This window comes from Mesorhizobium sp. M0771, from assembly GCF_040320155.1.
Classification (GTDB): domain Bacteria; phylum Pseudomonadota; class Alphaproteobacteria; order Rhizobiales; family Rhizobiaceae; genus Mesorhizobium.
The window spans coordinates 115,344-218,666 of record NZ_JAMYPC010000011.1 but is presented as its reverse complement, the minus strand read 5'-3'; the positions used below and the strand labels follow the sequence as shown (position 1 = coordinate 218,666).

At 60.6% G+C, this 103,323-nt stretch carries 92 protein-coding genes, 2 tRNA genes and 3 pseudogenes (1 of these 97 cut by a window edge); 64 read left to right on the top strand and 33 right to left on the bottom strand.

From position 1 onward, the window contains the following. Positions 1 to 619: pseudogene (locus NKI05_RS18750) on the top strand (transposase); the annotation flags it as partial. Between the two features lie 455 nt (positions 620 to 1,074). Here the strand turns inward: NKI05_RS18750 and NKI05_RS18745 are convergent. After that, a complete protein-coding gene (locus tag NKI05_RS18745) occupies positions 1,075 to 1,464 on the bottom strand; it encodes a hypothetical protein (protein ID WP_352792876.1) in 390 nt (129 codons plus the stop codon). A 300-nt stretch (positions 1,465 to 1,764) separates the two neighbouring features. On the opposite strand from NKI05_RS18745, the gene NKI05_RS18740 reads away from it, so the two are divergent. From NKI05_RS18740 to queE, 4 genes are read left to right on the top strand one after another with little or no spacing between them, the layout of a single operon-like run. Further along, the gene (locus tag NKI05_RS18740; RefSeq protein WP_352559082.1) at positions 1,765 to 2,010 is read left to right on the top strand and encodes a hypothetical protein; all 246 of its coding nucleotides are present in this window, start codon (positions 1,765 to 1,767) and stop codon (positions 2,008 to 2,010) included. 15 nt (positions 2,011 to 2,025) lie between these two features. Beyond that, positions 2,026 to 2,724 (top strand): 7-cyano-7-deazaguanine synthase QueC, encoded by a 699-nt coding sequence (gene queC / locus NKI05_RS18735; protein ID WP_352515443.1) that lies wholly within the window; start codon positions 2,026 to 2,028, stop codon positions 2,722 to 2,724. Continuing rightward, positions 2,724 to 3,080 (top strand): 6-carboxytetrahydropterin synthase QueD, encoded by a 357-nt coding sequence (queD, locus tag NKI05_RS18730; protein ID WP_023673552.1) that lies wholly within the window; start codon positions 2,724 to 2,726, stop codon positions 3,078 to 3,080. Before queC ends, queD begins: the two co-directional genes overlap by 1 nt. Next, on the top strand, positions 3,077 to 3,811 hold the full coding sequence (queE, locus tag NKI05_RS18725; protein ID WP_023713158.1) for a 7-carboxy-7-deazaguanine synthase QueE: 735 nt from the start codon (positions 3,077 to 3,079) through the stop codon (positions 3,809 to 3,811). Before queD ends, queE begins: the two co-directional genes overlap by 4 nt. A gap of 236 nt (positions 3,812 to 4,047) precedes the next feature. On the opposite strand, the gene hemN is transcribed toward queE, so the two are convergent. Further along, complete coding sequence (gene hemN / locus NKI05_RS18720; protein ID WP_352792873.1) at positions 4,048 to 5,397, bottom strand: oxygen-independent coproporphyrinogen III oxidase; 1,350 nt, start codon at positions 5,395 to 5,397, stop codon at positions 4,048 to 4,050. A gap of 152 nt (positions 5,398 to 5,549) precedes the next feature. On the opposite strand from hemN, the gene NKI05_RS18715 reads away from it, so the two are divergent. From NKI05_RS18715 to NKI05_RS18655, 13 genes are all read left to right on the top strand, one after another. Next, entirely contained in the window at positions 5,550 to 6,296 is a 747-nt protein-coding gene (locus NKI05_RS18715; RefSeq protein WP_023708062.1) for a Crp/Fnr family transcriptional regulator, read from the top strand. Positions 6,297 to 6,849: 553 nt separating this feature from the next. Next, on the top strand, positions 6,850 to 8,460 hold the full coding sequence (gene ccoN / locus NKI05_RS18710; protein WP_352792871.1) for a cytochrome-c oxidase, cbb3-type subunit I: 1,611 nt from the start codon (positions 6,850 to 6,852) through the stop codon (positions 8,458 to 8,460). A gap of 11 nt (positions 8,461 to 8,471) precedes the next feature. Then, a complete protein-coding gene (gene ccoO / locus NKI05_RS18705) occupies positions 8,472 to 9,203 on the top strand; it encodes a cytochrome-c oxidase, cbb3-type subunit II (RefSeq protein ID WP_023716338.1) in 732 nt (243 codons plus the stop codon). A gap of 11 nt (positions 9,204 to 9,214) precedes the next feature. Continuing rightward, a complete protein-coding gene (locus tag NKI05_RS18700; RefSeq protein ID WP_023690689.1) occupies positions 9,215 to 9,364 on the top strand; it encodes a CcoQ/FixQ family Cbb3-type cytochrome c oxidase assembly chaperone in 150 nt (49 codons plus the stop codon). A 2-nt stretch (positions 9,365 to 9,366) separates the two neighbouring features. After that, positions 9,367 to 10,230 carry a cytochrome-c oxidase, cbb3-type subunit III gene (gene ccoP, locus NKI05_RS18695; protein ID WP_352792869.1) on the top strand — a complete coding sequence of 288 codons (864 nt, stop codon included), beginning with the start codon at positions 9,367 to 9,369 and terminating at the stop codon, positions 10,228 to 10,230. A gap of 128 nt (positions 10,231 to 10,358) precedes the next feature. Beyond that, positions 10,359 to 11,918 carry a cytochrome c oxidase accessory protein CcoG gene (gene ccoG / locus NKI05_RS18690; protein ID WP_352792867.1) on the top strand — a complete coding sequence of 520 codons (1,560 nt, stop codon included), beginning with the start codon at positions 10,359 to 10,361 and terminating at the stop codon, positions 11,916 to 11,918. Continuing rightward, a complete protein-coding gene (locus NKI05_RS18685; protein ID WP_352792865.1) occupies positions 11,915 to 12,412 on the top strand; it encodes a FixH family protein in 498 nt (165 codons plus the stop codon). Before ccoG ends, NKI05_RS18685 begins: the two co-directional genes overlap by 4 nt. Then, positions 12,409 to 14,697, top strand: coding sequence for a cation-translocating P-type ATPase (locus NKI05_RS18680; protein WP_352792863.1), 2,289 nt, complete (start codon positions 12,409 to 12,411; stop codon positions 14,695 to 14,697). The genes NKI05_RS18685 and NKI05_RS18680 overlap by 4 nt, the downstream gene beginning before the upstream one ends. Beyond that, a complete protein-coding gene (gene ccoS, locus NKI05_RS18675) occupies positions 14,694 to 14,864 on the top strand; it encodes a cbb3-type cytochrome oxidase assembly protein CcoS (RefSeq protein ID WP_352792861.1) in 171 nt (56 codons plus the stop codon). Before NKI05_RS18680 ends, ccoS (NKI05_RS18675) begins: the two co-directional genes overlap by 4 nt. A 66-nt stretch (positions 14,865 to 14,930) precedes the next feature. Beyond that, the gene (locus NKI05_RS18670; RefSeq protein WP_352792859.1) at positions 14,931 to 15,698 is read left to right on the top strand and encodes a CBS domain-containing protein; all 768 of its coding nucleotides are present in this window, start codon (positions 14,931 to 14,933) and stop codon (positions 15,696 to 15,698) included. Between the two features lie 84 nt (positions 15,699 to 15,782). Continuing rightward, entirely contained in the window at positions 15,783 to 15,914 is a 132-nt protein-coding gene (ccoS, locus tag NKI05_RS18665; protein WP_081740647.1) for a cbb3-type cytochrome oxidase assembly protein CcoS, read from the top strand. A gap of 417 nt (positions 15,915 to 16,331) precedes the next feature. Further along, entirely contained in the window at positions 16,332 to 17,513 is a 1,182-nt protein-coding gene (gene ubiM, locus NKI05_RS18660; RefSeq protein ID WP_352792857.1) for a 5-demethoxyubiquinol-8 5-hydroxylase UbiM, read from the top strand. A 293-nt stretch (positions 17,514 to 17,806) separates the two neighbouring features. After that, complete coding sequence (locus NKI05_RS18655) at positions 17,807 to 19,717, top strand: putative bifunctional diguanylate cyclase/phosphodiesterase (RefSeq protein WP_352792855.1); 1,911 nt, start codon at positions 17,807 to 17,809, stop codon at positions 19,715 to 19,717. Positions 19,718 to 19,811: 94 nt separating this feature from the next. Here the strand turns inward: NKI05_RS18655 and NKI05_RS18650 are convergent, their stop codons facing one another. Next, a complete protein-coding gene (locus NKI05_RS18650; RefSeq protein ID WP_081731646.1) occupies positions 19,812 to 20,093 on the bottom strand; it encodes a DNA -binding domain-containing protein in 282 nt (93 codons plus the stop codon). A 104-nt stretch (positions 20,094 to 20,197) separates the two neighbouring features. On the opposite strand from NKI05_RS18650, the gene NKI05_RS18645 reads away from it, so the two are divergent. The 11 genes and pseudogenes from NKI05_RS18645 to NKI05_RS18590 form a co-directional block, all read left to right on the top strand. Then, positions 20,198 to 20,431, top strand: a complete 234-nt coding sequence (locus tag NKI05_RS18645; protein WP_023708050.1) for a helix-turn-helix domain-containing protein — start codon at positions 20,198 to 20,200, stop codon at positions 20,429 to 20,431. 539 nt (positions 20,432 to 20,970) lie between these two features. Beyond that, entirely contained in the window at positions 20,971 to 21,933 is a 963-nt protein-coding gene (locus tag NKI05_RS18640) for an ArdC family protein (protein WP_023697813.1), read from the top strand. Positions 21,934 to 22,180: 247 nt separating this feature from the next. Beyond that, positions 22,181 to 22,601, top strand: a pseudogene (locus tag NKI05_RS18635) (DUF2958 domain-containing protein). A gap of 265 nt (positions 22,602 to 22,866) precedes the next feature. Further along, on the top strand, positions 22,867 to 23,640 hold the full coding sequence (locus tag NKI05_RS18630) for a hypothetical protein (RefSeq protein WP_352792852.1): 774 nt from the start codon (positions 22,867 to 22,869) through the stop codon (positions 23,638 to 23,640). After that, entirely contained in the window at positions 23,529 to 24,284 is a 756-nt protein-coding gene (locus NKI05_RS18625) for a hypothetical protein (protein ID WP_352792851.1), read from the top strand. Before NKI05_RS18630 ends, NKI05_RS18625 begins: the two co-directional genes overlap by 112 nt. 461 nt (positions 24,285 to 24,745) lie before the next feature. Further along, positions 24,746 to 25,069 carry a DUF736 domain-containing protein gene (locus NKI05_RS18620; protein ID WP_023672372.1) on the top strand — a complete coding sequence of 108 codons (324 nt, stop codon included), beginning with the start codon at positions 24,746 to 24,748 and terminating at the stop codon, positions 25,067 to 25,069. A gap of 171 nt (positions 25,070 to 25,240) precedes the next feature. Then, positions 25,241 to 25,510, top strand: a complete 270-nt coding sequence (locus NKI05_RS18615) for a helix-turn-helix transcriptional regulator (RefSeq protein ID WP_023672373.1) — start codon at positions 25,241 to 25,243, stop codon at positions 25,508 to 25,510. Continuing rightward, a complete protein-coding gene (locus NKI05_RS18610) occupies positions 25,507 to 26,055 on the top strand; it encodes a S26 family signal peptidase (protein ID WP_352792849.1) in 549 nt (182 codons plus the stop codon). The genes NKI05_RS18615 and NKI05_RS18610 overlap by 4 nt, the downstream gene beginning before the upstream one ends. Then, on the top strand, positions 26,043 to 26,729 hold the full coding sequence (locus NKI05_RS18605) for a lytic transglycosylase domain-containing protein (RefSeq protein WP_023704126.1): 687 nt from the start codon (positions 26,043 to 26,045) through the stop codon (positions 26,727 to 26,729). The genes NKI05_RS18610 and NKI05_RS18605 overlap by 13 nt, the downstream gene beginning before the upstream one ends. A gap of 186 nt (positions 26,730 to 26,915) precedes the next feature. Beyond that, positions 26,916 to 28,883 (top strand): relaxase/mobilization nuclease RlxS, encoded by a 1,968-nt coding sequence (gene rlxS, locus NKI05_RS18600; protein ID WP_352792848.1) that lies wholly within the window; start codon positions 26,916 to 26,918, stop codon positions 28,881 to 28,883. Positions 28,884 to 30,172: 1,289 nt separating this feature from the next. Further along, positions 30,173 to 30,565 (top strand): annotated as a pseudogene (locus NKI05_RS18590) (nodulation factor fucose acetyltransferase NolL); the annotation flags it as partial. A gap of 408 nt (positions 30,566 to 30,973) precedes the next feature. On the opposite strand, the gene NKI05_RS18585 reads toward NKI05_RS18590, so the two are convergent. Next, positions 30,974 to 32,620 carry an MFS transporter gene (locus tag NKI05_RS18585; protein ID WP_023704122.1) on the bottom strand — a complete coding sequence of 549 codons (1,647 nt, stop codon included), beginning with the start codon at positions 32,618 to 32,620 and terminating at the stop codon, positions 30,974 to 30,976. A gap of 548 nt (positions 32,621 to 33,168) precedes the next feature. Next, positions 33,169 to 34,248, bottom strand: a complete 1,080-nt coding sequence (locus NKI05_RS18580) for a trans-sulfuration enzyme family protein (RefSeq protein WP_245261060.1) — start codon at positions 34,246 to 34,248, stop codon at positions 33,169 to 33,171. On the opposite strand from NKI05_RS18580, the gene NKI05_RS18575 reads away from it, so the two are divergent. Continuing rightward, positions 34,247 to 35,047: a helix-turn-helix domain-containing protein gene (locus NKI05_RS18575; protein ID WP_245266008.1), complete on the top strand. Its 801-nt coding sequence runs from the start codon at positions 34,247 to 34,249 to the stop codon at positions 35,045 to 35,047. The genes NKI05_RS18580 and NKI05_RS18575 overlap by 2 nt on opposite strands. Positions 35,048 to 35,096: 49 nt before the next feature. Next, positions 35,097 to 35,735, top strand: coding sequence for an FMN-binding negative transcriptional regulator (locus tag NKI05_RS18570; protein ID WP_352792845.1), 639 nt, complete (start codon positions 35,097 to 35,099; stop codon positions 35,733 to 35,735). 645 nt (positions 35,736 to 36,380) lie between these two features. Here NKI05_RS18570 and NKI05_RS18565 read toward each other — a convergent pair. The 3 genes from NKI05_RS18565 to NKI05_RS18555 all read right to left on the bottom strand — a co-directional run bounded on the left by NKI05_RS18565 (position 36,381) and on the right by NKI05_RS18555 (position 42,255). Continuing rightward, positions 36,381 to 38,444 (bottom strand): carbamoyltransferase family protein, encoded by a 2,064-nt coding sequence (locus tag NKI05_RS18565; protein WP_023708043.1) that lies wholly within the window; start codon positions 38,442 to 38,444, stop codon positions 36,381 to 36,383. A 1,138-nt stretch (positions 38,445 to 39,582) separates the two neighbouring features. Next, entirely contained in the window at positions 39,583 to 41,793 is a 2,211-nt protein-coding gene (locus NKI05_RS18560) for a xanthine dehydrogenase family protein molybdopterin-binding subunit (protein WP_352792843.1), read from the bottom strand. A gap of 3 nt (positions 41,794 to 41,796) precedes the next feature. Then, positions 41,797 to 42,255, bottom strand: coding sequence for a (2Fe-2S)-binding protein (locus NKI05_RS18555; protein ID WP_023708041.1), 459 nt, complete (start codon positions 42,253 to 42,255; stop codon positions 41,797 to 41,799). Between the two features lie 390 nt (positions 42,256 to 42,645). On the opposite strand from NKI05_RS18555, the gene NKI05_RS18550 reads away from it, so the two are divergent. Then, complete coding sequence (locus NKI05_RS18550) at positions 42,646 to 42,888, top strand: ATP-dependent DNA ligase (RefSeq protein ID WP_023747239.1); 243 nt, start codon at positions 42,646 to 42,648, stop codon at positions 42,886 to 42,888. Positions 42,889 to 43,415: 527 nt separating this feature from the next. Here the strand turns inward: NKI05_RS18550 and NKI05_RS18545 are convergent. After that, complete coding sequence (locus tag NKI05_RS18545) at positions 43,416 to 44,315, bottom strand: dihydrodipicolinate synthase family protein (RefSeq protein WP_023747238.1); 900 nt, start codon at positions 44,313 to 44,315, stop codon at positions 43,416 to 43,418. 52 nt (positions 44,316 to 44,367) lie between these two features. Then, complete coding sequence (locus NKI05_RS18540) at positions 44,368 to 45,600, bottom strand: trans-sulfuration enzyme family protein (protein ID WP_352792840.1); 1,233 nt, start codon at positions 45,598 to 45,600, stop codon at positions 44,368 to 44,370. Between the two features lie 74 nt (positions 45,601 to 45,674). Here NKI05_RS18540 and pdxR point away from each other — a divergent pair, with 74 nt between their 5' ends. From pdxR to NKI05_RS18520, 4 genes are all read left to right on the top strand, one after another. Next, positions 45,675 to 47,180, top strand: coding sequence for a MocR-like pyridoxine biosynthesis transcription factor PdxR (pdxR, locus tag NKI05_RS18535; RefSeq protein WP_352792885.1), 1,506 nt, complete (start codon positions 45,675 to 45,677; stop codon positions 47,178 to 47,180). Positions 47,181 to 47,337: 157 nt separating this feature from the next. Beyond that, entirely contained in the window at positions 47,338 to 47,829 is a 492-nt protein-coding gene (locus NKI05_RS18530) for an MOSC domain-containing protein (RefSeq protein ID WP_023711837.1), read from the top strand. Between the two features lie 6 nt (positions 47,830 to 47,835). Then, a complete protein-coding gene (locus tag NKI05_RS18525; RefSeq protein ID WP_023711836.1) occupies positions 47,836 to 48,786 on the top strand; it encodes a PDR/VanB family oxidoreductase in 951 nt (316 codons plus the stop codon). A 51-nt stretch (positions 48,787 to 48,837) separates the two neighbouring features. Beyond that, positions 48,838 to 51,234 carry a transketolase gene (locus NKI05_RS18520; protein WP_352792838.1) on the top strand — a complete coding sequence of 799 codons (2,397 nt, stop codon included), beginning with the start codon at positions 48,838 to 48,840 and terminating at the stop codon, positions 51,232 to 51,234. A 169-nt stretch (positions 51,235 to 51,403) separates the two neighbouring features. Here NKI05_RS18520 and NKI05_RS18515 read toward each other — a convergent pair whose 3' ends face one another. The 3 genes from NKI05_RS18515 to gmd form a co-directional block, all read right to left on the bottom strand. Then, complete coding sequence (locus tag NKI05_RS18515) at positions 51,404 to 52,825, bottom strand: phosphomannomutase (RefSeq protein WP_352792836.1); 1,422 nt, start codon at positions 52,823 to 52,825, stop codon at positions 51,404 to 51,406. A gap of 338 nt (positions 52,826 to 53,163) precedes the next feature. Continuing rightward, positions 53,164 to 54,108 carry a GDP-L-fucose synthase gene (gene fcl, locus NKI05_RS18510; RefSeq protein WP_352792834.1) on the bottom strand — a complete coding sequence of 315 codons (945 nt, stop codon included), beginning with the start codon at positions 54,106 to 54,108 and terminating at the stop codon, positions 53,164 to 53,166. Then, a complete protein-coding gene (gmd, locus tag NKI05_RS18505; RefSeq protein WP_023672397.1) occupies positions 54,108 to 55,178 on the bottom strand; it encodes a GDP-mannose 4,6-dehydratase in 1,071 nt (356 codons plus the stop codon). Before gmd ends, fcl begins: the two co-directional genes overlap by 1 nt. Before the next feature lie 995 nt (positions 55,179 to 56,173). On the opposite strand from gmd, the gene NKI05_RS18500 reads away from it, so the two are divergent. Beyond that, positions 56,174 to 57,160: a nodulation protein NodZ gene (locus NKI05_RS18500; protein WP_023708037.1), complete on the top strand. Its 987-nt coding sequence runs from the start codon at positions 56,174 to 56,176 to the stop codon at positions 57,158 to 57,160. A gap of 240 nt (positions 57,161 to 57,400) precedes the next feature. Beyond that, complete coding sequence (locus NKI05_RS18495) at positions 57,401 to 58,816, top strand: mannose-1-phosphate guanylyltransferase/mannose-6-phosphate isomerase (protein WP_023708036.1); 1,416 nt, start codon at positions 57,401 to 57,403, stop codon at positions 58,814 to 58,816. 198 nt (positions 58,817 to 59,014) lie between these two features. On the opposite strand, the gene NKI05_RS18490 is transcribed toward NKI05_RS18495, so the two are convergent. From NKI05_RS18490 to NKI05_RS18475, 4 genes are read right to left on the bottom strand one after another with little or no spacing between them, the layout of a single operon-like run. After that, positions 59,015 to 60,571 carry an E2 ligase fold family C protein gene (locus NKI05_RS18490; protein ID WP_023708035.1) on the bottom strand — a complete coding sequence of 519 codons (1,557 nt, stop codon included), beginning with the start codon at positions 60,569 to 60,571 and terminating at the stop codon, positions 59,015 to 59,017. Between the two features lie 3 nt (positions 60,572 to 60,574). Next, the gene (locus NKI05_RS18485; protein WP_023708034.1) at positions 60,575 to 61,063 is read right to left on the bottom strand and encodes a Mov34/MPN/PAD-1 family protein; all 489 of its coding nucleotides are present in this window, start codon (positions 61,061 to 61,063) and stop codon (positions 60,575 to 60,577) included. After that, complete coding sequence (locus NKI05_RS18480) at positions 61,060 to 61,677, bottom strand: putative metal-binding protein (protein WP_352792831.1); 618 nt, start codon at positions 61,675 to 61,677, stop codon at positions 61,060 to 61,062. Before NKI05_RS18480 ends, NKI05_RS18485 begins: the two co-directional genes overlap by 4 nt. Beyond that, a complete protein-coding gene (locus NKI05_RS18475) occupies positions 61,670 to 61,966 on the bottom strand; it encodes a DUF2604 domain-containing protein (RefSeq protein WP_023708032.1) in 297 nt (98 codons plus the stop codon). The genes NKI05_RS18480 and NKI05_RS18475 overlap by 8 nt, the downstream gene beginning before the upstream one ends. A gap of 477 nt (positions 61,967 to 62,443) precedes the next feature. Here NKI05_RS18475 and NKI05_RS18470 point away from each other — a divergent pair, with 477 nt between their 5' ends. The 4 genes from NKI05_RS18470 (at position 62,444) to NKI05_RS18455 (ending at position 66,579) form a co-directional block, all read left to right on the top strand. After that, entirely contained in the window at positions 62,444 to 63,337 is an 894-nt protein-coding gene (locus NKI05_RS18470; RefSeq protein WP_352792830.1) for a nucleotidyl transferase AbiEii/AbiGii toxin family protein, read from the top strand. A 503-nt stretch (positions 63,338 to 63,840) separates the two neighbouring features. After that, positions 63,841 to 64,341 carry a hypothetical protein gene (locus NKI05_RS18465; RefSeq protein WP_023708031.1) on the top strand — a complete coding sequence of 167 codons (501 nt, stop codon included), beginning with the start codon at positions 63,841 to 63,843 and terminating at the stop codon, positions 64,339 to 64,341. Next, positions 64,295 to 64,810, top strand: coding sequence for a hypothetical protein (locus NKI05_RS18460; RefSeq protein ID WP_156932383.1), 516 nt, complete (start codon positions 64,295 to 64,297; stop codon positions 64,808 to 64,810). The genes NKI05_RS18465 and NKI05_RS18460 overlap by 47 nt, the downstream gene beginning before the upstream one ends. Then, complete coding sequence (locus NKI05_RS18455; RefSeq protein WP_352792827.1) at positions 64,768 to 66,579, top strand: 5'-methylthioadenosine/S-adenosylhomocysteine nucleosidase family protein; 1,812 nt, start codon at positions 64,768 to 64,770, stop codon at positions 66,577 to 66,579. The genes NKI05_RS18460 and NKI05_RS18455 overlap by 43 nt, the downstream gene beginning before the upstream one ends. A gap of 447 nt (positions 66,580 to 67,026) precedes the next feature. On the opposite strand, the gene NKI05_RS18450 is transcribed toward NKI05_RS18455, so the two are convergent. The 4 genes from NKI05_RS18450 to NKI05_RS18435 form a co-directional block, all read right to left on the bottom strand. Further along, positions 67,027 to 67,251 carry a hypothetical protein gene (locus NKI05_RS18450; protein ID WP_023708028.1) on the bottom strand — a complete coding sequence of 75 codons (225 nt, stop codon included), beginning with the start codon at positions 67,249 to 67,251 and terminating at the stop codon, positions 67,027 to 67,029. A gap of 208 nt (positions 67,252 to 67,459) precedes the next feature. Further along, on the bottom strand, positions 67,460 to 71,473 hold the full coding sequence (locus NKI05_RS18445; RefSeq protein ID WP_352792826.1) for a DNA/RNA non-specific endonuclease: 4,014 nt from the start codon (positions 71,471 to 71,473) through the stop codon (positions 67,460 to 67,462). Next, positions 71,470 to 72,711 carry a hypothetical protein gene (locus tag NKI05_RS18440; RefSeq protein WP_352792824.1) on the bottom strand — a complete coding sequence of 414 codons (1,242 nt, stop codon included), beginning with the start codon at positions 72,709 to 72,711 and terminating at the stop codon, positions 71,470 to 71,472. Before NKI05_RS18440 ends, NKI05_RS18445 begins: the two co-directional genes overlap by 4 nt. Beyond that, on the bottom strand, positions 72,708 to 74,006 hold the full coding sequence (locus NKI05_RS18435) for a hypothetical protein (RefSeq protein ID WP_023708025.1): 1,299 nt from the start codon (positions 74,004 to 74,006) through the stop codon (positions 72,708 to 72,710). Before NKI05_RS18435 ends, NKI05_RS18440 begins: the two co-directional genes overlap by 4 nt. An 805-nt stretch (positions 74,007 to 74,811) precedes the next feature. On the opposite strand from NKI05_RS18435, the gene NKI05_RS18430 reads away from it, so the two are divergent. Beyond that, the gene (locus tag NKI05_RS18430; RefSeq protein WP_023708024.1) at positions 74,812 to 76,128 is read left to right on the top strand and encodes a hypothetical protein; all 1,317 of its coding nucleotides are present in this window, start codon (positions 74,812 to 74,814) and stop codon (positions 76,126 to 76,128) included. Continuing rightward, the gene (locus NKI05_RS18425) at positions 76,115 to 76,312 is read left to right on the top strand and encodes a hypothetical protein (protein ID WP_156932381.1); all 198 of its coding nucleotides are present in this window, start codon (positions 76,115 to 76,117) and stop codon (positions 76,310 to 76,312) included. Before NKI05_RS18430 ends, NKI05_RS18425 begins: the two co-directional genes overlap by 14 nt. A gap of 132 nt (positions 76,313 to 76,444) precedes the next feature. On the opposite strand, the gene NKI05_RS18420 is transcribed toward NKI05_RS18425, so the two are convergent. Next, the gene (locus NKI05_RS18420; RefSeq protein WP_023708023.1) at positions 76,445 to 76,765 is read right to left on the bottom strand and encodes a helix-turn-helix domain-containing protein; all 321 of its coding nucleotides are present in this window, start codon (positions 76,763 to 76,765) and stop codon (positions 76,445 to 76,447) included. A gap of 134 nt (positions 76,766 to 76,899) precedes the next feature. On the opposite strand from NKI05_RS18420, the gene NKI05_RS18415 reads away from it, so the two are divergent. The 18 genes from NKI05_RS18415 (at position 76,900) to NKI05_RS18330 (ending at position 93,486) form a co-directional block, all read left to right on the top strand. Next, positions 76,900 to 77,139 (top strand): DUF2188 domain-containing protein, encoded by a 240-nt coding sequence (locus tag NKI05_RS18415; RefSeq protein WP_023708022.1) that lies wholly within the window; start codon positions 76,900 to 76,902, stop codon positions 77,137 to 77,139. A 16-nt stretch (positions 77,140 to 77,155) separates the two neighbouring features. Then, positions 77,156 to 77,425 carry a multiubiquitin domain-containing protein gene (locus NKI05_RS18410; protein ID WP_352792820.1) on the top strand — a complete coding sequence of 90 codons (270 nt, stop codon included), beginning with the start codon at positions 77,156 to 77,158 and terminating at the stop codon, positions 77,423 to 77,425. Then, the gene (locus tag NKI05_RS18405) at positions 77,400 to 78,578 is read left to right on the top strand and encodes a ThiF family adenylyltransferase (protein ID WP_023708020.1); all 1,179 of its coding nucleotides are present in this window, start codon (positions 77,400 to 77,402) and stop codon (positions 78,576 to 78,578) included. The genes NKI05_RS18410 and NKI05_RS18405 overlap by 26 nt, the downstream gene beginning before the upstream one ends. Continuing rightward, positions 78,571 to 78,972 carry a ubiquitination-like system serine protease family protein gene (locus tag NKI05_RS18400; protein ID WP_023708019.1) on the top strand — a complete coding sequence of 134 codons (402 nt, stop codon included), beginning with the start codon at positions 78,571 to 78,573 and terminating at the stop codon, positions 78,970 to 78,972. The genes NKI05_RS18405 and NKI05_RS18400 overlap by 8 nt, the downstream gene beginning before the upstream one ends. Before the next feature lie 311 nt (positions 78,973 to 79,283). Continuing rightward, on the top strand, positions 79,284 to 81,314 hold the full coding sequence (locus NKI05_RS18395; RefSeq protein WP_352792882.1) for a conjugal transfer protein TraG: 2,031 nt from the start codon (positions 79,284 to 79,286) through the stop codon (positions 81,312 to 81,314). Between the two features lie 117 nt (positions 81,315 to 81,431). Beyond that, the gene (locus tag NKI05_RS18390) at positions 81,432 to 81,845 is read left to right on the top strand and encodes a CopG family transcriptional regulator (RefSeq protein ID WP_023708017.1); all 414 of its coding nucleotides are present in this window, start codon (positions 81,432 to 81,434) and stop codon (positions 81,843 to 81,845) included. Continuing rightward, positions 81,842 to 82,810, top strand: coding sequence for a P-type conjugative transfer ATPase TrbB (gene trbB, locus NKI05_RS18385; RefSeq protein ID WP_023669259.1), 969 nt, complete (start codon positions 81,842 to 81,844; stop codon positions 82,808 to 82,810). Before NKI05_RS18390 ends, trbB begins: the two co-directional genes overlap by 4 nt. An 11-nt stretch (positions 82,811 to 82,821) precedes the next feature. Continuing rightward, the gene (locus tag NKI05_RS18380) at positions 82,822 to 83,130 is read left to right on the top strand and encodes a TrbC/VirB2 family type IV secretion system protein (RefSeq protein WP_023669260.1); all 309 of its coding nucleotides are present in this window, start codon (positions 82,822 to 82,824) and stop codon (positions 83,128 to 83,130) included. Then, positions 83,130 to 83,402 carry a VirB3 family type IV secretion system protein gene (locus NKI05_RS18375; protein ID WP_023689361.1) on the top strand — a complete coding sequence of 91 codons (273 nt, stop codon included), beginning with the start codon at positions 83,130 to 83,132 and terminating at the stop codon, positions 83,400 to 83,402. Before NKI05_RS18380 ends, NKI05_RS18375 begins: the two co-directional genes overlap by 1 nt. Continuing rightward, positions 83,396 to 85,846, top strand: a complete 2,451-nt coding sequence (gene trbE, locus NKI05_RS18370) for a conjugal transfer protein TrbE (RefSeq protein WP_023669262.1) — start codon at positions 83,396 to 83,398, stop codon at positions 85,844 to 85,846. The genes NKI05_RS18375 and trbE overlap by 7 nt, the downstream gene beginning before the upstream one ends. Further along, positions 85,843 to 86,568, top strand: coding sequence for a P-type conjugative transfer protein TrbJ (gene trbJ / locus NKI05_RS18365; protein WP_023669263.1), 726 nt, complete (start codon positions 85,843 to 85,845; stop codon positions 86,566 to 86,568). The genes trbE and trbJ overlap by 4 nt, the downstream gene beginning before the upstream one ends. Before the next feature lie 36 nt (positions 86,569 to 86,604). After that, the gene (gene trbL, locus NKI05_RS18360; protein WP_023776467.1) at positions 86,605 to 87,927 is read left to right on the top strand and encodes a P-type conjugative transfer protein TrbL; all 1,323 of its coding nucleotides are present in this window, start codon (positions 86,605 to 86,607) and stop codon (positions 87,925 to 87,927) included. Next, on the top strand, positions 87,928 to 88,659 hold the full coding sequence (trbF, locus tag NKI05_RS18355; protein ID WP_023724108.1) for a conjugal transfer protein TrbF: 732 nt from the start codon (positions 87,928 to 87,930) through the stop codon (positions 88,657 to 88,659). It abuts the gene before it with no gap. Next, positions 88,649 to 89,677: a P-type conjugative transfer protein TrbG gene (gene trbG / locus NKI05_RS18350; RefSeq protein WP_023724107.1), complete on the top strand. Its 1,029-nt coding sequence runs from the start codon at positions 88,649 to 88,651 to the stop codon at positions 89,675 to 89,677. Before trbF ends, trbG begins: the two co-directional genes overlap by 11 nt. A 10-nt stretch (positions 89,678 to 89,687) precedes the next feature. Continuing rightward, positions 89,688 to 90,905 carry a TraB/TrbI/VirB10 family type IV secretion system protein gene (locus NKI05_RS18345; protein WP_352792814.1) on the top strand — a complete coding sequence of 406 codons (1,218 nt, stop codon included), beginning with the start codon at positions 89,688 to 89,690 and terminating at the stop codon, positions 90,903 to 90,905. Positions 90,906 to 90,918: 13 nt separating this feature from the next. Then, on the top strand, positions 90,919 to 91,197 hold the full coding sequence (locus NKI05_RS18340) for a DUF2274 domain-containing protein (RefSeq protein ID WP_023689356.1): 279 nt from the start codon (positions 90,919 to 90,921) through the stop codon (positions 91,195 to 91,197). Between the two features lie 672 nt (positions 91,198 to 91,869). Next, the gene (locus tag NKI05_RS18335) at positions 91,870 to 92,163 is read left to right on the top strand and encodes a helix-turn-helix domain-containing protein (RefSeq protein ID WP_023689355.1); all 294 of its coding nucleotides are present in this window, start codon (positions 91,870 to 91,872) and stop codon (positions 92,161 to 92,163) included. After that, positions 92,164 to 93,486: a type II toxin-antitoxin system HipA family toxin gene (locus NKI05_RS18330; RefSeq protein ID WP_352558611.1), complete on the top strand. Its 1,323-nt coding sequence runs from the start codon at positions 92,164 to 92,166 to the stop codon at positions 93,484 to 93,486. Between the two features lie 263 nt (positions 93,487 to 93,749). Here the strand turns inward: NKI05_RS18330 and NKI05_RS18325 are convergent, their stop codons facing one another. The 11 genes from NKI05_RS18325 to NKI05_RS18275 all read right to left on the bottom strand — a co-directional run bounded on the left by NKI05_RS18325 (position 93,750) and on the right by NKI05_RS18275 (position 101,394). Further along, positions 93,750 to 95,060, bottom strand: a complete 1,311-nt coding sequence (locus NKI05_RS18325) for a tyrosine-type recombinase/integrase (RefSeq protein WP_023747221.1) — start codon at positions 95,058 to 95,060, stop codon at positions 93,750 to 93,752. Between the two features lie 212 nt (positions 95,061 to 95,272). After that, positions 95,273 to 95,348 (bottom strand) — tRNA-Phe (locus NKI05_RS18320). 214 nt (positions 95,349 to 95,562) lie between these two features. Beyond that, complete coding sequence (yacG, locus tag NKI05_RS18315; RefSeq protein WP_023669280.1) at positions 95,563 to 95,754, bottom strand: DNA gyrase inhibitor YacG; 192 nt, start codon at positions 95,752 to 95,754, stop codon at positions 95,563 to 95,565. Continuing rightward, positions 95,751 to 96,377 carry a Maf-like protein gene (locus tag NKI05_RS18310; RefSeq protein ID WP_023753867.1) on the bottom strand — a complete coding sequence of 209 codons (627 nt, stop codon included), beginning with the start codon at positions 96,375 to 96,377 and terminating at the stop codon, positions 95,751 to 95,753. The genes yacG and NKI05_RS18310 overlap by 4 nt, the downstream gene beginning before the upstream one ends. Before the next feature lie 19 nt (positions 96,378 to 96,396). Beyond that, the gene (infA, locus tag NKI05_RS18305; protein ID WP_006200926.1) at positions 96,397 to 96,615 is read right to left on the bottom strand and encodes a translation initiation factor IF-1; all 219 of its coding nucleotides are present in this window, start codon (positions 96,613 to 96,615) and stop codon (positions 96,397 to 96,399) included. Positions 96,616 to 96,799: 184 nt separating this feature from the next. Beyond that, positions 96,800 to 97,264, bottom strand: coding sequence for an arsenate-mycothiol transferase ArsC (locus NKI05_RS18300; RefSeq protein ID WP_081725519.1), 465 nt, complete (start codon positions 97,262 to 97,264; stop codon positions 96,800 to 96,802). Next, positions 97,252 to 97,737 (bottom strand): UPF0262 family protein, encoded by a 486-nt coding sequence (locus NKI05_RS18295; RefSeq protein ID WP_023669283.1) that lies wholly within the window; start codon positions 97,735 to 97,737, stop codon positions 97,252 to 97,254. The genes NKI05_RS18300 and NKI05_RS18295 overlap by 13 nt, the downstream gene beginning before the upstream one ends. Before the next feature lie 6 nt (positions 97,738 to 97,743). Further along, the gene (gene hisD, locus NKI05_RS18290; protein ID WP_023815077.1) at positions 97,744 to 99,036 is read right to left on the bottom strand and encodes a histidinol dehydrogenase; all 1,293 of its coding nucleotides are present in this window, start codon (positions 99,034 to 99,036) and stop codon (positions 97,744 to 97,746) included. Positions 99,037 to 99,170: 134 nt separating this feature from the next. After that, entirely contained in the window at positions 99,171 to 99,605 is a 435-nt protein-coding gene (locus NKI05_RS18285; RefSeq protein WP_023815078.1) for a DUF2948 family protein, read from the bottom strand. Between the two features lie 167 nt (positions 99,606 to 99,772). Beyond that, positions 99,773 to 101,065 (bottom strand): UDP-N-acetylglucosamine 1-carboxyvinyltransferase, encoded by a 1,293-nt coding sequence (gene murA / locus NKI05_RS18280; protein ID WP_023727782.1) that lies wholly within the window; start codon positions 101,063 to 101,065, stop codon positions 99,773 to 99,775. 134 nt (positions 101,066 to 101,199) lie between these two features. Continuing rightward, positions 101,200 to 101,394 (bottom strand): hypothetical protein, encoded by a 195-nt coding sequence (locus tag NKI05_RS18275; RefSeq protein WP_023732387.1) that lies wholly within the window; start codon positions 101,392 to 101,394, stop codon positions 101,200 to 101,202. Positions 101,395 to 101,544: 150 nt separating this feature from the next. Here NKI05_RS18275 and NKI05_RS18270 point away from each other — a divergent pair. Then, positions 101,545 to 101,619: transfer RNA gene (locus NKI05_RS18270), tRNA-Thr, on the top strand. 400 nt (positions 101,620 to 102,019) lie between these two features. Then, positions 102,020 to 103,323: the 5' portion of a caspase family protein gene (locus NKI05_RS18265; RefSeq protein ID WP_196814890.1), read on the top strand. Its footprint extends 2,533 nt past the window's final position; 1,304 of the gene's 3,837 nt are visible here — the first part of the coding sequence; it begins with the start codon at positions 102,020 to 102,022; its stop codon lies beyond the right edge, outside the window.

The following is a 103,323-nucleotide window of genomic DNA, read 5'->3' as shown; positions in this document are numbered from 1 at the left end:
GACTGGTGCCGCGCCAACGATGTCGACTTCATCTTTGGCCTCGCGCCCACCACGACCCTGCGCAAGCATGTCGCGGATCTGGAGGCCAGCACGACTGCGCGCTTCGAAGCGTCGACCAAGACAGGCAAGGTCCGCAGGTTCAAGAGAAGTTCGTTGACGGCGCCGCTAGTTGGAGCCGCGTCGAGCGCATCATCGCGCGGGTCGAGGTCGGCGCCCACGGTGGCGATATCCGCTTCGTCGTCACCAACGTTGCCGGTGGGAAGGCGAAGGCGCTCTACGAGGATGTCTACTGCCGGCGCGGCGCGGCCGAGAACCACATCAAGTCGTTGAAGGCGCATCTTGCCGCCGACCGCACATCCTGCACCAGAGCGACGGCCAACCAGTTCCGGCTATTCTTGCATGCCGGTGCTTACTGGTTGATGTGGGGCTTGCGCGCCGCGATGCCGAGGCTCTCGAGCTTTGCCGTCGCCCAATTCGACACGCTGCGATTGCGCCTCATCAAAATCGCTGCGCGGGTGGTCGAGATGAAATCGCAAATCCGCCTGCACCTGCCGACATTCTGCCCCGGCCAGCGTATTCTGCGCATCGTCCCGATCGCATCCCCCAACTCGCGACATAAAGATGGGGCGCAGACGCCCCGAACCGAACCGCCGACCGGAACCTGCGAACCCCCGCCTGCCATCACGCCGGAGCAATCCCGGCGCATGACGAGGCGCGTGGAAAAGCACCGCAACGGCGACCACAGCGTCGCTTCAGGCCGTCAAAGCTTATCGCCGTGCATCAAGGCGGCTAGATGGCAACGAGGCTTATGCCGCCCGAGCATCGCAGCTAAGTATGCATGAGGGGTCGTCCCTTCAAAATACTTGATACATTTGCGTTGCGTAGCTCCTTGCATGCGCTCGATGCCAGGAGGAGACCTCTGTTCTAAACGCTCGCATCGATGCAAAGCCGTTGACACCACCATCGCGGCGACCGCTTTGCCGCGGCCGCCGCAGCCCTTTTCGAGCATGACGATCATGCCGGCGCCATCGCAGTGATGCACTTGCAAATTCAGAGATGCATTCTGGCCAAATGCTAGGTGGCCAGCATATGTCCGGCGTCCCGCAACGCCGCTACGAAGAGACGGGCATTGCCGTTGGCATCCATCTTGGCCTGCATCGACAGGGGCATCCTGTGCCAGCTCTCCAAGGCCGCAATGTAATGTGAGAACATACCGTTAACGATGCAATAGTGGGTAACTAGGCCGTGTCCGTCTAACGCCAGCACGCCGAACTGGCCGCCGTGATATCGGATGGCTGCGACCCGCTGGACCTGCGCGTCACCGTCGATCCGCACGTCGAAAAGCAGGCTGCCGCGGCTCCTGGTGGCTATCTCGGCGGCTTTTTCAGCGAAGCTCAACGAGAGCGAGCGGACGCTTTCGACTGCCATCTGTAAAACCATCAAGTTCAGTTCATCCACTGCCATAAGGTACCTGTGCGCAAGACATGGGTGATTGCAATCGACCACACCGCTTGTTCACAGATGTCGGCTCACGACCGGTTATTCAGGGTTCGCCGGTCATCCATCGAGGGCGCGCTCATCAAAATGATCCTGAAGTGGAATGCGCTGCATCTACGAAACGCGAGGAGCAGGCCAGCCAAAGCTGTCGCGACAATTGACCTCATAATCCATCCCGATATCTGCATTTCGGCATCGCTGAACATCCCTGGCAAGTGAGCTGTTTGCGGCAAGCCCATCTCGGCTTTCTACCCCGAAACCGTTGCAATGGCGTCGCTCGGCGCTCGGGACCGCCAGGCTCTGCTCGTCGAGAACTTTGTCCCCGAGAAGCGTTCGACTTTGAGCATTCCGCTGAAGGGTGACGTCTCGCCAGTCCGTGTCCTTGCAGCTCACCGCGAGGGCTTTTTGCGCATCGCACGCAAGCGCACGAACTGGTCTCCGTTCACTTCACAAAATGGTTTTCCTGAAGTACTGGAGCGCAGAGAAATCTCCGGTCGCAGCCTACCCGGTTAAAACAAGGACCCAACGATGAAGACTCTCGTCGTCTGCTCCGGCGGATTGGATTCCGTTACTCTTGCCCACAAGGTGGCAGCGGAGCACCAGCTTACCGGCCTGCTATCGTTCGATTACGGCCAACGGCATAGGAAGGAATTGGGCTTCGCCACCCTCTGCGCGGAGCGCCTGAGTGTCCCGCAGCGAATCATCGATATCCACGAGATCGGCGGCGGCCTTTCCGGCTCCGCGCTGACCGACAATGTGGACGTGCCCGACGGGCACTATGCCGAAGACACTATGAAGATAACGGTGGTGCCCAACCGGAACGCCATCATGTTGGCCATTGCCTTCGGCCTCGCCGCAGCGCAAGACGCTGACGCAGTGGCGACGGCCGTGCATGGTGGGGATCACGTTGTCTATCCCGATTGCCGTCCGGCCTTCATCGACGCTTTCCAGATGATGCAGGACCACGCGCTCGACGGCTACGCGCAGATTCGCCTTTATGCACCCTATGTGAACCTGACGAAGGCGGACATTGTTACGGATGGAGCCACATACGGCACGCCGTTTGCGCAGACCTGGTCCTGTTACAAGGGCGCCGAGCGTCATTGCGGGAGGTGCGGGACCTGCGTCGAGCGGCGTGAGGCGTTTCACATCGCTGGGCACCCGGACCCAACCGAGTATGAGGACTCCGACTTCTGGCTCGGAGCGTTGCGAAGGACCACCGCGTAATGTTCCGCATCACCAAGGAATTCCACTTCTCAGCCTCGCATCAGCTCACCTCATTGCCACCCGATCACCAATGCGCGCGCCTGCACGGACATAACTACATCGTCGAAGTGGAGCTTTCAGCGGATGGACTGGACGATCACGGCTTCGTGCGCGACTACCACGACTTGGCGCCATTCAAACGCTACATCGACGAGAGCTTCGACCACCGGCATCTCAACGACGTGCTGGGACACGAGCAAGTCACGGCGGAATATCTGGCCAGACATTTCTACGACTGGTGCAAGGCACGCCTGAGCGAAACCGCGGCCGTGCGGGTGAGCGAAACGCCGAAAACCTGGGCGGAATACCGGCCATGACGAATACTCATCCCGCAATCCGCGTTAGCGAGATTTTCGGGCCGACGATCCAGGGCGAGGGCGTGCTCATAGGTTTGCCGACGATCTTCGTCAGAACCGGCGGGTGTGACTATCGCTGTTCCTGGTGCGACAGCCTCCATGCTGTGGACAATCAATTCCGCCATGAATGGGAGATGATGTCCGTTGGCGCGGTGTGGAAAAATGTGCTTGCCCTTTCCGGTGGCCGCCCGCTGATGGTGTCGCTATCAGGCGGCAATCCGGCCATCCAGCCGCTCGGCGCGCTCATCGACCGGGGCCATGGTGACGGTTACCGTTTTGCGCTGGAAACCCAAGGGTCGCTTGCCAGGGACTGGTTTGCGCAGCTTGACGTGCTGATCCTCAGCCCAAAGCCGCCGTCAAGCCAAATGACGACAGATTGGGCCGCTGTCGAGGCGTGCCTCCAGGCGGCACAAGGCAAGCCCCAAGTCGTGCTCAAGCTCATTGTTTTCGACGAAAGGGACTACACCTACGCGAAAGACGCCGCTGCGCAATTTCCGCAACTTCCGATCTATCTGCAGCCCGGCAATCACACGCCGCCACACCCCACAAATGATGACGCGCCTGTCGACCTTGACGGAATATTGAAGCGCATGGAGTGGCTGGTTGACAGCGTGACCCGCGACAGATGGTTCGAGGCCCGCGTGCTACCGCAGCTGCACGTTGTGCTCTGGGGTAACAAGAGAGCCGTCTAGCCCAGGCCCTTTCCACTGGAACTGCGCCGGCAGAATTCGGGTGAACGGGTGGTTCAGGTCGAAGGGAGCTGTCGCCGACAACCATGATCCGACAGGCAGGGCTCGAGCGGACGATATCGTCGCTGCGCCAAGACGCGTCTGGTCCGCTCAGAATCTTGTCTCGATAGACGGTCGCCGATCAACAAACGTACCGCGGTCCATGATCGACTGAGAGGCATGACCATTCCTCTGAGTGCTCAGACTGCCGCCGAGTGCCTGGCCGTTCCAGCTTCGAAATATTTGTCGAACCTGGCCGCGATGCTTCGGACGAAAGGGCGACTTTCAGCCGGCACAACGAATCTGTCGCCATCAAGTTCAAGCAATCGAACCGGATCGTGGAGGGCCATGGAACTTGACTGAAGGAGGAGCCTCTGGCCGGCCTCGCCGAAGCGTTCCACCAGATCGATGGCCGAGAAGGCGAAGTCGCACATCAAACGTTCGATGATCCAGCCGCGAACGCGGTCGTCGTTGGAAAGTGCGATACCCCGAACAGCGGCCAGCCCGCCGTCATCCACCGTGCATCGATATTCGCTGGTCGAAAGCATGTTCTGCGCATAGCCCTGCCGAAACTGGCTGATGGACGATGGGCCTAACCCAATCAAGGTTTCGCAACAATCGTCGGTGTAACCCTGAAAGTTCCGGTGCAGTGTTCCGGCGCGGGCGGCAAGGGCCAGGGCATCGCCGGGTTTGGCGAAATGGTCGAGGCCGATTGCTTCGTACCCTTGGTCCACGATCGCCCGCGCCGCCAGTTGCGATTGAGCAAATCTCTCCGCGGGACCGGGCAGCCATGCCTCGTCGATCATCGTCTGGTGTTTCTTGAACCACGGCACATGGGCGTAGCCAAAAAGCGCTATCCTGTCCGGCTCCAGGGTCAGTGCCTGCGCGACCGTTGAGGAAACGCTCGCCCTGGTTTGGTGCGGCAGGCCGTAGAGCAGGTCTAGATTGACGGATTCGACGCCGCGCGAACGAACACCGTCGACTACCGCTTTGGTCTGCAAAAAGCTCTGCTCGCGGTTGATTGCCTTCTGAACCTTCGGATCGAAGTCCTGGACGCCGAGGCTCGCACGGGTCATGCCGATTTCGGCAAGCGCATCGAGGCGGGCATCGTCCATATCGTTGGGTTCGATTTCAACGCTGATCGTGGCGCCGGGAAGAAAGCCGAAGCTGTTGCGCAGGGCGGTTCCCAGCGCCACCATATCTTCGGGTTTGAGCATGGTCGGCGAACCGCCACCGAAATGGACGGCACGGACGCGACCCTTGCCTGCGACAAGACTGGCGACGGTGGCGATCTCGGCATGCAGTGAGCGCAGATATGTGGTCACCGGTTCGTAATGGCGTGTCTGCTTGGTATGGCAGGCACAGAACCAGCAAAGCTTGTCGCAGTAAGGGATGTGCAGATAGAGCGAGATCTCGTCACCACCGCCGAGCGCTTGCAGCCAGCCACGACAAACGGCAGCATCAACGCCTGGATTGAAATGCGGCGCGGTCGGGTAGCTCGTGTAGCGCGGGACGTTCTCGCCAAATCTGGCAACTAGCTTTTGTCGCATGTCGTGGTCCACCGTGTTTGCGTCGCCCGAACTGTGGATGCTTGGATGAGCCTAAGCCCTGATTTCGATCAACCTTCAGCACGGACAAACTGCCGCAAGGATTTTTCTACCGTGGATGCTATCCTGCCCGCACGGACCGGTAGAGCGATCGAATGACATTACGGCAGGATATTCACAGTTCCGGCATCCCCGTTCTTTGCCTGTCTTGCGAGGCACGGCGCCGCGGTGTCTGTGGCGCGCTAGAGCCAGACCATTTGGCTCAGCTCGCCAAGACGTCGTCGCGGCACAATATCGAGCCGGGGGTCGAACTGATCGGCGACGCCGAGGCGGTCGACTGTTATTCGAACGTGCTTTCAGGCGTGGTGAAGCTCACGAAGAGCCTGTCAGATGGACGCCAACAGATTGTCGGCCTGCAGTTCGCCCCGGATTTTCTGGGTCGGCCCTTCAAGATGAAAAGTGCGATCAATGCGGAAGCGGCAACAGCTGTCTCGCTATGCTCGTTTCCCAGAGCGGCCATCGAACGGATGATGAAGCAGTCACCCGAATTTGTGCATCGCCTGCTCAAGCAGGCGCTGAACGAACTTGACGAGGCACGCGAATGGATGGTGACTCTGGGGCGCAAGACCGCACCAGAAAAGGTGGCGAGCTTTCTCCTCATGATTGCCCGGAACATCGACTCCAATGTTGACCCGACGGCTAGCTCGACGTGCTTCGAGCTGCCGATGACGCGTGCCGACATTTCTGATTTCCTTGGAATCACAAACGAGACCGTGAGCCGTCAGCTGACCAGCCTGAGAATGGACGGCGTGATTCGGATCGAGAACAACCGCCGCGTCACCGTGGACAGCATGAGCCGGCTGGAACGGCGCTGCGGCGGCCGAGGCGCTACAGCCGTTTGAATGACGCAGAAGCTGCATGGCCCCCGTCACTTACTTCATTCGGGGCAGGGCATGCTCGCGTTGGGCTCAGAAGAAGTCGCGTAGCGACAGCCCGTTCTCCATCCGATCGTATGCGCCAGTTGCCTTTCGGCTCGTCGGCGAAGCATCCACACTTGGCCGAAGTCAATACGCCTCATCCGCAGGGGAAAATCGCCGTCTCCCCAAGCCATGAATGTCACGACGGCAGCGTAACGCTGGCGCTGGCCGTTCCAATGCATTGAACGCGGGGTTCGGTAAGGCGTCGACCTGCTTTCCAGCGTCGCAGAAGGTGCGCTCCCCCACACGCCCGCGGTCGCCTCCGCACCCGGGGCCCGACCGGGACGCCAGGCCCCATCCATAAACGGGCGGCCGGTGGTGCGCTTCCACATTCGATCGTCGCAGTCTGATCGCACCGAACTCGATGCTGCTCGAGCAAAATGGTGCGGCTCTGACATGGATCAGGGCGAGCAGGCGACGGCTGCGCAATAAGGCACCGCGGTTTGGCATCCGCCGGAATTGGAAATCGGGGTTTGCGATGAAATTCGGCAAAGAAATCGTGCTTCTAAGCCTGTTCGCATTCGCGGCTTTGGTGGCGGCTGGCACTGGGGTGGATGAACCCTTTCGCCAGCACATGTGGGTCTTGTTCTTCGCCTTGGCTGGCTTCACTGCGATCCTACTGCGTAACACTGAGTTCAAGCCTGCCGCTCCGATCGACCCGTCCGCTTACATGGACGGGCCAATCCGCTATGGCGCAATCGCCACCATGTTCTGGGGTGTCATCGGCATGCTTGTCGGCGTGGCCATCGCGCTGCAGCTTGCCTATCCCGATCTCAACATCCAGCCCTGGTTCAACTTCGGCCGCTTGCGGCCTCTGCACACCTCGGGCGTCGTCTTTGCCTTCGGCGGCAACGCGCTGCTTTGCACGTCTCTCTATGTCGTCCAACGCACATGCCGCGCTCGGCTGTTCGGTGGCGATCTCGCCTGGTTCGTGTTCTGGGGCTACCAGCTCTTCATTGTCATGGCCGCGACCGGTTATCTGCTCGGCATCACCGAGAGCCGCGAATATGCGGAACCCGAATGGTATGTCGACATCTGGCTGACCATCGTCTGGGTCGCCTACCTGATCCTGTTTCTGGGCACCATCCTGAAGCGCAAGGAACCGCACATCTACGTCGCCAACTGGTTCTACCTTTCCTTCATCGTGACCATCGCGATGCTGCATGTGATCAACAACCTCTCGATGCCGGCCTCCTTCCTCGGATCCAAGAGCTATTCCGCATTTTCCGGAGTCCAGGACGCCCTGACGCAGTGGTGGTACGGCCACAATGCGGTCGGGTTCTTCCTCACCGCCGGCTTCCTCGGCATGATGTACTATTTCGTGCCCAAGCAGGCCAACCGGCCGGTCTATTCCTACCGCCTCTCGATCGTCCATTTCTGGGCAATCATCTTCCTCTACATCTGGGCCGGGCCGCATCACCTGCACTACACCGCCCTGCCCGACTGGGCGCAGACGCTTGGCATGGTGTTCTCGATCATGCTGTGGATGCCGTCATGGGGCGGCATGATCAACGGCCTGATGACGCTGTCGGGCGCCTGGGACAAGCTGCGCACCGATCCCATCATCCGCATGATGGTGATGGCCATCGCCTTCTACGGCATGTCGACCTTCGAAGGCCCGATGATGTCGATCAAGACGGTCAACTCGCTGTCGCATTATACCGACTGGACCATTGGCCACGTCCATTCCGGCGCACTCGGCTGGGTCGGCATGATCTCGTTTGGCGCAATCTACTTCATGGTGCCGAGACTCTGGAACCGTGAACGCCTCTATTCGCTCAGGCTCGTCACCTGGCATTTCTGGCTGGCGACGCTCGGCATCGTTGTCTACGCTGCGGTGATGTGGGTGTCCGGCATCATGCAGGGCCTGATGTGGCGCGAATACGACGAACAGGGCTTCCTGGTCTACTCCTTCGCCGAAACCGTGGCAGCCATGCACCCCTACTATGTCATGCGTGCCATCGGCGGAGCCATGTACCTCTTCGGCACCCTGATCATGGCCTGGAACATCGCCATGACCATCCTCGGCTACCGGCGCGAGCAGGATCCGATGCCGCGCTCCACCCCCGCCCTCCAGCTTGCGCGATGATGAGACAGAAAATGAGGTTGATGAACAGACACGCGGTCATCGAGAAGAACGCTACACTTCTCCTCCTCGGGTCGCTGCTGGTCGTGACAATCGGCGGCATCGTCGAGATCGCGCCGCTCTTCTATCTCGATAATACGATCGAGAAGGTGGAAGGCATGCGCCCCTACTCGCCGCTCGAACTTGCCGGGCGAAACATCTATGTCCGCGAGGGCTGCTACCTCTGCCACAGCCAGATGATCAGGCCGTTCCGTGACGAGGTCGAGCGCTACGGCCACTACAGCCTGGCGGCTGAGTCGATATACGACCACCCCTTCCAGTGGGGATCGAAGCGCACCGGACCGGATCTCGCCCGCGTTGGCGACCGGTATTCCAACCTGTGGCACGTGGATCACCTGACAGATCCACGGTCCGTGGTGCCGGAATCGATCATGCCGAGCTATGCCTTCCTGAAGGACAAGCCGATCGCGGTGAAGGACTTCTCGACGCATCTGGTCGCCAACAGGCGCGTCGGCGTCCCTTACTCCGACGACATGATCGCCAACGCCAATGCCGATTTGATGGCGCAGGCTGATCCCAACGCCGACACATCCGGCCTCGAGGCCCGCTACCCCAAGGCCAAGATCGGCGACTTCGACGGCAACCCGCAGCAAGTCACCGAAATGGACGCGCTGGTTTCTTATCTCCAGATGCTGGGCACGCTGGTCGATTTCAAGAACTACGATGAGACCGCCGGCTACCGCTGAGGACAATGGCCATGACGTACAATTTCATGCGGGAGTTTGCAGACAGCTGGGGCCTACTTGCCATGGCTCTTTTCTTCATCGGATCCGTTGCCTTTGCAGTTCGTCCCGGAAGCCGCAGGCAAGCCGGCGAAGCAGCTCAAATTCCTCTGAAGGAGGACTGATCATGAGCAGCGATCACATCGACGAGGTTTCCGGCATCTCAACCACCGGTCATGAGTGGGACGGCATCCGGGAGCTCAACAACCCGCTTCCGCGCTGGTGGATCTGGACGTTCTACATCACCATAGTCTGGGCGATCGGCTACACCATCGCCTATCCGGCATGGCCTCTGCTGCACACGGCAACCAAGGGGGTGCTCGGCTACTCCAGCCGCAACGATGTCGGGAACGAGTTGTCCAAGGCTGAAGCAGCCAAGGGCAAATATGTCGCCGCGATAGAAGCGAAAAGTGTTTCGGAGATCGCGGCGGACGACACGCTGCGCGAATTCGCCGTCGCCGCCGGCGGTGCCGCGTTCAAGCTCAATTGCGTCCAGTGCCATGGCTCCGGCGCCCAGGGCTCCAAGGGCTTCCCCAACCTCAACGACGACGACTGGCTGTGGGGCGGCAAGGCGGACCAGATCCAGCAGACGGTTACACATGGCATTCGCTTCGCCTCCGATCCGGATACGCGCCTGTCCGAAATGCCGGCCTTTGGCGACATCATCACTGCCGATCAGATCAAACAGGTCAGCGCCTATATTGCCAGCCTGTCCCAAACCGTCAGCGATCAGGTGTTGGTGGCGCCCGGCGCCAAGGTCTTTGCCGAAAACTGCGTGGCCTGTCATGGCGACAATGCAAAGGGCAACAAGGAACTCGGCGCTCCTGATCTGACCGACGCCATCTGGCTCTACGGATCGGGCGAAGCCGCCATCGCCGCCCAGGTAACCGCACCGAAACAGGGCGTGATGCCGGCTTGGGGCGCGCGCCTCGGCGAGATCAAGGTCAAGGAACTGGCGGTCTACATCCATTCGCTTGGCGGCGGAGAATAGGAAAGCAGCCTATTCTCGTCCTCCCCCTCCCGCCAAGCGACGAGGCCCGGCGCAAGCCGGGCCTCGGCATCATCCAGAACCGATGAGTCGGCTTCCGGCGAAATCGTCGCTGGTGACTGGAGCTTCTCGTGCTCGATAACACGCAAATAGAACGGATCGAACCCACGACGGTCAACTCCGCCAAGGTGCGCCAGCCAATGTATGCCGCGCGCAGGAAGATCTTCCCGAAGCGGGCCTCGGGCAGCTTTCGCCGATTCAAATGGATCGTGATGGCGATCACGCTCGGCATCTACTATCTGACGCCGTGGCTGCGCTGGGACCGCGGTCCGTTTGCCCCCGACCAGGCGGTGCTGCTTGATGTCGCCAACCGGCGCTTCTATTTCTTCTTCATCGAGATATGGCCCCAGGAATTCTACTATGTCGCCGGCCTTCTGGTCATGGCCGGCGTCGGTCTTTTCCTGATCACATCGACTGTTGGCCGTGCCTGGTGTGGCTACACATGCCCACAGACCGTATGGGTCGATCTGTTCCTGGTCCTCGAGCGCGCGATCGAGGGCGACCGCAACGCACGCATCAAGCTCGATGCCGGTCCCTGGACCACTCGTAAGCTTGTGCTGCGGGCATCGAAACACGTCATCTGGCTGGTCATAGCCGCAGCGACTGGTGGCGCATGGATCTTCTATTTCGCCGATGCGCCGACGCTGCTCGGCGAACTCTTCACCGGCACGGCAGCGCCTGTCGCTTACATCACCGTCGCGGTTCTGACGGCGACGACCTACACGTTTGGCGGGCTGATGCGCGAACAGGTCTGCACCTATATGTGCGCTTGGCCGCGCATCCAGGCAGCCATGCTCGACGAGAGCTCGCTCACCGTCACCTACAATGACTGGCGCGGCGAACCGCGCACCCGTCACGCCAAGAAGGTTCTTGCCGCAGGGCATCCCGTCGGCGATTGCGTCGACTGCAATGCCTGTGTCGCCGTCTGTCCGATGGGGATCGACATACGCGACGGTCAGCAACTCGAATGCATCACCTGCGCGCTCTGCATCGATGCCTGTGACGGCGTCATGGACAAGCTCGGCAAAGCGCGAGGACTGATCTCCTACTCGACGCTCTCCGACTACAACGCCAACATGATCCTGGCCACCGCCGGCGGCGCCAGCTCGGTCAATCCATCACTGGTCAGGACGGATGACGGCCTGTTTTCGGACAGGGTGGCGCATTTCCAGGTCCGCAAGATCTTTCGGCCACGCACCTATGTCTACATGGCGATGTGGTCGCTGATCGGGCTGGGCCTGCTCTTTTCGCTGCTGACGCGCGACCGGCTCGAAATCAATGTCCTACACGACCGCAACCCGCAATTCGTGACGCTCTCGGACGGCTCGATCCGCAATGGCTACACCGTCAAGCTTTTGAATATGATCCCCGAGCCAAGAACGATCGTCGTCACCGTTGGAGGCTTGGCGGGCGCAGAAATGAGCATCGTTGGCGTCGACTTGCCGGCCGCCCGCTCCTTCGCGGTCCAGGTTGAGCCGGACCGGCTGAAGATGCTGAAAATTTTCGTGCGCGTGCCTGCCGATCAGATCCACGGCGAAGCGCAGACCTTCACACTCCATGTCGAGGACAAAGCGAGTTTCGAGTCGAACGAATACACCGCCACCTTCAACGCACCGGAGACCGCCAGATGAACGCCACCACCCGAAAACCCGGCGAATTCACCGGCAGGCACATGTTGGCCATCATCCTTGCGTTTTTCGGTGTGGTCATCGCGGTCAATCTGACGATGGCGACGCTTGCCAACACAAGCTGGACCGGCCTTGTCGTCGAAAACACCTATGTGGCCAGCCAGCAGTTCAACAAGAAGGCCGAGGAAGGCCGTGCGCAGGCAGCGCTTGGCTGGACCGGCCAGTTGACCATCGCATGGGACGAAGTCCGCTATGGCATCATCGACGCCGCGGGCAAACCGGTTTCCCTGCATGGCGTGAAGGTGCTGTTTCACCATCCGGCTTCCGAGAAAGAGGATGAGTCCGTCACGCTCGCCCTGGTCTCTGGCCAGGAGTTTGCAGCACAACACGTGCCAAGGGATGGAGTGTGGATTGTCGAAATCGACGCCGATGCCGGCCTGGCAAGACCTTATCGCGACGTGCGCAGGGTCATGATTTCCAATGGAGCGCTAAAATGAGCTGCTGTGCACCGGGCGCGGAAGTCGCGCTGGATCTTGTCAGCGCCACTTCAGTTCTGCCGTCCAGCCAGGAGGTCAGGCTGGCCAGCCGATCGCTTGGCGACGACTTTCATCAGACCGACCTTTCGGTGCCGACCGTTCATTGCGGCGCCTGCATCCAGACGATCGAGACGGCCTTGGGAAAACTCGGTCACGTCGAGGCAGCTCGCGTGAACCTGTCAACCAAGCGGGTCTCAGTCCGCTGGCGCGGCGACGAGGCTCCACCATTGGTCGCTGTGCTCGGCCGGCTCGGCTATCAGGCGCATTTGTTCGAAACCGTGATTGATGCAAAGGACAAGATGCTTTCGGAGCTTATCCGCGCCGTCGCTGTTGCCGGCTTTGCTGCGGGCAACATCATGCTGCTCTCGGTGTCGGTCTGGTCCGGCGCCGAGGGCGCCACCCGCGACCTGTTCCACTGGGTCTCGGCCCTGATCGCCATTCCTGCGCTGGCCTTCGCCGGCGGCATCTTCTTCAAGTCGGCGTGGAATGCGCTGCGCCACGGCCGCATGAACATGGACGTGCCGATCGCCGTCGGCGTGTCGCTGGCCTACGCCATGAGCCTCTATGAGACGATCACCCACGGCGACCACGCCTATTTCGACGCGTCGGTATCGCTGCTGTTCTTCCTCCTGATCGGTCGCACGCTCGATCACGTGATGCGGGAACGCGCCCACACCGCTGTGAAGAGCCTGTCACAATTGGCCGCGCGCGGCGCCATGGTGCTGCGCGGCGATGGCGCTCGGGACTATCTGCCGGTGGCCGAGATCGAACCGGGCATGCTGTTGTTGATCGCCGCCGGCGAAAGAATCCCTGTCGATGGCAAAATTGTGCGCGGGACATCGGACGTCGACTGCTCCCTGGTCTCCGGCGAGAGCACGCCCAGTAGCGTGGCGCCGGAAGACACCGTGCAGGCCGGCGTCCTCAACCTCACCGGTCCGCTGACGATTGAGGTGACAGCGGCCGCCAAGGATTCGTTCCTGGCGGAAATGGTTCGGTTGATGGAGGCCGCCGAAGGTGGTCGCGCCCGGTATCGCCGTATCGCCGACCGCGTGTCGGCACTCTACGCGCCCGTGGTTCATCTCACCGCCTTGGCAACCTTCCTGGGCTGGATGGCGGTGACTGGCGACTGGCACCGGGCGATGACGATCGCAATCGCTGTTCTCATCATCACATGCCCGTGCGCGCTTGGCCTCGCCGTTCCAATCGTTCAGGTGGTGGCCGCGCGGCGCCTGTTCGAAAATGGCATCATGGTCAAGGACGGCTCGGCCATGGAGCGCCTGGCGACGATCGATACAGCCGTGTTCGACAAGACCGGGACGCTCACGCTTGGGAAGCCACGGCTCGTCAACGCAGCTTCGATTGATCCCGCCATGCTGGCAATCGCTGCCGACTTGGCCGCGCATTCGCGTCATCCATATTCAAAGGCCATTGCCAGCTTTTCCGTCAGCAGCAGCCAGCACAAATTCGGCGCGGTGACCGAGCACCCGGGTTTCGGGATCGAAGCCACAGCCGCCGGTAGCATCTGGCGGCTGGGTAGACGCGGATGGGCTGGCTGGAAGGCTCGAACCGGCGGCGAAGGCAAACATGGCTACGGCGGAACAGTCCTGACGAAAAACGGCATGATTGTCGCATCCTTCGTTTTCGAGGATGCGCTGCGCCTCGACACCAGGGCAGCGATCGATCAACTGCGCAACGCTGGTATGTGCGTGGAAATGCTGTCGGGCGATACCGCGAAAGGCTGCGCCGAGGTTGCGGACGTGCTTGGTGTCGACGACTTCGTTCCCTGCCTGCTGCCGTCCGGCAAGGTTGAACGCATCGAGAGCCTGGCGAGAGACGGGCACAAGGTTCTGATGGTTGGCGACGGGCTCAACGACACGCCGGCGCTGAGCGCTGCGCATGTCTCGATCGCACCCGCCACCGCCGCCGACATTGGCCGCAATGCAGCCGACTTCGTTTTTCTGCGCGAAAGCCTCTTGGCGATCCCGCTGGCGCTGGACGTGTCGGGCAAGGCGGGAAGCCTGATCCGACAGAACATAACAATTGCTATCGTTTACAATGCTGTGGCCGTGCCGGTCGCCATTCTGGGTCATGTTACGCCTCTCATCGCGGCGGTCGCGATGTCTGCCTCGTCATTGCTTGTGATTGGAAATGCGATGCGTCTGCAAGGCTTCGCAACGGGTGCGTCGTCCGAAACTGCGCGGCAGGACAGGCCCGCGCGGGCCGGCGCCTTGGCCCGATCCTCATGACGACGCTCGCCTATCTCATTCCGGTGGCGCTGTTCCTTGGCGCACTCGGCCTGTCCGGCTTCCTGTGGGCGTTGAGAAGCGGCCAATACGACGATCTCGATGGCGCGGCGGAGCGCATTCTCATCGACAGCGACGACGGCGCGGAGAATGCCACTCGTTCCAAGTGACTCAGATCAACGCGCCGCGGGTCGGGATGTCCTATCGTCGTCCGACGAAAGATCAGGAGGGTGAGGATGCAAGCCGAATCCATAATGACAAAGCCAGTCATCACGACGGATGCGAACGCGACGATCGCCGAAGCGGTCGAGCTCATGCTTTCAAACAAGGTCAGCTGCCTGCCGGTAGCAGACAGCGACGGCACCCTGATTGGCATTGTAAGCAAAAGCGACTTCTTGCGCCGAGAAGAACTTGGGACCCAGCGTGTGCGTCCGCGCTGGCTGGAGTTTGATCTTGGCCCGGGCACAGTCGCCGAAGACTATGCGCGCTCGAACGGACGGATCATCCATCAGGTGATGACCACACCCGTCATCTCGGCGCCTCCTGGCGCCTCGATTGCAGATATTGTCGACCTGATGATGCAACATCGCATCAACAATGTTCCGATTGTCGATCGGGAAAGGGTCGTCGGCATCATCACGCGAACTGATTTGCTGCTTGTCCTGATCCGCGCCATGCCGAAACAGGGCACCAGGCCACCCGATGACGACCTGATCCGCAAGGCCGTACTTGCCGAACTGCACGGACAATCGTGGAGCGGTGGTGACTTGATTGATGTTAGGGTCAGCGACGGCCTCGTCGAACTGACGGGGGCGATTGTCGACGAGCGTCAACGGAAAGCCGCGATCGTTGCGGCTGAGAAGGTTGCCGGCGTCGGGCAAGTCAAGGACGGCCTCCTCCTCAGAACGGATCCGTTCGTTGACGGTTTCATAGCTGCGAAAAAAGCGGGGACGCGGAGCAGAGTCCCTTTGGTTCTGCTCCCTTCCCACATCACTTGGACATGAGGCCGTCGGCGAGTTCCTTCGGCGTCTAGCGCCCGTCATGGGCGGAGAGCACGCTGTCGGCAGCAAGACGCCCGTCCTGACGGAATGCGATGGCCGCTGCCTGTTTTGGTGGGGCTTGGACCGGCGCTTCCTGTGGATCTGAAGAGCGGCCAATACGAAGATCTCGACGGCTCCGCCCAGCGGATCCTTATCGATCGGGAAGAGCCGCGAGGCTGAACCGGTTGGCGGCCCCCAACGACTGGGCGGATGCTGGTCGTCAGTCGACCGAGTCTTTGCTGGATTGCCTCGTCATGATGATATCGGCGCGCGTGCGAAGAACGGATCAGCCGGCAATACGTTGCCGAACCTTTGGCCAGGAGGGGCACGCGATTGGGAAGCCGACCATTCAGAATGCCTAGACATGCAAACGTTTTCACGGCAATCGACCACTCGACCGTGAACCCGCCGTTGCCGGGTTATCGAGCCTGGTTGATCCAGATCAGCGTTATCTCTTCGTCGGCGTGGTTTCATTGACCAGGCTTCCAACGGAGAACGCATGTCTATCGACGATGGGGAGATGAGCGGCAAACCGTGGGTGATTGCGATGCTTCAAGAGCGCTTCGTATCGCAGATAGCCGCTATGGCGGCACGCTGATGGCCGGCTCTGTCGACACATTCGACATCATTGTCGTCGGAGCTGGGCCGGTCGGACTTGCCTTCGCAGCATCGCTCGCCCTGAGCCGACTCAAGGTGGCAGTGGTTGAACGGCAGTCGCTCGACAGCCTGGCGAATCCGGCTTTCGACGGTCGCGAGATCGCGCTGACCCACGCATCGGTGAGAATCCTTCGCGAGCTCGGCGCCTGGGACGCCATCCCCGCATCTGAGAAATCACCGCTTCATGGCGCGCGCGTGCTCAACGGATCGAGCCCTTTCGCCCTGTGCTTCGATACTCGCAGCGGATCTGGGGAACCACTCGGATTTCTGGTCCCAAATTGTCGGATTCGCGATGCCCTGTTCAAAATTGTCTACTTCCAGGATCATGCCCGGCTGCTGTGCGGCAACTCGGTCGTGAATGCAACAAATAGCGACGACGAGGCGGTCATAACGCTTTCTGATGGCAGGCAATTGGCCGCTCGGCTGCTCGTAGCAGCGGATTCGCGTTTGTCCGCAATGCGCGACCTGCTCGGCATTGGCGCCAACATCCATCCGCTTGGCCACTCCATGCTGATTTGCCGAGTGAGGCACGAGCGCTTCCATCACCAGATCGCGGTCGAATGGTTCGACCACCATCAGACCATAGCGATGTTGCCGCTCATGGAAGGCGTGTCGTCGCTGCTTCTGACTTTGCGCTCAATCGAGGCCGATAGACTGTCTGTTCTCGATGACGAATTGTTCCTCATCGAATTGATGAACCGGTGTCGAGGACGCCTCGGGCAGATGACCCTGGCAAGCACCCGCCATGCCTATCCGCTGGTCACGACCTGGGCGCACAAGTTCTCGGCACCGAGTGCGGCACTGATAGGAGACGCTGCCATCGGCATGCACCCGGTGACCGCGCATGGCTTCAACATCGGCCTCAGCGGCCAGAAGCAACTCGCTCATAAAATACTGACAGCATGTCGCGCCCGCCGCGACATTGCCGATCCCGACATGCTCGGCAGATACGAAAGCCGGCTGCGGCTGTCGGCGGCGCCGCTCTATCATGCCACCAACATGCTTGTCGGTCTTTACTCAAGCGAGCACCCGGCGGCACGGCTTGCAAGACATGCTGGGCTCCGCTTTGCCCAACATCTTCCCTTTGTCCGCCATGGCATTTCGGCCATGCTCAGGCGGTGAATCGCACAGAGCGCTACCGCTCTGGAGCGCTGTCTCGGCGCGGCTTCTTTGTCTTGCTGGCTCGCAGCGCCGCGGGCAAGGCTGCTTCCTGGTGACGTTGCCGATCATGGCATGATTCGGATCAAGGCACGCGCGCGGGCGAAACCTTGATGATTCGGCAATGCTAAGCCAAAGGTGTGACCCGAAGCATGGTGAGCGCACTGGTTACCCTCGCTGGGTAGTTAACCCGTCCTTCAGTGGGCTTGCATAGGTTTGGTCCTCGCGAACAATGACGGAAGCAAGCTGGTCCATTCATGGCACCCCTAAAGAAAGAAGAATCGCTGGAGGCCAAAATCCGTCAGGATCAGCTTGCTGACCTGAGGGCCGGGCTCTTCGTGTCGATGCCGATAAGCGCGATCCTGTCAGGCCTGATTTGCGGGGTGCAGGCCCTTTCTGGCGGCGGCTTCGCCGCTGCAAGCTGGTTCCTGGTCGTCAATGCGCTAAATGCCGCCCGGCTTGCACTCGCCCGTTTTCAGCTAAAGGAAACGGGGCGCCATCAGGATTTGCTTGGCGTTTTGCCGCGCCTTCGCATGTTTGGCGTCCTTGCCCTTCTGGCAGGGTTTGCCTGGTCCTTCCCGGCCGTGCTGACTGTTGGATACACAACACCTCAAGCACCGATGCATCTGGTCATACTGGCGGGCATTTCAGCTGGTGCGGTTACATATGGCAGTTCGTATGCCGCGGCGGCGACCAGCTTCATCACACCTCCACTCCTCATCACGGTGGCGTGCCTTTTGGCGAAAGGCAATTTTGAACGCTACATTCTGGCTTTCACCGTTCTGCTCTTCATGGGCGGCTTGGTCCGAGCTTCGTTTGTTGGGCAGGCGCGCTTCCGCGAAGCAAGCCGCCTGAGACATGAGGCAGAGCGACTTGCGTCGGAAATGGAGCGCAACTCCAGGGAGGACCATTTGACCGCCCTTCTCAACAGGCGGGGCCTTGAACACGCCATCGGTCGGTTCAAGACCGCGGATGGCCCCTTCGTGGCAATGCTGATTGATCTGGACGGCTTTAAATCTGTCAACGACACCTACGGTCACAGGACCGGTGATGAACTGCTTGTCATGATCGCCCGCCGCATAGAGCAGGAAGCACCGGCAGGCTCAACGCTAGCTCGTATCGGCGGCGATGAATTCGTGCTCGTTTTTCCCTCAACGAGAGCTTCGCTTTCTGCCAGTGATCTCGCCTCCAATATCATAGCCAAAATTGCTCGCCCCTATATCGGGGTCGCGTCCGTGCGCGTCGGGGCATCGATAGGGATATACTTGGCGCAGACGTCGAGCCTGACTGAAATGCTGTTGCGGGCCGATATCGCCCTTTATACGGCCAAGCGCCATGGCAGGAACGAATTTTGCCTGTTCGATGCCGAACTCGACCGGGAACTCCAACGCCGCCAGTCCATCGAACGGGACCTTCATTCGGCGATAAAGACGGGAAGATTGCAACCTTGGTTCCAGCCGATCGTGAAACTCGACACCGAGGCCGTGGTCGGTTTTGAAGCCTTGCTGAGATGGTCCCATCCGACACATGGTGCCATCTCTCCACCCGAAATCATCACAGCCGCACGCGAAACCGGAATGCTTCAGCTGCTGACGCAAACCGTATTCGCCGACTGTTGTGCTTTTATCGACGGCTTGGTGAAAGCTGACTGTCGTAACATTCGTGTGGCGATGAATGTTTCCCCGCGCGAACTGGAAGCCGGCGATATCGACGACATGGTTCTGGATGGTCTGGCCGCAAGAGGCCTGCCTGCGACGATGTTCGAAATCGAGATTACCGAAGAATCGCCGGTGGATCCGGACAGAGTGGATGAAAAGCTCGGACGGCTTTCGCATGCCGGTATTTCCATCGCGCTCGACGACTTCGGCACCGGCTTTTCTACCTTGGCATCTCTCAAGGACCGTCGGATACGCAAGGTGAAAATAGACCAAGGCTTCATTCGCGGCTTGGCCAAGTCCCGAGAGGACCGACTGCTTGTCAAATCGGTCATCGAACTCGGTGACATGCTCGGGATCGAGGTCATGGCCGAGGGCGTCGAAACAGAGGCGGATCGGCAAACCCTGCACAAGCTTGGTTGCCGAACCGCTCAAGGCTTCCTCTTCTCCAAGGCTGTGCCTTTGATGCAAGCACTGGAAATGGCAGTCAAACAGTACGCGAACCAGTTGTGACCGCTCCCGCAGCGCCCGCTGTCGCGGCCGTGCGCTGCCGAATTTGGCTACAGAGACTTGCCTACTCGAAACACGTGGCATTGGGCGCTGTGCATCAGCCGGCGAACAGTTCCTTGTAGCCGGTCGTCACCATCCAGTTCGCACGGTCGATATGGCTGCGAAGAGCTTTGCGGGCGCGGACCGGGTCAATGGACGGGTCGATGCCGAGGATGCGCTCGGCCATCTCCTTTTCGCTGGCATTCTCGGCGCAGGCATCCAGGATCCGCAGGTAGATCGTGAAATGCTCCCTGTCGTAGCTCGTGAGGTTCTCCGACCAGGGGACTTCATCGCTCAAACTTGAGCTTCGAGTCTCATCTGTTCCCATTGGTCCATTCATGCCTGCGAACCTCGCCTGTGAGCGCAGGCAGTATATCCCAAAATGGGATAATCCGAAACCGGGATTAGTCGCTGATCCGGTCTTTACCCGACCGGTTCGCCTCCATGCCCAAATCCCTTCGATCGCCCCGCCACCAGCGGTTCCTGGCCCGGCTGGTTTTGCTGCGCAAGGCCAAAGGCCTGACCCAGAAGCAGCTGGCTGACAAGCTTGGTCGTCCCCAATCCTTCGTGGCCAAGTACGAGGGCGCAGAGCGGCGTCTCGATGTCATCGAGTTTCTCGACATAACTGCGGCCCTTGACGCTGATCCGTGCGAGATTCTCTCCAGCCTCCGGTCCTAGCGGGCGCGCCGCATCTATCATGATCACGGACAGGAATATTGAGTGGGACAACGCCTCAATTTGTTGAAAGGCGAGCGCTGGTTTTCGGAGGAAGCCGCGTGCACGGCGCCGATGCCTTTTGGTTCTCGACGTAACTGCGGCGCCTGACCATGTGCGAAAAAACTTGGCGGGCGCCCGCGCGCCTGACGACGCGCACCAGGTGCTCGTGAACCGAGCCCGCTTTTCTTCGGCAAGCTCAGGCGGTCTCGGCCATTCGGCTTCGCCCCTTGGCGTGGGCAGCCCTTCGGGCTGTGACGGCCGCCGCCCTTGCGGGCGGCGCGGTTTGTCTGTTGGCCTTTCCCGGTGGCGCGGGGCGGGCGGCACTCCCTTCTAGACCCGCCGCGGCAGCCCGCAACCCTTCGCGTGCCGCTCAGGGTCCTCCTCTTCGTTCCGGTCCTTCGGATGCGGTCCGCCTACGACGGCGGGCCTTTCCGGTCGCGACTCGCCGCCCACCCCGCTTCCGGGGAAAGGCGCGGCGATTGGCGAGCGGAGGATAACACATGCGTGCAAACAGCAAGCGTACCACCAGCGGAGAGGCTGGCGCAGGCAAGGGCAGGCGCCCAGGCGCAAGCCTCTATCAGGAGATCACCGACCGCATCATTGCCGAGCTGGAGCGCGGCACCGTGCCATGGGTCAAGCCATGGGGCAGCGCAAAAGCAGGCCTCGGCCTGCCGAGGAATGCGTCCACGGGGCGCACCTATTCCGGCATCAATATCCTCATCCTGTGGGGCGCCGTCATCGAGCGCAGCTATCCCAGCCAGAATTGGCTGACCTTCCGGCAGGCGCTTGCCCTGGGCGGCAATGTCAGGAAGGGCGAGCGCGGCACGACGATCGTGCATGCCGACCGCTTTGTCCCAAAGAACGAGAAGGAGCGCGCACGCCACGAGGGCGATGCACCACAGGCCGTGCCTTTTCTGAAGCGCTTTACCGTCTTCAATGTCGCGCAATGCGACAATCTTCCGGAACACCTCCATGCCCCTGCCGAGCCGCTGCCACAGTGCGAGATCGTGCCGCAGGCCGAGACGCTCATTCTCGCCAGCGGTGCGGATTTCAGGGTCGGCGGCGATCGCGCTTTCTACATGCCGTGCAGCGACCACATTCAGGTGCCGCCGCAGCCAGCGTTCCATCAGCAGATCGACTATTACCGGACCTGCTTTCACGAGCTAGGCCACTGGACCGGCCACCCGACGCGGCTTGCTCGCGACCTCTCCGGCTCGTTCGGCTCCAAGGCCTACGCGCGTGAAGAATTGGTCGCCGAAATCACTGCCGCCTTCGTCTGCAGCAATCTCGGCATCGAGCCGACCGTGCGTCACGCCGATTACATCGGCTCATGGCTGAAGGTGCTGCGCGAGGACAACCGCGCTATATTCCGTGCCGCCAGCCTAGCTTCGAAGGCCGCTGATTTCCTGTTTGGCCTTCCGGCCGATGCGGAAGGCGAGGCGCAAGAAGGGATTGCGGCATGACGATGCGCGATCCTCAACTGACCGCGACCGAGCCGACGCCGCAAAGGAGCAGACGCTCATTCCCGGCGTCCAGCCGATCACCACGCGGGCAAACCCTCCTGATGGACGCGCCGATGTGTCCGCGCGCGGCGCAAAGCTGCTCGAGGTCGGTCTCTAATGGGGAGGCGGATCAGAGGAAGGTCCGGTGAACCTTTCTCCCGCCGGACGCAAGAAGTCAACGCGACCCGTTCTGACAAGGAGTCTTTCCATGATCCTGATCACCAATCCACTGCGCGCACGACTGCTCGCCCATGGCGCCGCCGGCGCCGACATCGACCATTTTCCCGTTGTGAAACTGTTTGATCCGACAGGTGCCCCGACCTCGCTTCTGAGCGAACTCGACGCCGATGGCGACACGCTGTTCGGTCTTTGCGATCTCGGCTTCGGCTTCCCCGAACTTGGCAGCGTCAGTCTGGCCGAGCTTGCATCCGTAAAAGGGCCGCTTGGCCTCGGCATAGAGCGCGACCTGCATTTCCAGGCGCGCTTTCCGATCTCCGTCCATGCCGAAGCCGCCCGCATTTTGCGGCCACGTCACCGAGGCCGAGCGACTGCTGCGGCAGGCAGCAGACGCCCTATCAAAGCCCCATTCCGAGCTTCCGCCCGACACGGCGGAACAGCAGCGCCGATAGGCGCAAAAACCGTCCCGCCGCGTCGGCCTTCGGCCTCCGCGGCGGGGACAACCCGGCAGGCGGCGCTATTTCGCCGCGAAATCGCTTGCCGACGAGCGCGGTGAAGGCGATCCCTTGCCCTGCGCCATCATGGAGGACGGTGACGACGCCGATGCGCTCGAAGCTTCCTGATCGAAAACCTCGCCCGCCTCGATCCTGACGAAGTATGGCAATGGGAGACGTTTCGCGGCTTGTCAGGCAAGGCCGCACCGTTCTCGACATCGCTGTGACCTTCGGCATCACTGATCTCAAGGTCAAACGCATTCTGGCGCTTGGCGACCTCTTGCCCAAAATCCGCGAAGCCTATCGGCGCGAGGAGATCGACACCGAGCCGGTGCGCCATCTCACAATGTCTTCCAAGGCGCAGCAGAAGGACTGGCTGGCACTCTGTGCCGATCCCGATCAATACGCGCCGCGTGGCTATCAATTGAAGCAATGGCTGTTCGGCGGCCAGTCGATTTCCACCAAGGTGGCACTGTTTGCCATCGAGGAGTATCCCGGCCTGATCACCTCGGACCTGTTCGGCGAGGACAGCTATTTCGCCGATGCCGACCTGTTCTGGCAAAAGCAGAACGAAGCGATTGCCACCAAACGCGACACCTATCTCAACGAGGGCTGGAGCGAGGTTGTGCGCTGGAACCGGGCCAGTATTTCCACGCATGGGACCACGAGAAGACCCCGAAGAAGAAGGGCGGCAAGATCGTCATCACTGTCTCGCATCGCGGCGAGGTCGAGTGTCACGAGGGCTGGCTGTCACGCAAGGAAGCCCGCCGCGCCCGCGAGGGCGGCGAGCAAGAAGAAACAGCCGCCAAGCTGCCGCGCCCCGAAGTCACCGGCCCGATGCACAACTATATCGATCTGCATCGCCATGCCGCCGTGCGCGCGGCCATGCTCGACCATCCCGCCGTGGCGCTGCGCCTCGTGGTGGCGCACGCCATCACCGGTTCGGGCCTGTGGCAGGTGCGGCCTGAGCCGCAGCGCGCAGCCAACGAGACGGTGACTGCCAGCCTTGCCGGCTGCAAGGCTGAAGCCGCATTCGGCAAAAAGCGGCGCGAGGTATTGGCCCTGCTCGGATCACCGGATGAGGATAGCTTGGTCGCCGGCGGCAATGGCGACGCCGTTGCTATCGCCGGCGTGTTCGCGCGCCTCTTGGCGCTCTGCGACGACGATGTCATGCGCGTTCTCACCCTTGTCATGGCCGAGACGCTTGCAGCCGGCAGCGCCGTCGTCGAGGCGCTCGGCAACCACCTGAACGTCGACATGGGCATATGGTGGCAACCGGACGATGCCTTCTTCGACCTCTTGCGCGACAAGGAAATCGCCAATTCGATGCTGGCCGACGTCGGCGGCAAGCTGGTCGCGGACGGCAATGTCGCCGAGAAGGTCAAGACGCAAAAGAACATCATCCGCGACTTCCTGGCGGGCGAGAATGGCCGCCCCTGGGTCGAGACCTGGCTGCCGCGTTGGATGAAATTCCCGGCCGAAAGCTACACCAGCCGCAGCGGCTCCGCACCGCCGATCAGTGGACACAAGTGCAGCCGCTGTTCGTGCGCGAATAGTCGATCAGGGCCCGAGCGGCGGTTCTCTCGATTACCGCCGCTCAGGTCGCGCGCGCCGCTACGGGCCACGCCGGCTGCCGATTAGGCGTCTTGTCGAGCCAGTGCCGCGCGCGAGAAATTCCGACGCCAGTTCGCCCCATTTCGGCAGCCCCGCACCGCGCCGGGTTGCTTGCTGAGGCGCCAAAGGCCCATGGGGCCAATTGTCCGATCCGGTTGCCGACAGAGCCCGCGCAGCCGGCGCTCTGCATTGCGGCCGGCTTCTTGTGTCACCGATCGCGCCACCTGTCTCCATTGTGTCTCGGGGACCATTCCCTGCGGCTGGCTTGTCGACCTATGGGCGGATCAGGCCCGCCCGAAACCCTCGCCGGCAGCTTTTTTCCCCGCCGCCTGCGGCGGCTTCCTCGCGCCGCTTCGCTTCAAAAAAGCTGCCCGCGCGGGTCCTCCGCTATCGCTGCGGCCGTCCCGGTTCCGGCGGTCCGGACGCGCCCATCACGGTCCGCCATCGCAGGGGAATGGTCCCTTGCGAGCACCAAGAGGAGACTGGAAATGACCGCGATCGGATACGTCACCAAACAGGAAAACGGCGGCTACAAGGGCCAGCTCAAGACGCTCAGCGTCCGCGCCGACATCGATATCGTGCCCAATCAGGCAAAGAGCGCCGACACCCATCCCGACTTCCGGGTGCTGACGCAAGGGGTCGAAGTGGGTGCGGGCTGGATCCGCACCGGCGAGACCTCCGGCAAGGACTATGTGAGCCTGTCGATTGCCGCCCCCGAGTTTGGCCCCCGCAAGCTCTACGCCAATCTCGGCCGCGCCGCCGGCCAGGATGACGACGACACTTACGCCATCATCTGGAACCCGGTCGACTAACCGGCCGATCCGGAAAGCCCCGCGCCGCCACCGGCGCGGGGTCCTCTCTCAGGACCCGTGAGGCCGCCGAAGGGGGCGGCGAAAACTCGCCCCCCACTCTTCGCCCGTCCCCAAAACGATCTCGCTCGCCGATCCTCGCCTTCGCTTGTCCGTAGCGAAACGAGGATCATCATGGACGACGAAAACGAACGCGCAGCCCGCGCCAAGAAGGGCAGTCCGTTTCTCAATACCGCGCAGGCGGCCTTCTATATCGGGCTGTCCCAGCGCACGCTGGAGAAGATGCGCCTCAAAGGCGGCGGCCCGCAATTCCGCAAGCACGGCCGCTATGTCCGCTATCACATCGACGAACTCGACGATTGGTCGAAGGGGCACGCGCAGGAGACCGGGCCCGAGGACGGCGGGCACGATTCCGGCTCGGCCGGCGAGGGAGGCCGCTCATGAGCCGGCGTCCCACCATCCATCTGATCGGCAGCCATCTGCGGCGCATTCGGGCGCGCAAGACGATCGCCATGGCCACGATGGGCCTTGCCCTGATCGGCTTCGCCGCCTTCGGCAAACCATCGCCCTGGCTGGTCTGGAACGCCTCGGCGAGTGCGCCGGTCGGCCTCTATCGCGTCGCGTCCGGATCGCCGGCTCTTGGTGATCTCGTACTCGTCCGCCCGCCAAAACCGGTCGTCTATCTGGCCGCCGAACGCTTCTATCTGCCCAGCAACGTGCCGCTGGTCAAGCACCTTACCGCGCTGGCTGGCGAGCATGTCTGCGCCTTCGGCGACGCCATCATCATCGGCGGCGAGATTGTCGCGCGCCGGCTTGCAACCGACACGCAGCACCGTCCGCTGCCTTGGTGGAATGCCTGCCGAAAGCTCGCCGCTGCCGAGGTTTTCCTACTCGGCAGCGACAAAAATCGCTCGTTCGACAGCCGCTATTTCGGGCCGGTGCCGACCGAAAATATCATCGGGAGGCTCGTGCCGCTATGGACCGAGTGACCCTCCTGATGCTGGGCATGGTGTCTCTCGCACCATGCTCCTGTTCCGCGGCGACCAACACGAAGCCGGTCGTCATCTCCCATAGTCCGCAGCTTGCAAGATGGCAGCCCTTCGTAGCCGAAGCAAGCCGGCGTTTCAGCATTCCACAGACTTGGATTTATGCCGTCATGGATGCCGAAAGCCGGGGGCAGACAAGGCTCAATGGACGGCCGGTCACGTCGAGCGCCGGTGCCATTGGCCTGATGCAGGTGATGCCAGGCACCTACGAGGAGTTGCGCGCAGAGCTTGGCCTGGGAGCCGCCCCGCACGACCCTCGCGACAACATTCTGGCAGGCACTGCCTATCTGCGCGCCATGTATGACCGCTTCGGATTTCCAGGCCTGTTTGCAGCCTATAACGCCGGGCCGGAGCGCTACGAACAGCATTTGCAGCGTGGGCGGCCACTGCCCAGCGAGACGGTTTCGTATCTGGAAGAGGTCAAGGCGGCGGGCATTTCGGCCGCCGATATGGACGCGCTCACCGACAAATCCCGTTCCAAAAGCGCGCCGGGAATCCCTTCCGGGCAGTCGCTGTTTTTCCTCCGAAACGGTGTTTCCGTGACCGGCCCGAATGGCCACCTCCTGGTGCCGCTCGGATCGGAGCGAGCAAGGTCAGGCCGGCCGGATCGCAGGTGAGGGCAGCGGCTACCGCGGTTCGGGCGGGGGGCAGGGAGGCAGGTCCGCGGAAGGCAAGATAAAGGCATCGCCTCCTAGGGCGGCGAAGTGTTTGTCTGCACATCGTTTTCCCGGGAGGTTGCCTGCGGGTCCAGGAGGGTCTGGCGCGCAAGCCTCTGATTTTGCTGCTGGTTCATCGGAGGCCGCATGCAGGATGACGAATTCACGCCGAGGCTCGGCAAAATTGGCTCGCGCGGCTCGAAGGCGGGCAAACGCTACGCTGGCCAGGTCCAGGCCGCGGTCAACCGAGCAGGCGGCAGGAGCGGACGCGGCAGCCGCTTCATCGGAAGCCGGGTGGGGCGCGGCGGGGCTGCTGCCGCCGTTCTTAGAGCACGCGACCGCCACGCGGCGTTTCGGCAGCGGCGCGCAGTCGTCAAGGCACGCATCGTCAAGCTGGCCGGCAAGGGAGTCGACGGAGCTCGTGCGCACCTCCGCTACCTCCAGCGCGACGGCGTCACCCGGGAAGGCGAGCGTGGCGAGCTCTACGCTGCCGACAAAGACCACGCGGACGGCAGGGCCTTTCTCGATCGCGCGAACGGTGACCGTCATCAGTTCCGCTTCATCGTCGCCCCTGAAGACGGTATCGAGTATGATGACCTGAAGCTGCTCACCCGGCGCCTCATGGCGCAAATGGAAGAAGACCTCGGGACCAGGCTAGACTGGGTGGCCGTCGACCATTTCAACACCGGCCATCCTCACACCCACATCATCGTGCGCGGCAGGGACGATCACGGCGAAAACCTCGTCATCGCGCGGGACTACATCTCCTCTGGCCTGCGCGAGCGCGCAGCCGAACTGGTTAGCCTCGACCTTGGCCCGCGCACCGACCGCGAGATCGAGCAGCGCTTGCGCCAGGAGATGGAGCAGGAACGCTTCACCAGCATCGACCGGCAGCTGATGCGCATGCGCGACGAGGGGCATGTCTCACCAGCCAGCCGAGACACCTTTCGCCAGACGCTGCACCAGGGCCGCCTGCGCAAGCTCGAGCGGATGGGCCTCGCCGAGGAGATGCCTTCGGGTCGCTGGCGCCTGGAGGATGATCTCGAAGCCACGCTACGCCGCATCGGCGAGCGCGGCGACATTGTCAAGACCATCCATCGCGAGCTGACCGGCAAGGGGCTCGTCCGCAGTGCCGCCGACTATCTTATCCACGATCGATCCGACGGGTCGGCCCAAACCGTGGTCGGACGTGTCGTCGGGCGCGGGCTGGCCGACGAAATCACTGACCGCCATTACCTCGTCGTCGACGGCGTGGACGGCAAAAGCCACTATTTTGATATCGGCAAAGGCGAGGCCACCCAACCGACACCAGAAGGCTGCATAGTGCGGATCAGGCCGAGGGACACCGGGCCAAGAAAAGTCGACCGCACAATTGCCGGCATCGCCACGGTCAACGACGGGCGCTACAGCATCGATATCCATCTCAAGCATGACCCCTCGGCCACCGAACGCTTTGCCGAAACGCACGTGCGGCGACTGGAGGCGATCCGCCGTGCGACCGGTGGCGTCGAGCGCGAGCCGAACGGCACATGGACAGTCGCGCCCGACCATCTCAACCGCGTCGCGGATTACGAGCGTCAACGAGCGAGGGCCCAGCCTGTTGTCGTCGACAAGCTCTCATCAATGCCGCTGGAGAGCCAAGTAGGCTTTGACGGCGCCACCTGGATCGACCAGGAGCTGGTATCAGCCCACCCTGAGTCCTTGCGCGACTCTGGCTTCGGTCGAGAAGTACGTCAGGTCCAGGCCCGCCGACAGCAGTGGCTGATCGCGCAAGGTCTTGCCCATGATGCGCAGGATCGGGTCATCTATCGCGCCAACATGCTTTCAATGCTGCGCCAACGAGAGCTGAACCGTGTTGCCAGTCAGCTCTCGGACGAACTCGGGCTCTCGTATTCTGAAGCGCAGCATGGCAATCGAATAGACGGTACGCTGCGCCGCTGCGTCGAGCTCGCCGGCGGAAAATACGCTGTCATCGAGAAATCGCGCGAGTTCACGCTGGTGCCCTGGCGGCCGGTGCTTGAGCATCATATCGGCAAGGAGGTGTCTGGCGTGGTGCGCGCCGCGGGGATTTCCTGGACGATCGGACGGCAGAGGAGCGGGCCTGGCGTTTCGTGAACTGGCTACAATTTATTTGTTCACGTTGAAACAGGTACTCAGTCCAGACGGAGTTCCTCCGCCTGCTGCTTGCTCGCAGCATTCATTTGGCGGAGAGTCAGTGTTCTGCATTTTGTAGTTCGCTCTGTCAAAAAGCGCTGGGAATATGCATCATGTTCTGCGTTGACACGGAGGCAGGGCCGACAGGTGCCGCCCTGTGGTTGCGGATCGGCTCCCGATGGCTGCCAGCTAGAAAGGTGGGCTGACTCGTGATAGCGCAAGGGGCTATGGCGGCCGCGGTACGGCGAAGCGAGCTCTGGCATCGAGGATGAAGCCGCACTTCCCGATCTTATTCTACTCGCAGGACCGGCAGACGCGGCGGTCGCCCCTGCGGGTGCTGTTGGCCCTGGCGTGAACTGGCAGTCCGTCCCGCGGGGACTTTGTAACGGAGAAAAGTCGCTGCGATGGCCCGGGTGACGATGCGGTCAGCGACCATGCCAGACGAGATCGGCAGCTTTCTGCCGCGGCACGGCGCCGGAGCCATCAGGCCGCCGCGACATCGGGTCTGGCGCACCTTCGGATGTTGGCTGGCCGCGGTTTACTTCGAGCAGCGCCGGGTGGGTCATGCGGTGCCGCTACTGGGCACCGAGGCAGCTTTGGGCATGAGACCCGTTCAATCGCGCCGGCCACGTCGGTCATCGCGACATCTGGAGTCGAGGCCAGGTCAGACCGGGAAAAAAACCTGCTCGTCGCGCGGGAGCCCCGGGTTGCGCCGTCGATCCTTCCGCCCAACTCAGCGCCGCGCGACCAGCAATAGCCCCTTGCCCCGAAACTGACGCCAAGCCGACGGACCCGCTCTGCGCATACCGATGCCGTCCGCGCCGTCGTCGGCGGAAACCAGCGAGCCGTGGACCTCACACAATCTGAGCCGCTGGTGACGATGTGCATCGCCTACTTCCATCCGCACTCCTATCGACGAACTCGCCCGCTGCCCGCGGTGATGCGAACCCGTGGATGAATATTTCGCCGAAGCCGCAGTGGGGGCTCAGCCTCGACGATTTTTTTGCCTTGCCCCGGCGGGCGGCGCAACCGAGCATCGAGACAAAAAACGGGAAAGGGAGGGCACCAGCCCGTTAGAGCCGTGGCCATGATGATGTGGGGACGATCTCCTGGAAGAAATGTGGAGATCGACGCTCTCCTGACGCGCTCATCGAAGATTTTAGGCCGCGCCGACGTGGCTGCTTGAGCGATAACACTCACTCCGGAGGCCCCAGTGCGGCTCCTTGGCCAAGCTGCTCGGCACGCCGTGAGTGTGCTTTCTTGTTTGGGGAAGGGACTTACGTCTACAACAATCTCGTTTCGATCTACGATGGAGAGTCGGCGAGACAAGTGTTGCTGATGTTCATTGGCTCCGTAGCAACTTCTGCAGTCACAATGCAGCTTATGTTCCTATGCTGGAGAGTTGGCCATTCAACTCGCGTAACTCGCTTTGTTGCGGTGGAGCTTGGTCAGAGCACACTGCTGCTTTACCTGCTTCAGGGCGCCGTGTTTCGCTTCATGGATCTAATAGGGTTCGGAGAGCTTTGGGATCTCCCGAGCAGAATCGGGTTCGCCACTTTGCTTGGTGCCGCGATCGTTGTCTCCGCTTGACAATTCGCAGGATTGCGCGTGACCACGGATGGTTGTCGCGCGGCTACGCTTAATATGTGACGACGCTTGCGCCTTGTAGGCAATTGTTGCGGCCGCCCACGGCCGACATGAACGTGCTTGGCCGCACGTTTTCTAAGTGAGGCGGAAAGAGGCGCGCGACCCCTCTCCCCAGCAACCCGCCTTGCGGATTCCTCCTCTGCCCGCTTCGCAGACGGGGATACCCTTCGCCCCCTTGCTATTCGTTGCCCGCCGCTATGCAAAGGACGGGCGACCTGAATCCGTGCTCAAGCCGATCTGGCGGCAGAGGGGGGGCGGGCTGAACATGGGACCCGTGATTGACATAATTGCCGCGCGAATTCTCATGCTCGCCTAACCGGCCGGAACGATTTGCAATCCGGGCAGGCTCGACAAATCAAGGAGTAGCTCGTTCCGTGTCCAAGCCCAGACAAGTCTTGGTTATCTCACGGGCGCGATACAAAAGGCACAGGCTGGACTTGGCTGCCGGGGGCGGGGCTTGTCGACCGCTCGATTGAAAGTGAGATGCGAGGCGGAGAATCACCCATGTGCAGAGCGGCAAGGCGCTCGCCTACCTCCCTGTCATTCACCGTCAGCCGATGGTTTAGACGAAGATAGTCCGTCCATGTCGGCGTGCGGAATGTCTCGGTCCAAAGCGTCGACTTCTGAAGGTCGCGCTGGAGGGTCCAGTCCCGCGCACCGGCGCGGCTCTGAACGCGCCGCCTTTCGCGCATGCAGCTCAGAAATTCATCGATACTCTCCTCGGGTATCGAGTACTCCACCTTGATCACGATCGGACCGCTCCTGGGTTTCAAAGGGAGGGCCAGTTCTGGTGGCCTGAAGTCGACGGCCGCTTGATCCGATTCCTCCCATAGCCGCACTGGCAATAGCTTTCCCACAGCCGCGACCAGCAACAGTGCCGCTGCAGCACCTTCCAAAGCCCACGTCAGCGAATAGTACTGCGCGACAGCACCCCAGATCCAGCTGCCCGCTGCCATGCCGCCGTAGGTCAGGGCGTAATAGATGGACAGGGTCCGACCAACGACCCACCTTGGGCTTGCCAACTGCACACACACGTCGGTTCCGGTCCAGGTGACAACCCAGCCAGCGCCACCGATTGCAAGCGCGATCGCCGCCACAGCCACCGACGATGTGAGGGCCATCAAAAGGCAACACGTTGCGCAAGCAACGGATGCGAGCGTGATCAATCGGTTCTGGGACGTAATGCGTCTCAAGTAGCTGCTGCCAATGCCGGCTATGAAGGCGCCTGTGCCGAAGCCAGCCAATAGCACCCCGTAAACAATTGGCCCTCCCGCCAGCTGGTCGCGAACCAGGAGGGGGAGCAGAGCAAGGATCGAGATGCTTGACAGCCCGAATAGGGTTGCACGCACAATCGCCACTCTGATCTCTGAGGATATTGCCGTGAATCGCATGCCATCATGAATGGCCGTAGTCATCCGCTCGCGCGGAAGAGGCGAAAAGCGAACTTGCCACTTTGAGCGCAGAACAGCGCTCAACGGGACCAAGTCACTCAGCGCAGCGAGGGCGAAAGCCGTAAGGGGGCCTAGCAAAGCTAAGATTACACCGCCCAGCGCCGGTCCTATGCTCCGAACCACGTTGTAGCCCACCGACATCAGCGTCACTGCGGCGGGTATGTCGCGCTTTTCCAGGATATCGCCTACCGACGCGTGCCATGCTGGATCGTTCAAGGCAAAGCCGCATCCGGCCAAGAAACTCAGTCCCAGGATCAGCCATGGACTAACAAAGCCCAGTCCCACAGCGAGTGCCAGCGCCGTGGATGCCAGTGCGATAAGGCAGTGTCCGGCAAGCATCACGCCGCGGCGGCTGAAGCTGTCTGCAATGGCTCCAGCAAGGATCGACAAGAAGAACGCGGGCAGTGTCGATGCAGCCTGTACGAGCGCAACCATTAGATCGGAGGCTGAAATCGTCGCCATGAGCCAGCTTATAGCCACGCTCTGCACCAGCCAGCCAAGGCTGGATATCTGCGTGGCTGTCCAGATAGAACGAAAGACCGGGTTGTGAAGAGGGATCAGTGTGTTTGCCGCAAAGCGCGGAGGATCTTGACGCCGCATCACTTCTCTCCTCCACTGGGTGTCGTTCGTCCGCTCATTTGCTTAGAGCGGTGCGCTCTGTGCACAGACTGCGTCACAACGAAGTTCCGAAATCGCGCTCGCAACAAGGACAATGTGACATCCATGGTGCTGATGCGCCTTGAGGTACCAACCTGGCCGTTAGCTGATGGGTCCCGCAGCCCGCTGGGTGCGGTCAGTTCTGCCCTGCGACTCTTGGCTTTGGACGGTGCTAGCGCCCCGATGGCCGGCTTGTCAAACTGCCGTAGTGCCAGCACATCCATCCCATCTGTTGACCGCGATCTCCGACGAGGTCGAGCAGCAGTAGGTCAACGGCAAATCTGGGTATTTCCGCTATCCGGTCGAGCGCGTGGCCATCGTCCGGAAACCCGAAGACGTTCATCACCCAGGCGACCACCACGCCCGAGACAATGCGACACGGCGGTAGCGGTTCACCAGAGGACGTGCGTTCTACTCAGCAGGAACATTGTTCTGCCGATCGTCGGCTGCGCCAGCCGTCACGTAAAGCGGCGCCAGAGTTCTTGCACCCGTCATTGGACTCCCGCTTTGCAGGTTTCGCCTAGGGCCTGCATCAGGTCATCTATAATGTCCTGAGGATGTTCAAGCCCTACAGAAATTCGCAGCAATCCGCCTGGCGCTTTGGACTTCGCACCTTCAACGGATGCGCGATGCTCTATCAGAGAATGCGTCCCGCCAAGGCTTGTCGCCCGGACAACAATCTTCAGGCGGCCGGCCACGGCCATTGCAGCATCGGCTCCGCCCTCGACGATAAAGGATAGCATCGCTCCGTAATGGCTCATTTGCCGCGTAGCAAGATCGTGTCCCGGATCAGTTTGCAAACCAGGAAAGAGCACTTTTTCGACGCGCGGATGAGACGCCAGGGCCTCGGCCACTTTCTGGGCGCCTTCGCAATGGGCGCGCATGCGGACCGGCAATGTCTGCAGGCCCCGCAACGCCAGCCAACAGTCGAAGGGCGCTGCGACGCTGCCCTTGTGTTTCTGGACCATCCGCAATGGGCGACCGAGGGGTGACGCGTTTGGGACAATGACGACACCGGCCATCAAATCCGAGTGGCCGCCAATGTACTTTGTCGCCGAGTGCATCACCGCGTCTGCCCCGATTTCGAGTGGCAGTTGAAGCACTGGGGTGGCCCACGTATTGTCCACCACCGCCAAGGCGTCTGCCTCGTGCGCGATTGCGCAGATGGCCGCAATGTCGACAACGCGGATCATCGGGTTTGACGGCGTCTCGACCCAGACGAGGCCAGTCCGCTTCGATGTCACCGCGGCGCGCAAAGCATCCAAATCGCGCATGTCGACGGGGGCAAAGTCGAAGCGAGACCCAATGTCGGTCTCTTCGATCAGCGAACGAATGCCGAAATACATGTCATCCGGCAGAACGATCCGACCCGCCGACGGATGGCTCTCGAAAACTGCAGCGATTGCGGCCATGCCCGAAGCGAAGGCGATGCCGTCTCCCCCTCCCTCAAGCGTCGCCATGGCCGCCTCGAACGCATTGCGTGTCGGATTTCCATCCCTTGTGTATTCGAAGCCGGACGGAAATGACCCGTTGGCGCCTCGTTCGAACGTCGTGCTGGTGTGCAGCGGCATGGATACGGCCCCCGTGGACGCGTCGACACCTCGGCCGCAGTGGATCGCCTTCGTCTCAAAACGCATCGGTTATTCCTTCCTAACGGGCAGTTGCAATTTCGTGCCGGTCATTATACTGACCGCAATACGTGAGCCGAGGACCCAAGTCAATATAATGACCAATGTTACGGAAGCGTTTGATGCCGAGCAAGCGCTTGGGCAAGCGATAGCAGCCCGGATCCGAGACTTGAGGCGTGACCAAAGCCTGACCCTGGATCGCCTGGCTAAACTAAGTGGCCTATCGAAGGGAACCGTGGTCGCGCTGGAGCAGGGTAGGGCGAACCCCAGTATCGGCATACTGTGTCGGCTGGCGGCGGCGTTTTCGCTCTCGGTGGCCGATTTGTTGAACGAGCACCCTTCCACGGTGCGCCTTCCCATCGAGCGGACAGAGACCAGGAGGCTTTGGACGAGCGCCAAGGGAAGCTCTGCGCAACTGCATTCGTCGACCTCGGGACGCACGATGTTCGAACTGTGGAGCTGGGTCATGATGCCGGGCGATGTGTTTTCCGCGGACGCTCATAGTCCGGATACGCGCGAGCTGATCTCGGTCAGTCAGGGTGCCCTGAGCGTTGTGGTAGGTACCCACGTGGAAATTTTAAGCGAAGGCGAGAGTGCGCGGCTTGTCACTGACCAACCTCACTCATATGCGGCGGCATCTGATGTGCCCGCCCACTTCACGATGGCGGTGCTTGAGCGTGGTGGACACCGAAATCCGGGGCACTCGTCGACGGCAGCGAAGATTCAGGGGCACGTTCCGTAAGGCCCCGCCGATTACTAACAACCGCAGATTCGCGACAGGAGATAAACCGTTGTACGTTCCGCCTCATTTTGCCGTCCCTGATCAGAACGCCCTGTTTGACCTTATCGAGAGACACCCGCTGGGTATCCTCGTCACCCAAAGCAAAGGCACGCTGGACGCGAACCACCTCCCTTTCGAGCTTGACCGCTCGAAGGGAGACAAGGGCGTTCTCAATTGCCATGTCGCTCGCAAGAACCCAGTCTGGGAGGAAGTCGCCAATGGCGATGAGGTTCTCGTAATCTTCCGTGAGGCCGACGCTTACATCTCGCCGAACTGGTATCCGAGCAAGCATGAATTCCACAAGCAGGTGCCGACCTGGAACTATCTCGTCGTCCATGCCCACGGACGCATCACTGTCCGGGATGATGAGCGGTATGTGCGCCGCAACGTGGCGAAGCTCACTCACATGCAAGAAGCCTCGCAGCCGGTCCCATGGAAGATGGGCGACGCGCCGAAGGACTTCATCGACACGATGGTCAGGGCAATCGTCGCCTTGGAGATCGAGATCACCGGCCTGGTTGGAAAATCAAAAATCAGCCAGAACAAAGAGTTGCGCGACATTCAGAACCCTGGCGAAATGCTGCGTGCCCAAGGGGCCATTGCGATGGGAGAAGCGATGCTCGCGGCTGCGGCGGTCAAATCCCAATAGCATGTGTCTTGTCCCGACAAAGCCGCTGGTGCCGGCTTCCCGACGGGTCACCTAGTCCGCCTTGACGCACGGCAATAGCGTTTGACGGCCTGAAGCGACGCTGTGGTCACCCTTGTGATGCTTTTCCACGCGCCTGGTCAGGCGACAGGATTGCTCCGTCGTGAGGACAGGCGGGAGTTTGCAGGTTGCGGTGGGCGGGTTCGTTTCCGGCGCCTGCGCCCCGTCGTATGTCGCGAGTTGAGGAATGCGATCGAGGGCGATGTGCAGGATGCGCTGCGGGAACGTCGTCGGCTGGCACAGACGGACTTCCGATTTCACCTCGACCACCCGCGCAGCGGTTTTGAATGAGGCGCAAACGCACGCGTGTCGAATTGGGCGATTTCCCTTGGGCGCCGAGCTCGACCATGCGCGATGATGCGCTCGACGCAGCTCCAGCTGGCGGCGCCTTCAACGAACTCCTTGAACCTGCAGACCTTGCCCGAAAGCACTTGCTCTTACGGGAGATGATTGGCTTTGTCGCCGAAGCGACTGATGGAGATGTTGGTGGGCGCCGCCGCGTAGGCGACGACCCCGTAATCACAGCGGGAGCTCGCAGGCGGGGTCGACAAACACCCCTTGATTGGCCGAGCTTGAGGTGCATCTCTATCAGGCTGATTGCTTATTGGGCTGGTCCAGCGTTTGATCGGACCCATGATCCATCCGACCAGCTTGTGAGGGATGCAACCGAACCAGGCGCTGCTCCCACAGTCTTCGCAGGCCCTCCATTAGAGCTGCATGCCTGGCCTGATCCGGCTCAATCATATTGAGGTGATCTCGCAACACGGCTTCGCCCTCGATCCGCATCAGTAGATTAAACAAGTCGTTTGAAATTCGCACACTGTCAATGCTGGAGTGGTTCGGAATAATCTCGCAGACAGTCTCCTGATGATCTCGCGCTGTGTAAGCACGGGTTTGATGGAGGGAGACTGAGGGAGGCAATGAAATCGCAAGCGCAGTCCAATCCTGCAGCGTTGCAGCCCGTTTTTTTACCAGGAAGGGCCCGACCACAAGTCCATCCAGCTCTGTCGTCAAAAATGTGGCAATCGCGTCTGCAACCGTATCCACGATCGGTTCAGCATTGTTGTTAAAGGACGTATTGAGCAGAATTGGAGTGCCTGTCCGCTTCTTGAAGGCATTGATGACCTCCCAGTAAGCTGGGTTGGCATCGCGCGATACTGTTTGCAGCCGAGCCGTACCGTCAACGTGCGTAATGGCACCCAACAAGGCGCGCTTTGAGTCACGCACGCGAACGACGAAATTCATGAATGGAAATTCGTGCTTACCGTCCGGGAGGTCGAAAAATTCGCTCGCATCCTCTTCCAGCACAGATGGTGCGAAAGGCCTATAGCCTTCGCGCTTCTTGACCATGGCATTGATCCGGTCCTTGTTTGCAGCGGGCCGAGGGTCGGCAAGAATGCTGCGGTTGCCCAGCGCACGTGGCCCAAACTCCGAACGACCCTGCACCCAGCCGATCACGGCGCCGTTGGTGATCCAGTGGGCTGCACTGCTCGCTACGTCATAAGAGCGTTCAACCTCGAGATGTCCGGACCATGCATTCAGTTCCTGTTCCACGGCGCGGTCGCTCCCGAGATCAGGACCCCAATAGACCTCCTGCAGTCGCTCACGCGGCGCGGGGCGGCCCATCTCGTTAGAGACTATCAGCGCAGCTCCCAATGCGCAGCCAGCGTCGTGAGACGCGGGTTGCACGAAGATGTCTTCGAAAAGCCCTGAATACAGCAGCTTGCCGTTCATCGTGCAGTTGTGGGCTACCCCTCCCGCCAGACACAACCGCTTCATGCCGGTGGCCTCACGGTGGTGCCGGAGAATGTGGAACACGATCCGCTCAAGCGCTTCCTGCAGTGACGCACTCACATCTCGATGCTGCTGGGTGAAAGGCATTCCCTTTCGCCTGATCTCGATGTTGCGGAGCAACGCCGGACCGATGCGGTCGAGGTGAACACGGTAGCCACCGTTGGCGGAGAGCTCGTACAACTGCTCGAAGAGCTCGCGATAGGGAGCGGGGTCGCCATAGGGCGCGAGTCCCATTACCTTATACTCGTCGAACATGCCGTAGCCGAGACAGCGGATCGTCTCGAGATAAAACAGCCCAAGAGAATTGTCCTCCGGGAAAGCCTCGATTTGCGTAATTTCTGTGCCAGACCCTACCGCCACAAGGCCCGACAGGAAATCACCACAGCCATCAATCGCTAGAATGAGACTTTGTTCGAAGCCCGACATTGCAAAGGCGCTCACGGCGTGCGCCTGATGATGACCTACGAATGAAATACGCGAACTGTCCAACTTAGTGCCGAACTCACGCGCTAACAGGTTCTGCACCAACATTTTAGCATCCAACGGAGTGGAGAGAATGTCCGGTTGGGAAGCGGACATACCTTCAAGCATGGCGTTGGCATAGGGCTCGCTGGCGTAGACCGCGACACGATCAATGTCGCTGAGCTGAACCCCGGCCGTCGAGAGACAGTATTGAATCGAACCACTTGGCAGCTTGTTCGAGTGCTTGATTCGATTGAGGCGTTCCTCTTCTACGGCGGCTATCACCTTTCCGTCTCGGACGAGCACCGCGGCGCCATCGTGCATAAAGGCGTTCGGACGCTCGAATCGGTTTTCATGGACTTGGTCAAGTCCGCCGCTGATTCCTAGGCACAGCATTTCTTTCTCCAAATAGTAACGGGAAGCCAAATTGGCTTACCTCGACTGTTTCCAACTAAATAGGCGTGTTGTCGCCTGCAGCTGCGACCGCCCGTCAGGCATCAGCGGCATCGAAGAAAGCCTCATAAACGATCAATGAGATGCTTCGACTGTGACGCCTACAGTGCCATCACGCCGAGAGCTTGGCTGGATCATCCAATCCTGAGCGGCTGCTGACCTGTATCCGGCGATGTCGTTTTCATCGGCAGAACCAACTTGCGATGCCGCCTGTTCTTGGGAAGGGCGGCCGTCGACGAATAACAGTACCGCCCCCGTGAACTGGCCCGATTTCATTCTCCGAAGCGACCATGGTCGCACCGCCCGACATTGTCGGCCAGTTGCAACTCACTTTCTCGGCACGACCTCCACTGCACGTCAGGGCGCATCGAAGATTTTCTCCTTTGGATTATACCTAAGGCAGCTTTCGTCACGCGTTAGAGCAGCGTGTGATTGGTGCGTGAGGCTCTTTTTTGTCCATGCACGATTCCGGAAGAGTGATGAAATCGATTGTTTTGATCAAAGTCATCCACGCTATGAATAACAGCCGCAGCACATGCGTTTTCAAAGCGCTTCAGGCTTCCCGGATGGCTACTCCGATGTGAAGCGCATGGCATTCCAAGCGCTCTGTCAACCAAACGATGAGTATCGGCGTCGACCCACATTGCCTTCGTCTTCGCGACTCCGTGACAGCGGCTGGCATTGTGTTTGTAGAGCATCGGGCGAAGATCATGTCGATCGGCCATCTCGCCTGCCTATCGGCAAACCCTTGAACAATGATCCACGCACCAGCGCGATTGTGATCACGAGCGCCTCTGAGCTCGGGAGGTTCGGTTTTCTGTGGGCCTGGGTCTCCGAAGCGATGGAGGTAGCTAGCCTTCCTGGTGCTATACGGTTGTGCTCTTCATGGAGTGGACGCATTTGCGTCTCGAAAGCGGTTCTTCAGTGGAACCGGCGCCAAGGCCCGTCTGTGGTCGTTCAGAACACGGGGTGCCGTCTCCAAACCGGATATTGGAGCGGGCAGCCGCCGGAATTTGACCCATGGAGATGAGCGCCTGTCAGGAGGCGTTTCGAAAACGGCGCGATCTTCATCGCGGCTGTTTCATGGTGTCATTCCTGACATGTTCTTTATAATCGGCAGCTTGCGGATAGTCTTGCCCGTCGCCGCCCGTAGCGCGTTGGCGACGGCCGGGCCGATCGGCGGCACACCTGGCTCACCAACTCCCGTGGGCGGCTCCTCGGACGGCACAATGTGCACCTCGACTCGCGGCATCTGCTCGATCCTGAGCGGTGTATAGGTATCGTAGTTCTCTTGGTCTACGACACCGCCCTTCAGGGTCAGCTCCTCCTGGAGGATCGCACCTAGCCCGAATCCGATACCGCCCTCCATCTGAGCGCGAATCTGGTCAGGATTTATCGCGGTGCCGCAATCTACCGCGCAGACAACGCGGTCGACCTTGAAACCATTTTCATCGTTGAGGGTGATCTCCACCACATCGGCGACATAGGTCGAGAGGCTTTCATGCAGGGCCACGCCGCGGAAACGGCCTTCCGGCAGAGGCTTGTCCCAGCCTGCCTTCTCAGCAGCCACTTTAAGCACGGCGGCATTCCGTGGATGGTGACCGAGCATTGACAAGCGGAAGTCGACCGGATCACGGTTCGCAGCGGCGGCGAGCTCATCGATCAGGGTTTCCACCGCGTAAGCGGTGTGGGTGGAGCCTACCGAACGCCACCACAGCACCGGGATGTTCACGTCCGTGGTGGTCAGCTCGACCTTCAGGTTCGGGATCGCATAGGGCAGGTTGGTGGCGCCCTCTACGGAGGTTGGATCGATGCCGTTCTTGATCATCGCCGCAGAGGTCGAACCGCCCAAGACCGATTGGCCCACGATGTGGTCATGGAGAGCGACGACATTGCCTTTCTTGTCGAGCCCCGCCTTGACTGCATGCACATAGGCCGGCCGGTACCGCCCACCCCGCATGTCATTCTCGCGGGTCCACTGCACCTTCACTGGCTTGCCGCGTCCCAGTGCACGCGCTGTGGAAACAGCTTCGATAATGACATCTGCATCAAAGACCGCGCGGCGGCCGAAACTGCCGCCGGTCTTCATCACGTGCAGCCTCACCTTTTCCGGCGTGGTGCCGCCTACCTGAGCGGCAGCCGCCTGATAAAGGTCGGGCATCTGGTGTCCGCCCCAGACGTCGATGGTGCCGTCTTCGTTGATTCGGGCGGCCGCGTTGAGTGGCTCGATCGAAGCATGGACAAGATAGGGGAATTCGTAGTGCCCCTCGATGATTTTCTCAGCACTGGCGAACGCTGCGGGAGTGTTACCGTCGTCGCGCGCGGTGGCCGCGCCCAGATCGTCTGCTGCCTTGTTGTATTCGGCCATGATCTCGGCCGTGCCGCGCCCTTCGGCCTTCTCCTCGTTCCAGGTCACCTCCACGAGTTCGCGGCCCTTGAGCGCCGTCCAGGTGTCCCTGCCAACCACGGCAATGCCTCGCGGCGTCTGGACGACATCGACAATGCCGTCGAGTGCCTTCGCCTTGGTTGCGTCGAAGCTCTCGATCTCGGCGCCGAACTTCGGCGGATGGATCATAACGGCCGTCTGGAGTCCCTCCATCATGAGGTCGATCGTGTAGGTCTGCGCGCCGTTGGTCTTGCCGGCGGAATCGTAGCGCTTGAGGCTGTCCGATCCGATCTGGGCCCACTTGTCGCGCGGCTTTAGCGGCACGTCGTCGGGAACCGGCATTCCCGCTGCGGCTTCAGCCAGGTCACCGTAGCGCGCCTGCATCCCTGAGGCGTGCGACACGACCCCGGAAGCGACTTTGATCTCGCCGGCTGGCACATCCCACCGCTGCGCCGCGGCCGCCACCAGCAAGGCCCGTGCGGCAGCACCCGCCTTGCGGTAGCGTTCCCACGACGAACTCATCGACGTGGAGCCACCGGTTGCCTGTGCGGCCCCGCCCCAGGCGAGATTGCCGTAGAGCGCGGTATTGCCATATCCGCCGACCACGTCCACCTGCGCCCAGTCGCCGTCGAGCTCTTCCATAACCAGGGTGGCGATGCCGAAATAGGAGCCTTGTCCCATCTCTAACTGCGAGGAGTAGATGATGATTCGGTTCTCCTTTGTGATCTCGACATAGGTCTGGAAGGGGTTCGCCTGAACCTTTGCAGTAGTCGTTTGTGCGATGTCGGACGCCGCCAGCACTAGCCGGTAGCCTACGGCGAGGCCAGCGGTGGTGACGCCCGCGCCGACGAGGAACCGGCGGCGCGTGGGCCGCACGGAGTTATACTTCGAGAGAAACTGCGACATGCCTCAAGTCTCCAGCCGGTTGGCGGTCTCGTGGATGGCCGCGCGGATGCGATGATAGGTGGCGCAGCGGCAGAGATTGCCGCTCATCGCCGAATCAATATCATCGTCCGACGGCTTAGGCGTTTCTGTAAGCAGGGCCACGGCCGACATGATCTGGCCAGACTGGCAATAGCCGCATTGAGGTACGTCGAACTCGGCCCACACGGCCTGGACCGTTTCGCCTATCTTGCCCGACACACCCTCAATGGTGGTGATCGAGGCTCCTTCGATGTCGCCGACTGCGGTCTGGCACGAGCGCGTCGGCATGCCGTTAACGTGAACCGTGCAAGCGCCGCACTGGGCAAGCCCGCAACCGAATTTCGTTCCCGTGAGTCCGATGACGTCACGGACCGCCCAGAGCAGCGGCATCTCTGGATCGACGTCGAGTGTTCGCGCCTCGCCATTGAGGGTAAAAGCGACCATTGCTTGCTCTCCTTGTCCTGAGCTGGCTATCTCGTTGAGCCTCCGCCCGCCTGGCAACCGAGCTCTTGTTGCTGGGCCAAGCGACCACACCGTAGGAACGCGCAGCTCAAGCAACAAGCCGCTAGTTTGGCGAGTTACGAGATCGTGAAGTGGGTCGTGTCGAAAGGCTGGAGGCAACTGAATGTCATTTTTTGGGCGGACAGGCCGCTTAGGCTGGGTTACACGAGACTGGACATTCGGGTCGTCGCGAACATCGACCGCTGGTCGGCCGCGTCCGGCAGGGCCCTGATTGGCTACACGAAATGAAATGGGACGACTATCGATGGGGGCCTACCTCGACCCGCAACCTCCACGACGGGACCCTCAGGTTTCCGACTATCGTCCCGGGCGGTGGCCGAGCTCGGCGCCTCGGACGCTATAATAGACGGTGAGGCGTTCGTCGTTGACCAGAAGGCTTGTCGCGCATTCCCAGTCTTCAGCGGGCTCTTGGCCGCGGCGGGAGACGTCAGGACCATGCTTGCCGGCTTCGACCTGCTCAAGATCGACGGCGAGGGTCTTCGCGATCGGCCACTCGTCGATCGGCGCAAAGCGCTAGTTAACCTGCTGAAACGCCGCCAAACGGCATCGTTCTGAGCGACGAGATCAGCGGCGGCAGCGACATTCTCGCGCAAGTCTGCCAGTTCGGCCTCGATGGCACCGTCTCCAAGCTTCGTGTCAGTCCATATCGATCCGGCCGGCGCTAAGAATGGGTGAGACAAAATGCGTGCTGAGTGGTGAGTTCATCGTCATCGGCTGCGAACCCGGCAACAGTTACGGCGGTCGGGAAGCGTGCTCTGGCGAATGTCGAGGACGGAAATCTGGTGTTCGCCGGCGGCATTGGCACCGGCTTCAATGCGCGCACCGGGCCGGAAGTAAAGCGCCGGCTCGATGCCATTCCAATGGATAAACCACCGATTCCTAGTTTGAAGGCGAACGGTGCGGCATGGGCGGAGTGCCCTGCGCAGTCTGTACCTCCGCAGTCGATTGTCGAGTTCGAAGGGGGTGTGATTGGCGTCGAGACCGCTCCAGCCATGGCTATCAGCACGCCGAGTGCGTTGTTTTCGATCAGTTCTCGAAATGAGCGGGTAAATACCTTTCACTTGCCGAACGGGGTTTGCTGTTCACCGGCTGGCATCCGATGGCAAACCTTTCAACGCGGCGGCGATCTGGCGCTTCGCTGCTGGGGGCAGAGGCAGGATGGGACGCGGGGGGTCGGCACAAATGTCGAGCAATTCAGCGAGTGCATAGACGACGCGAAGGCTCGAGAACTCCTTGAAGAGGCTCCAGATCGGGACCAGCGCGGCATTGATCCGTCGCGCTTCGGCCGCATCCCCCTGTTGCGCCGCTGTGACGATCGTCATGCAGACCTCGGGCAGGATGCCCGCGAGGACGCTGTACCATGTGTCGGCCCCGGCGATCATGGCCTCGGCGGCGTTCCAGTCGCCGCTGTAGCCAATCGAGAACCCTTCCGGCAGTGTGCGCCTCTGGGCGGTCAGGTGGTTCTTGATCGCATCGCTTTTGTCTGTCGGATTCTTGATGGCGACAATCCCAGCCACCTTTGCCAGGCGGCTGACAAGGGGTGGACTGAAATGGAAATGCGTCGTTCCTGGATTGTCGTAGACGACGATCGGCAGGCCACTTTCGCGCGCCACAGTGGAGAAATGTTCTAGCACCTCGTCATCAGTAAGCGGGGTGTAGGATGCGGCGGCAAGCAAACCCGCAGCTGCTCCAAGGGCCTTGGCGTCTTGCGCGAGCCCCACGGCTTCATCGGTGCGCAGCGCGCCCACACCCACCACGACCGGCATTTGCCCCGCCGTTTGGTCCAAGGTCTCGGAGAGCGCCCGCCGCCGTTGCTCGCGCGACAGATAGATGTATGTGCCGGTGCTGCCGAGAAGACCGATGGAATCGACCTGAGCGATGCCAAGCCGAGCAATCAGCCTGCGCAGGGCAACGCTATCGACGCGGCCGTCACGATTGGTTGGGGTGATAGGGAACGCGGAAAGACCGCTCAGGAATGCCATGGCAAGGCTCCAGATCTATGTGTGAGCGCAGAGGTGACCGCATGCCAGGTCATTACAAGACGTCCAAAGCCCGCCGCAGATCGGCGATCAGATCATCAGCGTCTTCAAGCCCCACCGAGAGACGCATGAGGTCCTCGCCCACTCCATCGGCCAAATGGGCATCCTTGCGGATCGGCTGCCGAGCACGGGTGAGGCTTGCTGGATGATAGATGAGGCTGTCGGCATCGCCGAGGCTGACGGCGCGAATGATCAGGTTGAGCCGGTCCATCATCCGGCGCGCGCCTTCGTATCCAGCGTGGAGGCCAAAGGCCAACATGCCCGATCCGTTGGACATCTGTTTTCGCGCCGTCACCTGATCAGGGTGCGAGTCCAGGAACGGATAACTCACAAATGCCACCGCCGGGTGCGCTTCCAGCGCCCGAGCCACCGCAAGGGCCGTGGCGCTGTGCCGTTCCATACGCAGCGTCAGCGTCTTGAGACCGCGCAGGATCAGGAAAGCTGACATCGGCGAGAGCGCTGCGCCGGTGATGTAGCGCAGGCCCGTTTCATGCAGCGTACGGAGCGTTTGGGCGTCGCCGAGAAGCGCCCCGCCAAGGGCATCGCCATGACCATTGATGTACTTGGTCAGCGAATGGAGCACGATGTCCGCCCCGTGCTCAAGCGGTCGCTGGAGCGCGGGCGAGGCGAAGGTGCTGTCGACTGCAACCCTTACACCGCGCGCGTGAGCGCGCTCGGCAATTGCCGCTATGTCGAGGATGCGGCTCAGCGGATTCACCGGCGTCTCGAAGAAAACCAGCCGCGTCCGCTCGGTGATCGCAGCATCGAGATTTTGGGGATTTGACAGATCGACCGCGACGACCTTGATGCCGAAGCGGGGGACCGCCTGTTCGACCATGGCAAGCGTGTTCGCATAAAGCGTCTTGTGGACGATGAGTTCATCGCCCTGGGACAGGAGCGACAGGATCAGAGTGCCGAAGGCCGCCATCCCTGAGGCAACAACCAGCCCCGCCTCGGCTCCTTCCAGAATCGCGAGCCGCTGCTCGAGGATCTCGGTCGTGGGATTGTATTCGCGCGCATAGAGCCGTCCACCAAGGGCGGCGGCGGCATCGTTTGCTGCCACGCTTTCGAACCTATAGGTTGACGTCAGGAACACTGGCGGCTGGACGGCATTGGAAAAGCCGGCCGGATCGTAGCCATGATGGATCGCCCGGGTGGCAAATCCGGGGCTGGTGCGGTTGAGCGACCCCGTGGGAGTATCGGTTTCGGATTGATGGGAGCTGGTCATTCGGCCTCTGCGATCTTTCTTGGGGTTCCGAAAGATTGACGGCAACCTGGCCAATGTGAAATATCCAGTTGGCGATGAAAGAGATGGTCCAGTCTTCAAGTGCCGGGTCTGCAGCGCGCTCGCATGCGATGGGTGCACGCCAGATCTACGAAGCCCTTCGCGAGCAAATCCTCGGCGGCGTCTACGAAACCGGCAGTCAGTTGCCATCCTCCCGGGCGCTGGCAAATGACCTCGGCGTTTCGCGAACCACGGTGACGGTCGCCTATGAGCAACTGGCTGCGGAGGGTTTCATCGAAGCCCGTCAAGGCGCGCGACCTCGCGTTGCGTCTTCGTTGATCGGCCATGAGACGGGCCGCACTCACGCGAAACGGGTCGGCCCAATCCACCTGTCCGCATATGGCGAGCGGCTGGGCGCGACGTCACCCTGGCCAGATTATCTGCCGACTGGGCTGAAGGTCGAGTTCCGCTATGGGGACCTGGCACCGTCGGATTTCCCATCATTGGTCTGGAAACGCGCGATGAACGAGGCGATGGGGCAGCGCCCGCTGCGCCTTGCCTATGACGATCCTCGCGGCTCGCGCCGGCTCCGCCAGGCGCTTCAGGGATATCTCTGGCGCGCCCGGACCCTGAGCTGCGACCTCGACCAGATCGTCATCGTCAGCGGTTCGCAGCAGGGCCTTGATCTGTGCGCGCGCCTGCTTCTCGATCCCGCCGACCGCTTCGTCATCGAGGATCCGTGCTACAGGATGGCGCGTCAGGTCTTTGCCAGTACGGGTGCTTCACCCATCCCGGTCATCGTCGACGAAGACGGGATGAGGACCGAGTTGCTGGCGGGGATCGGAGCACGACTGGCTTATGTGACGCCATCGCATCAGTTTCCGCTGGGCGGCGTCATGCCGATCGCGCGCCGCCATCAGCTTCTGGAATGGGCGCGACACAACAACGCCTATGTGATCGAGGACGACTACGATAGCGAATATCGCTACGACATCAATCCGGTCCCTCCGCTGCACAGTCTCGAGGACCACGGGGCTGTCATCTATCTCGGCACGATCTCCAAAACGCTCTCGCCGATGCTGCGCATCGGCTACCTCGTCCTCCCGCCCGAATTGCAGGAGGTGTTCGCAACCGCCAAACAATTCGCAGACCGGCATTCGCCGGTCGCTGAACAGGAAGCGCTGGCATCGTTGATCGAGAGCGGCGGCTACGAAAGCCATGTGCGCCGTGTGCGCAGGCTGAACGGCGAGCGTCGGGAAACGTTGTTGGGTGCCTTGCAGCACAGCTTCGGGGATCGCATCACTGTCCAGGGAGCTGATGCGGGACTGCACGTCGCGGTTTGGTTCAATGACCTGCCACGATCGCGGGAAACGGCCTTGGTCGAATCCGCCCGCGACGCTGGCCTGGGGCTACACTTGATCTCGCCGCTCTACGTACGGCCATCGGACGAAGGCCGCACCGATCGCGTCGGACTTGTCATGGGCTATGCCGCCTTGAGCATTCGGCAGATCGGGAAGGGCGTTGAGGTCCTGCGAGAGGTTGTCAAGCAGGTGCAAGACGCGATGCCGGCGCGGAACAACTGAGACGGGGCGACGTCGAAAGCTGGCGCTGAAAACGGTCCGAGACCCCTCGTATTTCTTTCCAGACAGCCAACTGGACCGGTAAAATGCCATGCAACTGGCGCTGTTGATCAGGCCAGTTTTGACAGCAGGTTCCACGAGACGAATTCCGAGAGCGATGATGACCTGGCGAGGAAAGCTGCTTCACGTCCATATCGCGCCCGCTGCCTCCTATGAAATGGAGGAGCTGGCGCAGGCGCAGCTTATTGCCGGCCAAGGCATTGTCGGAGACCGCTACTACTTGGGGACGGGGACCTATTCCGCGCGTCCTGACGTTCGCGAAGTGACGCTGATCGAAGCTGAAGTCTTGGACGCCATCGCGCAGGGCGAACCCAGAATTCCGGGCTTCAAGGCCAAGCTCGCACCCGAAGATCACCGGCGCAATCTTACGACACGAGGCGTTCCGCTTAGCCATCTTGTCGGCAAACGCTTCCGGGTCGGGGAAACGATTCTCAGGGCCGCCCGGATGAATGTGCCGTGCAAGTATATCGAGGAGTTGCTCGGGCTTTCGGGTCTCTACGAGGGGCTTCTGAACCGCTCCGGCCTGAACTGCACAATCGACGTCGGGGGCGTGATCCGCCCTGGTGATCTGATCTTGCCCATCGACGAGTGAAACGCCATGGCCTCGCCGCGTATTATCATGAAGCTGACCGTGACCGCCGTCCGCAAGGAGCCGGGCGACGTGCTGGTCATCGACCTGAAACACCCACGCAAACCTGTGCTGCCGGCGTTCGAAGCGGGTTCTCACGTCGACGTCCATCTGCCTGAAGGGAAGGTGCGTCAGTATTCACTTTGCGGCGACCCGACCGAGCTGGGCCGCTACACCATCGCGGTGAAGCGCGAGAATGACGGCCGTGGCGGCTCGGCGTGGATCCACGAAACCATTGCCGTCGGCTCCGCACTGCCTGTCTCCGCGCCACGCAACCATTTTGCGCTCAAGTCAGGCGAGGGGCCGACTTTGCTGCTGGCAGGGGGAATCGGGATCACCCCGATTCTGGCCATGGCGCGCGCGCTCACCCGGCAGGCCAAGCCCTTCGAGTTGCACTATTTCACCCGCAGCCGGGCGCTCACGCCACTCTTGGCGGCGATCGGGCGCGATCTTCCTGGCGGCAATGTGCGGATCCATTTCGACGACGAGCCTCAGACCCGGCAGGACATCGCCGCGCTGCTGGCGAACCGTTCGGCCGAGGCTCAGGTTTACTATTGCGGGCCGCCTGGCTTCATGGCGGTTGTGGGGCGCGCGGCCGAACACTGGCCCGAGGGTACTGTTCATTTCGAAACTTTCCAGCCTCCCGAGTTTGATGGCGGGCCACCGGAACCATTCGTCATAGAACTGGGTGAGGGCAGGATGGTCGAGGTTTCGGCGCAGACCACGGCGCTCGCGGCCCTGCGCGCGGCCGGTGTGCCGTTGATGGCCTCGTGTGAGAATGGGGTGTGCGGGACCTGCGAATGCGCAATGCTGGCGGGACAGCCGATCCATCGGGATGCCGTCCTGTCCAAGGAGGCACGCGGCCACCGCTTCATCCCCTGCGTGTCGCGCGCGACAGGTTTGTTGAAACTCGATCTTTGACCATTTGGGCGGGGGTCCTGTGAGACCGGCAGCTGATTTGCGGGAAACTGAATGACGAGGAAACTGGAATATCTGAACGAGATCGAGCGCTGCGTCTCCTGGCTCGCAGCCTGGACGATCCACCACGCCAACTACGTCCGCGAGGGCGATGAGATCAAGGTCGGGGGGCATCAGGCCTCGTCCGCGTCGCTGAGCACCATCATGACCGCGCTCTACGGTTCGGTCCTACGCCCGCAGGATCGGGTGGCGGTCAAACCCCATGCGGCGCCGATCTTCCACGCACTTCAGTATCTGGCGGGCAACCAGACTCACGAAAAGCTCATGAACTTCCGCGGCTACAAGGGCGCGCAGAGCTACCCTTCGCGGACGAAGGATGTCGACGATGTCGACTTCTCGACCGGGTCGGTGGGTCTCGGCGTTGCTCAGACGCTGTTCTCGTCGCTGGTGCAGGACTACGTCTCGGGTCACGGCTGGATGAAGGAGCGTGCCGAGGGCCGAATGGTCAGCCTGATCGGCGACGCCGAGATGGATGAGGGCAACATCTACGAGGCCCTGATCGAAGGCTGGAAGCACGGGCTCAGGAACTGCTGGTGGGTGGTCGACTACAATCGCCAGTCGCTCGACGCCGTGATCCGGGAGGGCCTCTGGCAGCGGTTCGAGCAGATTTTTCGCAACTTCGGCTGGGACGTGATGGTCCTGCGCCACGGCGCTCTGCAAGAGGCTGCCTTTGCCGAGCCGGGGGGCGAGAAGCTGCTCGAGTGGATAGAGCGCTGTCCGAACCAGCTCTATTCGGCGCTGACCTTCCAAGGGGGTGCTGCCTGGCGCAAGCGGCTGCTCGACGAGATCGGAGACCAAGGGCCGGTCACCACTCTGATCGAACGCCGCTCCGACGACGAGTTGCAGGCGTTGATGACGAACCTTGGCGGGCATGACATGCCGAGCCTCCTCGAAGCCTTCGAGGCGGCGTCCAAGCATGACCGTCCCGTCTGCTTCATCTGTTACACCATCAAGGGCTACGGTCTGCCGCTTGCCGGACACAAGGACAACCACGCGGGGCAGATGACGCCCACGCAGATGGAAGACTACCGCCTGCAGATGGGCGTAAAGCGGGGTGAGGAGTGGGACAAATGGGCGGCCGCCACCTTGCCGGAAGCGGAACTTGACGCCTTCTTCGCAAAAGCGCCGTTCTTCAGTGAGGGGCGTAGGAGGCTGTCTGCGCCTTCGGTGCCGGTGCCCGAAACCCTTCCGTCACCGGGGCAGCCCGGCAAGCCGCTCTCGACCCAGATGGGCTTCGGCCAGATCCTGAACGACATCGCACGCGAGCGCAGTCTGCTTGCCGACCGCATTGTGACCACCTCGCCCGATGTGACGGTCTCGACCAATCTCGGTGGCTGGGTCAACCGGCGCGGCCTTTTCGCCAGGGAGACCATGGCGGACACCTTCAAGGCCGAACGCATTCCGTCGACCTTTACCTGGGAATTTGGGCCGAAGGGGCAGCACCTCGAGCTCGGTATCGCCGAGTCGAACCTGATGATCATGCTCGGGGCGCTCGGTCTCTCGCACTCGATCAATGGCGTGCGCCTGCTGCCGATCGGGACAGTCTATGATCCCTTCATCTACCGATCGGCCGACCAGCTAAACTACGCCTGCTATCAGGATGCGCGCTTCATGCTGGTCGCAACGCCCTCGGGCGTGACGCTGGCGCCCGAGGGCGGGGCACACCAGTCGATCGGCACCCCATTGATCGGCATGGCGCAGGATGGGCTTTGCGCCTTCGAACCGGCCTTCGTCGACGAACTGTCCGTGATCATGCGCTTTGCCTTCGATTACATGCAACGTAATGGCGAGGGGAATCCGGATGAAACGACGTGGCTGCGTGATCAGACCGGAGGATCGGTCTATCTTCGCCTGTCAACCCGGCCGCTCGAGCAGCCGCTGCGCGACATGAAACCGGCGCTCGCGCGGGACATCGTCAATGGCGCCTATTGGCTGCGTCCGCCCGGGCCGAACGCGAGTGTCGTCATTGCTTACCAAGGCGTTGTCGCGCCGGAGGCGATTGCCGCGACGGGTCTTCTGGCGGAGGACCGGCGCGATGTCGGGCTGCTCGCGATCACCTCCGCGGACCGGCTTAATGCGGGCTGGCAGGCGGCGGAACGAGCCCGGCAGCGTGGCGCGATTGGCGCCCTGAGTCATATCGAGCGGCTGCTCGCGCCGCTATCGCGTGACTGCGGCATCGTCACCGTGATCGACGGCCACCCGGCGACGCTCGCGTGGCTCGGTGGGGTTAACGGGCATCGCGTGAAGGCGCTCGGGGTCGAGCATTTCGGCCAGACGGGGACTATTGCGGACCTCTACCGTCACCACGGCCTGGACACCAACGCCATCGTACATGCGGCACAGGCGGTCAGTGCGGGACCGGCTGTTCGCTACCGCAAGGCGCTGCCTTGACCATGAGCGACCGGATGCTCCGTGGCTGGTACGGATCGGCTGTTTCCACGGGCGTTCCGGTTCGCTTCAAAGCGGACAGGGCCGGGACACTGTGGACGTTCTGATCGCGCTTGAGTAGCTTGTGCGACCCCCAGGGTCATTTGGGAATACGCAGGGAGGCGGCTTTTATTTAGCCTTGCGCCCAATTACGAATTCGATCCAATCCAGTCCGGAGCAAAAGCTCCGCATCCTCCCGATTTTCGGCTTCGACGTAGCACCGCATTTCCGGGGCATTTCCGGATGGACGCAAATGCAAGACACGCTTATCCGCGAGAGTGATACGAAGTCCGTCAACATCGCTAACCTTGCTTACCACTCCAATCGACCCGACGAAGGCGGCGATGTTAGTTTCCGCTGTACGAAGGTATGTCATGAGGCGAGTGCTGCTTTCGACGGAAAAATTTTCCAAGCGATCCGCCGCCGCCGCCGGCAATTGAAAGGAACTGCCAATCTCCGACAGTGGCTGCCCACTTGTATTAACAAGGGAAAGTGCCGCGAGGATGGGGAGAAAACTGTCGCGTGTAGGTAGCGCCGGCAGTTTAGTTCCGTTCGGGTCAAAGTCCGTGCCTGTCAATAAACCACCGTTTGCTTCGAAACCAACCACGCGCTCGTGACCCGACGCAACCAAATCGAGCATGGCAGCAATAACAAATGGCGATCCAACCTTGGTACGCACGACTTTAAAAGAACCTGCGGTCTCGATACCAGAGTTTGATGTGACCGGCGTGACGACTGCCTTCGCTTGCAGGAAGTTCGCCGTAATCAGGCCTAACAAATCACCGCGAAGGGGGTCTCCGCGGTCGTCAGCTACCAGTGGGCGGTCACCATCGCCATCTGCCGAGACGACCGCATCAAGCCGATGCTCTTTGGCCCAGAGCTTGAACTGTTGAGCAGTCTCGTCAGAGACCGCTTCAGTGTCGACAGGAATGAAACCTTCCGAACGTCCCAGGGTTACGACCGTCGCACAGTGATATGAGAGAATGTCAACCAAGAGATCGCGCGCGACTGTGCTGTGCTGATATACCCCCACCGTTAAGCCCTTTAGAGCATTAATCTCCATAAGCTTTCGATTGCGCGCCATGAAAAAGGCCTTGCATTCGGCCTCCCGGTGCTGCCGACGTGCAACAGCACCTTCAAGGACGTATCCGCGCTTCTCCAACTGCAAGGCGATGCGCGTTATCTCCCGCTCATCACCCTTGTCGATCTCACCGTCGGGTCGATAGAATTTTATTCCATTACGGTCGGCCGGAATGTGCGAGCCTGTGATCATCAAACAACCACTCTTACGCGCCTGAGCATACAGTGCCAGGGCAGGGGTGGGGACTGCGCCGCAATCGACTACGATGAAGCCGAGCGCGGACAGTGCCGCCGCACAGACGGCGGCGATGGCCGGACTCGAGGCGCGAAAGTCGCGCCCTATGAGTATCTCGTCGCCAATTCTGGTCAGGCCGGATTCCAGCAGGAATGTCGCGAATGCCGTTGCATATAGGGCAGAGGCGGCTCCTGCCAATTCTGTCGCCAGGCCCCGTAATCCACTTGTTCCGAATTTCATACCAAATCCGACGTTGCTAACCGGGTTTTGAGGGTAACATGCTCAAACTTTGGCTCGTCCGGAATGCCCATCGACAGATCCCTCGGACGAGAACAAGAAGTACATTCGGTTACCGTAGACGCGTTCGGTTATCGAGGGTTACCCTTGTGAGGATTGACGCAGTCGGCGTCGGCGTGGGCAGCGCACCGTGACCTTCACGGCGACGAGTTGGAGCGGATGGGGTCCGGGCCCCGCAGGGCTCCTCGCGGCTGGCTCACATGAGCGCTATCGCCATCGAGTGATTGTCTCAGTCTACATTAGCTCTGGGTCCCGAAAGCGCGTACAGCAAATCCTCTTATCTATCGCCGTTCGGTGTAGCTCCCGTTCAGAAATGCATGATAGACACTCTCGATGCCTTCCATGAGAGTGATCTTTGCTGCCCATCCCAAAGTGCGCAGCTTGTCGACGCTCATCAGCTTTCGCGGTGTACCGTCAGGTCTAGAGTGATCATGCGCGATCTCCCCAGTAAATCCGACTACACGGCAGATCATTCTGGTCAGCTCTAGGATCGTGATGTCCTGTCCGCAGCCGAGATTGACGTGATCATGGTCAGAGTAGTTCTTCAGAAGGAAGACTAATGCGTCGGCGCAGTCGTCGACGTGCATGAATTCCCGACGTGGTGTGCCCGTGCCCCAGATGGTGATTCGCTTATCACTTATGAGCTTAGCTTCATGCGCTTTCCGGATCAGCGCTGGGATGACGTGGCCTGACTGCAAGTCATAATTGTCGCCTGGCCCGTAGAGATTCGTCGGCATAGCGGAGATGTAGTCGCGGCCATATTGCTGGCGATAGGCTTGAGCCATTTTGATGCCGGTGATCTTGGCGACGGCGTAGCATTCGTTGGTGCGCTCTAGTGGCCCGGTCAAAAGCGCGCTTTCAGGAATGGGCTGTGGTGCCATCTTCGGATAGATGCAAGACGAGCCGAGGAAGAGGACGCGGTCGACATTGTTTTCGTGGGCTGCCGCGAAGATATTGGCCTCGATCATCAGATTGTCGTAAAGAAAGTCGACCGGATAGGTGGCGTTCGCGAGAATACCACCTACCTTTGCCGCCGCCATAATGATAGCGTCCGGTTTCATCACTGCCACGAAGTTTTCAACCTCGGTCTGTCGCTTGAGATCTAGCTCTCCCCGAGGGGCGGCCACAACTTTGCAGTCTTCAGACGCGAGTCGGCGTACAACAGCGCTGCCCACCATACCTTTGTGGCCAGCGACCCACACGGTTTTTCCGTTCAGATCATACATTACGCTTCCTTCATGACTACAGATGTCTGCATGACCTTCAGGTCTTCGCGGACCATTTCCGCAGCAAGGTCGCGCACGGATATCTCATGCACCCAGCCGAGCTTCTCCTTCGCCTTGGTAGCGTCACCCAGGAGAAGATCGACTTCCGTGGGGCGGAAGTAGCGTGGGTCCACTTGGACTAGGCATCTGCCGCTCGCTAGATCATAGCCCTTTTCGTCGACACCCTTGCCACGCCATTCGATCTCGACGCCGACATCTTCGAAAGCCCACTCGACGAATTGGCGGACAGGAGTCGTTTTGCCCGTAGCCAGCACGTAATCATCCGGTTGATCCTGCTGCATCATCATCCACATACCTCGCACGTACTCACGCGCATGGCCCCAATCGCGTTGAGCATCGAGATTGCCGAGATAAAGCTTGTCCTGCTTGCCCAGGTAAATAGCAGCGGCAGCGCGGGTGATCTTGCGCGTCACAAAAGTTTCGCCACGAAGGGGGCTTTCGTGATTAAAAAGAATGCCGTTGGAAGCGTGCATACCATAGCCCTCGCGATAATTGACGACCATCCAGTAGGCGTAGAGCTTGGCGGCGGCGTAAGGGCTGCGCGGATAAAAGGGCGTCGTTTCGTTCTGCGGTACGGACTGCACGAGGCCGTATAGCTCTGACGTCGAGGCTTGATAGAAGCGGGTCTTGTCCGTCAGACCGAGGAGGCGAATCGCCTCAAGAAGTCGCAATGTACCGATACCGTCCGCGTTTGCTGTGTACTCAGGTGTTTCGAACGACACCTGGACATGGCTCTGAGCAGCCAAGTTGTAAATTTCGTCTGGCTGAGATTCCTGAACCACGCGGATGAGGTTAGTCGAATCAGTGAGATCACCGTAATGCAAGATTAAGCGCGGATCGGATTCGTGCGGGTCTTGGTAGAGGTCTTCTATACGACCGGTGTTGAAGGAAGAGGAACGTCGCTTAATCCCATGAACGATGTAGTCTTTTTTGAGAAGAAGACGGGCAAGATAGGCACCATCCTGTCCAGTTATGCCCGTAATAAGAGCAACTTTCCTGCTATCACCCATTCTATTCCTGCTCTATTAAATTTTAAAGTTTCGGCTCCGGGCTCGCCACGCCGACACAATGTGCGGCCCGCCCTGTGCCCTATGGAGCACTTGACAGATGCGGCGCGCGGCTCGTCATTGACAGTCCGCCAGCCGAGCACACCTGCTCTTGCTTGGAGTCACAGCAAAATAGAGTTGCGCCGCTCACCTGTCGGATTCGTACATGCGGTCAGAGTACCGCTCAGCTCACGCCGTGAGCGACTGTACTCCAAGCACCTTGCAGCTGATTTGCTCTTCTATCAGCGAGTGAGGACGCCTTTCTTTCTTGCTTCAGCGTCTTCTAATGGGAATTGTTTGGATCAGTGAAATCGATTGTTTGGATAAAGTGCATCCACAGAATGGATGGTCTGAGCGAGCAGCGGGGGCGCATCGCCGGCCCGGAGTCGCAGCGCGAGCTTCCGTTCGGGGTGAGGACAAAGTTCGTGGCCGCGAGCCCTCACCACAGCATCCGGCACAGGTCGTGCAGAACTTTGGGAGCCGACTGCGGATTCTGTCGATCAGCTGGTTCCAGGCGCGTCGAGCCGTCGACCTCATCTCGCCCGGTACCGGTTGCTGTATGCAGCCTTGCACCCTTGGCGTACGGCGTCGACGGAATGATTTGCTTCGGCAGGCAGTGTAGCAGCGATTCCCGGCTGTTTCGGCTCTATTGACCGGGCCCGCGTCAGCCGAGCCCCTTCATCATGGCATCCAACACATGGATGGCCGGCATCCACTCAATAGATTTTACATATGCCGCGGAGGCCCAGTAGAGAAGGCTGAACCGGAAGCGAGGGCAACCGGAAGCGAGGGCATCGGCTTCAAGCTTTGCGAGCGTCACGGGATTAGTGGGCAGTGCTGAGTGAGCTCTTCTGCCCTATGGCCCGGCCTCTGCCAAGGGCCCGGCGTCAGGGTCTACTAGTGTCGACTAAGGATTCCAAACCGGATGCAACCTCCTCTCCGAAACGAGATTTCCGAAAATGCATGTTAGTGGATTGGAAAAGCGCCGGTTCGTCGTCTCTCGGAGGCGTACGGGGTTCGGTGATTGTCTGTGGTCGTTGGCGGCCGCTTGGCGCTACGCGCAGCGGTCGGGACGAACTCTAGCCATCGACTGGCGGGGGGCCTGCTACCTCGACCAACCCTTCACAAATGCGTTTCCGGTGTTCTTCCAGCCGATCAATGACATCGCTGGGGTGCCGGCTATTTCCGACGACCGGATCAACGACGTTTCCTTCCCTGGTCCATTCTTCCCAGAGTGGTGGAACAGGCCGGCGATCGAGTGCCTTTACCGGCCAGATGAGCAGATTTTCCAAGAGCGCGATGAGTTGGGCGAGCTCTTTCAGGCCGAACACGATGTCGAAGCGAACACAGTAGTGTGTGACGCTTGTCTGATGTGGCGGTGCGATGAGGAAGCAGAGCGGCAGGTGTTCCAGAGTGTCAAGCCTCGGCCAGAAATTCAAGCCCGCATAGATGCCATTTATCAGGAATGTTTTGAGGGGCACAGCATCATCGGGATTCATGTTCGGCACGGCAACGGTGAAGACATCATGGAGCATGCGCCCTACTGGGCCGATCCGGAGCTCGCCGTTCGGCAAGTGTGCGCTGCAATTGAGAAGGCTAAGGCGTTACCGCACCCTAGGCCTGTGCGGCTGTTCTTATGCACGGACAGCGCGCGGATACTGGATCTTCTGTCGGCCAGGTTTCCCGATCTGCTCACTGTCCCGAAGCACTTCGGATCCAATCAAGGTGGCCCCTTACACACTGCAGCACTCGGGATTGACGGCGGAATTTCCGCCCTCGTTGAGATGTATCTTCTCGGGCGCTGCGATACCGTAATTCGGTTTCCCCCGACGAGCGCCTTTACACGATATGCACGTCTATTCGCACCACGGGTAATTGAATTCGATCTGAAGGAGCCAAGTCGTTTGACTTTGATAGAAGACAGCCAAGTCTCTGATCTCAGTTAAGACCCGCGACCTGCGCAATTCGGCAGAGGCAACCAACAGGCTTAGTTGAATGCGCATTTCTCATCGACGCCAGTGGAGGCGTCGTACATTACCGATAGGGTCGTCATCTGGCGCCGCCCGCAACGCGCCAGAACTTCGCTGTTACGCGGGGGCCGCAGACAAGCCAGAGCGACGGCGATCGTGACGCTGACGCTCGAAAGAACGCGGGCGATCACTCCAGAGACGAAATCGAGGTTAGTTATGAAAGTGATTCCCGTGATCATCAGCGGCGGAGCCGGATCGCGGCTATGGCCCGCCTCAAGGCAATCGCACCCCAAACCTTTCCTCAAAGTAGCGGATGGATATTCTCTCATTCAGCACACTGTGCTGCGTGCCGCTTCGATAGAAGGTGTCGTGGAACTCGTCGCTGTGACATCCGGGGAACACCTCTTCCTGACCAAGGACGAATTTGACGAACTGGATTCCGTGGTCCTGCCACGCACCTTTCTTCTCGAGCCCGAAGCTCGGGATACGGCCGCCGCCGTGGCTGCAGCCGCGATCCATGCGAGGGTAACGCAAGGCCCTGACGCGATCCTGTGCGTTTTCCCGGCCGATCACCTGATTAGCAACCTGCCTGCGTTTCTAGACGTCATGGGCCTGGCCATGGAACATGCGAAGCTCGGGCGGATCGCCACATTGGGCATCACCCCAACCAGACCAGACACGGCATTCGGCTACATCGAAGCAGATGGTGAGAACGTCGTCCGTTTCGTTGAAAAACCGGATCTGGATACAGCCAAAGCCTATGTCGCGTCTCAACGCTTCTTCTGGAACGCCGGCATCTTCTGCTTCAGTGCGCAAACCATGCTCGACGAGATGGTTTTGCATTGTCCCGAGGTGCTCCAGGCCGTCGCCGACAGCTACGAGAACGGCCGCGCCAGTCAATGCCAAGGCTTTGCCAAAATCGAACTCGCGCCTGAGCATTTCGGTTCCGCGCCGCGGATCTCGCTCGACCACGCTGTCATGGAGAAAACTAACAAACTTGCCGTGATTCCCTGCGACATGGATTGGAGCGACATCGGATCTTGGAACGCAATGGCCGATTTGATCGCCCCCGACGAAAGCGGGAACAGGATACACGGCGATGTGCACATGGTCGACACGACCGGCACCTATGTGAGCTCCGACAAGCGCGTCATCGGCACGGTGGGCGTAAGCGATCTGGTGATCGTGGATTCCCCGGACGCTTTGCTTGTCACATCCCGCGACCGCGTTCAGGACGTTAAGAAGCTCTTCGAGGGCCTCAAGGCTTCGGGACATGAAGCTCATCTGGTCCATAGCACGGTACACCGGCCCTGGGGTTCCTATACGGTTCTGGAGGAAGGCGAGCGCTTCAAGATCAAACGCATCGAGGTGAAGCCCGGTCGCCAGTTGAGCCTGCAGATGCACTATCATCGTTCGGAGCACTGGGTCGTGGTCAGCGGCTCCGCCAAGATCGTCAATGGCGAGCAGGAGTTGTTCCTGGGGACAAACGAATCTACTTACATCCCCTGCGGCCATAAGCATCGGCTCGAGAACCCAGGCAGAATTGACCTGGTGATCATCGAAGTGCAGAGCGGCGATTATCTCGCCGAGGATGATATCGTTCGCTTCGACGACGAATATGGTCGAACGTAGATAACAGTACAAAAAAGTTAAACGACGAGGCGTCGCTCAAGGATCTCTGTCGTGGGTTCTGGGCCTGACATTGGCAAGCAGCGGGCCGAGCGTGTCATAGTATCCGCCCCGCGCTCTCCAGGCACTCGATCGTGGTCGAAAACGTCGGTGAGCGCTTGACAGCGCGCCGTCCGCGGTAACGAAGACTTCAGATCTTTCTCAGGCGGACCAGTTGCTCAGCTGTTCAACGGCACAGCCGTATTTCAGCCTGTAGGCGGCAACGAAATCCTCATCGCTGCAGATGCAGCGGCCGCTGGAATCTTTGGCTTTCGGATCATGGAGGTGAGAACCAAGGGGGCGCAGTAGATTCACGCGAGTGCTTGTCGTCGGACTCATCGGAAAACCCGCACTATGCTTGACCAGGTCTGCGGCAAGCATGATCCCGGCAAGCGCTGATTGAAAGGCCATCGGAACCACGGTTCGAACGAGACGACTTCCATCGCTAAGCTGGAACACCAGGCCGCCGCAGATAACCTGCTGATAAAAGGAACGGAGGGGCTGGCCAACAAACGCGGCGAGCGGCTCAAACGGCACAGCCATTGCCGTAGCCACCCGAGCTACGAACTCATTAGGGACTCCGGTATTGGTCTGCAGGAGCGTTTTTACCTCCTCGTGTGCTTCCGGCATTCCGAGTTCCTCCGCGACCAGTTGGTGTTCGTCCTTGGATTTCCCGGTCGGCATGTACATGCAGCAAAGGCAAGCCTGGCCGTCATCGAAACCATGCCGCGAGATGCCTAGATCTTGCTCCTGAGTCCAGGCGTTCGCGATCCATCGGGGCAGAGCACCTTGGACAGCTAGACGGTCGGCGGCGGTGTCAAGCGCCACACCCACTCGGTCGAATACCCAATCGCCCCGGCGCGCAACATATTCTGCCCACTTCATAGGGTGCGCCTCGACTTCAAGGGCGGTGGACCGAAGGGCGTTGGTCGCGAGGGCCGCCTTAGAGAGGCCGACCTCCGCCTGACCTGCCAACACGTAGCGCTGCAGGTTTGAGAGTTCGATAGCTTCGTGATCAACTACATGCAGGCGCCCCGACAGACCGGATTGCCTTGCCAGCGCCCAGAGCGAGCCATGGCCTATCGCGCCGAGCCCAACGAGGTGCGTTTCGCCAAGGTCGACAGGGAAATTTAAGGGGCTGGAATCGCCGGCGTTGCTCTTGTTGTAGGTGCATAAAGAGAGGTCGATGTTCTCGTCCAGCTCGGCGCCGGTCAGCTGGGAAGCAAAGATGGTTCGAAAGACGTTGGCCGCGGCGAAGCAGCTTGCGGCGCCAGCTCCATAGGGCAGCAAGCTCGAGCCAGAGCCCACCGGGTCCGTACGCGACAGCTTTGCCGCCCAACCCTGGGATCCCATGAAAAACGTTGGGCACCGAAGTGATGGGTGCACCGCGCCTGCAGCTACACAGACCGTCGCATACTTGCCGGAACGCCGGATGCTGATTTTTGGATTGATCGACTTTGCCAAGCGCTCGAGCGCTTGAGCTTGAGAGCTCGCGGCCATATCCAGGGGGAGTATGGCCAGGACCGGATACAGTCTGGCAAGCAACCTGACCGTAAGGTCAAGCGTCGCCTGGCCCTCGGCACACGAAGCGGCTTGGCTGTCGAAGGCCACAGCCACGACCTGCTTTTCGAGGGCTGCTTTGAAGTCGCATAGATGAAAGTCGGCCAGCACCTGAGAAGCTGCCGTGGCGGCGCGGTCAATGAAGTTAGCGAGTGCCATCGTTCAACCCGTTATCGTGATCATCCGCCTTAGTGCCGCGGATGGGAACTCATTCCAGTTCGCCTTCGCGTCAAGTCGATAGGCGGCGACCCGAGCAAGATCGAAAGGCTCGCGGGCGAAATTGGGCACCACCAGCGACAGACACCCAACTGTGGTAGCGACCGCGTAGGCGTCGTCGGTCGTCGAATGGTAGGCTCGGCCCGGATGGCTATGGATCTGGGCGAAGAGTTTAAGGTTGCTCTTGTAGAGCCAGACATTGAGCCGGTGTAGTTCTTCGGCCGGAACTATCACGCAAACGCCGTCACCCGTACGAATGTGACGCTGTGCTGGGATAACGGTCTCTGTTACGCCAAAGTGTTGGTCTTGCTGAACGCCGACCCAGAGCGCCATCCCCTCATGGCCCTGTCGCCCAACTGAGCGCAGGTGCGCCTGGACACTTGAAAGACAGTCTCGGGGAAGAGCGACTGTCCCGACATCCTTGAGCTCGGTCATTCTGGAATGGTGGGTAGGGGTGCTATCATGGCTCCCACTGAGATTTGGAACTGATACTGAAGCTGCTCCACGGGACCGGTCCCGTACTTGATGATCTTGTCCAGGATGAAGGCCAAACAGCCCTCGCCAGAAGCCCGATGGAGAAGCCATGAATCACCTGAATGGGCTGGATTGTCGTGGTATTCCCGGACGCCTGCCATGCACAGGAATGGCGTGTGTTCCGCACTGTTGGCCTGGATGAAGTCCGACAGCGACGGAGCGTTCTGCTGCATGAGGACCAAAATCATATCCGGTGGGGTTCCGGGTAGATGCGGTCGTCTCAGCATCCTGAGCAGCAAATCTTTCCGGGCAATCGGCCGGCGTATAAAGGGGTCTACGAAGACCACCGACGGAGGTCGGAGGTCGTAATTGGAGAAGTCGATCTCGACAGCTGCACCGATTATCTGTGGCTTTATCTTCGGCGGTACGAAGATGAAGAAGGCCGTCGGGAAGCTCGCCTCGATCAGGAAACAACCCTGAGCCCGGTAAATACCTGCTTGTGTTTGGAACCAGCCGATCTGCCGATCGAACTTCGCTCGGGACACCTCCGGGTCCACAGTTTGGAGTTCAGGCACCTGCGACGCCCGCCTTCAGGCTGAGGAACAGGGTCACAGTGGTCGCGAAACCGAAATCGCCAACTTTTTTGTCGACGTCGAGCAAGGTGCCGGCCTCGTCCTTGAATTCCCAATTCTCGGCCGGCTGGGCGACGTTCTGCGTGTTTTCAAGCGCTTTGGTGCGGACGACGTGAAGCGGCTGGTTGGGATTGGCTTCGACCTGTGTGGGCTGGCCGTTCACCACCACCGTGATCTCGATCTTCCCGGGGCCGCCGCCGTGATTTTCGCCCTTGCCCGAATCCTCCGACATTGTCCTACTCCTGTGGCTTACCAACGGGCCCCAAGCCGCCAGTGCAGACCTGCTGGTGAGCGGGCTGGCGGTCCTCAATCGTCCACTCGGCGCCACGGACCGCGAGTACGCGAAAGACAGGGGATAACATCGAATCGATGCTGTCTCCTTTTTATGGGGACTTGTGGGGCAAGTAAACGGCCGAAACTGCTCTTCGCAACTATAATCGATTAGAGCATTGGCAAAATACCGGCCACCATCTATTCATGAACGCGCCGCAGCTTGCTCATTCCACTGGCCGCGTGCAACTCGGGCACTCGGTGATTCAGTTGGTAACATGCAAAATGGACCCACGCCGCAATATCCAACGTCGAAGTCGGCAATACCCCCGCAAGTTGTCCCTGCTCGTTTGGAATAACGCGCCTGGGTTGGGCCTCGCCCTCCCGCATGGATGCGGCACGCTCGTCGCCATCGCAACAACGCAAGTGGGTGCCCTGGGTGAATAAGGTTCCCCTCTTGCCGGCACACGAACGCTCCGCGCTGTTCGGCGAAACGGGCGCGATCCGCGGCGTTGCCAATACGATCGTAGAGAAGGACTTCTGGGTCTGCGGGACTTTGAGACGACTCTTCGAGGTGCCAAGGAGGACGCCCACCTTGCTCTTCAAAGGCGGAACGTCCTTATCCAAAGCTTACGGCGCGATCCGCAGATTCTCAGAGGACATAGATCTGTGGTTCGACCGCGCCGAGCTCGGCTATATCGGCGATCGTGATCCGAGCGGGACGGGATCAGCAGAACAGGCCGGCAGGCTTGTCGAGGAGCTCGTCGGGGACGTCGAAATGCACGTTGCAGAGAAGCTGCTGCCGGCGCTGCGCGCAGCAATGATCTACAGACGATCAACTTTCATTATCCGACCGCGCCGGCCGCGGAAGAGTACGAAGGCATGGCCGACACCACTTCGGGGGTTCAGCTCGAGTTCGGCGCCCGTGGCGACCCATGGCATACCGACAGAAGACGACCCGTTCCTATGCGGCGGAAGATTTTCCAGATTTCTTCGAGAATCCGGATTCCACAGTTACCGTGTTGTCGGTTCGGCGGACTTTATGGGAAAGATAACCGCCCTCCATGCCGAGACGCACAGGCCCGAGGAAACGCCGACGCCGCAATATCTCTCGCGGCATTACTACGACATAGCGATTCTGCTCGACACCGAAGATGGGAAGGGTGCGGCCTTGGACTTTGAGCTGCTCGAACAGGTAGCCAAGCACAAGGCGGTCTTTTTCCGCTCTAGCTGGGCGAGCCACGTACGGGGGTGGTCCGGGACGCTTCAGCTCGTGCCTTCCGAAATGCGAGTGCGGACCTGCGCTCCGACCACCGTGGCATGCCGCCGATGATGTTCGATCAAAAGCCACTGTCATTCGACAAAGTCGTTTCGCGTCTCCGGGAATGAAACCATCAATGCCTCGTCGCCCATTCTGCAGAAGCCGGGCGAGTAATTCAAGTCTGAGAAGCGTACGGCCGAATACAGGGCCTGTTGTTCCAATCTGGGCAATCGGCCGGCACTGGCGGTGGCGTTGTCGCGACAGGAACAGTTCTCGATCTTTTTACTTCGCCAACCACTGCTTTGCGCCTCAACTCGGTCGCAGAGATCATCATCGACCTCGCCTGAAAGGGGACTTACCTTGGCGGCTACATGTCCCCTGTGCGCCAAACTCGGTCATAGGACGCCAACAGACACCTGCCGGCGCGCTTCCTCCTTTTCGATCGAGGCACCGACTGCGCTAGTTGGATCTGCAATGCATTGCTAGGTCACCGAACGATGTTGTTTGAACACCGAGAATGTGCAAGTAAAACTCGCCTTAAGGAGGCTTGGCCGTTCAAAGCTGGGTGAAAGATCGTGGTGTTCAAGCTCGCGGTTATTGGCAGTTTCCGTCGTCCGAACTATCCAAAAGTCAGGTCAACAATCGAGGTATTCCGGCTTGCGGGCCTTGATGTCACTTCTCCATCCGGAAGCGAAATTATAGGCGGGGAAGAGTTCGTCCGATTCGAGAGCGACCCCCTGGATCAATCCGATGCTCAGATACAGACGGAAACCCTTGAACGAATATTCTCGGCAGATGCTGTCTACGTGATTACCGGCCCGAACGGATATGTCGGCAAAACGACATGCTACGAGATCGGACGAGTGATCCAGCGGCGGCAGCCAGTGTTTTTCGACGATTTCCCCGACGATCTTCCTGTACACATCCCGCCGGCGTATGTGGTGTCGCCGGCAGAATTCGTGATACGCTACTCGGAATTCAGCGAGCGCCCCACTTGGCTATACGAGTCAGGTCAAGGAGATGTTTTCGATGGCGAACGCCGCCTCATCGGGTATGCCGTGGACCAGAAAGAATGATAATTCGTTCAGACGGCGCTTCGTCGTGTGCGGGAGTATGGCGTTCGCCCATAAGATGGACGAAATTTGTTCTCGACTTGCCGAGCACGATGTCCTGGCCGTTGCACCGGACGACGTCGATGCCGGAGCCGACTTCAGCGAGCAGAAGAGCTATCAGAGATTCAAGAAAGAGGTCTCCAAGAGACACATCAAAAAGGTGCGCGATCCCAGGACGATCGGTATTGTTGTCGCAAACTTCGAAAAGCACGGCACGCGTAGCTACATCGGCGCAAATACGTTTGCCGAGATCGCGATCGCTTTTGCCGACAATAAGGCTATCTTTCTGCTTGACGGCATCCCCAGAAATTTTTCCGACGAGCTGTCAGCATGGGGCGTACACGACCTTAGGGGAAGTCTTGATCCGCTGATTTTCAGGTATCGCGATCTATGTCGAAAGGACCTAAACCAGCTCAGACTTCCCTGTTTCTGAAACCGGCGTCGATCCATCCTCGCGTATTCTTTCTCCACTTTTTCGACATCCACTTCCTCGAAGAACGGGGCGAATATGCACGGAGTCGTGGCGCGCTACAGGAAATGGAGTTGGCGGTCAGGTTCGCCGTCATCCTCGGATCACGCATACTTGTGCCAGCGGCATCCTATCAGGAGTCCGACATCGCGGGACGATTGCTAAAGCCGTTCCTGCGCGGTGATACGGCTTCCCTTTTCAAGCTTCTTGGAGGCGGAAGCTCGCTTGAGGAGTTCCGCCTCGACAAGCTGGAGCAGTACCGCCGCGGTTCGGCACAGCACAGGGTGTATTCAAAACCGTCGAGACAGAATGTGGGTTGGGAGCGACGCAAGCGTAGCGCCACTCATGACATCACATCCGACTGGCTGTTGGAAGCGAACAACGAAGGGCTCTACGCCCGCTTCCACGCACTGAAAGCGGATGCAACCTCCGACCTGGAATTCGAGCGTGCTTGGCGTGATGTTCCCGAGCGTCTTGGAAAGGATGCCTTCGTCGTTCCTCACGTGACGGGTCTTCTACCGATCAAAGCCGGCAACATGGCTGCCGAGAACGCGCTTCACAACCTTGTAAATCGCTACTATTTCGGCAGCTATGCCAAGGATTATCAAGCTTCGGCCGTCTTCCAGAATATGGGAATATCAACGGGGGAGGTCATTCCGTCTGCAAAGCCCAGAGACGATATTGATTTTGCGGCGTTGTTGAAACAATGCCGATCGCGCGGAATTCTTGCTGAGATAAGAGATTGCCCTATCGAAAAACTGGAAACGATGGCATTTCATCCATCATTCGAGGAAGCATTCCGATTTTCACAGACAGACGGATATGCATCTATGACTGAAATCCAAAAAACCTTAAGATATAAGGTCGACTTGGCTATCTTGACCGCGCTTCCTAAGGAGCGCGAAGCCGTGGAAGTGGTCTTCGGAAAAGGCCGCGACAAGCAGTTTGATAATGACCCGCATGTTTACAAACTCATAAACTACGAGATCGACGGAATGGTCAAGGAGATAGCCGTGGCCGTTCTAGCCGAGATGGGAAATACACTGTCGGGGGTGACATCTACCGATTTTATGCGGTCGATCGACGCCACTCACACTATCATGGTTGGCATCGCGGGCGGTTGTCCGCTTCCGACCAATGCCCAAGAAGACATCAGGCTAGGCGACGTCGTCATCGGGCAGAGCATCATGGAAATCGACTTCTTGAAGCGGAAGCCGGACGGCAGCATCGAATACAGAGACTCGCCGCAGAAGGTGTCGTATTCGCTGACGCAGATGGTCCGTAACTTGCAGTCCCACCTGAAAGGATTCGACACCGGATGGGTGTCTTACCGGAATGAGGCCTTCAAAGCCTACGGCCTATCGACTGATGCATTGCCCCCCGACGTACTCTTAGGCGCAGACGGAGAACCAGTCGTGCGGTTATCTGACCCGCGTCGATTGATGTCGCCCACGGTCGTCCATTTCGGACGAGTCGGTGCAGGTGATACCCTTCTAAAAGACCCAGTGGTCCGGGACGAGCTGCGCGCTAAGTACGGCATTCTGGCCGTGGAAATGGAAAGTGCGGGCCTGCGCGATGCAGGCTGGTCGCGATCCCAAGAGATTGGCGTCGTCCGTGGGATCGTCGATTACTGTGATGGCCACAAGAACGACGATTGGCATATCATCGGTGCTCTGACCGCCGCGGCGGTGACAAGGCTGCTATTCGAAAAGATGATTGCAGCGGTGAAATAAGAGCTCATGTCCACAATGGGTTGATGGCCGCTTTTGTATGTTGGGATCGGAAGCTGTCAGACCGCTATCGGCTCCAAAGCGGTCGTTGGATAGTTCTACAAATCGCAAATGACTGAGGTTCCTGGAAGCCTTTTGAACTTTCTGGGTAGCGCCTCAGTCGGAATTGCGGGCCTTATGGACAAGGTGGGGCACTAGATTCGGCAGTTGATTGGGTTACATGTGGTGTTAGCGGCCGATGATTTGTGCCCAGCCATTGCGCTTGGGCTTGGCTCATACCCTAGAGCGGACGCGTGTCTCCGCCTCGAGAAAATTGCACCGATCAAGCTTTCCTGGCGGAAGTTGTCTACGACCTTCAGCCGATCTTTACCGTAGAACTGCGCAGGCGCACGGACGTTCCGTGCCACGGCGAGGTGTGCAACCCGCTCAACTCGTGATTGGAGGACAGCGTCACACGCACTTTTTGCGGTCGGTTGCCTCGACACCGAGCGGGAACGCCTGGCCGTCCTTCAGGAAGTATTCCCGGCGACAAGTTGGCCTACTTGTTAACTTCACCGATCGCACGACATGGAAGTAATTAAAGAACGGTGTTAGAGACGCCACGACGATCGCGATCGTCGCGGTGACGGCACTGTAGGGAATCTGGCTAAGCCTTAATCGCAACTTCTCAAGCATAGTCGTAATGTCCCATCTCGGCGCTGGAGCTTGACGGTTCGCCCAGAGCAAGCGAGCGTGAAGTTAGCGCCATCGCCACTGGTGAGAACCGGGGCAGGTGAAAGCGGCCACCGCATTCGAACATCGCGCACGCTAGTGCAAACGACCAATTTGGGGTCCGAAGCCGAGCGGCAGCTATCCCCTCCACGCCCACGGCAACGAGCCAGCGTCACGATTGCATGCGAGCGATTCGGACGATTTCGTCGCCATTCGGCTTGCCGAATTGATCTGCTTGGCGCAGCACCTCCGAAAATCGGATCGTGTTGCCGAGGCGCTCCTCGAGCGTGGAGATTGCGACCATCCTGCGCCGCCACTCGCGGGTCGGCTCGAACTCGAAGGCAGACGGTTCCATCGCTTCCTCAACAGCCGGTGTTTCTAGGCGGAGATCGCTAAGATCCTGATCTAGGACAAAGGCGAAGGTCTGCAACGATCCCGCCTTGGCGGCGACAACAACCTTCCAGTAGCTCCTGGGAATTTTGACCCGAAGCGGACCGTCCTCACCCACGCCATGGAACTCGCGGTCCGTCTGCTGAAAGATCGGCCCGGCGAAGACGCAATAGGTTTCCACCTTGGCCTGCATCAGCACGAAGTTTTCGAGATCTCCCCAATTGTCGACCCCTCGTGCCGATTGATTGTAACCTGACACCTGAGGCGAGCAGTTGGTTGTGTGGTAGGTATCGCCGTTGGCCCGCTGGATCTGAGCGAAGGATGTGCCGAAGCAAACATCGTCGCGCCGCACGACGTGGCCTTTGTCGAACGCGCCTCGATCGTTGCTGTAGAATTTGTCGGGCAGTTGATGCGAGCTTGGAATTCGGGCTTCCGTGACCCATTCCTCTATATTGTTCGGACCAAGTCCGGTCAGCCCCTTGCGCGAATAGTCACGTCCCGGTTCGGGACGGCGGCTTGCCTGACGACCATCTACGTTTGAGGCGGTGAACAGCGCGAGGCGGCGCGACTTGTGCATGACGATGGAGAAATGCTCGTAGGGGATTGCCTGGCGACCATCGGCCATAGTCGAAACGGTAGTGGGATCCGCTACTGTGGGAAGTGGGACAAAAAAATTAGGTCCGAGAAACGCCGGATCATAGCCGGCTCGGGATGCGTAGTTGCGGTCGACGATCGGCTGCTTGGGCGTGAGCCGCTCGAGGAGGTCTGTCCGGGCACTTGTCGCCGGAGCAACCGGCCGCGCCTGCACCGCGTCGGGAGTTCCCAGCCTGACGGAAATAGTGAGAGGCACGTTGAAGACGATTTCGCCGGCTATCGTGCTCTGAGCCGGCGAAGCGGCTCGCGAAGCATTCGGTTCGTCAAGTGCGCTGGACGTGCTTGATGTCATTGGTTGGGAGTCTCCTGGCGAATTCAAGATCGCGGCCGGGCTCGGCTGGGTCTCCGGCGCCAAAATCGGAGGCGTCAACAGTTGGTCGAGCAAAGCCTGTTGTTGCGGCGACAGGCTGGTGAGACTGCGGAGCCGGGCGATGATACTGCTGATTCTGGCACCTTCGTTGGCGATCCATTTTACCGCGGCTTCGCCCATGTCGGGCGTCCATATCCGATCATCGCGGCTGAGAATTCGGCCATTGGCATCCCGGGCTGCCACGCCGGAATGATGAAGTGCGATCATTTCCCACTGATTGTTGAACACCGGCGACCCCGAGGAGCCAGGCAGGGTGTCCGTCCGATAATGAAGGAAATTCTCGAGCCGATCAATCAGTTCGTTTTGCTGAAGCGCGATCTGTTTTGGACGCCCGTCAGGATGCTGGACGATGTTGACGGATTCGCCTAGCACCACCTTGCCGAGCTCTTCAGTGAGGCGATTGAAGCCGAAATCACCAATTGAGGACCGGCCATCCTGCGATCGCTCGGTAACGGCGACGATGGTGAAGTCGAGATCGGGATCCGTGTAAAAGAACATGCTAGGCTCGAGCCTGAAGACGCTGAGGGGGAGCGGCCGTCCGTCCTCCCCGGTTTCATAGTCAAACTCTACCTCGGAGAACTGCGCCGCGAGAATGTCAGGAAACACGTGATTGTTGGTCATCACCAGCCGCGGCGATACCAGCGAAGCCGTGCCGAATCCCAGCGTCGCGCCCGCCGGACCGCGGACGACGACGCGCGCGACCGTGCGAGAGACCTTGGTGCCAATTTTCAGGAATGCGGTACCCAGCAGATTGTCACCGCCGATGATCCGCTCGAGAACAATTGGATCGACTGTGCCTAGCGTTTCGAGCTGATTTCCGCCGGGCCCACTCGCCAGGATATCGCGGACGCCGGGCTGTGATAGCACGCGCTGGCTCCGCAACGCGATCCTGTCTTGGTCATCGACCTCTAGCAGGCTTCCCTTCCGCTCCTTGGCCTTGTCTATCTTTTCGATGTGAGCGGTTCGTTCCGCCGTGCGCTCAGCAAAGCGCTGCTCCGTGGCAGCGAGAACCGCCTCCGGCAACGCCAGGCTTCGTGCGGTCGGACGGAGCGAGGGCTCCGCAGCACCCTGGGTCTCGAGCGGCATGGTTGGCGTATTTCCTCTCGCCTGGCGTGGGTTCGGCATAATCGCAGCGCCGTTCGGGTCGAGGCGCAGGGTAAGCAGGCCCAAGCCGGGTTCACCGCCGCGAAAGTCACGAACCACCTCGCTGCCCGGCCTGTTTGGCGAAACGCCGGTGTAGCTGAGCAGCTGCCGATTATTGCTCGAATATTCGCAGAACTTGCGCAGCAATGCGGTCAGGCCGCGAGCTCGCTGCAATGCGTCCCGACTGAGCGAGCTTTCGAGCGTTCGCAGATAAAGGTCGAGCCGATCCATCACGTATCCGAGGCCTTCGGTGAACATCGGCAGCCCACGCCCGGAAAGAAGCAAGAAAGCGTCGAGGGCCTCGTCGTGCCTTCCCAGCCGTGCGAGATGCTCTCCGCGGACCACCGCCCCATCCGGCAGCCATTCGAATCGGTTTGAAAGATTCTTGGTCCAGCTGTCCGGCAGCCGGTCCAACTTATTGAATCGGAGCAGAGTATAGCCGCCGACGACCGCAGCGACCGGATCTTCGAATTTCTCCGAAAGCAGGTGGTGGGCGGTTAAAGTCTGACCATCGCCAAGGCTGGTCTCAACCTGCCTGAGCTCTCCCATCGCGCGATAACGAAGCAGCGAGTTGGCGGCAGCACTGTCGAGATGAACATCGATCGAGATCACGTCCACATCCGACGTCGGATTCAGCGGTGCCGCAAGTCTCGAAATCTCGACTAGGCAGCCATGTTCGGTAGAAACCGGAAGGGCGATATTCAGTGGCGGCCGGCCGGCCTCGATGACCTGCAGCGTGCATGGGGAGTCGTTGCCATTGATCGCGATCCGGATGCTCCGATCTGCGACGCTCGCTATCCATGGCGTGTTGTCGACCACCAGGCTCGATTTGAAAGAGAGTGGGTTGCCGCGGAAGAAAGCGAGCTGAACGTCAAGCGGTCCGGCAGCGGCCTGCACTTCCGCTTGCGAAGCGATGGCCGGCGCCGTGGCCGGTCCCGCCGGCCCCATGACTTCGAGGGCGGCAAGGCGGCCCGCGGCGCGCGTTGGTGGCGGCATGCCTGACTGCAATGCGGCGAATTCGGCAAGCAGCAAGACGCTCTCCGACTCCCCCAGTGCGGCCATGGTGAAGCCGCTCGGGGCCGCGCCCAGCATCTCGAGGCCGCCCTGCCGGGCGCCGGAGCGAGCGTCGCGGGGTGCGGATTCGAACGTACTGGCGCCAGTGCCCGTCGTAGCCGCGAACGCGCTGGCCGGATCCTGCGACAGCGGCACGGGCGATCTCCAGCCCGCTTGGTCAACCGGCGGCGCTGAGCTAAGCGCAGTCCTGACCGGTAGGCCCATATACTCGGTTCTCTCGTCCGTCTCCCTAGCCGAGCGCTGCGACTCGCGGACGGAAAGCTGTACCTCGACAGGTAAGGACGAGGGATTCTTCGGGATCTTTACCGCTTGAGACAGATTCTGGCCGCCCGGCAGGGAGGCCACAACATAATATTGACCGGGCGGCAGCTCACCAACGGTTTGCAAGCTTGTGGTCCTGGCCATGACCGTGGAATCGAGCGCTCTGACCTCCAGCGGGATTTCCAGGTCCTTCAACTCGTTCGACCGGAAATCCGTGGTGAATTTGAGCGAGCCGGTCTTTCGACTCGGCCGCCCTCGGCGCGAGGTGGGTGATGTCGGTCGCGCGGCGCTCATGACAGCCTCACCTTCGTCCGGCAACGCAGAGGCTCGACCGTGTGAGTGAATTGGTCGGCTTCACGCAGCCCGTCTATCTTCGGATTTACTACGGCACCGATCTCGTAGATTCCGGCGGGGACGTCCCTTCGGAAGGGATGAGAATCACGGTTCGACCTGAACTGGGCGAGGGCCGCTGCCGCGCCGCCCATCTTCAGTTCCACTGTGGTGCTGCCGAGCGCACGCTCTGGATCGACTTCAATCTGCAGTGGAACGGTCGGCGTACCGCTGATGTGGGTAAGTACGGCATCGTTGCCGCCACCATCCAGGGTCCAGCTCTGCTGACCGCCATATTCCCGGTTGACCTCATCGAGCACCATCGGCAGTCCTTGGGCGATCGACTGCGTGGAGACATACCAGTGGTTCGCCGCCCGGCCGTTAGCCATTCGATCGGGCGGGAAAGCGGCCCGACCCGCGAGACAACGGAGCAATGCTATGCTGAACAGGGTCTGCACCCGGGGAACCGCCTGCGCCTTACCGTCAGGTGGCGAGGCGAAGAAGATCGGCGCCCGGCGATCGTCAAGGCCGCTTGCATGAACTTGGAAGACATCTCCAGCACGCACATTCTCCAGCGAGAGGTTGGCCGGTGGCAGGTTCCGGCAGGCGTCGACGAAGTAGAATTGGGTCCGCGCGATGTCCGGATGTGCTAACGAGGGCGCCATTCCGTTGCGCAAGACGCTGCAATCCACGGAATGCAGCGACACCGGGCCGATGTCACCGAAGCTGTCGAGCAGCAAGGCCTGGTTATTGCGTGTGATCTGTATGCCATGGCCGGCAAAGTAGAACAGCGTGCTATGGTTTTTGTTGGTCGCGGCATCGTTCCGCCAGGCTTCGGCCGCAGCCCGGAACAGGGGCATAGAGCAATTGGGCGGGGCCAACGCAGCAATCCCAGGCGCACGTCCAGCACTGTCCGATCGTTCTTCAGCGGAGGGCGTCAGCAGCAGCCGACAGGTCGCGAGCGGCTGTTCGAGCAGGCCGTTCTGACTAGCGTTAATCAACCAGTAGAACATGAGGTAGGCAGTCAGTGAGGTCGACGACAACGGCACCATGCCAAGCCCGTTCGCGCTCGGCAGTTTCGGATAGGCGCTCACGCCCGCGATCAGCGCGTGCAGGCCCGGCTTGCCCTCAAGCTGCTTCCGGGCGTCATAGACCAGGAATGGTTCCGCAGGTGATCGCTCATGCGGAGGAACGATGCTCATACTCTTTGCTCCAGTTCCTTGGCGATAAGCGTGTAGAAGCTTGGCCGCTTGAGGTAAGCGCCATGTGCTTCAAGTGTGCTAGCTCCTGACTTGAACCTCAGGTCTTTGATGACGAAGCGAGGATCCGCACTCTCTAATACGGGCGCAATGAGGAAGCTCAGCACGTCGACCGGGTCGTAGACGTTGAGCCAGGTCTTCACTCGCCCGCCGAACGGCTTGACCTTCGCCGGCGGGCCGAGTGCCGGGTCGCTCGCCAGGAACAGCTTCATCTCCTCGAACTGGCCGACCTGACCGCCGACCGAGATCCAGGCATCGACTTCCAATGCAGGATCGAACGTCGTCAGCAGATCGTACAGAATGTTGCCGCCCATCGAATGGGTGATTAGAACCAGCGGCCCGCCGCTCTTACGTGCCTTGTGGATTTCATCAAGAACGAGCTTCGGGATAGGACCCGGAGATGCCCGATCTCCGCGATGCTGGAGATAAGCGAAAACGTCGCCGAGGAACCGCCCTATCTGGGCGTGGAGCCGCGCCCGATAGGCATCAAGCGTGCCAGCCGAAAGTGCTCTTCCCGCTTTCGACTTTGCGCGATCGAACAATTGCTGGATCCGGTCTTTCGCGCCGGTTAGCCAGGACGGGCCAAGTTCCTCAAGGTTGGCGCCCTCCCCGGCGTCGGCGGGTTTGGCTGCAAGGCTGGCACGTTTGGTGAAGCGTTCAGCGAGGCGGTCGCGAAGAAGGTCAAGTGCGGCGTTGCCGGAAGGCGCCGCTTGCACTTCAGCCACAACGGCTGAGTCCGCTGCAATTTCCTGCGCTGCGGCAAGCAGCATCCCTTCAAGCGCACCGTGCGCTTCGGCGTCCAGCGTGGGTCCGCGATCGACCAGAGGTTCTTCCGAATAGATAAGCGGCGCCAACACCGCCTCGAGAAGCGCCTGCACATCGCGTCGCGCGGCCGCTGCGATCGGATCGGCCGCACCGAGAGCCTCAAGTTCGCTAGCCGTCCCACGTTGCTCCTTCAGCAGCATCGTCAATTCCAGGTCGGACTGGAAATTGCTTTGCGCCGTCCCGAGGTCCTCCAGGAGGCTGACGTTCGGCACCGTCGCCTGCCCCCAGGCGTGGGTAACGCCCAGTCCGCCCCAATACGGGTTGATGATTTTCAGCCCGCCATAACGCGGATTTCGCTGTGCCAAGGGTTTTAGGAGGAGGCTCCGGATCAGCTCGTCGCGTGCGGCCACGTCGCGGTCGTAGCTTGGGTCGTCTTTGCGAACATTCACGCCGTGGATGAAGCATACTGGCATCACATCCCCCGCAGAAAATGAAACCTTCCGCTCAGTAGTCACGCTATGCCGGAGCGGCCAATATTATTGTGAAGTCTGGCTCAAACAACAAGTTGTTAGCGCTATACACGAAATCAGGCTATATGTAGCGGATGAAGCCCGATCATGCAACTCGCATCAGTTCGCGGCGTTTCTTCACGCGAAAGAAACTCTAGCGCCGAGCCGGCGATCATCCCCGTCGTCCGGGGTGCAGCATCACTAACGGAGAAACGCGACCCGGCGCTCTGCGTCGTTCCGGCTGTCAGAGACGGGCGATCTGATCTACATACTACGGCCCCCATCGCACCTAGTCCGCTGATCTCGCCGGCTAACCTTCTGGTACACGTCAAACTTGAGAGACGTTGGACGAATCGGCACTACGCGTCAGGCCATCCGAGCATGTCCTCTTCACAGGCGCGGTTGATGCAAGCGGCCCATCAACTTTCGGCCCGATGTTTCCAGTCTGCAATGCGCCTCAACTCGGTCGTTCGAGTGCGGCAGCATGGTTTCTGAAACCTGCCATTCGCCGAGTCAATTCGATACGCGGGCGTCCGGGGCCTTGTATTACTCTAGGGTCGCGCTAAGGCTCGTTGGCACAGCTTGGCCCCACAATTTTGTGAAGAATAGTGAAGTAATCACTTCCCTTGCCGGCAAAGCCGCGTAAGCTCACAAAACAATCGAGCCGAATTATGGGGAGTGGGCGGCTTTTGATGAGGGCACGTTTTCAGTCCGAAGCCGATCCGGCTTCGGCATTTTTCAACATGATGCCAATTGACGCTGTAGCGCCATGACAGCGGAAATCGCCATCCTAAATAAATCCGCAGTGGCCTTGGCCGCTGATAGCGCTGTCACGATTTCGGCGGGTGATGTCGAGGAAAAAACCTACGATTCCGCCGAAAAGCTCTTCGATTTGTCCCATCGGGACCCTATCGGGGTCATGATTTACAACGGCATGCAGTTCATGCAGGCGCCGTTACAGATTCTGATCAGCGACTATCGACGCGACTGCAAGTCCTTCCCGCGATTGCAAGATGCGGCACTGGATTTTTTGACATATCTCAACGCGTGGGGAAACGATGCCTCAGCGAAGGTCCAGACAGCCGCGGTCGAATCAATCCTCATGCCGTTGATCCGCCAGATCAACGAGCGCATCACGACAAGGCTTGAACGTCTGCTGAAGGACTTCAAGAAAAGCATGCATCTGGAGACCGAACTCAACAGAATTGTTGATCTCGTGCTGGCGACGTTCGAGCAGATCTACCGGCGCGTCAAGCCCGCCAGGTTCATCGGCGGTTCCGCTCCGAGGATTACAAAAGGTCGTGAAGCTCAAATCCGCGAGATCGTTGAACAGAACTTTATGCGTGCGGACGACCGGGGTTTTACAGATCGCGTCGTCGCTTTGACCAAGCGCGCGGTTCTGAGCGAGACCAGGACGGGCTCGCAAACGGGCATCGTCATCGCCGGGTTCGGGTCTAGGGACCTTTTTCCTTCACTGATCTCCTTCGAAATCGACGGCGTGGTGTTCGGAAAGTTGAAATACGCCCGGACCAACTTTGTCGACATCGATCGCGACGGCGAGCGGTCGCGTGTCCTGCCGTTTGCGCAGAGGGAAATGGTGGAACGGTTCCTGTACGGCCTTGATGAGGGTATCGAGAGACACATAACGACCTTCGTGAACAACACGATTTCAAGCATCTCGAAAGATATCATTGCTCAACTGGATATGCCCGAGGCGGAGCGGCGGCTACTGATCCGGCAAGCTGGCGAGGCCGAGACAGCCTTCAACAAAAGGTTGCGTGAGGAGGAATTTGAGGAAATCCGTTCACAATCCCGCAAGGAGATTGAGGACATGGTCGAATTCATGCCAAAGTCCGAGCTGGCCTCTATGGCGGAGGCCCTCGTTAACCTGACGTCATTGAAACGTCATGTCTCGCGTGGCATGCAGACCGTTGGTGGCCCGATCGATGTCGCGGTCATTTCGCGGGCCGACGGCTTCATATGGGTGAAGCGGAAACATTATTTCGAGCCCGAGTTGAACCTTCGATACGTGCACCGCGTTCGATCAAATCTGATGATGACAGAGAGCCGCGATGATGAAGCGTAATTCTGCATTCAAGCGTCTGATCAATCGTGAAGAGGAGAGGCAGGGCCTGGCACCTGAGCCTTTGCCGGAAAAGCTGGCCCGCAGCATTGCGGATACGCAAAAGGCGATTCGCGACGTCTTCAAAGGGTCCTCCAAGATACGGGCGACGCTTAAATCACATGGTTCTGGCAACCACAGAAGCTGAGTTCGCCCGGAAACAGGTCATCGTTTCGGAAACGGCGGCCCCAGCACTCTCAGGCGACCCGCCGAACATCGGGGGCGAAACCCCGCGTTGAGAAGCGCCCGCAATTGCAATTGCCGCAGCGTGGGCGCCCGCTTACTGCTCATCGTCCTTTATGACCGCGAACATCTGGCGCAGACGTGCCTTGGTCTTCGGCCGCTGCGCTCTGTACTCCCTGTAGAACGCCTGATCTGCAGCATCCTCCAATTCGACATCGTCGGTCAGGAAATAATCGGTGGTGACGCCGAGCGCCGTGGCGATCTTGCTGATTTTGTCGCCGGACGGTCGTGGCGGCTCCTTGTTCTCAAGCTCCCAGATATAGCTCTTGCTGGAGTCAGCGAGCTCCGCAAGCCTGTCCAGCGTGTAGCCCTTATCTTTGCGCAGCGCGCGAATCTTGTTGCCGAGCGGCGTGGTCACGATTGCCTCTTTCTGTCGTTTTCCTCTGTTCAGAGTAGCAGCACAGAGAGTGCTTGACAATCGATATGCGAGACGGCATACCTGTTCGGAGTAGACGTACTTCCCATACCGAAACCAACGAAAGGATACAAGATATGGCGTCACAGAAGACCATCGGTACGCATCATGTGGTTCCCAACCATGATGGCGGCTGGGACGTGAAGAGGGGCGGAGGCCAGCGGTCGTCCGGTCACTTCGACAGCAAGAAAGAGGCGGTAGACTTCGGCCGCGGGGTCAGCCGCAACCAATCGACCGAGCTCAAGATTCACAACCGTGACGGCAAGATCGCGCAGAGCGATAGCCACGGCCACGACCCCAATCCGCCGCGCGGCTAAGCGAAAGGACAGCACAATGGCGCAGGAAGATGATAACAAGGGCCACGACGAGACCATCAGGATCGTGGTCAACGGCACGCCGCACGAGGTGCCGAAAAAAGACGAACTGACTTATGTCGAGGTCGTTACCCATGCTTATCCGGACTATCCCCAAAATCCGGGCGCGACTTATTCGGTCACCTACACCCGGGGCCACAACGACCGAGATGGAATCCTCTCCCCCGGAGGCACCGTCAAGGCAAAGGATGGGATGGCGTTCCGTGTTAATCGCACTAGCGAATCATAATCCCGACATAAAACGGCTGCTCGACCGGGGCTTCGCGCTCCGGTTCGACAGCGGATATTTGGTTGTCCGCGACATTCCCTACCTCAACGCGCAACTGGAGCTGTGCACGGGCGCTTTTGTGACTAAGCTTGTCTTCGTCGACGCTGAAAAGGTCCAGCAAGACGACCATCAGGTCTTCTTCGCTGGTGGGGTTCCCCATGAGGCCGACGGGCGGCCGATCCCGAACCTGGGCGGTGGCCCGAGAACCTTGGCCCTGACCAGAGATGACGTGTTGGTTGAGCGCTCGTTCTCGAACAAACCGCCAACCGGTTTCCCGGATTTCTTTGAGAAAATCCAGCACTACGTAGCTCTGCTGTCCGGTCCGGCCGTGAGCCGCTACCCGCAAGCGACACCCCTCACGTTCGCGGTCGACCACGATGTGGTCGCAGATAGTGTCTTCACCTATCAGGACACGTTAACTAGCCGCGCGGAGATTGGCGATTTGGCGGCGCGGTTCAAAGATGAGGTGGTCGCAATCATCGGGCTCGGTGGGACCGGTGCCTATGTGCTTGACTTCATGGTCAAGACGAATGTGCGCGAAATCCGCGGTTTCGACGCCGACGTGTTCCACGTCCACAACGCCTACCGATCTCCCGGCCGGCTTCAGGAAGACGATTTCAAGCGGGCCAAGGCCGACCTGTATCAAGATCGCTATGGCAACTTCCGGAGCGGGTTGAAACTTGAAAGGAAATTCATCGACCAGTCGTCAACTGAGGAGTTGCAAGGCGTCACCTTCGCCTTCGTCTGCGTCGATAAGGGGTCGGCCCGCGCCGGAGTTTTCGACCTGCTCATCGGCCTGAAGATTCCCTTCATCGACGTCGGCTTGGGTTTGAACCGCCAGCAGTCTGCGCTGGCAGGCATGCTGCGCGCAACAGTCTATCTGCCTGACGACGCCGAAGAGATCAGGGCCAAGGCTCTATCCGAGACCGCTGATCAGCCCGGCGATGAATATCGCACCAACATACAGATATCCGAGTTGAACGCGATGAATGCCTGCATCGCGGTGATCCGATACAAACAATACCGGGGTTTTTACGTCGAGGACCATCCAGCCTACCACATCTTGATGGACACAACCATGCCACGCTTTTTCGTCGAGACGCGCCATGAATGATATCCGGCTTCAAAAGGTCCATTTCGTGCCCAAGGAGCTTGATAAAGGCGTCCTGTATGTGTCCGATGAATACCAGGTTGCGGTGCACCTGTGCGCCTGCGGCTGCGGCTGCAAAGTGGCTATACCTCTCGGACCTGCGGAATGGCGGTTTACCGAACGTGGCGGCAGGCCGTCACTACAGCCGTCAATAGGCAGCGGGCAACTTCCCTGTAATTCCCACTACATCATCCGCGACGGACGGATCTTGTGGGAGCCCAAAATGACCGCGGCCCAGACGGTTACAGGCATGCTGAGGGATGAAAGGCGTAGGCAGGCCTACTATGAGGCCCATAGGCCACTGCCTGGCTTCTTCGCAAGTATATGGCAGCTTGTCCGGCGTCTGTTCGGGTTATAGCCCACCTTCGGTGAGCCTCAGTGTGACATTTTTCTTTCGCACTGAGGCTCTCATCGTGCCGGTACTTTTCGTACGGACAGACCGTGACGAGGGCGGCTTTTTCGCAATCATGTTTCCGAAAGCTGCCTGTCCGCAGTCGGCCCAATACAAGTCATTCGCTCGTCGCCCTTCGCGATGACACTTCTTGGCGCCCCAGTCTTCCAAGCCTGCAACGTTCACCATCGCACGGGCGCGTATATTGGGTATCTTCATATTCTGAAACGTCACGTCATGCTGCTTCCATCTGCTACCAAACAGTGGAGGCTGTGCCCGTGACACCGACGAAGCTCCTTGTCGGCCAGATCGTAGTTGTGTTCGCCATCGTCATCGTTGGCGTATGGGCGGCAACGCAATGGTGCGCCCACATGCTGGACTATCAGCCGCAGCTTGGCGCGCCATGGTTTGCCGCGGCGGCCCGGCCGATCTACAAGCCGTGGAAATTCTTCGAATGGTGGTTTCAATTCGACGCCTATGCGCCTGAGGTCTTCGACAAGGCCGGCATGCTTGCCGGAGCCAGCGGATTCCTGGGGTGTGCGGCCGCAATAGCTGGCTCCCTCTGGCGCGCGCGGCAGAGGGGGTTGGTCACCACCTACGGTTCCTCACGATGGGCCGCGGCTCGGGAAATCGAGAAGGCAGGCCTGTTTGAGCCGGCCGGCGTTTTCCTTGGCAAACTGAAGGATCACTATCTGCGACATGACGGGCCGGAACATGTCATGGCCTTTGCGCCGACACGTTCGGGCAAGGGCGTGGGATTGGTCGTTCCAACGCTTCTTTCCTGGACCGGCTCGGCCGTCATTCACGACATCAAAGGCGAGAACTGGCAGCTGACTTCCGGCTGGCGGTCGAAGTTCTCTTTCTGCCTCTTGTTCAATCCGACCGACTCGAGGTCGGCGCGCTATAATCCGCTGCTGGAAGTGCGCAGGGGTTCAGATGAGATCCGCGACGTTCAGAACATCGCGGACATTCTCGTCGATCCGGAAGGCGCCCTGGAGCGGCGAAACCATTGGGAGAAGACTAGTCATTCACTCTTGGTCGGGGCCATCTTGCACGTGCTCTACGCGGAAGAAGAAAAGACGCTTGCCCGCGTCGCCACTTTCCTGTCGGATCCGCAACGCTCGTTTGCCACGACACTGCTGCGGATGATGACCACCAACCACCTCGGCACGGCCGACACACCTCGGGTCCATCCCGTCGTGGCTTCGGCGGCTCGCGAGGTGCTGAACAAGTCAGAGAACGAGCGTTCTGGCGTTCTCTCGACCGCCATGTCGTTTCTCGGGCTCTATCGTGATCCGACGGTTGCCTCGGCAACATCGGCCTGCGACTGGCGCATCGCCGACCTCATGGATGCGGAACGACCGATGTCGCTCTATCTGGTGGTGCCGCCATCGGATATCTCGCGCACCAAGCCACTGGTGCGACTGGTGCTCAATCAGATCGGCAGGCGACTGACGGAGCGGCTGGAAGGTGACCCGAAGAAAAGCCGCAAGTACCAACTGCTCATGATGCTAGACGAATTTCCGGCTCTTGGTCGCCTCGACTTCTTCGAGACCGCGCTGGCCTTCATGGCGGGTTACGGCATCCGCGCCTATCTGATCGCGCAATCCTTGAACCAGATCTCCAAAGCCTATGGCGAGAACAACGCCATTCTCGACAATTGCCATGTGCGCATTGCCTTTTCCTCCAACGACGAGCGCACGGCCAAACGCATATCGGATGCGCTCGGTACAGCGACGGAACTCAGGTCCATGCGCAACTACGCCGGCCACCGGCTGGCTCCCTGGCTTTCGCACGTCATGGTCAGTCGCCAGGAGACTGCTCGCCCGCTGCTGACGCCTGGCGAAGTGATGCAGTTGCCGCAAGCTGACGAATTAATCCTCGTTTCGGGGTTGCCGCCGATCCGCGCCCAGAAGTTGCGCTATTACCAGGATCCGAATTTCACCGAACGGGTGCTGCCGGCGCCGGTGTTGCGCGACGGTCTGTACGCGGACTGTCCTGCGTCGCGCCCCGACGATTGGAGCGGACAAGTCCGCAGTGTTGACCGCCGTCTCGCTGCCAATGACGAACACGCCGGCGCGGCAATCGAAGAAGGGAGCGGCGTGCAACAGCAGCGTCATCCCGGCCTGCCTGAAGACCACGTCGTCGTCTCTCGGGAGCCTGATCAGGATGACCTCTTCAATCTGTCGGACGATGACGCCGAGGCACTCGCAGACAAGCGCGTCATGGACCGGGTTTCTACCGCGGCGAGCGCCTACGGCCTCAGCGAGGGAAGGGGCGACGACAAGGACATCATCCCCGGCTTCTGAACGCTTTCCGCAACTGAGGCGTATCTCGGCGTAGATAACGCCCATAAGCGATTTTGCGGATCTCGGCGATGTTCGTTCGCACCGGCGCATCAGCGCCGGCCAGTCGGAACGAGACGTATGAAGCCCCATCGCATTCGCCACCAGTTTCTGCTCGAACCCGAATTGAGCGAGAAGCTGGAAACCCTCAGCCGCAACCCGTCGACCACGAAATCGGCAATCGTCGCGAAAGCGGTCGAGGCCTTCATCGAACGGCGTGGTGAAAACGAGCTCGACCAGCGCTACGGCAAGCGGCTGGACCGTCTTTCCCGCGATCTCGACCATGTCAGGCGCGACGCCGAAATAACTCTGGAGAGCCTGGCGCTCTTAATCCGCTTTTCAATCACGCTTCATGCGCACACGCCAATTCCGGATCGGGCGACACAGGCGATCGCCCAAGAGCGCTTTGACAAATTCGTCGAGCAGGTCGGTCGCCAGATAGCCTCCGGGAAGCGCTCGCTTGGTTACGGCAATGGCAACGGAGGCGAAGGATGAACTCTCATCCCGCAGCGGACCACCGCCGCCGAGCCATGCTGCGCACAGCCATGGGCGCCGCGATCACCGAGGCCCTTGCCGATCCGACCGTCATCGAGGTGATGGTCAACCCCGACGGCGCGCTGAGGCTCGACCGGTTGGGAGAAGGCCGGGTCGATACAGGCGTGCATATGCATCCTGCCGAGGCGGAACGCATCATCCGGCTCGTCGCCTCCCATGTACGCGCCGAGGCGCATGCAGATAGTCCGATTGTCAGTGCCGAATTGCCATCAGGCGAGCGCTTCGAGGGTCTGCTACCGCCGGTCGTGCTGGCGCCATGCTTCGCCATCCGCAAACCGGCGGCAAAACTCTACACGCTGGCCAACTACGTCGCCGATCGCGTCATGCTCCCGCTGCAGGCTGATGCCCTGAGGAAGGCAGTGCGCGAGCGGCGCAACATCCTGGTCGCCGGCGGCACATCGTCGGGCAAAACGACACTTACCAATGCTCTACTGGCAGAAGTCGCCGAATGCGATGAGCGGGTGATCCTGATTGAGGACACCCGCGAGCTGCAATGCGCGGCCAAGGACTGCGTTGCCATGAGGACGAGGCGGGGCTCCATCACACTCGCCGATCTCGTACGCTCGACCTTACGGCTGAGGCCCGACCGCATCATCGTCGGCGAAGTCAGAGGCGCGGAAGCGCTCGATATGCTGAAGGCATGGAACACCGGACATCCCGGCGGCATTGCCACGGTTCACGCCAATTCGGCACGCTCCGCACTCTATCGTATTGAGCAGCTCGCCCAGGAAGCCGTTGTCACCGTTCCCCGCCGGCTGATCGCCGATGCCGTCGACTTGGTCATCTTTATTGCCGGAAGAGGACCCGCGCGCCGCGTTGACGCGATCGCCGAGGTCACGGGTCTCGACGGCAGCGGCGATTACGCCGTCACCCCGCTCACACTTCCGCAACTCCAGCAGCTCTGAAAGGTCACCTCATGCGCAAGAAGCTTCGCTTTCTTTCGTTCGCCGCCGTCGCGCTTCTTCTCACGGCCCAGGCCCACGCTGCCGGCTCCGGCATGCCGTGGGAACAGCCGCTGCAGCAGATTCTGGAATCGGTGCAGGGGCCGGTCGCCAAGATCCTCGCGGTGATCATCATCATCACCACCGGTCTGACCCTTGCCTTCGGCGACACGGCGGGCGGTTTCCGCCGGCTGATCCAGATCGTCTTCGGCCTGTCGATCGCCTTCGCGGCCTCGAGCTTCTTTCTTTCCTTCTTCTCCTTTGGCGGCGGGGCAGTCGTCTGATGAGCACCGGAGAGCAGCATATCGAAGGCTTCGAGGTTCTGGTCCATCGGGCGCTCACCGAGCCAATCCTGCTCGGCGGCGCGCCGCGGGCGGTGGCGATCCTCAATGGCACGGTGGCCGCGGCCATCGGCCTAGGCCTGCAGCAGTGGATTGCCGGTCTGATCCTCTGGATCGCCGGCCACACGCTCGCGGTCTTTGCCGCACGGCGTGATCCGGATTTTGCCAGCGTGCTTGTCCGTCATCTTCGTCAAAAGGGCTGGCTTGCATGCTGAAGCTTTCCGAATACCGCGGCAAAGCCGACCGGCTTGCCGACCATCTGCCCTGGGCAGCACTCGTCGCGCCCGGCATCGTGCTCAATAAGGATGGCAGCTTCCAACGGACATTGCGGTTTCGTGGCCCCGACCTTGAAAGCGCGACGGAGGCCGAACTCATCGGCATATGCGCGCGGGCAAACAATGCGCTGAGAAGGCTCGGCTCTGGCTGGGCATTATTCTTCGAGGCCGAGCGCATCGAAGCGCTGGGCTATGCGAGCTCGGCCCTTCCCGATGCTGCCTCATGGCTGATCGATGAGGAACGGCGCGCGGCCTTCGAGGGCAAGGTCGCGCATTTCGAGAGCATCTATCATCTGACCTTGGTCTTCATGCCTGGGCCCGATGGCCAAGCGCGCGCGGAAAGTGCTCTCGTCGACTCGCATGACTTGGGAGGGGAAAGAGACTGGCGCCAGGAGCTTGCCCGGTTCCGAGACGAGACTGACCGCGTTCTCGATCTTCTTTCGGGCTTCGTGCCCGAGGTGCGCGCGCTCGACGATGCCGAGACCCTGACCTACCTGCACGGCACGATCTCGACACGCCGTCATCCGGTCGCCGTGCCGGAAACGCCAATGTATCTCGACGGCGTCCTGGTTGACGCGCCGCTGACCGGCGGCCTAGAGCCGATGCTGGGCGAGCAGCATCTGCGCACCCTCACAGTTCTCGGCTTTCCGAACGTCACCCGGCCAGGAATCCTTGATGCGCTCAATAACCAGGATTTCGCCTATCGCTGGGTGACGCGCTTCATTCCACTCGACAAGGCGGAAGCCACGAAGACGCTGACTCGGCTCCGGCGGCAGTGGTTTGCCAAGCGCAAATCGATCGCGGCTATTCTGCGCGAGGTGGTGACCAACGAACCGGTGCCTCTCGTCGACAGCGACGCCGACAACAAGGCGCTCGATGCCGATGCAGCACTGCAGGCATTGGGCGGCGATCATGTCGGCTTCGGCTATCTCACCACAACGGTGACGGTGTGGGATCAGAACCGTAAAGCCGCCGCGGAAAAGCTTCGCGCCGTCGAGCGGATCGTCAACGGGCTCGGCTTCACCACCATTCGCGAAAGCATCAATGCCGTCGAAGCGTGGCTTGGTTCATTGCCGGGTCATGTCTACGCCAACGTTCGCCAGCCGCTCGTTCACACGCTTAACCTTGCCCATCTCGTGCCGCTGTCGTCCGTGTGGGCAGGTCCAGCGGAGAACGAGCACCTTGCCGAGGTCACCGGCGATTACGCTCCGCCGCTTCTTTTCGCCGAAACCAGCGGCTCGACGCCGTTTCGGCTTTCGACCCATATCGGCGATGTCGGCCACATGCTGATTGTCGGGCCGACCGGTGCCGGCAAGTCGGTTCTGCTTGCCCTGATCGCTTTGCAGTTCCGGCGCTACGCTGGCGCGCAAATCTATGTCTTCGACAAAGGCAATTCGGCCCGCGCCGCCGCGCTTGCCATGGGCGGCGACCACCATGCGTTGGGTGCGAATGGTGCGCTTGGTTTCCAGCCGCTGCGCCACATCGACGACCCGGCCACACAGAGCTGGGCGGCCGAATGGATCGCCGGCCTCATTGCCCACGAGAATGTCACCGTCACCCCGGAGGTGAAGGAGGCAATCTGGTCGGCGCTCACCAGCCTCGCCACCGCGCCGGCGCAGGAACGCACGCTGACTGGCCTGTCGGTCCTGCTTCAGTCCAATGCGCTCAAATCGGCATTGATGCCCTACACGCTCGACGGACCATTCGGCCGCCTTCTCGATGCCGATGACGACCGGCTGGCCATCTCGGATGTGCAGTGTTTCGAAACCCAGGAGCTGATGCACAGCCAAGGCGCTGTGCTGCCTGTGCTCACCTATCTGTTCCATCGTCTTGAGGACCGGTTTGACGGGCGGCCGACGCTGCTCATGCTCGACGAGGCCTGGGTCTATCTCGACAACCCGCTCTTTGCCGCCCGCATCCGCGAATGGCTTAAGGTGCTGCGTAAGAAAAACGTCTCCGTCATCTTCGCGACGCAGTCGCTTGCCGACATCGCCGGCTCTTCTATCGCACCCGCAATCATCGAGAGCTGCCCGCAGCGCATTTTTCTCCCCAATGATCGTGCGGTGGAGCCGCAGGCACGGGCAGCCTATGAGCGCTTCGGTCTTAATGAGCGACAGATCGAATTGGTCGCCCGCGCCACGCCGAAGCGCCACTACTATCTGCAGTCGCGCCGCGGCAATCGCCTCTTCGAGCTCGGGCTAGGCCCGATCGCTCTTGCGCTTTGCGGCGCCTCCGACCCGGCCGCGCAGACCCTGATCGACAATATTCTTTCCGAAGAAGGGCAGGGCAGCTTTGCCGCCCGTTTCTTCAGTGCGCGCGGCCTGGATTGGGCTGCCGAGCTTCTCCAGCAATTTCCTCAACCTAACAAGGAGCAATCGTCATGATCGGACGCCGCCTTTTTACTAGCCTGGTCACCGTTTCCCTGATTGCCAAACCGATGGCTGACTACGTCCAGCCGGCCTATGCGCTCATCGTGTTTGACCCGTCCAACTATACGCAGAATGTGCTGTCGGCAGCACGCGCATTGGAGCAGATCAACAACCAAATCCAGTCGCTTCAGAACCAGGCGACCATGCTGCAGAACATGGCGCGCAACCTTCAGCGCCTGGATTTCTCTTCCGTGGGCCAGCTTACCGGCTCGCTCCAACGGATTGACGGTCTGATGACCCAGGCGAGCGGCCTGAGCTTCGATCTCGACAAGCTGCAGGACCAGTGGCGCCAGCAATATCCGGAAAGCTACGACGCCACCATCAAGGTCAGCGATGTCGCGAGCGCCGCGCGCGAGCGCTGGCAGAGCGCCATGCAGGCGTTCCGCCAGACCATGAGCGCGCAGTCGCAGATCGTCGAGAACGTGCAGGCCGATGGCGACCTGCTTACCGATCTCGTCAATCGCAGTCAGGGCGCGGCAGGTGCCCTCGAGGCAAGCCAGGCTACCAATCAGCTGATCGCGCTTTCGACCAAGCAGCAGATGCAGATCCAGACGCTGCTTGCGACCCAGTTCCGGGCCGAAGCCGAGGATGCGGCGCGCAAGGCGCAGTCTGAGGAAGCCGCTCGCGAGACGACGAAGCGTTTCCTGGGCACCGGCACGGCTTATCCCGGCAACTGAGCGGCAGTTCTTCAAGACAACGAGGAAGGCGGCGACATGAACGACCTCGGAGTCATCGATCGCTTCATGGAGACCTTTACCCGCTACATTGACAGTGGGTTCGGTCTGCTTTCGGGCGACGTCGCCTTTCTCACCACCATTCTGATCGGCATTGACATCACGCTCGCGGGCTTGGTCTGGGCGTTCGGCGGCGAGCCCAACATTCTCGGCCGGCTTGTTCGCAAAGTGCTCTATGTCGGCGCCTTCGCCTTCGTCCTGAACAATTTCAAGAACCTCGCCGACATAATTTACCGCTCCTTTGCCGGTCTCGGCATCAACGCATCGGCCGGCAACCTGTCCGCCGACAGTCTCCTGCGGCCAGGCCGCATTGCCGCGGCCGGCTTCGAGGGCGCCTGGCCGCTCCTCAATCAAGCGAGCCAGCTAGTAGGCTTCCCCGAGATCTTCGGTAACGCGCTCACCATCTTCGTGCTGCTTCTGGCCTGGTTCCTGGTCCTCATCGCCTTCTTCATTCTTTCCATCCAGCTCTTCATCACCATCCTCGAGTTCAAGCTCACCACGCTGGCCGGCTTCGTCCTGGTGCCCTTCGCGCTCTGGAACCGTTCGGCGTTTCTGGCCGAGCGCGTGCTCGGCAATGTGATTTCGTCGGGCATCAAGGTGATGGTGCTTGCCGTCATCGTCGGCATCGGCTCCACGCTCTTTGGCGAGTTCGCTTCCGCCCTGCAGGGCCAGGAGCCGGACCTGGCGGCGGCCATGTCTCAGGTGCTGGGTGCGCTGGCGCTGCTTGGGCTCGGCATTTTCGGCCCCGGGATTGCCTCGGGTCTTGTTTCCGGCGCGCCGCAGCTTGGCGCCGGCGCGGCACTTGGAACAACGGCGGCCGCAGCTGGATCAACGCTCGTTGCCGGAGGCGCTGCGTTTGCCGGCGCGCGCATGGCAACAGGCGGCGGCCTCGCCGCAGTCCGTGCCGGCGCCGCCATGGGGTCCGCTGCCACCGTCGCTTGGCAGACGGGGCGCGCGACATCGCCCGAGTCCGGGCTGTCCGGGGTAGCTGCTGGGCTGCATGGGGTTGCGAGTGCCGCTAGCGGCGCCGCGATGCGGGGAATGCGATCCGCAGCAGAACCATTCCGCCGTAGTGCCGACGCCGGTCGCGATGCCGGCTGGACCGCGACCGGCGGCATGCCGACCGCGTCAAAGACAGGAACCTCGCCCGCTGCAGCCTCTGACCCCGCGCCGGTCTGGGCAAGGCGTCTGCGTTCCGAACAGACCGCACGCGCCCATCGCAATGCTGCCACGCAGGCGGTGCGCGATGGAGATCGGGGCGGAAGCGGCGCCAATCCCTCCCTCAATGACAAGGAAGACTAGATGCTCTTCAAGCGACCCGTTCAGCGTTATGGAAAGACGCCCGAACCCGTAACACCCTACCAGAAGGCCAGCCAACTCTGGGATGAGCGCATCGGCACGGCGCGCGTCCAGGCCAAGAACTGGCGCTTCATGGCCTTTGGCTGCCTGGCTCTGACGACGGGGCTTTCCGGTGGGCTTCTGTGGCAGTCGATGCAGGGCCGCGTCGTGCCTTATGTCGTCGAGGTCGACCGCTTTGGCGAGGCGCACGCGGTCGCGCCGGCAGTCCAAAACTACCAGCCCGACGATGCCCAGATCGCCTGGCATCTCAGCCGCTTCATCCAGAATGTCCGTTCGGTTTCCACCGATGCGGTTCTGGTGCGGCAGAATTGGCTGTCGGCCTACGACTTTGCCACCGACCGAGCGGCGCTCTTCCTCAACGAATATGCCAAGGCGAACGACCCTTTCGGCCAAATCGGCACGCGCAGCGTGTCAGTGCAGGTGACCAGCGTGGTCAGGGCTTCCGACAGCTCGTTCCAGGTCAAATGGACCGAGCAGGTGTTCGAGCGCGGCAGCCTCGCCAGCACGACGCGCTGGATCGGGATCCTCACCATCCTCATCCGCCCGCCTAGGACAACCGAGCAGCTGCGCAAGAACCCGCTCGGCGTCTTCATCAACGCCATCGACTGGTCGCGCGAGCTCGACAGCGCCGCGCCAACCCCCGTTTCCCCTAAGGAGCCCGCCAATGACAAATAGAGCCCCATTGCTTCGTGCTGCCTTGATCCTGTCGGCGTCTGCTGCGGTTCTTTCGGCCTGTGCCTCGAAACCAGTGCCGCCGCCTCAGATTTCCTATGACCACGAGGACTTCAAACCAGCCGCGATCGAGAAGGCGCCGGAGAAGCCGGTCAAGGTCGTGGAAGTGCCGAAACCGTTACCGTTGCCTGGTCAGTTGATGCCCGCACCCGGCAAGCCCGCCCCAGATAAGCGCTCGCCGGAAGAACAGGTCGCCGATGCCAACAAGGCGGCGACGCAACAACCCACCAAGTTTGGCTATGTCAATGCGGTGCAGGTTTACCCCTTTGCCGACGGCGCGCTCTACCAGCTCTACGCCGCGCCGGAGCGCGTCACCGATATCTCATTGCAGCGGGGCGAGAAGCTGACCTCGGTCTCAGCCGGCGATACGGTCCGTTGGGTGATCGGTGACACCGTTAGTGGCTCAGGCGATGACCAGCGCACTCATGTGCTGGTGAAGCCATTCGCGCCGGGGCTTGCCACCAATCTGGTCATCACGACGGACAGGCGATCCTATCACCTGCAGCTTCAAAGCACTGAGAAAACTGCCATGGCGGCGCTCTCCTGGATTTACAGCGAAGACCAACTCGTGGCGCTTCGGCGGCGCAACGCTCAGGCAGAGGCTGAAATGCCCGCGGCCTCGAACGTAGCACTCGAAAACATCCGCTTCCGCTATTCGATCACCGGCGACACGCCGCCGTGGAGACCGACGCGCGCCTTCGATGATGGCAGCAAGGTCTACATAGAGTTCCCGAAGCGCATTGATCAGGGCGAGGCGCCACCGCTCTTCATCGTCGGTGCTGACGGGGACAACCAGCTCGTCAACTATCGGATGCACGGCAACTACTACATCGTCGAGCGCCTCTTTGCCGCGGCTGAACTCCGTCTCGGCGCCAAGCAGCAGCAGGTGGTGCGCATCACCAGGACCGACGGACGGCAACTGCCGCGGCGGATATCGCTCTTTTCGCGTTTTGGCAGGTGAGGGGAGGCTCATGACCGACACGTCCCGCCCCAATGTTCCGCCCAAACTCGATCCCGAACAGCTGCAGCTGCGGGCCTCACCGCGCCGGGCCGTGCGCTTCAAGCGCGGCATAATCGTCGCGATCGCAGCTGTTGGCTCCGCCACCATCTTTGGCGTCACGATGATGGCGCTGCAGGGGCCGGCACTGCGCCTGAAGCAGCAGGCTGAAGAGCTTTACAGCACCGACCGCAACCCGACCGCCGAGGGACTTGAATCGCTGCCCAAGGACTATTCCGGGAGCAAGCCGAAGGCTCCGGTGCTTGGACCGCCGCTGCCCGGGGATCTCGGCCGTCCTATTCTCGAGCACCAGCGCCAGCTTGGCATCGCACCTGGGCAAGACGTTTCCGCCGAGGCGCAGCGGCTTGCACAACAAGCGATTGAGGCGCGCGAGTCGCAAGTCCTCTTCCGTATCGAAAACCGGCCCCAGCAGACGGAAGCTTTTGGCAATGGGCAGGGCGGACGTTCGCCTTTCGAGACGGCGTCTCCGCAGCCAGATACCGAAGGCCAGCGAGCTTCCTTCGCGCCGGCCGAGGGCGACCAGAACAATCAACAGCGCAAGCTCGATTTCATCGATCAACGGAACACCGGCGGGATCTACAACCCGCATGCACTGCAGACGCCGGCTTCGCCCTATCAGATCATGGCCGGTAGCGTGATCGCTGCAAGCCTGATCACCGGCATCAATTCCGATCTGCCCGGCCTTGTCGTCGCCCAGATCACCGAGAATGTGCACGACAGCGTCACCGGCAGCATCCTGCTCATCCCGCAGGGCTCACGGCTGATCGGCACCTACGACAGCGTTGTAGCCTTTGGGCAAAGGCGCGCTCTGTTGGTGTGGCAACGCATCGTGATGCCGGACGGCTCCTCTACCGAAATCGACAATCTGCCCGTGACCGACGCGGCCGGCTATGCCGGGCTCGAGGACAAGGTGGATTTCCATACTTGGCAGTTGATCAAGGGCGTCGCGGTAGCCACATTGCTGGGGGTTGGTACCGAGTTGAGCTTTGGGGAAAATGAAAGCGACTTGGTCAAGGCAATTCGTGAATCCACCCAGCAGAACGTCAGTCAAGCGGGCCAACGGATCACTGAAAAGAACCTGAACGTCCAACCCACGATCACCGTGCGCCCTGGTTGGCCGTTGCGCGTCATCGTGCACAAGGACCTCGTGTTGCGGCCATCCACGGGGTGAACAGGAGGACTTCATGGCTAACCTGAAACTCGGAAAGCTTCCGGACCGGACACCTTCGAAGATCACCATCACCGTTGGCGCCGACTTGAGCCAAGCACTCAACGACTATGCCGCACTTTACCGTGAGACCTATGGCGAGTCCGAAACGGTGGCGGAACTGATCCCCTTTATGCTGGTCGGGTTCCTGGAAGGCGACCGGGCGTTTGCTAAGGCCAGAAAGGAAGGTCTGCCGGGCGCCGGCGCGTCGGAGAAACCACGAAGGCAATCATCTTCCACACTGGACAACGGTTAGCGCTTGGTGTCGTTTTGGAGCACGCTAGGTTCTTGATCCTGACCGCGTTGCCGCCGGTCCGTACTCCACCAGTTCGAGTGCCTCCTCCTTTGTGCAGGAATTCGCCTGAGCGAGTTCGAGCGCCTCTTCAAGGAAGCGATGATTGCGCTCCTGTACATCGAGGTGCGCCGGCGTCGGAAAGCACGCGACAATCCATTGCCACACGCGGTGTTGAACGAGCCTGAAGGCATGTCTAATTCCTAGCGGCTACCTTGAGAAGACACTGAGTCTGAGGGAGATTCAAGTTTCAGGGGAACAACTAAGCCTGCTAGACAATAAGTGCATAAAAGCCGTGGCTTTTTCTTGCGGCCGGCCTCGTTCTCTTCGGACAAAAATCGATCTTGTCACGATGCCGCCAGACCGGATGCTGAATGACAGCTTCTCGCCAACAGTAATTGAATAGCGGACCAGACCGGTCCCGGCCCCGACAAGTTGTTGAGTTCTCGACCAGCGGTCATTCTCGATGGTACCGTGGCGAAAGGTCGATCGCACATTGTTGCGTGGCGCAATGATGGTATATGAAGGTTGCCGATATTTGAACCTATATAGCGTTAAATTGATATAGTAGCGTATATTGACACCCGTCATATACGCGCGTATATCAGGCTAGCTCATACAGAAATCGTATACGCCATGAAGATCAGAACAGCTCGCGACATTGGAATCCTGATCAAGGAGGCCCGCACCCGGCGCGGCCTGTCACAGGCTGCCTTGGCCAAAATGATCACCACGACGCAGACGTGGGTGTCGTGGATCGAGAACGGCAAGCCCAGCGCCGAGATCGGCAACGTGCTGCTGGCGCTGACCACGCTTGGTGTGGAGATGGACTTTCAGATCCCGCCGGCGCCGACGTCGGCTGATCATCATCATAATGCCGATGAACGGCATGTCGACGATGACGACGACGAGATTCCCTACAAGCTCTAGATGACGATGATCATGATGAACCCGATCGACACCCTCGACGTCTATATCGCTGGCAGACCGGTTGGGGGGCTCCACCACCTGCAGGGCGGCAAGCTTTCGTTCTCCTATCACGAGGCATGGATGGAAGGCCGGGTGGCGATCCCGCTCTCCCTGTCCATGCCGACGATCACCAGGACCTACGAGGGCAAGGTCGTCGAGGCATTCCTCTGGGGCCTACTGCCGGATAATGAGCAGACCCTCGCCAGATGGGCGCAGAGGTTCCAGGTCTCCGCCCGAAACCCGTTTGCCCTGCTCAAGAATGTCGGCCGCGACTGCGCCGGCGCCGTCCAGTTCCTTTCGCGTGGCGACCAGATTTCCCGCGGCGAGAACGTGGAGTTGCTCACCGAGGCGCAGATCGGCGACCGCCTGCGCGATCTGCGCAAGGATGGTGCAGCGACCCGGCGCATCGGCGATCCTGGTCAGTTCAGTCTCGCTGGTGCGCAGGCAAAGACGGCGTTCCATTTCGATAAGGGCAGCAATCGCTGGGGGATCCCTCTAGGCGACACGCCCACGACACACATCTTCAAGCCGCCTTTGCCGCACTTGCACGGGCATACCGAGAACGAGCATTTCTGCCTGCAGCTTGCATCCAAGCTCGGCATGGACGCTGCACATAGCCAGGTTCTCGACTTCGCAGGCGAAAAGGCAATCGTTATCGAGCGCTACGACCGCCGCAACAACGAGGGCAAGACCATCCGCATCCATCAGGAGGACATGTGCCAGGCCCTGTCGGTGATGCCGACGCTCAAGTACGAGAACCAGGGTGGGCCAGGTATCACGACGATCTCCAGAAAGGTGCTGTCGGCCTCCCTCGACCCCGTCCAAGACCGTCAGATCTTCATGGCCGCGAACGTCTTCAACTGGATCATCGCCGGCACGGACGCGCATGCAAAGAACTACTCGATGCTGCTCGGAGCCCAGGGCGAGGCCCGCCTAGCTCCGCTCTACGACATCTCCTCCATTCTGCCGCACCTCGGGGGAGAGATCCAATCTGAGATGCGCGACCTTAAACTGGCGATGAAGATCGACAGAGTCTATCCCATCGAGGAGATCATGCCGCGCCACTGGGGGCGCTGTGCGTCCTCAGCAAAGGTTGGCGGCGAGTACACGGTGCGGACGATCCGCCATCAGCTCGCGGTGATGCCCGATATGGCATCGGAGTGCGCCCAAGAGCTTCGCCAGGAGGGGATCATCCATGAGATCGTTGGTCGCCTCGTCGACGCGATCGCGACGCGCATCAAGGGCTTGTCCCGGATCTATGGAGAGGAAGGTTGTGGAGGTTAAAGTCGGGCGGGGATAGCGGATCCACGGACTAATGCCGGCGAAACGGACGGACCGCACACTGCCCACGGGATTCTCGCTCTAATAGCGCGCGGCCCCGGGCCGGGTAGATGGCCGGTTTCGGAACCGGCCATCGGCAGCTTGAATGACGGAAATGGGTCGGCTGCAGAACGGCAGCTTCCCGCCGAACGCGGTCAACTTTCTCTCCGGAAAATCTGACAATGCGGGCCTACGATTTGGCGTCGAGTTGTGGCGTTTTTCGACGGTCAGTATGATTTCCGGCGGTTGGAGATTTGTATCGGCGTTTGATGAACGGCCGCTGTTGGGTTCAAAGTGGATGGTCGCGTTGGTGTGTGGACAGCAGGCTTGCGGCGTCCCTCGATTGAGATCACCCGCAGGTTTTTGCTCTTGAGTTCATCCAGATAATCGGCCCACCACTGCATCATCTCGACGCGCTCGTCCCAGTGCTCTGCCCGGGCGTAGGCGCGCCGAACGTCGTTGTTCTCAATGTGGGCCAGCTGCCGCTCTATCGCGTCCGGATGCCACTTGCCGCATTCGTTCAGCAGAGTTGATGCCGTTGCTCGAAAACCATGCGCGGTAGCTTCTTCCTTGCTGTAACCCATACGACGCAGTGCGGCGTTAAGGGTATTGTCGGAAATCGGACGCGAAGCCGATCGAACACTAGGAAACAGCAGCGATCCATCACCAGAGATTTCTCTCAGTGAAGTCAGGACGCTAATCGCTTGCTTTGATAGGGGTATGCGGTGCGGCCGTCGCATTTTCATGCGTGCTTCAGGGATCGTCCACACCGAGCTTTCAAAATCGAACTCTTCCCATTCAGCGGCGCGAAGCTCGCCTGGGCGGGGAAACAGCAGCGCTATCAGCTTCAGACCGGCTCGGGTTGTAGGCTGTCCGTCAAATGCATGGATCGCCCTCAGCAAACCGCCCAAGGCCTTCGGATCGGTAATCGCGGCGCGAGACGTTACCTTCGGACTGATGAGTGCGCCTCTGAGGGCGAAGGTCGGATCTGTCTCGGCGCGTGCGGTCGCGATCGCGTATCGAAACACGCTGCCGATGGTGGAGCGCAGTCGCCTGGCCGACTCATACCGACCGCGAACCTCCACGCGACGGAGGGCGGTAAGGATGCTGGCCGGCTCGATCTCCCGAATGCACTTGTCGCCGATTATCGGATAGGCAAAGTCGAGCAGCCATTTGACCTTGCTGATCGTCCGGTCGGCACGTCCCTCCTTCTTCAACTTGTCAACATATTCGTCCGCGATTGAGCGAAAGGAGTCCTTTGCCGAATCGGCCTTCCGCAAGCTGCGTTCCTTTCCAGGGTCGACGCCAGCTAGCAGGAGCCTTTTAGCATCATCGCGCGCCTCCCGTGCCTCGGCGAGAGAGATAAGGGGATAGCTGCCCAGCGCGAGCAGTTTCTGCTTGCCGTCAAAGCGGTAGGCGAGCCGCCAGAGGCGAGAGCCCGTGGGCTGTACCCATAGCTGCAGCCCGCCCCCGTCAGACAATTTCGCGAGTTTGGAAGCAGGGCGGGCGTTTCGACATTTCACGTCGGATAGGGCCATTCGTCAGGTCTCCCTTGGCTGTTTCGATACCATCAGGATGTCGAATACCAACGGAAATACCATCCCCCCGCCTCGTTGGATCAAATGCGCCCGAAGCGCTCTCTGTCACGCCTAATTGCGCAATGCGACAGCAAAAGATCAATAATTCCAGTCGCTTGCAGAAGCTGCAGCGTAGACGGTTCGGCTAAACGGAGTGTCGGGAGAAGAGGGGATGGTGCCCAGAGGCGGATTCGAACCACCGACACGCGGATTTTCAGTCCGCTGCTCTACCAACTGAGCTATCTGGGCCTCGCCGGCAAACGAGACATCGCCTGACCGGATTTCAGGAAAGCGCCGTGGGGCACCCCTTGAAAGCGCGTGGGTTATAGCACGGGAATCCGGCCTGTCCAGCGCCTAAGCGCTGATTTTCCGGGGCAATTGTCGCAGACAATACCGACGCCGGCAAAGCAGCAATTGCGTAAGGTCGGCGAAGTGGAATTGCGCGGCCGGCACCCCCCAAACCCTACTTCGGCTCGTCGCTCTCGTCCTCGTCATCCCGCGCGGTGATGACATAGGCGCCCTTCAGCCAGCGGTTGAGGTCGATGTCCTTGCAGCGCTTCGAGCAGAACGGATAGGTCTCGCGCGCCGACGGCTTGCCGCATTCGGGGCAGGGGCGCTTCGGGCGCAGTGGTGTGACCTTATCGTCCAGGCTCATGGCCGCGCGGTATGCCAGCTGGTGTGGACCTTGAAGCCTTCGCCCGAAAGCAGCGCCACCGTCTCGTAGAGCGGCAGGCCGACAATGTTGGTGTAGGAGCCGACCAGCTTGACGACGAACGAACCGGCGAGACCCTGGACGGCATAGCCGCCGGCCTTGCCGCGCCATTCGCCGGAGGCTACATAGGCGTCGATCTCCTCGCGCGGCAGCCGCTTGAAGCGAACCCTGGATTCAACCAGCCTTTGGCGCAGTTTGCCGCCCGGCGTGATCAGGCAGATGCCGGAATAGACCCGGTGCGAACGGCCCGAAAGCAGTCCAAGGCAATTGGCGGCGTCGTCCAGAGTCTCGGCCTTGGGCAGGATGCGGCGTCCGACCGCGACCACCGTATCGGCGGCCAGCACGAAGCTTGGCGCATAGTCTTCCTCGCTTTTCAGCGACGCCAGCGCCTTCTCCGCCTTTTCCTTCGACAGCCGCTTGGCCAGCGAGCGCGGATGTTCGGCGCGCAGCGGCGTCTCGTCGACATCGGCCGGCAGCACGCGGCCCGGCTCGATGCCGGCCTGTTGCAACAGTTCGATCCGGCGCGGCGAACCAGAGGCAAGCACGAGCTTCTGCAGGATGCTCATCGCGGTTCGCGCCGGACTGTTACTTGAAACGGTAGGTGATGCGGCCCTTGGTCAGGTCATAGGGCGTCATCTCGACCAGGACCTTGTCGCCGGTCAGCACACGGATGCGGTTCTTGCGCATGCGGCCGGCCGTATGGGCGATGATCTCGTGTTCGTTTTCGAGCTTCACCCGGAACATCGCGTTGGGCAACAATTCCGTCACGACACCCGGAAACTCGAGGACTTCTTCCTTCGGCATTCGATACCTTTGCTTGGATTGCAGTTCCGGCGCCCTGGAGCGCCCAGGCCGGAATTTCGGCGGAACCTATATGATAATCGTGCGCTTGTGAACACGCTTAGATCGCGTCATAAGCGACGCGCTCCAAGCTTTCGTTTATGCATGTCGTTATCTCAAAACCGGGACCGCTTTTGAGCGACATGCATCAATCCGCCGCGTTTTTTACCTCCGGAAGCAGAAAACGTCGGCTGATGCGCGCTTTCAGCCGTTCTCTCACGTCGCGATAGCTGGCCATGATCTGCTCGCGCCTGCCGCCGACATCGGTCGGATCCGGCATCGGCCAGTATTCGACGTCGACGGCAAGCGAGCGGGTGAGCTCGAGCGCGGCGTGGTGGGCTTCGGGCGCCAGGGTGACGATCAGGTCGAAATAATCGTCCTCGAGATCGTCCATCGAGCGCGGCTGGCGCTCGCCCAGCGTCAGGCCCTCTTCGGCCAGCACCGCGTCGACGAACGGATCGCGCTCGCCCCTGTGCACGCCGGCAGAGGCGACGAAAGTGGCCGGCGGCAGCATGCGCCGCGCCAGCTGCTCGGCCATCGGTGAGCGCACGGCGTTCATGCCGCACAAGAACAGGATCGAGCGGGGCGCCCCAGTCAGGTCTAACCCCGCCAGTGCAGCACGCAGACCAGCGTGAACAGCCGCCGCGCCGTGTCGAAGTCGATGTCGATCTTGCCGGCCAGCCGGTCCATCAACGTCTGCGAGCCTTCATTGTGCAGGCCGCGCCGGCCCATGTCGATCGCCTCGATATGGCTTGGCGTCGAGGAGCGGATGGCGTCGTAATAGCTTTCGCAGATCAGGTAGTAGTCCTTGACGATGCGCCTGAGCGGCGTCAGCGACAGGATATGGGTGACGACATCAGCACCATCCTCTCGGGCGACCGCAAACACCAGCCGGGATTCGGCCAGCGAGAGCTTCAGCCGATAGGGCCCGGCGCCGTCATCATTGACCGGCTGAAAGCTGTTTTCTTCGATCAGGTCGAAGATCGCCACCGCGCGCTCATGTTCGACATCGGGCGTCGAACGGCCGATCGACTCGTCGAGCTCGACATCGATCAGCCTTGCGCGGGTTTGATCGCCGTCCGCCATCGTCGCCTACATGTTCAGCCGGATGGCGACGGAGCGGCCATGCGCGTCGAGGCCTTCCGCCTTGGCCAGCGCAATCGCCGCCGGCGCAAGTGCTCTCAGCTGCTCCGGCCCGAGCTTCAGGATCGAGGTGCGCTTGACGAAATCGAGCACCGACAGGCCCGAAGAGAAGCGCGCCGAACGCGCCGTCGGCAGCACGTGGTTGGAGCCGCCGACATAGTCGCCGATGACTTCGGGCGTATGGCTTCCCAGAAACACAGCACCCGCATTGCGCATCCTGGCCAGGAAGCCCTCGGCATCGTCGATGGCGAGTTCCACATGTTCGGCGGCGATGCGGTCGACCAGCGGCAGCGCGGCTTCGATGGTCTCCACCAGGATCACCGCGCCGAAATCGCGCCAGCTGGCAGCCGCCGTCTCGGCGCGCGGCAGGCTCAGCAATTGGCGCTCGACCGCCTGTTCGACTGCTTTTCCGAACGCAGGATCGTTGGTGATCAGGATCGATTGCGCCGACACGTCGTGCTCGGCCTGAGCGAGAAGATCGGCGGCGATCCAGTCGGGATCGTTGCTGCCGTCGGCCACCACCAGCACTTCAGACGGTCCGGCGATCATGTCGATGCCGACCGTGCCGAACACCTGGCGCTTGGCGGCGGCGACATAGGCATTGCCGGGCCCGACGATCTTGGCGACCGGCCGGATCGTTTCGGTGCCATAGGCAAGGGCGGCGATCGCCTGCGCGCCGCCGACGCGGTAGATCTCCGAAACGCCTGATATATCGGCGGCCACCAGCACCAGCGGATTGATGATGCCGCCCGGCGCCGGCACGACGATGACGATGCGCTCGACGCCCGCCACCCTGGCCGGCACGGCGTTCATCAGCACCGAGCTTGGATAGCTTGCCGTGCCGCCCGGCACATAGAGCCCGACCGCCTCGATCGCCGTCCAGCGCGAACCCAACTCGACCCCGGCGGCATCGGTATAGCGATCGTCCTTGGGCATTTGTCGCTCGTGATGGGATCGGATGCGGTCACGGGCAAATTTCAGCGCCTCGACCGTCTGCGGATCGGCGTCTTTGTAGGCCTGCGCGATGTCGTCCTTCGACACGGCGATGCCGAGGCTATTGAGGTCGGCCTTGTCGAATTTCAGCGTGTAGTCGACCAGGGCAGCGTCGCCCTCGGCACGAACCCGCGCAATGATGGCGCGCACGGCAGTGTCGACGTCCTCCGATACTTCCCGCTTGGTGGTCAGGAAGGCGGCGAAACGCTGCTCGAAACCGGCATCGGACTGGATAAGCGTAATGGCCATCGGCTGCGTCTAGATCGTGATGAGACTTGGTTGAAATCTCATCACGATCTAACCCTTTGTTGGAGCATGATCTCTGGACAAACGATTCCCGTTTTGTCCAACAAAAACCGGCACCCACTTTTTGGGATCATGCTCTACACCCTGTGCACCGGACGCGAGGTCGCTTCCCAGGCGCCGCCTATGTCGGCAAGCCGCGCCTCGATGCATTCGACGTCGAGCATGATCGCGCCGCCGCCGGAAAAGACCAATTCGACGATGCCGGCCGGCTTGCTGATTTCGATAAAGCTGATTGCCAGAAGCGACAGCACCTCGGCCGGCCAATCGCGGGCAATGCCGCTGGTCTTGGCGCCTAGCACGCGGTCGAAATGCAACACCGCCTGGCGCCGCTCATTGTGCTGGCTGAACAGCCCGGACTTCGCCTCCCAGACGAAGCGGTTCATGGTCAATATGAAACGCTTGGCCGAAGGCAGGTATTCGAGATCCGAGACCTTCATCACGGCGTCCTGGACGTGAGCCGAGACGATGCTCAGATCCTGATCGTCGAGCGCAATGAGTTTGAGGGCTGCCATGCCGAATGCACACCTGAAAGTTGGTTTCAGCCTTCTGTTAGGCGGTCTTTCCGGTCCGTGCAACCGCGACACAAATTCAACCCGAGGCTAGCGCCTCGGGTTTGAAGTGTTGGCGGTGAATGAAGGCAGCACCAGACGCCTGTCTGTCTGAAGCAACTGCCGTGCGGTCAAGCCGAAATCCGCTCGATCACCGCGCCGCAATTGGAGAGCTTTTCTTCCAGCCGCTCAAAACCGCGGTCGAGGTGGTAGACGCGGTTGACCGTCGTTTCGCCTTCGGCCGCCAGACCGGCGATGACCAGCGACACCGAGGCGCGCAGATCGGTCGCCATGACGGGTGCGCCCTTCAGCTTGGCGACGCCGTCGACGATCGCCGTTTGGCCGGACAGCGTGATGTGGGCGCCGAGCCGGGCCAGTTCCTGCACATGCATGAAGCGGTTTTCGAAGATGGTCTCGGTGATGCGCGACTTGCCCTTGGCCATGGTCATCAGGCCCATGAACTGCGCCTGCAGATCGGTCGGGAAGGCCGGAAAGGGCGCCGTCGTGACGTCGACCGGCGAAATGCCGGCGCCGTTGCGCTTAACGCGAATGCCGGAGTTGGTCGGCGTGATCTCGGTACCGGTCTGGGCGATCACATCCAACGCGGTCTGCAGCAGCTCGGGGCGGGCGCCTTCGAGCACGACATCACCGCCGGTCATGGCCACCGCCATGGCATAGGTGCCGGTCTCGATGCGGTCGGGGATGACGCGCACGCGCGCGCCCGACAGCGATTCGACGCCATCGATGGTGATGGTTGGAGTGCCGGCGCCGGAAATTTTTGCGCCCATGGCGTTGAGGCATTCGGCGAGGTTGACGATTTCGGGCTCGCAGGCGGCGTTTTCCAGCACCGTCTCGCCCTTGGCGAGCGCCGCCGCCATCATCAGCACATGGGTGGCGCCGACGGAGACTTTCGGGAACACATAGCGATTGCCGACAAGGCGGCCATTCCTGGTCTTTGCCAGCACATAGCCGGTGTCGACATCGATGTCGGCGCCCAGCGCCTGCAAGCCCTCGAGGAACAGGTCGACCGGGCGCGTGCCGATGGCGCAACCGCCCGGCAGCGACACTTTCGCCTCGCCCATGCGGGCCAGCAGCGGGCCGATCACCCAGAACGACGCCCGCATCTTCGACACCAGCTCGTAAGGCGCGGTCGTGTCGACGATGTTGCGGGCCGAGAAATTGATGGTGCGCGAATAGCCCTCATTCTGCTTCTCGCGGCGGCCGTTGACCGAATAGTCGACGCCGTGATTGCCGAGAATGCGGATCAGCTGCTCGACATCGGCCAGATGCGGCACGTTTTCCAGCGTCAGCGTGTCGTCGGTGAGCAGCGAGGCGATCATCAGCGGCAAAGCAGCGTTTTTCGCGCCCGAAATCGGAATGCTTCCGGCGAGCTTGTTGCCGCCGACAATTCTGATGCGATCCATGAGAGAATGTCCCCTCGGCCCGAAAGGCCGGTTTTCGTCAGTTTGCGTATCGGCCCGTCTAGACCATTGGCCGGCTTGGTTCAAGATTCCTGAGCCCGTTGGCCAAGTTGGCCGGCCAGTGTGGCCGATATCGGTCAGTCCTTGTGCATTTTTTCAGCAGCCGCCAGGCCTTCCGGGCGCTGGTCAGCGTCACCGGTGCGCCGCGAACGCGCTTGCGTCTTGCGCTTCATGAGATTGGCGCGCAGCTGCTCGGCCAGACGGTCCTTGCGGTCAGTCCCGTCCTTTTTTTCCGGATCAGCCTTTTTCGGTGGAATTGTCTTCTCGTCCATCGTTCCGTCCCGCCCGCGACTGGCAGGGCCTGCCGTTCAAGGGATAGCTAGCATTGTGGCGCCGCCGTGTCAGCGAAACTTGTCTGGCAAAGCCGTTCACAGACGCCTTGCGCTTGCCGGTTCTATATGGCAGAAGCCCCGCCATCAGCGGCTGCGGTAGCTCAGTGGTAGAGCACTCCCTTGGTAAGGGAGAGGTCGAGAGTTCAATCCTCTCTCGCAGCACCAGTTCATTCCCTTTGATTTAAAAGATGCAGTCGCGAAGTCGGGGTCTCGTTGCGGACCAAAAAAGCCGGCTGACGCAAAAGTGCCAATCCCGCGCATCCAACCGTGGCCCCCTCGCCCGGAAACATTGAGAGAAAGAGGCTCTACGGGGCCGGACGACTGCTCAACAAGTCCGGACCTGTCAACTCATGAACAGGCCGGACTGGCCGTATCCGGCATGCTGAACACTACCGCTCGCACGCTGAAAGCCAGCCGCCTCGTACGCATATCCACCACAAGAACACAGCTCGCCCAAGGACTTGCCATCAGCCGGCCATCATGATGCCATCTCGCCTGCGGAAGATAGCGTTGGGTTTTGGGGTAGAGAATGCTCTTTGGGCGAACGGCAGGTGCGACAGGGCGCATGTGCGCGGCAATCGCTGCGGCACTGGCGCTGTGCCTATGCGCGTTTGGCCCCGCTTTGGCTGAAGAGCCGAAGGCGCTGAAAGGCGTCGCGCTCATCATCGGTCAGTCCGACTACCAGCATGTCGGCAAACTGCCCAATCCGGAAAACGACGCCCGCGCCATCGAGGAGATGTTCGACAAGCTCGGCTTCGAGACAAATGTCGCCACCAATCGCGACGCACGCAAATTGCGGCGCGATCTCGAAGGCTTCGTCGACGATGCCGAGGGCGCCGATGTCGCCATCATCTACTATTCCGGCCACGGCATCGAAGCCGGCGGCGAGAATTATCTAGTCCCTGTCGATGCCGATATCTCGGCGCTCGACAATGCCGGCGAAAAGCTGGTGCCGCTGTCGTCCATCGTCGCCGAACTGAAGGCCAAGGTGCCGGTCACCATCGTTCTGCTGGACGCCTGCCGCAACGATCCGTTCCCGCCGGGCACGCTCCTGAAGCTGGCGCCGGGCGACGAAGGCAAGCCGATTGGCGCCGGCGGTCTCGGGGAAACGCGCGGCGTGGTTTCCCTGAAGGGCGGCGCCGACGCCAAGGGCTCGGTCGACGACAGCCTCGGCCAGGTCATCGCCTTTGCCGCCGAGCCCGGCAAGGTTGCGCTGGACGGTCCGGCCGATGGCAACAGCCCCTATGCGGCAGCGATCCTGCGCCACATCGACACGATGGGCGGCGAGGAATTCGGCACCGTTTTGCGCATGATCGGCGAGGAGGTCTATCTCAAGACCAACGGCCAGCAGCGGCCCTGGGTCAATGAGAGCCTGCGCCGGCTGCTCTATTTCGGTACCCCCGCCGAGGCGCCGAAAGGCGACGAGGGGGAAATCCTAAGGGAGCGGCGCCAGCTCCTGCTGACTATCTCGACGCTACCCGATCCGGAGCGCCGCCAGATCGAAACCATAGCGCGTGACGGCAAGGTGCCGATGGATGGGCTCTACGCCATGCTGAAGGCGCTCGGGGTCGACATACCCAAGGATCCGGCTGAGCTCGACAAGCTGCTGCGTGGCCAGACCGAACGGCTGAAACACGTGTTGGCTGAACGCGAGACTTTGAAAAACCCGGACCCCGAAATTGCCAGGCTATCGAAACTCGCCGAACAGGCGGTTCAGGAAGGCGCGCTCGAAGCGGCGCAGAAATTCAACGAGCAGGCCAAGGCCCGCATCGGCGAACTTTCGTCTACGGTCGACCAGGCCGAGGCCGAGCTGAAGGCAAAGCGGCTGGAATTCGCAAAGGTCTTCGCCAGCAGTGCCAGGACTTATGA

Bases quoted from the DNA above. Each gene is read 5' to 3' on its own strand.
- NKI05_RS18580 (WP_245261060.1), bottom strand. From the start codon at position 34,248: ATGCCGCTGCACACCAGCACGACGTTCGAACGAGGCGCCAACGGGTCA.
- NKI05_RS18700 (WP_023690689.1), top strand. From the start codon at position 9,215: ATGACGTACAATTTCATGCGGGAGTTTGCAGACAGCTGGGGCCTACTT.
- NKI05_RS18585 (WP_023704122.1), bottom strand. From the start codon at position 32,620: ATGCGGCGTCAAGATCCTCCGCGCTTTGCGGCAAACACACTGATCCCT.
- ccoN (WP_352792871.1), top strand. From the start codon at position 6,850: ATGAAATTCGGCAAAGAAATCGTGCTTCTAAGCCTGTTCGCATTCGCG.
- ccoO (WP_023716338.1), top strand. From the start codon at position 8,472: ATGAGGTTGATGAACAGACACGCGGTCATCGAGAAGAACGCTACACTT.
- NKI05_RS18745 (WP_352792876.1), bottom strand. From the start codon at position 1,464: ATGGCAGTGGATGAACTGAACTTGATGGTTTTACAGATGGCAGTCGAA.
- NKI05_RS18555 (WP_023708041.1), bottom strand. From the start codon at position 42,255: ATGGTCGCTTTTACCCTCAATGGCGAGGCGCGAACACTCGACGTCGAT.
- NKI05_RS18560 (WP_352792843.1), bottom strand. From the start codon at position 41,793: ATGTCGCAGTTTCTCTCGAAGTATAACTCCGTGCGGCCCACGCGCCGC.
- NKI05_RS18515 (WP_352792836.1), bottom strand. From the start codon at position 52,825: ATGAAATTCGGAACAAGTGGATTACGGGGCCTGGCGACAGAATTGGCA.
- NKI05_RS18715 (WP_023708062.1), top strand. From the start codon at position 5,550: ATGACATTACGGCAGGATATTCACAGTTCCGGCATCCCCGTTCTTTGC.
- hemN (WP_352792873.1), bottom strand. From the start codon at position 5,397: ATGCGACAAAAGCTAGTTGCCAGATTTGGCGAGAACGTCCCGCGCTAC.
- NKI05_RS18680 (WP_352792863.1), top strand. From the start codon at position 12,409: ATGAGCTGCTGTGCACCGGGCGCGGAAGTCGCGCTGGATCTTGTCAGC.
- NKI05_RS18500 (WP_023708037.1), top strand. From the start codon at position 56,174: ATGCATGTTAGTGGATTGGAAAAGCGCCGGTTCGTCGTCTCTCGGAGG.
- NKI05_RS18650 (WP_081731646.1), bottom strand. From the start codon at position 20,093: ATGAATGGACCAATGGGAACAGATGAGACTCGAAGCTCAAGTTTGAGC.
- NKI05_RS18485 (WP_023708034.1), bottom strand. From the start codon at position 61,063: ATGACCGAGCTCAAGGATGTCGGGACAGTCGCTCTTCCCCGAGACTGT.
- NKI05_RS18625 (WP_352792851.1), top strand. From the start codon at position 23,529: ATGCTCGACCATCCCGCCGTGGCGCTGCGCCTCGTGGTGGCGCACGCC.
- infA (WP_006200926.1), bottom strand. From the start codon at position 96,615: ATGCCGAAGGAAGAAGTCCTCGAGTTTCCGGGTGTCGTGACGGAATTG.
- NKI05_RS18430 (WP_023708024.1), top strand. From the start codon at position 74,812: ATGACAGCGGAAATCGCCATCCTAAATAAATCCGCAGTGGCCTTGGCC.
- NKI05_RS18295 (WP_023669283.1), bottom strand. From the start codon at position 97,737: ATGGCGGACGGCGATCAAACCCGCGCAAGGCTGATCGATGTCGAGCTC.
- NKI05_RS18540 (WP_352792840.1), bottom strand. From the start codon at position 45,600: ATGACCAGCTCCCATCAATCCGAAACCGATACTCCCACGGGGTCGCTC.
- trbE (WP_023669262.1), top strand. From the start codon at position 83,396: ATGCTGAAGCTTTCCGAATACCGCGGCAAAGCCGACCGGCTTGCCGAC.
- NKI05_RS18645 (WP_023708050.1), top strand. From the start codon at position 20,198: ATGCCCAAATCCCTTCGATCGCCCCGCCACCAGCGGTTCCTGGCCCGG.
- NKI05_RS18495 (WP_023708036.1), top strand. From the start codon at position 57,401: ATGAAAGTGATTCCCGTGATCATCAGCGGCGGAGCCGGATCGCGGCTA.
- ubiM (WP_352792857.1), top strand. From the start codon at position 16,332: ATGGCCGGCTCTGTCGACACATTCGACATCATTGTCGTCGGAGCTGGG.
- ccoS (WP_081740647.1), top strand. From the start codon at position 15,783: ATGCGATGGCCGCTGCCTGTTTTGGTGGGGCTTGGACCGGCGCTTCCT.
- NKI05_RS18440 (WP_352792824.1), bottom strand. From the start codon at position 72,711: ATGAGCATCGTTCCTCCGCATGAGCGATCACCTGCGGAACCATTCCTG.
- rlxS (WP_352792848.1), top strand. From the start codon at position 26,916: ATGCAGGATGACGAATTCACGCCGAGGCTCGGCAAAATTGGCTCGCGC.
- NKI05_RS18475 (WP_023708032.1), bottom strand. From the start codon at position 61,966: ATGTCGGAGGATTCGGGCAAGGGCGAAAATCACGGCGGCGGCCCCGGG.
- NKI05_RS18275 (WP_023732387.1), bottom strand. From the start codon at position 101,394: ATGGACGAGAAGACAATTCCACCGAAAAAGGCTGATCCGGAAAAAAAG.
- ccoS (WP_352792861.1), top strand. From the start codon at position 14,694: ATGACGACGCTCGCCTATCTCATTCCGGTGGCGCTGTTCCTTGGCGCA.
- trbJ (WP_023669263.1), top strand. From the start codon at position 85,843: ATGATCGGACGCCGCCTTTTTACTAGCCTGGTCACCGTTTCCCTGATT.
- murA (WP_023727782.1), bottom strand. From the start codon at position 101,065: ATGGATCGCATCAGAATTGTCGGCGGCAACAAGCTCGCCGGAAGCATT.
- NKI05_RS18685 (WP_352792865.1), top strand. From the start codon at position 11,915: ATGAACGCCACCACCCGAAAACCCGGCGAATTCACCGGCAGGCACATG.
- NKI05_RS18565 (WP_023708043.1), bottom strand. From the start codon at position 38,444: ATGCTGTGCCTAGGAATCAGCGGCGGACTTGACCAAGTCCATGAAAAC.
- NKI05_RS18455 (WP_352792827.1), top strand. From the start codon at position 64,768: ATGTCGAAAGGACCTAAACCAGCTCAGACTTCCCTGTTTCTGAAACCG.
- NKI05_RS18615 (WP_023672373.1), top strand. From the start codon at position 25,241: ATGGACGACGAAAACGAACGCGCAGCCCGCGCCAAGAAGGGCAGTCCG.
- NKI05_RS18340 (WP_023689356.1), top strand. From the start codon at position 90,919: ATGGCTAACCTGAAACTCGGAAAGCTTCCGGACCGGACACCTTCGAAG.
- NKI05_RS18525 (WP_023711836.1), top strand. From the start codon at position 47,836: ATGGCCTCGCCGCGTATTATCATGAAGCTGACCGTGACCGCCGTCCGC.
- trbG (WP_023724107.1), top strand. From the start codon at position 88,649: ATGACAAATAGAGCCCCATTGCTTCGTGCTGCCTTGATCCTGTCGGCG.
- NKI05_RS18335 (WP_023689355.1), top strand. From the start codon at position 91,870: ATGAAGATCAGAACAGCTCGCGACATTGGAATCCTGATCAAGGAGGCC.
- NKI05_RS18740 (WP_352559082.1), top strand. From the start codon at position 1,765: ATGGCGTCGCTCGGCGCTCGGGACCGCCAGGCTCTGCTCGTCGAGAAC.
- NKI05_RS18375 (WP_023689361.1), top strand. From the start codon at position 83,130: ATGAGCACCGGAGAGCAGCATATCGAAGGCTTCGAGGTTCTGGTCCAT.
- fcl (WP_352792834.1), bottom strand. From the start codon at position 54,108: ATGTATGATCTGAACGGAAAAACCGTGTGGGTCGCTGGCCACAAAGGT.
- NKI05_RS18435 (WP_023708025.1), bottom strand. From the start codon at position 74,006: ATGCCAGTATGCTTCATCCACGGCGTGAATGTTCGCAAAGACGACCCA.
- NKI05_RS18530 (WP_023711837.1), top strand. From the start codon at position 47,338: ATGACCTGGCGAGGAAAGCTGCTTCACGTCCATATCGCGCCCGCTGCC.
- NKI05_RS18610 (WP_352792849.1), top strand. From the start codon at position 25,507: ATGAGCCGGCGTCCCACCATCCATCTGATCGGCAGCCATCTGCGGCGC.
- NKI05_RS18445 (WP_352792826.1), bottom strand. From the start codon at position 71,473: ATGAGCGCCGCGCGACCGACATCACCCACCTCGCGCCGAGGGCGGCCG.
- NKI05_RS18285 (WP_023815078.1), bottom strand. From the start codon at position 99,605: ATGGCAGCCCTCAAACTCATTGCGCTCGACGATCAGGATCTGAGCATC.
- trbB (WP_023669259.1), top strand. From the start codon at position 81,842: ATGAACTCTCATCCCGCAGCGGACCACCGCCGCCGAGCCATGCTGCGC.
- NKI05_RS18425 (WP_156932381.1), top strand. From the start codon at position 76,115: ATGATGAAGCGTAATTCTGCATTCAAGCGTCTGATCAATCGTGAAGAG.
- NKI05_RS18410 (WP_352792820.1), top strand. From the start codon at position 77,156: ATGGCGCAGGAAGATGATAACAAGGGCCACGACGAGACCATCAGGATC.
- NKI05_RS18655 (WP_352792855.1), top strand. From the start codon at position 17,807: ATGGCACCCCTAAAGAAAGAAGAATCGCTGGAGGCCAAAATCCGTCAG.
- NKI05_RS18575 (WP_245266008.1), top strand. From the start codon at position 34,247: ATGGATACGGCCCCCGTGGACGCGTCGACACCTCGGCCGCAGTGGATC.
- NKI05_RS18390 (WP_023708017.1), top strand. From the start codon at position 81,432: ATGAAGCCCCATCGCATTCGCCACCAGTTTCTGCTCGAACCCGAATTG.
- hisD (WP_023815077.1), bottom strand. From the start codon at position 99,036: ATGGCCATTACGCTTATCCAGTCCGATGCCGGTTTCGAGCAGCGTTTC.
- NKI05_RS18450 (WP_023708028.1), bottom strand. From the start codon at position 67,251: ATGCTTGAGAAGTTGCGATTAAGGCTTAGCCAGATTCCCTACAGTGCC.
- NKI05_RS18620 (WP_023672372.1), top strand. From the start codon at position 24,746: ATGACCGCGATCGGATACGTCACCAAACAGGAAAACGGCGGCTACAAG.
- queE (WP_023713158.1), top strand. From the start codon at position 3,077: ATGACGAATACTCATCCCGCAATCCGCGTTAGCGAGATTTTCGGGCCG.
- pdxR (WP_352792885.1), top strand. From the start codon at position 45,675: ATGAAAGAGATGGTCCAGTCTTCAAGTGCCGGGTCTGCAGCGCGCTCG.
- NKI05_RS18490 (WP_023708035.1), bottom strand. From the start codon at position 60,571: ATGGCACTCGCTAACTTCATTGACCGCGCCGCCACGGCAGCTTCTCAG.
- NKI05_RS18415 (WP_023708022.1), top strand. From the start codon at position 76,900: ATGGCGTCACAGAAGACCATCGGTACGCATCATGTGGTTCCCAACCAT.
- NKI05_RS18520 (WP_352792838.1), top strand. From the start codon at position 48,838: ATGACGAGGAAACTGGAATATCTGAACGAGATCGAGCGCTGCGTCTCC.
- NKI05_RS18310 (WP_023753867.1), bottom strand. From the start codon at position 96,377: ATGAGCATCCTGCAGAAGCTCGTGCTTGCCTCTGGTTCGCCGCGCCGG.
- NKI05_RS18460 (WP_156932383.1), top strand. From the start codon at position 64,295: ATGGCGAACGCCGCCTCATCGGGTATGCCGTGGACCAGAAAGAATGAT.
- NKI05_RS18380 (WP_023669260.1), top strand. From the start codon at position 82,822: ATGCGCAAGAAGCTTCGCTTTCTTTCGTTCGCCGCCGTCGCGCTTCTT.
- NKI05_RS18605 (WP_023704126.1), top strand. From the start codon at position 26,043: ATGGACCGAGTGACCCTCCTGATGCTGGGCATGGTGTCTCTCGCACCA.
- NKI05_RS18640 (WP_023697813.1), top strand. From the start codon at position 20,971: ATGCGTGCAAACAGCAAGCGTACCACCAGCGGAGAGGCTGGCGCAGGC.
- NKI05_RS18325 (WP_023747221.1), bottom strand. From the start codon at position 95,060: ATGGCCCTATCCGACGTGAAATGTCGAAACGCCCGCCCTGCTTCCAAA.
- NKI05_RS18400 (WP_023708019.1), top strand. From the start codon at position 78,571: ATGAATGATATCCGGCTTCAAAAGGTCCATTTCGTGCCCAAGGAGCTT.
- ccoP (WP_352792869.1), top strand. From the start codon at position 9,367: ATGAGCAGCGATCACATCGACGAGGTTTCCGGCATCTCAACCACCGGT.
- NKI05_RS18670 (WP_352792859.1), top strand. From the start codon at position 14,931: ATGCAAGCCGAATCCATAATGACAAAGCCAGTCATCACGACGGATGCG.
- yacG (WP_023669280.1), bottom strand. From the start codon at position 95,754: ATGAGCCTGGACGATAAGGTCACACCACTGCGCCCGAAGCGCCCCTGC.
- gmd (WP_023672397.1), bottom strand. From the start codon at position 55,178: ATGGGTGATAGCAGGAAAGTTGCTCTTATTACGGGCATAACTGGACAG.
- trbL (WP_023776467.1), top strand. From the start codon at position 86,605: ATGAACGACCTCGGAGTCATCGATCGCTTCATGGAGACCTTTACCCGC.
- NKI05_RS18330 (WP_352558611.1), top strand. From the start codon at position 92,164: ATGACGATGATCATGATGAACCCGATCGACACCCTCGACGTCTATATC.
- trbF (WP_023724108.1), top strand. From the start codon at position 87,928: ATGCTCTTCAAGCGACCCGTTCAGCGTTATGGAAAGACGCCCGAACCC.
- NKI05_RS18545 (WP_023747238.1), bottom strand. From the start codon at position 44,315: ATGGCATTCCTGAGCGGTCTTTCCGCGTTCCCTATCACCCCAACCAAT.
- queD (WP_023673552.1), top strand. From the start codon at position 2,724: ATGTTCCGCATCACCAAGGAATTCCACTTCTCAGCCTCGCATCAGCTC.
- NKI05_RS18345 (WP_352792814.1), top strand. From the start codon at position 89,688: ATGACCGACACGTCCCGCCCCAATGTTCCGCCCAAACTCGATCCCGAA.
- queC (WP_352515443.1), top strand. From the start codon at position 2,026: ATGAAGACTCTCGTCGTCTGCTCCGGCGGATTGGATTCCGTTACTCTT.